We start from the raw sequence: 113,023 nt of genomic DNA, 5'->3' as shown, positions 1-113,023 counted from the left end.
GCGCATCGAAGCGGGATTGCCCGCATTCGAGCGCATCGTGCTCGAATGCAGCGGCCTGTCGCGTCCGGGCGAAGTGATGCGCTCGCTGAATCCACTCGCCGCGATGGGACTGCGCGTTCATATCGCGGTCACCTACGATTGCAGCCGCCCGCCGCTCGACGGCGATTCATTCGACGATGTCGCCGCGCAACTCGGCGCGGCGCGCACGATCGTGCTGACCAAGACCGATCTTGTCGGCGATGAACAACGCTGCCTCGAACGCGCGCGTATCGCACGGATCAATCCGCTCGCACATCTCGTCGATGAAGACAGCGTGCGTGAACGCGCGCGCGTTGCTTTTCGCGATATCGAGAGCGGTCAGGCGCTCATCGCGCACGAAGCGGACGAAGGCAGGCGTTCGTCCCGCGTGCTGCTGCATCCGCGCTTGCGCGTCTTTTGTGCGCGCTTCCACGGCACGCCCGAATGGGAGCAGACGCTCGAATGGATGGAGAACATCTCGGGCGTTCTGGGCGGCCGGCTTCTGAGAATGAAGGCGATCGTCGCAGGCCCGGCTCCCGGCGATCGCATTCTTCTGCAAAGCGTCGGCACGACATTCGCCGCGCCGCGCCGGCTGTCCCCGGCGAACGCGCCCGACATGGCCGCCGTTTTCATCGTCAGGGACTGCGGCGTGCAGGAGCTGGAAGAAGCCGGCATGAGTGGTCTCGTGCGCTGGGCTTCGTTGCAGGGCTAGTGCGCGATGATCCACGAGTTCTTCAAGACCGTTCTTCTGATCGTGACGCCGCTGTTCCCGATCATCAATCCGCCTGCGGTTGCATTGATCATCCTCGGGATGGTGCGCGGCGCGAGCGATGCGGACCTTGCGGAACTGGCGCGGCGCATCGCGATCAACGGCTTTGTGATCCTGCTCGTGTCGTTGTCGGTCGGCGCTTATGTGCTGTCGTTCTTCGGGATATCGGAGGCCGTGCTGCGCGTCGGAGGCGGCCTGGTGATCGCGATGGCGGGCTGGGGTCTGCTGCAATCGCCCTCGGACGAAAGCGCCGCGCCGATCGAGGATGCCGGGCGCGCCGCTTCCTTGCGTGCGAGAGCTTTTTATCCGCTGACGCTGCCCATCACGGTTGGGCCGGGATCGATCGCGGTCGCCATCGCGTTGGGCACGGGCACGCCGCACGCGGGGCTCTCGCCGGTGCATCTGGCCGGCGTCGTCGTGGCGCTGCTGTTGCTGTGCGGTTGCATTTTCCTCTGCGTGCGCTTCGCGGGACGTCTCGCGAAGCTGCTCGGCAAGACCGGAACCCAGATTGCGATGCGGCTTTTCGCATTCGTGCTGTTCTGCATCGGGCTGCAACTGGCGTGGCTCGGCATCTCCGGGCTTGTCGGCACGTTGCAGTTGCATTGACGATAGAACTCGCGTCCGTCATGGCAACCGAATTCGCCATGACCGATTGCAACGGCTATTTCCTCGCGTTTCAGCAACTGCATTAGCCTCCATTTTCGAGCCGCTTTATTCGCGCTCGCATATCGCCAGTTTCTCCACTCTTCCGCACGCTTTCCATTTGTCATGCAAATGCATGCATTTATGTTTGCAATGCTCAGAGGTGTGGCATCATGGCCTTACATTACAAGTTGTAAGGTGAGCGGTGAACGATTTCATCGCGGAGATGTCTCCGTCTAGGGCTTCCGCAACTACATCGACGGAGCAAATTACCGAATCAGACGAGTGAGCATTTCCTCGCTCTATTTATGACCGATCATCAGCAACATAAAGGAGCCTCCATGACAACTCCCGTTTTCGAGTCCGTGCGTCTCGACGATGTACAACTCGAGCCGGCGCCGATCGACCCGGCATGGATCCTCGAAGGCAATCCTGTCGCACGCGGCGGCCGCTGGTCGCAAAGTCTCGATACGACCACGTCGTCGTGGGTCTGGGACTGCACTGCCGGCCGTTTCAACTGGTATTTCGACGAGGATGAAACGATCTACGTCATCGAAGGCGAAGTCATCATCACCGCCGATGGTCAGGAGCCGCGCACGCTGCGAGCGGGGCACGCCGCGCTGTTCTACGCTGGCACGCGCTCCGAGTGGTACGTGCCCAAATACGTTCGCAAGCACGCGATCCTTCGTCCGCATATCACGAAGCCGGTGCTGCTCGCGCTCAAGGTGAGCCGCAAGCTCAGAAGCAAACCGACCGGTTATCTCGCACGTTCGTCGTTCTGAATCGTGCGCCGCGGTGGAATGCCGCGCCACGTGGCGACCACGGCAAGAAAGAAGGCCACGTAGGCGAGCGTGAAGACCCAGGCGGGAAAATCGAAATACAGGAACGCGCCGACCCAGCGCTGTATGAAGCCTTGCGTGCCGGACTGCCCGGTGCGCAATCGATCTTCCAGAACGGTGAGCGGACACGGAAGCTCGACGACAGCCAGCGTCGCGACGATACCGATGGCGACGATGTGCGCGATCCGAAACACGCGATTGCGCGCCCAGGCGCATCCGAATGCGGCGCCCGCCCAGATCGCGATCAGTCCGCCGACGATGAACAGCACGATCAACGCGTGCAGCACGAGAATCGTATTGGCGAGCGAGTTCATGTCCCAGGGCCAGAAGGTGCCGCGCGTCGCAATCGCTCAGTCGGCCTTGCCGACCGTTCCGGTTCGCACTTCACCGTCGCGGATGTAACGCGTAATGATTACGCCGCCGGACGTGGCGGCCGAGTGCGTCAGCGTGAAGGCGGACGCTTTTGCGTCGTCGCCGAACAGGCGCTTGCCGCGACCCAGTACGACGGGATAGATCAGAAGCCTTAGCTCGTCGACCAGGCCGGCTGCGAGTAGTTGGCGCACCATGTTGCCGCTTCCGAACGTCAACAGATCGGCTCCGTCCTGATGTGTGAGCGCGCGTACCGCGTCGGGGAGTTCGCCGTCCAGCGCATGACTGTTTTGCCAGTCGAGATCGCCGGATCGATGCGTCGCCACATGCTTCGGTACGCGGTCGAACAGGTCGGCGATGTCGCGGTTGCGCGCATCGGCCGGCACGTGTGGCCAGTACGACGCGAAGATATCGTATGTGCAACGTCCCAGCAGCAACTCGAACGGTTGCGAAAGCAGTTCCTGCAAGTACTGGCCGATGGCTTCGTCGGAATAGGGTGCAATCCAGCCGCCCAGGACGAAGCTGCCGCTGCGATCTTCCTCCGGTCCGCCGGGTGCCTGAATGACGCCATCCAGACTGATGAACGTCGAAACGATGAGCTTGCGCATGATGTTCTCCGAGTGGCAGTTCCAGCTACTTCATGAACACGACGAGCGATCTCCCTGCAAATCGACACAGACGGAGACGCTATGATGCCGGAGGTTCATCACTCTTTCGCTCAGACTTCCGATGTCATCCGCCGCTGCGCGTTCGAAAGCAAAGCATGCGAATCCCGGCATGCACGATTTGCGTGTCATGCGGATCGGCTTTCTGCTTCTCGAGAACTTCTCGCTGATCGCGCTCGGCACGGCGGTCGATCCGTTGCGTATCGCCAATATGCTCGTCGAGCGTACGGTCTACGAATACACGCTGATCGGCGGTAATGGCAATGGCGATGTCGTTCGATCGAGCGACGGCATCCGCGTGATTCCCGATGTCGCCATGGCGGAGTCGGGAGCGTTCGATGCGGTCTTCGTCGTCGGACCGAATCCGATTCCGCGCAAAGGCATCGGCGCGATCATGGACTGGTTGCGACTGCAAGGACGTCGCGGCAGCGCGCTCGGCGGGCTCGATACGGGCAGCTATTTTCTGGCGCGCGCGGGTCTGCTCAACGGATACCGCTGCACGATCCATTGGGAAGATCAGGACACGCTGCTGGAACAGTTTCCGAAGCTCACCGTTTCCAACCGGCTTTACGAAGTGGACCGCGACCGGTACACGTGCAGCGGCGGCGTCGCGCCGCTCGACCTGATGGTGCACTTGCTCGCGCTTCCCCCGGGGAGCCCCGCGCTCGCCGCGCGCGTGCTCGAATTGCTCGTCGCGGAGCGGCGTGGCCATGAAGAGCGGCAAGTGACGTCGCTGCGGCAATACATCGGCGATGCACACGCGAAGCTCGATGAAGCGCTGCAAGTCATGGAGAGCAACATCGAGGAAACGCTCAGCATCGCGGAGATCGCGGCGTTCGTGAAGGTCTCGCAACGCCAGCTGGAGCGATGGTTTCAAGAGCGTTTCGGCAAGACGCCGGCACAGGCTTACACCGAAATACGGCTGCTGCGCGCGCGTCAACTGCTGTACCGGACCGCGCGCACGCTCGAAGACGTATGCGCGCGCACCGGCTTCACGTCCCTCACTCATTTCTCGACGCGCTACAAGGCACAGTTCGGCATTTCGCCGATAGCCGACCGCCGCCGCTATCAAAAAGCGCTTTGAAACAGGCGCGTACGTACGCAGTACGTGGTTAACCCTCGATGTCGAAAAGGCGAATTTTGACGTCGAATCGGGAAATGTTCGAAACCATCAGGCTCCTACCATTCACTCACACCGACGGACTTTTCACCCAGGAGCTGAGTGCATGAAAATGGAGAACCTGATCCGCATCGAGAACGGCGAAAAAGCGAAGCACACGTTCTCCGATGCCGAATATGCGAGTCGCCACGGCAAGCTGCGCGATCTGATGGCGCGCGAAAACATCGACGCCGTGTTGTTCACGTCGTATCACAACATCAACTATTACGCGGACTTTCTATATTGCTCGTTCGGGCGCAAATACGGGCTCGTCGTGACGCAGAAGAAGGTCGTGTCGATCTCGGCGAACATCGACGGCGGCCAGCCGTGGCGGCGCACGGTTGGCGACTACAACGTCGTCTATACCGACTGGCAGCGCGATAACTTTTTCCGCGCCGTGCAGGGCGAAATCGAGGACAGTGGGCGTGTGGGCGTCGAGTTCGATCAGCTTCCCGTCGAAATGTTATCGAAGCTGAGGGCCGCGCTGCCAGCCGTCGAGTTCGTCGATATCGGCACGCAGACGATGCGTTTGCGCATGATCAAGTCGGCGGAGGAAATCGACGTGATCAGGCACGGCGCGAACGTGTGCGATGCAGGCGGCGCGGCGCTCGCGCAAGCCGTGCATGAAGGCGTGCCCGAGCACGAAGTGGCGCTCGCATCGACGCAGGCCATGGTGCGCGAGATCGCGCGACGTTTTCCCGATTCGGAACTCATGGATACGTGGACATGGTTTCAGTCGGGCATCAATACGGACGGCGCGCATAACCCGGTCACCACGCGCAAGGTGCAGAAGGGCGACATCCTCAGCCTCAATTGCTTCTCGATGATCGCGGGCTATTACACGGCGCTGGAACGCACGATGTTCTTCGATCATTGTTCCGATGCTCATCTGCGCCTGTGGAAGATCAATGTCGAAGTGCATGAAGCGGGACTGCAACTCATCAAGCCGGGCGCACGCTGCTGCGATATCGCGAGCGAACTCAACAAGATCTACGCCGAGTACGGCGTGCTGAAGTACCGCACGTTCGGCTACGGTCATTCGTTTGGCGTGCTCTCGCATTACTACGGGCGCGAAGCCGGACTCGAATTGCGCGAGGACATCGAGACCGTGCTCGAACCGAACATGGTCGTCTCGATGGAGCCGATGATCATGCTGCCGCAAGGCTTGCCCGGCGCGGGCGGTTATCGCGAGCACGACATCCTCGTCGTGGGCGAGCAGGGCGCCACCAACATCACGGGCTTTCCTTACGGGCCGGAGCGCAACATCATCGCAGCCTGAACGCGCGGTGCGCGAACCGGCGGCGCGGCCGCCGGGATTTTCGTAGCGCAATCGAATCATCATGTCCGGAGACAGTCGATGAACACGGAAAGAGCGGTAACCGCGCAGGTCGCGATGCCTCAGGCATCGCGTGAGGAAAGCACGCAAGTCGACCCGAAGCTATTGAAGCGTGCCGCCTGTGCGAGCTTCATCGGCAATTTCGTCGAATGGTTCGACTATGCATCGTATGGTTATCTGGCGACGATCATCGCCGTCGTCTTCTTTCCGAAGACCGATGGCGCCACGAGTTTGCTCGCCACGTACGGCGTATTCGCGATCTCGTTCATCGTGCGTCCGATCGGCGGCATCGTATGGGGTCACGTGGGCGACCGGATCGGCAGACGCACGTCGCTGTCGCTGTCGATTCTGATCATGTCGTGTTCGACGTTCCTGATCGCACTGCTGCCGACTTATGCCCAGGTGGGCATGCTCGCGCCCGCGCTGCTTCTTCTCGTGCGCGTGGTGCAGGGCTTTTCGGCCTCGGGGGAATATGCGGGTGCGGCTGCGTTTCTCGCCGAATACGCACCGGACAAGCGCCGCGGCATCTATACGAGCATCGTGCCCGCGAGCACGGCGGCGGGCCTGCTGTTCGGCTCGATTCTCATCGCGCTGATGCATGCGATCCTCACGAGCGAGCAGTTGCAGTCGTTCGGCTGGCGTCTGCCCTTCCTGCTTGCTGCGCCGTTCGGACTGATTGGCCGTTATATCCGCGTGAAGCTGGAAGACACGCCGCGCTTCAAGGCAATGGAGCGGAGTCATCAGGCAACGCAGGCGCCGATTGCCGAATTGCTGTCGAAGCATCGCGGGCGGATGCTGATCGCATTCGGCGCGACGTGCCTGAATGCGGTGGCGTTCTACCTCGTGCTGAGCTACATGCCGACTTATCTCTCTACCGAGATGGGCATGAGCGAGACCGCCTCGTTCATCGCCGCGACGATATCGCTCACGGCCTATATCGGCTTGATCTTCATCATGGGCGCACTGTCGGATCGCGTGGGTCGCAAGTCGATGCTGATCGGCGCTTCGATTCTGTTCGCCGTTCTGACCGTGCCGCTTTTCAAGGGACTGGCAGGAGCGAGCTTCGCGATGATTGTCGCGATCCAGGTGGCATTCGGCGCGCTGCTCACGATGAACGATGGCACGCTGCCGTGCTTTCTCTCCGAGATCTTCCCGACGCGCGTGCGCTATAGCGGTTTCGCCTTCTGCTTCAACGCGGCCAATGCGCTGTTCGGCGGCACCGCGCCGCTGATCGCAACGTGGCTCATCGGCGTGACGGGCAACAGGCTCGCGCCGGCGTGGTATCTCGTGGGGGCCGCAGGCGTCGCGCTGATCGCAATGCTCGCGAGCCGTGAGACTTCACACGCGCCACTCGCGGATGAGTGACCAGCGGCGATAATGCTGCTCGTCATAAGATATGAATTGAATATGACGTGATTGGTAGACGATTGAAATCGAGGGCGTCCAAAAAACGCCCTCGATTGTTTATTACGCAAATCGACGTTAGTTCTTCATAAGAGATGCCATTCCATGTATTGCGTCTATACGAACGTCCGTGAGCATTCGTCCATTAAAAATGGAACGGAAGTTTTTTCATATGGATGCCTATTTTTATTGAGTTCTCGACGCAATTTTTTCTTACCTGTAGCCTGATCCTGTGAGACGTTCAGCCGCATATAAGTTCGATCACGCCCTGCAGTCGATACGCTCGTTCCATACGAAGGATACCAACGCAACGACTTGGAGGCTCCGCGATGTCAAACTCATCTGACGCCCTCGACGCTGTGGCTTGCGCCGCCCATGGCGGATATGCCGTGAATGATTCAGCGGTGATCAAGCATGTCGGCATTATCTTGTATGACGGATTTTCGTTGCTCGCCGCGGGCATGTTCGCCGAGGCGCTGCATGTGGCGAACGAACTCCAATCCGAGGGCGCGAGCCGTTCGCTGACGTATCGCGTGAATCTCGTATCGGCTCGCGGCGGAACGGTCTCGTGCTCGTCTTCGATGTCCGTCTGGACCGAACAACTCGCAGGCCGTCATTTCGATAGCCTCGATAACCTCTTCGTCGCCGGGGGCAGCGGGGTGGCGCGCGCCTCCGCGGATGACGGGCTCATCGATCTATTGCGACGTGTCAGCGCGAAGAGCGTGAAGATTACCGCTATCGGCAATGGTCACATGCTTTTGTCGGCGGCAGGTGTGGGACCACGCGAATGGCCTTCGATGAAACAGGACATTCATCCCCGGTCGACGACCGATATTCTTCCAGAGTACGAACGCGATCAAGCCTTGATGACGTCGCTTGCGTTGCTCAAAAGGGATCTGGGCGCGGAACTGGCGGTGCGCGTGGCGGACCGTCTCGGCTCGGGCGCGGACCTTTCTCTCGCGAGCACATTGGAGCAAATGTACGACACGACGCTCGCGGAGAAAGCGCGCGCGTCGGCGCGCTGGCTCGTGCGCAACTGCGCAAAGCCGATCTCCGTAGTCGACGCGGCGCGCATGTCTTCGATGAGCGAGCGCAACTTCCTGCGTCTCTTCAAGCGTGAAATCGGCGTCACGCCGTCGAAGTATCTGCTTCGCGCGCGTCTGGACCTCACGTGCAAATTGCTCGAGAGTAGCGATCTGCCGGTCGACAAGATCGCGCGCCGGACGGGGCTCAGCAACGGAGAAAGACTCTCGAAGCTGTTTCGCAAGGAGTTCTCGATGTCCCCGACTGAATATCGTGGACGAAGCCGGCAGAAGCGCTGAGGCATCGGCGGCTAGATCGTCGTCGCTTCGTCGCCGACGCGGCGCCTTGCGGTCACCGAGCTGCGAAGTCGCGCCTCGAATTGCAGAAGAATCGACTCCTTCGATAGATTGGACGCCGCATATTGCCGGCCGAGTGCGCCGAGACGCTCGCGAAGCGGCTGGTCGTCGGCGAGGCGAAGGATGGCGTGCGACAAGGCTTTCGGCGACTCGGGTTCGATCGCGAGTCCCACCTCGTTCACGACGTCCCATAGCTCGGTGCCTTGATTGGCTGTTGCAATCACAGGGCGATTGCTCGACAACATCGCGCCGAGCTTCGACGGCATGACGATATCCGCGGCATCGGCGCGTTGTGGAAGGACGTGCATGTCCGCAAGCGCCATCAGTTCGTTGAAGCGATCCTTCGGTTGCAGATCGAGAAACTTCACATTCGGCAGATCGCGCGCCTTGTCGAGCAAAAACGCTTTTGCGGGTCCCGCGCCGCAAATCACGAACATGATGTCTCTGCGCCACGTCAGAAGCGCCGCGGCCTCCGCAATGATTTCCAGACCTTGCTTGAGCCCGAGATTTCCCGAATAGAGCACGACCCGTACGCCATAGTCGATGGCGAGTTGCGCGCGATACGAGCTAAGCTGGCTATCCGGGTGCGCGTGCTGCATATCGACCCAGTTCGGAAACGTAAAGGCCTTTTCGCAAGGGACGCCCTTTTGCACGGCGAGCCGTGTCATTGCGGCGGACGGCGTGGAAACCACATCGGCACGGGACATCAGCCATTTTTCGATACGCAGGGCGAGCCGTTTCGCAGCCTGGCCTTTCAGTATGCCAAGGCGAAAAGCGGCATCGACCTCATAGTCCTGAACATGAAGCCAGCATGAAGCGCTGGCTATGCGCGCAGCCAACAATGCGACGGGAGAAGCGAACAAAGGCGGTTCGACGAGCCATACGGCCTGAGGACGCCACGTGATCTGCTTTATCGCGGCCGGAATGGCGAAAAGCGAAAAGCTCATCAGATGCAATACGCGTTTCAGACCGGATGGACGCTTCGGGCACCAGAACGGAACGCGTATGACGGACACATTGTTGATGCACTCGGTCATATAAGTGCACGGATTGTAGCCGGACTGCACGCGCCACTCGGGATAGTACGGCGACGCGGTAATGACGCGTACCGTATGGCCGCGCAATGCGAGCCATTCCGCCATTTCGGACGAGTATTTTCCAACCCCGGTGACTTCGGGCGCATAGTTGAGCGAGATCATCAGCACTTTCATCGAGCCACCTTCATTGCGGGAATTGGAGAATCGAGTGCGCGTCGAGTATCGAAGAACGGCAATTCGATGAACCGTGACTTTCAATCGAAGCGCTTGCGAATGAAGCGGCATGGGTTGCCGCCATAGACGCCTTCAGGCTCGAGCGAACGATGCACGACGGACAGTGGCGTGACCACGGCCGAACGGCCGATCGTGACGCCCATCTGCACGACGCAGTTCGCCGTGATCCACACGCCGTCTTCGATGACGATAGGCGCGACGCGCAGATCCATCGTCGTGCTCATGGCATGCGATCCGGTCGTGAGGAAAGCGCCCTGGGAAATGCAGACGTGCGAGCCGATGTGAATCGGCGCCTGGTTGTAGATCCACGCATTCACGCCGAACCAGCAGTGATCGCCGACCACGAGATTCCAGGGCGCTTTTACGCGCACCGGATGCACGAAACGGCAACCCGAGCCGATCCTTGCGCCAAATAGCCGCAAAAGCGCAACGCGCAGGCCGGAGAAAGGCACGAGCTTGTTATTGATGACGCTGGCTTCGACGACAAACCATAACGCTTCGATGAAAGACGAGCGCACCTTTGCATAATTGCCCTTGCCTGCGCGGCTCAGATCGATGATGCGATCATCGTTCCTTTCGCGCGAAGGCGTCTTTTCGGTCGACACGCGTTCGTCGGTAAACAGTTCCGATGCCATTTGAATGTTCCTGCCGCGATCTATCTTCGAACCGGTCCCCGATAGGCAACGCCCTGATACCGGCAATCCGCATCCGTTTTGTCGAATCCATCCCATTCGCAGAACATGGTGAACCCGAGTTCCATCATGAAGCGATCGAACTTCTGCCTGGAGAAGAAGCGGTGAGGATAGGTTCCGTCATACATCGAATTGCGTGCGTGCTGTATCGCGATACGGTCCTGCTGAGCTTCGATGAATGGCGTGCGGTCCACTATGACGAATGCTGAAAGGGCTGCGGCGCGGCGAAGCTCGTCGAATGGATCTTCGAGATACTGAAGCGAGCCGGAATACAGCGTGACGTCGATTTCGCTTCGCGCCGATGCGTTATCTAGCGTGGCGAAGAACTTCAGGGTGTCGTCCTCGAAATCCGTGCGCCCGACGCGCACGTATTCCGCCTGTTCGACGATCGACCACATCAGGCCGCTCGTCGCGCTCAGAAACTTTTTGTGCTGGAAATAGAGGCTGCCCAGCGATCCGCCGAAATCCACGACATGCAGGCCGTTTTGTCTGGCGTTCGCTATGTAGAGCAGGCAACTCAGCAGAGGCCAGCGAAATTCCTCGTGCATGAAACAGACCGAATCGCGCTCGAAAGCGGCTTCGCCTCGTTTGACCCGCAACGCCGAACTGTGCACCGTCTGGAGAATCTGCGGTGCATCGTAACCGCCGGCCGCGGCAAGCGCGTCGGACCACGATCCATAGCTGCCGTTGAACTCGGCGCTGAAACCGAGTCGGCGCGCTATGGGCGCAAGAAAAGTAGCGGCAGTCAGCACGATTCATCCCTCGGCTTTCATGGACGAGCTCGCGTCGATAGCCGGCCAGCACATCCGGCGTGCGCGAAACGCCTCCAAAGCATTCGCGATAACCGAAAGCCGCCGCTCATCCGTGAGCGATCCGATACGCTGTTTTCCTCGCTCGATCAGCATCTCTCTCAAGTGCGGATCGTTCATGAGCGTCTGAAGCGCGTCGGCCATCGAGTCGGGGTTCAGCAGGTCGATAAGAAGGCCCGCGTCGCCCACCTGCTCGCGTAAATTCCTGAGGTCGGAGTAAAGCACCGGGACGCCGAGCTGGAATGCTTCATAAGGGGGGAGATTCGTCGGGCCGAAATAGGTAGGCATCACCAAGGCGATTGCCTGACGATAAAGGCTCGCCACTTCACGATCAGGCACGAAGCCGGCGAAGCGAATCCTGTCGGTCAGCCTGAGATCGGCCGCGACGGACCGGACATGAGCGAGATTGCCGAGGTCGCGACCCGAGAATACAGCGCCCAGGCGAATCCCGAATCGATCTTCCAGACTGCGTAGTCCTCGCAACAAATACACGTGATTCTTGTGCGGCCAGAATTGCGCGGGATAGTAAATGTAGTCGCAGTCCAGACCGTACTCGGCCTTGACGTCGATATGGCGATCCGGCTGGCCGAGTTCGTGCTCGGGTAGCAGCGTACCGGTGGCGGGAGAAAAGGGAATCACATGAACCCTATCCGCATCGACGCCATAACGCCGGACGACGTTATCGTGACCGGCCTGCGAATCCACGATGATGCCCGTCGCCTTCTTCAACGCCTGCTGATAAATCTGCTCGCGACGTTCGAATTCTCCACCGGATCGCACTTCGGGAAAGTCCACCTCATCCCGATGCGCGAGATCCCAGACCGTGAAGAGATAACTGAACTGCGCGGTCACGAGCGCAAGGTACGAAGGACAAGTGAAATAGACGAGATCGGCGTTCATGTCTCGCAGAGACCGATCCAGCCAGTTGAAATGGATTCGCCGCTTGAATAACGATGGTGGATTCAACTGACGCCACATCACATGCACGCGGGCGAGGAGTCGTTGCCATTGTCGGATCGGAAGGTAATGAGCGTCGACGCCGTTGAGACGCAATTCTTCGATCGCCGACCGAAGCGTCGTCACGAACGTCACGCTGCAGAGTTCGGGCGGCAGACGCTTGAGCAGAAGCGCGGCATTCGTCGCCTGCTGGAACCCACCGCCCGTCGAATTGTCCTGCTCGAGCAAAACCACCATCCGGATGGGCCGGATCTTGAATCGGTTCAGAACGCGATCCGCGCCGTTCGTGAGTTCCTGATACTCGGCGCGGTGGCTAGCGTACCGGGGAACGGACAGATCACGATCGTAGGTAGCGCTCGCAGCGGCTCGCTTGAACAGCATGTTTTAGGTCCCCGAGAAGGAATGCATGTGTGAGGCTGATCGTGTACTCGTCCAACGTTAGCCTGTCGTGCATGCACTGGACCCGTTCTGACTGAACTTGGCAAGACCTTGGCTGAACGATGGGCGCAATGACTCCCCTCCAACCCCGCGTACCAGGGGAGGAGAGCCGGCCAAAAGCTTGATGATTTCCGCCAATGGCATCTCTCAGGCAGAGCGGACACTACGATGGCTATCCGGGAGTGCATCTCGATTCATCGGAGGACGTCATTGAAAACGCTTCATATCATTCCGTCCATCGAGGCACGGTATGGCGGCCCGGCCGAGGCGCTCAAGAGGCTCGCGACGGAACTCCGGCTCTGCGGACACAGCGTGGATATCGTTTGCCTCGATGCTTCGGCGCATGCCGATAAGACCGATGACGCCGCGTTCGATCGTGTCGTGCGCCTTGGCCACTATGCAGGCAAATACGCGCTGAGCTTTCGGCTGGTTCGATGGCTCAGCCGGCACGGCAGACAATACGATGCGATCGTGGTGGACGGCATCTGGCAGTTTCACAGCGCGGCGGCGGTGTTCTCGCTGCGTCCGCGAAACATCCCTTATTTCGTGATGCCGCACGGCATGCTGGACCCGTGGTTCAACGCCGGTCATCCGCTGAAGTACGCAAAGAAGCTCGTTTACTGGCTGTTCGTGGAACGGCATGTTGTCGGTGGCGCGAAGGGCGTGCTGTTCACCACCGAAAGCGAGCGCGAACTGGCGCGCAAAGCTTTCCCGCTTTATCGGGCGAATGAAAGCACGATGACCATCGGCACGGCGCCACCGCCTTCGATCGGTGCGAGCGAGGTCGAGAAATGGCGCGCTTCCGGCTCATCGGACAACAAAAAGCTGATTCTCTTTCTCGGGCGAATCCACGAAAAGAAAGGATGCGATTTGCTGATCCGCGCCTTTCACGAAATACGGCACGCGGCTGGGGACTATCGACTCGTCATCGCCGGGCCGGACAACAATGGCCTCGCTTCGAAGCTGCGTCGTGAAGCGGAACAACTCGGGCTCGCGGAAAGCATCACCTGGCTGGACATGGTGAAGGGCATCGACAAGTGGTCGTTGTTGAAAGCGGCGGATGTCATGGTTTTGCCCTCGCATCAGGAGAATTTCGGTGTGGTGGTGGCCGAAGCGCTCGCGTGCGGCGTGCCGGTGCTTCTGACCGACAAGGTCGGAATCTGGCAGGAGGTCGTAGCCGATGGCGCCGGTCTCGCGGACGAAGACACGCAGGAGGGCGTGACGCGACTCCTGATGCAATGGACGCGCTTACCCGAAACAGAAAAGACTGCGATGAGGGCAGCGGCGAAGCAGTGCTTCGAGCATCGCTTTCATGTTTCACGCGTGGCTCAGAACTATATCGCGTTGATGAGCGGTCAAATTGCGTGAGCTCAGGCGCTAATTGCTGTCCTTTTCCGTACGAGACGACCCAATGCCGCTTCAAGAACGTTCCTTCGCACGCGCGCCCGCATCCGTTTTGCGACACTGCTTTCGTCGACTGCCATTCGGCGTCGGCGCGTCGGAAGGGCGCGACAGGGAGCGCTATCTACGGGCCGCGCGCTCGGCTGCCTGCAATTCGGTGAGTGCGGCATTGGGCTTTGCCGTCGTGGTGCTATCGGTATCCTTTACGCTTCCGTATCTCGGACAAGAGCGCTTCGGCATCTGGATGACCATATCGAGCCTCGCCGTCATGCTTCAGGTGCTGGACCTCGGCGTAGCGAACGGGCTCGTCAATCTCGTGGCGGATGCCAAAACGTCCGACGATCATGAAGCCCTTCAGACGATCGTCACGCGCGGCATCGTGCTGCTCACCGGGATCGGCGTTGCGGCGGGAGGCGTACTGATCGGCGTCATGATGCTGCTGGACTTTCAGCACCTGCTCAAGATCGAGTCGCCGGAAGTGGCTCGGGAGGCCGTGCTGTCGACTTTCACTTTCATCGCGCTGTTTTGCGTGAACATTCCGCTCGGTGGCGTAAGAAAGGTCTTTTTTGGCCTGCAGCGAGCGTGGGAGCCGCATACGGTTGCGGCGATCGGATATCTTTGCTCGTTGCCGCTGCTCTATCTTTGTGCGCGCTCCCACGCGCCGATGCCCTATCTGGTTCTTTGCACCTATGGCGTGCAGGTCGCGACCGCGATCATTCTTCTGGTGCGGCTCTATCTGGAGCGCATGTTTCGGCTCCGTCGCGGCATCTGGAGCGGCAGCGGTTTGCGTGACTGCACCGCGCTGATGCGAACCGGCGGCGTATTCCTCATTCTCCAGATCGGGATGATATGCGGCAACGCGTGTGATCCGTTGATCGTGTCGCATATTCTCGGTGCGAGCGAAGTCGCGAGACTGGCCGTCGCACAGCGGCTGTTTCAGGCCATCACCGTGGCCATGCTGATGTTATCCGGCCCGTTGTGGGGTCTTTATGCCGATGCACGATCGCGCGGTGAAAAGAAATTCATCAGGAACACGCTGAAGTTATCCATGTGCGTGACGACGGGCACGGCGCTTTTCATGAGCGCGCTGATCCTCGCCCTGTCGCCGTGGTTGCTGAAGGTGTGGACCGGGAGTCACCTCGACGTGCCGATCGAACTGCGATGTGCAGCGGCGGTGCTGGCCGTGGTCGAAGCCATGGCCAATGCCTTCACGATCTTTCTCAATGGTGTGAGCGAGTTGCGGCCGCAGTTGCTCGCCGTGCTCGTGTTCTGCGCGGTGTCGGTTCCGCTCAAGATCTATCTGCTGACGAAGTTCGGCACAGTGGACTGGGTTATCTGGTCGACGATCATTGCCAGTATCGTGGCCGATTACATCGTATACATAGGGCTTTTCAGAAAGCGAATTCTTGCCCATGCATCGCTTGGGCCGACGGCGTAATTCCTTCCACGCGCATTCCGACGTCATGGTCCAGTTTTGGAGAAAGTGGCAGGCCGCCGGCGAGGCGCTGAAAACCAGACGCCACGCACTGACGAAAATTCTCGTCGCGTGTTGCGGCGTGTCGGCGGTGGGTGCGCAAGCGCGTCGTGCGGAATCAGCCAAGGATCTGCCCGCGCAGCAGCAGGGCTCATCGGGTCCGATGCAGCTCGCGGAAAGTCTTTCACCCGAGGACAGAATCGTCGTCGTCAGGAATTCGCTCCTGCAGGCGCGCATAGGCGACGTCTCCGGATACATCCTTTCAGAAGGGCCGATTCAGGGTTATGCAAGGCTGCGCCAATATGCCGGGACGCTCACGCGCCTCGTCGTGTCTCAGCACTCGGCGGGTCATCGCGGCTCGGATACGGCGTGCTATTGGCTCGATCCGGATGACGCATCGAGTGCGGACAATGGCGGCACGATCATCGTATCGAAGTCGGGAAAGCGCTGGAAACGCGTGTTCGAGGGCGATATTTACGCCAGGTGGTTCGGTGCGCAAGGAGACGGGACGACCGATGACACCGATGCCATCAACCGCGCGGTCGCGTTCGCGGGCTCACGCTATGCATCGACGGGGCGCGCACAGCGCGTAGTGCTCGACAACGGAACGTATCGCGTAGCGGCCGTGTCGGGAACGCTGGCCATTCCCTGCCATGATGACGGGCAGAGTCGAAGCCCCAAGGACAGGAAGCTTTCGCCGGAGCCGGCATCGCGTCAATCCTATTGCGTGGGGGTATGGCCCGGCGTGAAGCTATGTGGAATCAATGCCGTGGTGAAGGGCGCATATCGCTATGGCATTGCGGACGCGCAGCAGCCGGTCACCTTCGGCGTGCTGGATGGTCACGAGTTCGTGTATGAAAGCGGACTCGAGGACCTCACTTTCATCGATTGCTTTATCGCTTTTGCGGCCCTTTCCTCGACGCTGGCTTGTTGCGCCTTCGAAAAGCTCCGCTTTCTCGGATGCGGCATCGGCGTCTATGGCGCTGTGCTCGAACAATGCATGTTCAGCAGTATCGAAGCGCAGAGGACGGGCGTGCCGATCCTCGTCGGAGGTCAATGGGCCGATCGCAACGACGACTACAACGAGCGCGGCGGCTTCGCGGACAAGTGCACCTTCATCAATGTGCGCAATATCTACGAGCGCGCTTATGGCGATGACGAACGACGTATCGACACCTGGTTCGATGCCACGTTCTTCAAGACGCGGAACAACGAATCGAGACTCGGCACGCAACTCAACGCTGCATCGCAGGCGAGGGCGTATCCGTACCGGGGTATCTGCGGATTCTGCATTCGCGTGATGTCGCGATATGCGCGTCCCTCGAACGAAAACGTCTTCATGCAGATATCGCACGCGATGTCGCCACGGCCCGCCGTGCTCGTCGACGCGTGTCAGTCCGCCGTCTTCAACGGGGTTTATCTGGAGCGTGTCGGTTATCGCGACAATCCGCGGCGAAGCGGACCTGTCGGCGCGGGCTGGGACGATCCTTATCTGGGAAGTGGCGTAGTCGTTCCGGCGTTCATCGGAACGCTAGACGTCTCGTCCTCTGTGTTCGGCGTCAACCTCCAGCAGGCTTACGGCGCATGCGCCATTCAGTCGGATGGTCCGATCGCGCCCGTGCAGTCGTGGGACTGCACGCTCAGGGACGCGCAGGATCGCTTTACGCTGGGCGCGGCGCGCTTCGACGGCGATGTGACGATACGCGGCGGAGCGCTTCGTGCGGTGGAGCAGGTCCGACACGACATCGGCGGATCGGGTCTCTTCAGCATGGCCTTCGATTCAGACAGCTTCGACACGGGCGTGCCAGTCCGCGTGGATGACAAGGCGCACGCGGTGATCGTGCTCGTGTCGCGCGACGGGAATGGGTCCGGTCATGCATCGACGGGCCTGTATCTGCTGAATCTGTCGCAGCGAGGCGCAGGCGAGCCGGTCCGAACGCTCGTGTCGGGAAGCGATCTCGTGCGCTTTGCGGTCAGTAGAAAAGGAACGCTCAAGCTCATTGCCGCGAATGCAGGCGCGCATCGCGTGTTCATGCTTGGCAATCGCCCGTTCGAATAGCCACGCAACAGATGTTATCCGGCGGATGCTACAACGCGCTTGTTTGCATCAGCCGGCAAAGCCTCGCCGACGCACGCCGCCGCTCCGAAAGAGCATCGCATTCTTGCCGGCATGGCCTTCGCTCACGACAACATCTTGGCGATTTCCGTCGCCAATTCGTTCGCGACGATGGCGCATGTAAATTAACCAACAACGACGGACACAAAGACGTCGTGCGCTGCGTCGTTCCTCATATCACTGCGCCTGGCGGCCACGCATTGCCGCCGGTTGCAACGCACCCTACTGGCGAACACATGGCCTCGATGAAACAGGACACGCACGGCGATTCGATGCACGGGGACAACGTGTCGATATCGGACTACTTTCGGGTCTTGAGCGACAGCTGGCGCCTCGTATGCATGGTTGCGCTCGGCATTCTCGCGCTCGGCGCCTTCTATGGTGCGCTGAATCCGCCGATGTATCGCGCCGATGCGCTCATACAAATCGGCTCGCAGAATTCGAGCTCGTCCGATGCGGAAGCATTGGGCCGCCTTGCATCGATCTTCGATTCGAAAGTCAAGGCGGGCGCCGATACCGAAATGGAGCTGATTCGTTCGCGCCTGGTAGTGGGCGAAACCGTGCGGCAATTGCATCTGGAGATCAGCGCCTATCCGCGCTACTTTCCCGTCTTCGGCCAATGGATCGCCAAGCTGAACGGCGCAACGAGTTTTTCGGACGCGCCGTTCGGTTTGCGGCGCTTCGCATGGGGTGACGAAAGAATCGACGTATCGAAGTTCGACATCCCGCACTCTGCGATCGGCCGCGAGTTTCTCGTCAAGGCGGGCAAGGATGGTTCGTACGAACTGATCGCACCGGATGGCATCGTGCTCGGCCAGGGAACGGCAGGCAAGGAACTGGTGGCGCCTTATGGAGGCGGCGAAGCGCGCCTCGTGGTCAACGAACTCTACGCGCCGCCCGGCTGTGAATTCACGCTGACGGCGAATTCGACGCTCGCGACCATTCTTGCACTGCAAAGCGCTTTGGCCATTTCGGAAAGGAAGTCGCAATCGGGCATGATCGGCATCGCGCTCGAGGGCCGCGATCCGTCGCGGGTGGCCGATATCGTCAATACGATCGCTCAGGAATATCGCGCCCAGGATCTCGCGAGACGATCGTCCGAAGCGGAGCATTCGCTGCTTTTCCTGGAAGGCCAGTTGCCGAAATTGCGAGCGGAACTGCAGCAGGCGGAAGATCAATACAACGCCTTCCGTAATAGCCGGGGTACGGTCGATCTCAGCGTGGAGAGCCGGCTTCTATTGCAACAGGTCGTGGATCTCGATACGGCCATGCGCGGACTCATGCAGCAGCGCGACGATATCGCGGAGCGCTACCAGCCGGGTTATCCGGCGCTCGCGGCGGTCAATGCCAAGATCGCCCGGATGCAACAGGACCGTGAAGCGTTGAGCCGGCGTATCGCGACCTTGCCCGATACCGAGCAGACGGCCTTGCGTCTCATGCGCGACGTGCGTGTCGATACCGAGCTTTATACGAGTCTCCTGAATAGCGCACAGCAACTGCGCGTCATCAAGGCAGGGAATGTCGGCAATGTGCGAATCGTCGATCGCGCGCTGCCAGCCGAAAAGGCGATCAAACCCAATTGGCGCGCGCTGTTGTCCTTGTCTGCCGCGCTGGGCGTCGCGCTTGGCATCGTCGCTGCATTCCTGCGCAAGGCGATGATCGGCGGCGTGGAACGCAGCGTGGAGATCGAGCGCGCCCTGGGCGTCCCCGTTTGCGCCGTGGTGCCGCACAGCGAACGGCAAGTCAGGCTTCAGGAAGACATGCGCCGCAGGCTTCCCGGCGTCCATGTGCTGGCCGCGCGATCGCCCTGTGACGTGGCGGTCGAAGGCGTGCGAAGTCTGCGCACGGCATTGCAGTCGATCGGCGGAGCGCCGCGCAACAACGTGATCATGATCACGAGTTCGACGCCCGGCGCGGGCAAGTCGTTTCTATCGGCGAATCTGGCCGCCGTGCAGGCCGCTGGCGGCAAGAGAGTGCTTCTCATCGACGCCGACATGCGGATGGGCAACATGCACGCTTCTTTCGCGCCGGCCGGCGGCGCCGGACTTCGCGAGCTGCTGAACGGAGCCGCATTCGACGATGTCGTGCAGCGCGACGTCATGGATGGCGTGGATCTGATTCCACGCGGCGGCGATTCGCTCAATCCCGCCGACATTCTCATGAGCCGCCGCCTGAGCGAGCTGATCGATGCGGCCTCGATGCGTTACGACTCCGTGGTCATCGACACGCCGCCCGTGCTCGCCGTCACCGATGCCACGCTGATCGGACGTCAGGCCGGAACGACGCTGTTCGTCGTGCGGCACGGACGACATTCCGTCGCAGAAGTGCACGAGGCGTTGAGCCGCCTGCAAAAGGGCGGCGTCAGCGTGAGCGGTGTGCTCTTCACCGATGTCCCCGCCGACCGATCCACATACGGCTCGGGCTACGGGACATCGTATCGATACAGCAAGAGTCGCGGTGAGTCGAATATCCGGACCGTCTGAACGCATTTCAAACTGGCGTACGCAAATGAGGAGAAGAAACGATGCCGAACAAAGTCGCGCTGGTCACCGGAATCACCGGTCAGGATGGTTCGTATCTCGCTGAATTTCTGCTCGACAAGGGATATGAAGTGCATGGCGTGAAACGCCGTTCGTCGCTTTTCAACACCGACCGTATCGACCATCTGTACGAGGACGATCACGTCGCGGAGCGCCGCTTTCATCTGCATCACGGCGATCTGACGGATTCGTCGAGCATGCTGCGCATCATCCAGCGCGTGCAGCCGGACGAGATCTATAACCTGGCCGCGCAGAGTCATGTGGCGGTTTCGTTCGAAGAGCCCGAATACACCGCCAACGCAGACGGTCTGGGCGCGTTGCGGATGCTCGAAGCGATACGCATATTGGGTCTCGAGAAGCGCACGCGCTTCTATCAGGCATCGACTTCCGAATTGTATGGTCTGGTCAGGGAAGTGCCTCAGCGGGAAACCACGCCGTTCTATCCGCGCAGTCCTTATGCGGTGGCGAAGATGTACGCGTACTGGATCACGGTGAACTATCGCGAGGCGTACGGCATTTACGCGTGCAACGGCATTCTGTTCAATCACGAATCGCCCGTTCGTGGCGAAACGTTCGTGACGCGCAAGATCACGCGCGCGGTCGCACGCATCGCGATCGGATCGCAGGACTGTCTGTATCTCGGCAATCTCGGCGCGTTGCGCGACTGGGGACACGCACGCGATTATGTCCAGATGCAGTGGCTGATGCTGCAACAACCGGAAGCGGAAGACTTCGTCATTGCATCGGGCGTGCAATACAGCGTCAGGGAGTTCGTGCAGCAGGCGGCGGCGGAACTCGGCATCAGGCTGCGGTTCGAAGGTAGCGGCGTCGACGAAGTCGGCATCGTGGACGCGGTCACCAGCAAGGAATGCCGGGTCACGCCCGGTACGGTGATCGTGCGCGTCGATCCTCGCTATTTCAGGCCGACCGAAGTGGAGACCTTGCTGGGCGATCCATCGAAGGCTCACGCGAAACTGGGCTGGGCGCCGACCGTGTCCTTTGCCGCGCTCGTGAAGGAGATGGTCCTGTCCGACTATCAGATTGCCAAGCGCGATGCGTTGATCACGCTCGCAGGATATCGGGCGCTGGAACATCACGAATGACGACGTGCGTTCGTTGAGCGGGCGGTAATACTTCGGAGCGCAAGTCATGGTGACCCGTTGGATATTTTCGCTCGCCGTCTACACGCTTTTCGCCGCGGCACTCGCGCAATACGCGGATCAGGCGCTCACTGCGCTCGCCTCCGGCTCCATCAATGTATGGAACATGGGCGCGGCAGGGATGGAAGAGGCGGGCGCAGTCAAGTATGTGAAGGACGCAAGCATTGCCGTGATCGGCGTTTGCTGGCCGCTTGCACTGGGCATGAGCCGCTTTCCATACGGCACGCGCACGCTCGTTCTGCTGTTCTTCGCATGGATTCTGTGCGTCATATCGGTGGGACTCGTGCCGTTCATTGCGGGCTCGACGCCATTGTTCTTTCTCGCCGCCGGATTGCGCTGGGTGCTTCTGGTGCATGCATCGTTCGGGCTATTTCTTTTCGCCCGATGGTTACCCGATGGCGCGCGAGGCCAGACGCTTTTCGTCGCCGCATTGCTGGCGCTCGGCGCGTTCGACTTCTATGTCGCGGTCCGGCAGTGGATGCTGCTTGGGCAGGGCCAGACGGCTTCGTTTGCGGGCGACCGGTACACGGGTCTGCTCAGCAACGCGGCGCTCGCCGGCATGTATGCGATTTCCCTGGCATGCATGGCGCTGATTCTCGACCGTGCGCGGCTCGTGATCCGTTTGATGTTGCTGGCCGTGGCGGTGGCAATTGCAGTTTCTTCCGGTACGCGCTTCGCGATGATCTCCATTGCTCCGGTGGCCGCCGTCATGATCTGGGAGATGCTCGACGGCAGGCTCAATCGCAATGGCCGGATGCTCCTCGTGATAAGCGCACTGCCGATCGCCGCGTGTCTCATGTTGGGCGGCTACACGCATATGGTCGATGCAGTCGGTCGTGGCGATGTTCTCGCCAATCAGCTCGATGAAGGCGGCCGGCTGTATAACCTCGGCAATATCGCAACCCAGCTGGCGGACGCGAATGCCGAAGAGCTATTGCTCGGCAGAGGTCTTGGCGTCGGCACGAATACGGCCTTTACGATGCTGGAGCGATCAGGCGTCGATCCGGAGCAGTACCGGTTCAATCAGCTTATCGATAACGCCTTCGTCACCATGCAGTTTCAGATTGGCGCGCTCGGCATGTTCATCTTCATGACGGGCGCGCTCGCATTCCTCTGGCGAATTTGTCCGCATCATTCACGGAATCTGTTCGCGCGTTATCTGGTGTTCCTCGGAATCACGATAGGCGCGTGTATGGATATCAATCTCTGGGAACAGTATCCGTTGGTGACGACGCTGTTCCTCTGTTTCGGCGACACGTACTGGCGATCTGTGAGCATGACGAGCAACCCCTTTTCCCGACATCTGGTGCGGAGCGACCATGCTGGTATTCATCGCGCCGTATAGCGCTGCTGACCGCGATTCGAACAGGGATCTCGGTGCAGCGCGCAAACTGGAGTTCTTTCTGACCCTCGCGGCGCATCTCGCGAACGATGTCGTGTTGATCAACACGGCGCACGAGAAGGAAGGGTGGTCGCATAGGGAAATCCGCGATGCGCGCGTCGGCGACAGGCACATTCGCGAGATCACGCTGCGGCGCTATCCCGTAAGAACCATCGGCAAGATGTTGAACCTCTTCGAAGTGGCGGCCGTGAGCCGCGAGATTTCGAAACTGGGCAAGCCGGAGACCGTGTGGATCTATAACCCGTACGCATTCGAGTCGATGCTCGCGCGCGCATTGACGCGACAGTTCGGCGCGCGTCTCGTCCTTCAGTTCGAAGACTGGCTGTTCTCACGACGGCGCTGGCATCCCAAGCCGATGCTCGACTTCATCACATGGCGCTTTCTTTTGCCCGCGCCTTCATTATGTCTTGCGGTCAATGAATACTTGTCCGTGCGTGAATCACGACGCAGCGGGTGTCCGGTCGTGCTGTGTCCAGGTGTGGTATCCGATGGATTGATCGAAGTGTGCAGGCGTCGTCGCCCGTTCTCGCGGGGAGGTACACGCACTGTGATCGGCTATTTCGGCGGACTGAGTGCGGAAAAGGGCGCTGACGTGGTGCTCGATATGATCCGTCTATCGAGCGAGCGCTTCAGCTTTCACGTATGCGGAGCGGGACCGCTGGCGGCGGAGTTCACGCGCCTGTCCGCCGAAGGTCACTCGGTGCACTTTCACGGCCGGGTCGACGATGAAACGTTGCTTGATCTGATCTCGGACTGCGACGTACTGGTGAATCCGCATGCGTCGATCGAAAAGATGAGCAATGGAGTTTTTCCTTTCAAGGTCGTCGAGTATGTTGCGTCGGGAAGGTTGGTGATATCCACCAATCTTCCGGCCATCAGTATGAAAGAGATTCACGATGCCATCTGTTTCGCGAAACCGGAGGCGGAGTCTATCGTCGAGGCGCTGGTTGGTGCGGAGGAAATCTATTTGCGTAAGCGCTCGAATATAGAGAAGGCAATCGATGCCGTTGCTTCGCTTCTCACGCAAGGGGCGTTCAGAGAGACTCTGTCACCGATTCTCGTGAAACGTGGGTAGGGCGTGGTAGGTCGCTCACGCCTGACGGCCTCATTTTCCGATCAATTTCCGAATCACCGGTTTGAGCGAACTCGGAAATCGCGCGAACGCCCCTCGCGACAAGCGATAGCAAAGATACTTCCCCATGACCGATAACATGGTCCGATCGAGCGGAAGCGAATTGAGCGTGGTGTCCGGAAAGACATCATAGTTCGAAGGCCGGCCGAAACCCAGAAACATAGAAGTTTGATCATCGAGACGGGAGACGAATTCAGTATTGACGATGATCGGCTCAGATTTCTCGATTTCGCTGTCCACCTGAAAGAAGACACTCTTCCTCACGAAGTTCTTGTCCGAGACGGGTCGCGCCCTGTGAATGCCGTAGGTGTTGTAGATGACGAGCGACCCGCGAGGCATCCTGAAGCTCTTGACGGAGGACGCGAAGTTATCGGCGATGAATTCATCCGTATAGTCGCTGTACGCCCTTTCGCCCGACCATAAGTGCGAGCCTTCGACGTACTGAAACTCGCCGTCTTCGACATCCGACACGTAAAAGATGAAAATGATGCCGGGTATCTGCGCGAATTCCCTGTCGGTCTTGTTGTCGGTATGCCACTGCATATGGTGGCCGCCATAGGTCTCGTAGTATCTCAGCGCCTTGAGCCTGAACTGATCTCCGAGATATCCTTCGCTGACGCCGAACACAAAAGGCGATGTCGCGAAGTCATAGAAGGTCTTCGAGACCGCCAGCAGGTTCGTCAGATAATATTGTCGCTCCGAGAATACGCCGCTGACCTTGTTCACGTTCAGAGCGTGCTTCGTCTCGGTTGCATCACGCTCTATGCTTGCGATGGCTTCGGCCGTGAGTGCGGAAGGGAATGCGAAGTAGCCTTTCTGGTTCAGCTCGTCGACTACCTGACTAATATCGACGGAAAGGAACTCGCGAGTGAACAGCGCATTCTCGAATCGATCGTTTGCATGAGCTGGCGCGATTCGAGTCGCTTCCTGAATCTCCACGGCGGACAAAGGCACGCTTGCCATTGAATTCTCCGAGTACGTTACGGGTTACGCGTCGGCATAGCCCATTCGCTGCACGTTCTTCATGTAGTCGGCATAAGTCGCCGCAATGCCATCACGCAGCGCAATCGTCGGCGACCAGCCGAGCGCGGCCAGCTTCGATACGTCGAGCAACTTTCTCGGCGTTCCGTCCGGTTTGGACAGATCGAAATCGAGCGATCCGGAAAAGCCGACGACATCGCAAATCAGGCGGGCGAGGTCGGCGATCGATATGTCCTTGCCATATCCGATATTGAAAAGACCTTCGGTGTGTTCACTATCCAGCAGCGCGAGCACGGCGGACGCCAGATCGTCGACGTGGAGAAATTCCCGCCTCGGAGATCCCGATCCCCACACCGGGAGCGACTGTAGACCGTTGAGCTTCGCTTCGTGCGTCTTGCGAATGAGCGCGGCCAGAACATGCCCGCTCTGCAGATCATAGTTATCGTTCGGGCCGTAAAGATTCGTGGGCATGACCGAAAGGTAGCGCGTTCCATGCTGGCGGCTATAGGCCTCACAGAGCTTGAGACCGGCAATCTTTGCAATGGCATACGCTTCGTTGGTCTGTTCGAGGGCGCCCGTCAGCAGATAGTCTTCCCGGATGGGTTGCGGGCAATACTTCGGATAGATGCAGGAGGAGCCGAAGAAGATCAGCTCGGGCGTGCCGCTCGTGAACGCCGCATGAATCACATTGCTTTCGATCACGAGGTTCTCGTAGAGAAACGATGCCGGCTGTGTCGAGTTCGCGTGTATCCCGCCAACCTTCGCCGCGGCGAGGAGCACGACATCGATATTCTCCTGAGCGAAGAATCCCATCACGGCGCGCTGGTCGAGCAGGTCGAGCTCCTTCCTGGATCGCGTGATCAGATGGTGATAGCCGCGCGCGGCGAGACCGCGCAGAAGCGCTGAGCCGACCATGCCGTTGTGTCCGGCGACATAGATCCGAGAACCTTTATTCATGTTGGTGCTCAATCGTCCATTGAGGTGCGTTGATCGAAACGTGATTTCCCGCAGACACTGGATCCGGAGAGTCCTGACGTGCGATTGTCAGGTTAGCCATGCATCCGGACAAGATCGCGTTTGTGGCGGACGGTGCCAAGATATTGTCGCTGTGCATGCTTATTTCCTGTCGATGACACCGATGCAAGGATCGTCCTTGAAACGGCCTCACCGCGCGAGACCTGCTTCGGCCAACGTCATGGTTTATTCGGCCAACGACCTCGGTTGATCGGCGCGCCAGTTCTAAGCTTCGTGAAGGCGTGACGGTCGGTCGCGGGCTCATGGTGTGCCCGGAGGGACGGCTGCCGTAACGCTCGCAGTGCCAAAGGACGCGACAGGCTCTCGTCGGGGATAAAAACATGGAATCTTTATCGGCAACAGGCAGCGCTGAAGTCATCCAGGATTCGACTCTCGAAGTCATCACCTCGGCAGGGGTTACGCTGGCCATCATCATCCGCGATTCGTACTCGAAAGAAGGGATCAACTTTCTGACGCCGCGAGAGTTTCCTCAACAGCTCGCGTATATGGAACATCCCGCGGGAAAGGTGATTCACGCGCATGTGCATACATGTTTGCAGCGCCGGATCGAATGCACGCAGGAAGTGTTGTTCGTGAAGCGCGGGCGAATGCAGGTCAGCCTTTACACCGCTGATCGGGAGTTCGTAACGAAGCGCATGCTGCATGCCGGAGATGTCATCCTGCTGGCTTCGGGAGGACACGGGTTCGAAGTCATCGATGACGTATCGTTCATCGAGGTGAAGCAGGGGCCGTATATCGGCGAGCAGGAAAAGGTACGCTTCAATGAACCCGCAAGTCGAGCTTGACACCAGACGAGGCCCGCGATGATCCCGGTAAATGAACCCCTGCTCGACGGTAACGAAAAGATTTATCTGAACGAATGCATCGAGAGTGGATGGATCTCTTCGGATGGCGCTTTCGTCGAGCGCTTCGAGCGGGCCATGGCGAATTACGTCGGACGCAAGCACGCGATTGCCGTGGCGAACGGCAGCGCGGCGCTCGATATAGCGGCCGCTGCGCTTGAACTCGGTCCCGACGATGAAGTGATCATCCCGACGCACACGATCATCTCCTGCGCATCGGCCATCGTCCGCACCGGCGCTCGCCTGCGGCTGGTCGATTCGAGCGCGGATACGTGGAACATGGATGTCACGAAGATCGAAGCCGCGATCACGAGCCGCACGCGCGCGATCATGCCGGTGCATACCTTCGGTCTGCCCGTCGACATGGCGCCTGTGCTCGCGCTCGCGAACCGGCATGGGATCGCCGTCATCGAGGATGCGGCGCAGGCCATCGGCCAGACCTACGACGGGCGCCAGTGCGGCAGTTTCGGCGATATCTCGTGCTTCAGCTTCTATGCGAACAAGCATATCGCGACGGGCGAAGGCGGCATGATCCTGTGCGACGACGATGCGCTCGCCGCACGCGCGCGTAGTCTGCGCAACCTGTGCTTCAAGCCGGAGAGACGTTTCGTTCACGAAGAACTCGGCTGGAATTACCGAATGAGCAGCCTCCAGGCGGCGGTCGGGCTCGCGCAATTCGAAAAGCTCGACACGCATATCGCGCGAAAGCGGCAACTGGGGCAGCGTTACGAGACGCTCTTGCGCGGCGTGAGAGGCCTCGAACTCGCGCCGGTGGCGTGCCCCTATGCCGATAACATTTATTGGGTGTTCGGTCTCATACTCGACGACAGCCTGCCCATCGATGCGGATCAGGCGCGCTCGATGCTGGCCGACGCGGGGGTCAGCGCACGGCCGTTCTTCTGGCCCATGCACGAACAGCCGGTGTTTCGCAAACAAGGCTTGTTCGATGGGGAGCATTACCCGGTCGCCGAACGCATGAGCCGGCGGGGACTCTATCTGCCGAGCGGCCTTGCACTCACCGAGGCCCAGCAAGACAAGGCAGTGGCCGCGGTTCGAAATATGCTGGCCACGTTCCTTTAAGCAACGTCATTGCAGCATCGCGTTCAACTTCCCCATATACTGCGAGCTTGTTCAGGGCGCGAATCTTCGCTCCCCTGAGCGCCGCGCATCACTGAAGCACGCCATCGGCGAGATCGTGCGGAGGCCTTTCGAAAGCTCGCGATGCCCTCCGCGCCAATGTCTTGCCACAATCGGTCACGAGAACCATCCGGCCCGGATGCTATCTACAGTCAATGAACGCGACACGTCGGCGTCATCGCACGCATCGATGATCTTTTAGATATCGCGGCCTCGAAGTCGAGCACAGCATTTCTTCCGAAGATTGAATGTGAATGATCACGGAGTTCCTCCATGGAAATCGCAACGAGTTCCGAAGATGCAACGCGTGCGCAAGAGCCGGGCATTCAGGCTTGCCGTCGCATCGTGCCGGTCATTCTCGCGGGCGGTTCGGGCACACGCCTGTGGCCGATGTCACGCGAGCAGTTCCCGAAGCAACTGATCGGCGTGGTCGGAAGGGATTCACTGCTGCAAGCTACCGTCACACGAATGGAAGGATTCGCGGGCAACTTCGACGTCGACGCACAACCGATCATCGTGTGCGGCGAGGAGCATCGCTTTACGACTGAAGAACAGGTGCGCCTCTGCGGTGTCGATGCGCGGATCATCGTCGAACCTGCGCGCCGCGATACCGCGCCGGCACTCACACTCGCAGCGCTCGCGGCCATCGCGCAGGACGAGGATGCGATCCTGGTGGCGATGCCGTCTGATCATTCCATTTCGAACATCGCCGCGCTGCACGGCGCGATTGCAATCGCGGCGGAATATGCCGAGCGCGGCATGATCGTGACGCTCGGCGTGCCGCCCACGCGGCCCGATACCGGTTTCGGCTATATCCGCATCGGCGAGCCGCTCGATGACGGCGCGCATCTGATCGATCGTTTCGTCGAAAAGCCCGCCGCCGAACTCGCCGCGCAATACGTCGCGGCGCAGAGCTATTGGTGGAACAGCGGCATATTCATCGTACGGGCAAGCGTGTGGCTCGCGGCGCTCCAGCACCTCAACGGCGAGATGCATGCGACATGCGCCGCCGCGCTGAAAGATGGCAAGGCCGAAGGTCATTTCATTCGTCCATGCCCGCTTCAGTTCGGCCGCGTGCCATCCGACTCGATCGATTACGCGGTGATGGAGCACATCGGCGACGCCGGTTCGCCTTGCAAGGGCGTGGTGGTGCCGCTGGCGGCAGGATGGTCGGATCTGGGCTCGTGGGATGCCGTATGGGACGCGATGGACAAGGACGAGTCCGGCAACGTCGCGAGCGGACGTGTGGTGTTCGAAGGGGCGACGTCGAGTTATGCGCGCTCCGAAGGCGGACGGTTGGTCGCATGTGTGGGGACGGCCAACGTCGTGGTCATCGATACCGATGATGCCGTGCTCGTCGCGGATCGCGCACATGCCCAGGACATCAAGCAACTGGTCACGCGTATCCGCGAGCAGCACGCGCCGGAAGCGGAGATGCATCGCAAGGTGCGGCGTCCGTGGGGCTTTTACGATTCGATCGAACGCGGCGAACGCTTTCAGGTCAAGCGTATCGTCGTGGCGCCGGGCGCGAGGTTATCGCTGCAGATGCATCATCATCGCGCGGAGCATTGGGTCGTCGTGCGCGGCACGGCGCTCGTGACGCGCGGCGACGACAAGTTTCTGCTCTCCGAAAACGAATCCACTTTCATTCCTCTCGGCGTACGCCATCGGCTGGAAAATCCGGGCAAGGTGCAACTCGAAATCATCGAGGTGCAATCGGGTTCCTATCTCGGCGAAGACGACATCGTGCGTCTCGACGATTGCTACGGCCGCATCTGACCACATCGACAGTGCCTTCGGAGCCGAGGTAAAGACATGCGCGATATTCAGGGATTGCTGGCGCGGTTTTTCGATATCGCCATGGTGGTGGGCGGCGCGACCATCGCGTCGCGGATCAGGTTCGACAACGTCGCCGAGCCGGGCTATTACATGCCGTTCGTCGCCATTGCCGCGGCCTTTGCACTCGTGCTGTTCCCGGGCTTCGGCGTATACGAGTCATGGCGCGGACGCAGCAAGGTGGTTCTGGCGAGCCACGTATCGCTGGCGTGGCTGGTCGTGCAGGCCTGTGTGCTCGTGCTGATGTTCTCGCTGCATCGGCTCGACGATGTCTCGCGCCTCTGGTTCGCCTACTGGACCGCGATGTCGGGCGCCTGGATGATCGTGGGACGCCTGCTTACGCATGCGGTGCTCGCGCGCATGCGTCTGGCCGGCATGAACTTTCATCAGGTGGCCGTGGTGGGATGCGGCGAGCACTGTGAATCGATCATGCGCAGGATCGAGCGCGCGAATCAATCGGGTTTTCGGACGATCGCCGTCTACAACGCATCGCCCGATGTGCCGATCACGTCACGCGTACCGGTCTTCGATGATTTCGACGAATTCGTCAGGCACGTGCGCGAGCAACATGTGCACGAAGTGTGGCTCGCATTGCCGCTATCGCAGGATCGAACCATCCTGCGTTTCGTGAACGAGTTTCGTGAAGATCTCGTCAACGTGCGTTTCATTCCCGACGTGCGCAGTCTTGCGCTCTTCGAAAGCGGCGTGACAGACCTGCTCGGCGTGGCCGCGATCAATCTCGTGGCTTCTCCGCTTTCGCAAAGGGCGTTACTGCAGAAAGATGTGTTCGACCGCCTTTTCGCGCTCGCAGCGCTGACCGCGGTCGCGCCGCTTCTTATCTGCATCGCCATCGCGGTGAAGCTGAGTTCGCCCGGACCCGTGTTCTTCAGGCAACGCCGCAAAGGGGCCGACGGGCATGAATTCACCATCTACAAGTTCCGTTCGATGCGTATGCATATCGAAGAGGCCGGCGTGCTGAGACAGGCCACGCGCGACGACCCGCGCGTGACGCGTGTGGGCGCGTTCCTGCGGCGCACGAGCCTGGACGAACTTCCGCAGTTCTTCAATGTCCTGCGCGGCGACATGTCCGTCGTGGGCCCGCGTCCGCACGCGCTCGAACACGACGATCTGTATCGGAAGGTCGTGTCGGGCTATATCCATCGCTATCGGGTCAAACCGGGAATTACGGGCTGGGCGCAGGTCAACGGCTTTCGCGGTGAAACGGACCGGATAGAAAAGATGGAAGCGCGCGTGGCGCACGATTTGTACTATCTGGGGAACTGGTCGTTCGCGCTCGACATGCGGATCATCATGGCGACGATCTTCAAGGGAATGCGCAATAGCAACGCTTATTGACTCACACGCATCGCGCGAAAGGCGCGATGCATGATTTCATCTCTTGCGCGCGACGAACGTCGCTGACAGATCCTCGGCGCTGAGTTCGCCGCCCATCCATCGCACGCTGTCCAGCACTTCAAAACCGCTCAGGTCCAGCATCAGTTCCACTTCCGGCTTGAACATGTAGCGCATGACGTGTGTCTCGAGCACCGTCTCGACGCATTGCGTTTGCCAGTCCGTCATGAGGATCGTGTAATTCACTGTGACGGTGTTATCGTGCGGACGCATCATGGGCTCGGCGATGCGTATCACGGCGGTATCTTCACTCGACGCACGTTTGACGCGCACTTTCGGCGGATCGGCGAGCACGGCCGGACCGTACCAGCAATCGAAGAGAAAGAGGCCCGAGCGCGGCAGATGCGTGGCCGCGGTGTGGCACATCGCCATGAAGTCGGCGTTGGTCGTCTGATAGCTCGCGACATGAAACAGCGAGACCACGGCGTCGTAGAGCTCTTCGGTCCTGACGGTGCGCGCGTCGCCTTGCTGAAACTTCAGCCGCTTCGCGACCATGCCCGGCAGCGTGATGCGTCGAGCATCGGCGCGGGCGAGCATATCCGCGCTCATGTCCACGCCGGCGACGCTGAATCCTGTCGTTGCGAATTCGGCTGCATGCCGGCCGGTTCCGCAACCGAGATCCATCAGATTGCCGCCGACGATTCCGTGCCGGCCGAGGAGGTCAGTGACGAACGCTGCCTCCGCCTTGTAGTTCTTCTCGTGATAGAAAAGATCATAGTATTGCGAGTATCGCTTGCTGAAGCTCATGTGAGCGACTCCGGCAGAGTATCGTTTGAATTGAAAGCACAGCCCCAAAGATGTGCACGCTCACAAAAAAGAGTAGTCGTCGTGCCGTTTTCATCCTTTGGCGTGACGGATTTCGGCAAGATGTTGGCCGGATGGCCGATGACATTCAAACGCGGGTCTCGCCTGCGCGATCATCGAATCGATAACCTTATTCCACGCGATGGTGCATACGACGATAACGTTTGCGCGCCATTGACGACTTAAATAACTTGGCAATCCAAACCAAATCGGATGATCGAAATGCAGGTAAGGAATGTCAACGGGCCGTAAGCGCCGGTCGGCCGACGCGCCGTTCTCGGCCAAAACCATGCTTTTGCCCGCCACTGCGGAAAGGATGTACCGAATAGAACACTACGCTGCCGGAATCGTGCGGAATTTACCGCGTGAATCTGCAACCGAAAACATAGGGAGATAACGCCATGTCCCACGCGACAGCCTTCGGCGATGCAGAGATCAGCAGCCTTTATCACTCATCGGAAGAGAGAGTGACAAGCCTAATAGGAATTCTGTTGTACGACGGATTCTCGCTGCTGGGCGCAGGCACGCTTGCCGAGGCGCTTCATATCGCCAACGAATTGCAGTCATCCGGTCCGAGCAAGAGCGTGAGATATAGCGTTCGCCTCGTCTCGGCGCGCGGTGGCGCGATCGCCTGTTCGTCGTCCGTTTGCGTGTGGACCGAGCGGCTCGGCGGTCAGCGGTTTCAGGGCTTCGATGCCCTGTATATCGCGGGTGGAACGGGTGTCGCCCGTGCGGCCACGGATGAGGGGCTCATCGAGGTATTGAGGATCGCGTGCTCGCAAAGCCGCGTGGTCAGCTCGCTCGGCAACGGCGACGTGCTGCTCTCGGCAGCGGGCGTGTCGCGGCGCGCCTGGGCTTCGGTGGAGCGCGGCGCATGGAATCCCGGTGCGTCGAAGAGCGGACCGTCGACGGAACGCGGCGATGCGCTGATCAATTCGCTTGCGCTCGTCAAACGCGATCTGGGTTATGACGTCGCGACATCGGTCGCCGATCGCCTTGCCTCGTGCAACGACCAGCATCTGCCGATCATGCTCAGCACGATCGGAACGACCACGCTCGCGGAGAAAGCGCAGGAATCGGCGCGCTGGCTCGAACGTAACTGCGGACGTGCGATCTCCGTCGGCGACGCGGCGCGTACCGTCGCGATGAGCGAACGCAACTTCCTGCGGCTCTTCAAGCGCGAAATGGGTTTGACGCCTTCGCAATATCTTCTGCGCGCACGCCTCGATCTCAGTTGCGAGCTGCTCGCCAAAAGCGATTTGCCGATAGACAAGATCGCGCGCAGAACCGGACTCACCAACGGCGAACGGTTTTCGAAGGTGTTCAGAAAGCAGTTTCTGATGTCGCCGACGGAATACCGGTCGCAAAAGAAGAGCGGCGAGGTGGCGTGACATCGAACATCGTTCCCCACCTCGATAGCGGCGACGTGTCCACGTCGAGCATGCGCAACGCTTTCCACACGACAGTGGCCACCGTGTCGTAAGCGGGAATGTCCGTCTCGCGTTCGAATGGTCGCGCCAGATGCGCGGCATGCAGGTTCGTGCAGAACGTCGTCACCGCATCGGGCCGCGCGAATGCGGCTTCGCGCATCATTTCGGCGAGAACGTCGTCAGGTACCTCGGCGAAGCTGAAGTTTTCGCTCAGACCCAGATGCCGTTCCGCCACGCATTCGATGCCGAGTCTTTCGTAATTGCGGATGATGCGCGTCTGCACATCGTCGATATAGGGCGAAACGATGCCGAGGCGCCGCACGCCCGTCTGCGCGAGGATCTCGTTCAACGCGAGCACGGATGTGGTCGCGGGAATGCCGGTCGCTTCCGTCAACTGACGGCATAGCGCCTCGTCGCGCTCGAAGCCGAGCCAGCCCGCCGATGTGCCGCTCCAGCCGATCACGTCCACGCGCGCATCGGCGAGCTGGCGCGCGGCTTCGAGAATGCGGCGGACGTCGAACTGGCCGAGCGCCGCATCGCGCAAGCTGATCTCGGTCACGGTGAAGCGCGCGAAATGCGCGCTCACGTGCGGCAGTGCGCTCAGCATCGCGCAGGTAAGCGGTTCCAGCGCGGTGTTGGACGATGGCGTCAGGATGCCGAGTCTTATGCGTTTCGTTTGCATCGCGATGCCTCGCTAATCGGCCAGTAGAATCTTCACGCCCTCGGCGGCTTCGTGGCGCAGCGCGTCGAGATCGAGTCCGGGAATCACGCCGTCATCGACGACTACCCGGCCGTTCACGACGTTGTAGCGCACGCGCGCAGGCTCGCCCGACGTCACCGGCGCCACCGCGAGATCGTGATAGCCGTAGAAGCGCGGATCATCGATGTCGTACAGGACGAGGTCCGCGGCCTTGCCGACTTCGAGTGTGCCGACTGCATCGAGACCGAGCACGCCCGCACCGCCCGCGCTGCCCCAATGAATAGTCTCCTCGACGGTCGTCGCCGAGACGCCCTGCGCCGCGCGATGCACGAGCCACGCGAAGTGCGCCTCGTTGATCATGCTGCCCGACTCGTTCGATGCCACGCCATCCACCGCGAGCGACATCGGCACGCCTGCCGCGGCCATCTGCGGCGCGGGGGCGATGCCGCTGCCGAGCCGCGCGTTGCTGACGGGGCAGTGCGCGCAACCGCTGCCGGTTTCGGCGAGCATCGCGATCTCGCTCGCTTCGAGATGCACGAGATGGGCGAACCATACATCGGGGCCGAGCCATTCGTGCTCGGCGACGAACTCGACCGGCAGCTTGTCGAAGCGTTCGCGGCAAAAGTCGACATAGCGCCGCGTCTCCGAAAGATGCGTGTGCATGCGCAGACCCATGCCGCGCGCCGCGCGCGCGATTTCGGGCAACAGCGCGGGCGGCAGCGAGAAGGTCGGCGTGGTGGGTGCGACCACGACGCGGCGCATCGATGCCGCGCGGGCATCGTGATAGCGCGTTTTCAGGCGTTCGATATCGGCAAGCATCTGATCGAGCGTCTCGGGTTTCAGCGCGACCTTCGAGAAGCCGGGATGATCGCCCGCCGCCTGCAACGCGCCGCCGCGACAGAGCACGAAGCGCAGGCCGAACGACGCCGCTTCGTCGAACAGCAGATCGCCCGTCTCCGTGGTGCCATCCGCGTGATAGAGATAGTGATGATCCGCGCACGTCGTCACGCCCGACAACAGCAGTTCGGCCATGCCAAGGCGTGCGGCGACACGCGCGAGGTCCGGCGTGAAGCGTGCGAGGCGCGGATAAGGGACCGCTGCGAGCCATTCCTGCAAATCTGCGTTGATGCCCGAAGGCACGGCTTTCAGCAGATTCTGGAACAGATGATGATGCGTGTTCACCCAGCCCGGATAGACGACACAGGAACGCGCATCGATGACGCGTTCGCCGTCGCGTGCTTCCAGATCCGGCGCAATGGCTTCGATGATGCCGTGACGGATGCGAATGTCGACCTGACCGAGACGCGCGGCATCGCCGCGCAATCCGCTCATTACGGCAACCGGTCGTTTGATTAGCAATGCTTGGTTTTGCGTGTTCATGAAGGTTTGTCCTGTCATCATGTTTTACTCGCGCACCATGTTGTGCGCGGGCACGACGTCATCTTCGTGCGCGCCGTTGAGCACGGCGTTCAGCACGACCGATACGAGACACGCGAGCACCACGCCGCTGTGCACGAAGGGCTGCGTCCACTCGGGCATCTGCCTGAAGACCTGTGGCGCCATCACGGGAATCAGCGCGGTCGCAATGGTGAAGCCGACGATCAGCACGTTGTAGCGATTGCGCTCGAAGTCCACTTTCGCGAGCGTCTGCACGCCCGCGGCGACCACCACGCCGAACATCGCGATGCCCGCGCCGCCGAGCGCGGCCGCCGGCGTCGAGGCCACCACCGCGCCGAACTTGGGCACCAGCGCGACCACGCACATGAGCACGCCGCTCACCGCGACGACCCATCGGCTGCGCACGCCGGTCAGAATGACGAGGCCCACGTTCTCCATGAATGCGATGAACGGGAACGCAGCGAACATCCCCGCAATCGCGCTCGCGAGTCCGTTTGCACGCATGCCGCGCACCGCGTCCTCTTCGCTGATGTTCTTGTCGACGATATCGCCGATCGCGACGAAGAGACCCATCGACTCGACCATCTGCACGACCATCACGACGATCATGGTCAGTACGGGCACCACGGAAAACACCGGCATGCCGAAGTGAAACGGTAGCGGCATCGTGAACCACGGCGCGTCGGCAACATTGCGGAAGTCGCCCATGCCGAGCGCGCAGGCCAGCGCGCTGCCCCCGATCAGGCCGATCAGCACCGATAGATTGCGCAGGAACGCATTGGCGAAGCGGTTGATCGCAAGGATCACCAGCGCGACGAACAACGCGACGCTCAGATACGGCAGCGCGCCGAAGTGCTGCTGCGCATGCTCGCCGCCGCCCGCCCACTGATACGCGACCGGAAAGAGCTGCAGGCCGATCACGGTGACGATGCAGCCCGTCACGACTGGCGGAAAGAAGCGGCGCAAGCGTCCGACGAGCGGCGCGGCGAACATCGTGAACACGCCCGCGCCGATCACCGCGCCGCACACGCCCGCGAAGCCGACGCCAGGACTCATGCCGATCGCGATGACCGGGCCCACGCTGCTGAACGCGACACCTTGCAGGATCGGCAGGCGCACGCCGAACTTCCAGAACCCGACGGTCTGCAGCACCGTCGAGATGCCCGAGCAGAAGAGCGCCGTGCTGATGAGCACGGTGGTGTCGGCGGGCGACATCTTCAATGCGGATGCGACGATCAACGGCACGGCAATCGCGCCGATATATGCGACGAGCATGTGCTGCAGGCCGAGCGTGATCATCTGCCGTTTGGGCAGGACGCGATCGACGGGGTGTTGGTCGGTGTTCATCACGTGTCTCCTGATTATCTTTATCGGCGGCCTGGTTCGTCAGGCCATGAGCGGCACGGCGAGACAGGCATGGAAGCGCTCGGTCAGTGCGGCGCGGTCGAGCTCGCGTCCGATGAACACCATGCGCGACGAGCGCGGCTCGCTGCCCCAAGCCTGCGCCGCGCGCAATTCGACGATGTCGTGCACGCCTTGCAGCACGTAGCGATACGGCTGGCCCTTCACCGCGAAGATGCCCTTCATGCGGAACAGATTCGTCGCGTCCGATGCGCGCAGTTCGGCAAGCCACGCCTGCAGCGCGTCGAGATCGACATCCGCGTCGACTTCGATGCCGACCGATGTAACGGTGTCGTCGTGATGATGATCGTCATGGCCTTCTTCATGATGATCGTGGTCGTGGTGGTCATGGTGATCGTCCGCTTCGACAAGTTGTTGCGCGAACTCATTCGCGCCCACGCCCAGAATGCCGCGCAGATCGATCTGCGCGTAGCTCGACTCGACGATCTCGGCCGTCGCATTGAGCCCGCGAAGTCGCTCCGTGAGCGTCGCGATGTCCTGCGGCGTCACCAGGTCCACCTTGTTGATCACGATGCGGTCCGCGCAGACGATCTGGTCGACGGCCTGATTGTCGCGGCCATCGAGAACGAGATCGTCGAGATGCGCGGCGATATGCTTCGCATCGACCATCGTGACGACGGCGTCGAGCGTCACGCGCTGCGCGATCGGATCGTCGATGAAGAAGGTCTGCGCAACCGGATAGGGGTCGGCGAGCCCGCTCGTCTCGACGATGATGTGATCCAGCCGTTCGGGCCGCTCGACGAGCATCCTCACGATACGCACGAGGTCCTCGCGCACCGCGCCGACGCAGCACACGCAGCCATTGGTCATTTCATAGATCTCTTCAGTCGATTCGAGCACGAGTCCGCCGTCGATGCCGACTTCGCCGAACTCGTTCTCGATCACCGCGATCTTGTGACCGTGCTTTTCGCGCAGGATGTAGTTGAGCAGCGTGGTCTTGCCCGCGCCGAGAAAGCCGGTCAGCACCGTGACGGGAATCTTGTCGAATGCGTTATGCGTGGTGTGGATGTGAGTCATTGCATGTCTCCTTTGAGTCTTCGAGTCAGTCAGGCTTCGTGTTCCTTCCAGCGGCGCACTCCGTTGCATTCGAGGCCGAACAGATCGAGCACGCGCCCGAGCGTGTGATCGATCATCTGGTCGAGTGAAGCGGGGCGCGCGTAGAACGCGGGCACCGGCGGCGAGATGATGCCGCCCATCTCCGTGACGGCGACCATGTTGCGCAGATGCGCCAGCGTATACGGTGTTTCGCGTGCGAGCAGCACGAGCGGGCGGCGCTCCTTGAGCGTGACGTCGGCGGCGCGCGAGATGAGGCTCGATGAGAGTCCGCTGGCGATTTCGGCGAGCGTCTTCATCGAGCACGGCGCGACGATCATCCCGAGCGTGCGGAACGAGCCGCTCGAAATGGCGGCGGCCATGTCGTCGCATCGATACGTGTGGCTTGCGAGCGCGCTGACATCGGCGAGCTTGTAGTCGGTTTCGTGCGACATCGTGAGAAGCGCACTGCGCGAGATGGTCAGGTGCGTTTCGATATCGAGTTCGCGCAGCCATTCCAGCAGCCGCACGCCGTACACGAAACCCGACGCGCCGCTGATGCCGACCGCGATGCGTCGCGTGCTCATCGCGTGGCTCCTTGGAGAATCTCTTCCGCGCGACGCATCGCATCCTCGCCGATGCGCGCGCGTATGCCGTCGAAATGCGAACCGCGCGTCGCGTCGATGCCCATGCGCGAGGTCGTGCCATCCACGGACGAAGAGGGATCGAGCGGACTGCCCGGCAAGCCGCCGACGATGAACACGTCCTCATGCGGCTGGGCATGCGCGGCGATCGCCCACAGCACCTGTGAATCGTCCGTGATGTCGATATCGTTATCGACGGCCACGACGTGCTTGAGATACGGGTCCCAGCCGAGCAGCGCGAGCATGATCTGACGCGCTTCGCCATCGCGCGTCTGTTTCAACGCGACATAGCAATGAAAGTGCGTGCCGGAGTTCGGATAGTGCAGCGCCGTGACGGAAGGAAAGCGCGCCTTCAGCTTCTCGCTCATCTCCGCTTCGCGCGGCAGGCGAGCGAGCGTGAGATGCTCGGCATACGGACCGCCGACGACATCGACGAGCCACGCATCGCGACGGCGCATCATCGTGTCCACGCGCAACACGTTGTTGGTCGAACGGTCCGACGAATAGCCCGTAAATTCGCCGAACGGGCCTTCCTCGGCGCGCGCTTCGGGATCGATCGTGCCTTCGAGCACGAACTCCGCGGCGGCGGGCACGCCGATGCCGTGACGCGGCGTACGCACGAGTTCCAGCGGTGCGCCGAAGAGTCCGCCGGCGATCGCGCGCTCATCGGCTCCGAAAGGCACGCGCGATGCCGCAGCGAGCATGAACAACGGATGCGCGCCGATGACCATCGCGACCTTCAGCGTGTCGCCGCGCGTCTGCGCCGTCTGCAACATGCGCCACAAGTGGCCGCGCGAATGCAGGCTGGTCGCAAGCGCGTTCCTCGCGTGGCGCATCGAGCGGTGATAGCTGAGATTGGCGATGCCCGTCACCGGATCTTCCGCGACGATCACGGCGTTCGTGATGTACGGGCCGCGATCGGTGGCGAAGTGGCGGATCATCGGCAGTTGCGCGAGATCGACGGCGTCGGCCTCGATGACTTCATCGAGCACCGGGCCGCTTGCCACATGCACAGGCGCGATCGGCGCATTCGCGCGCTGTTGCCAGGCGTCGAAGAGACCGCGCGCATCGACGTCGAACAAGCGGCCGATGCGCTCACGCGAGGCGAAGAAGTTGGTCGCCAGAGGCGTGCCGATGCCTTCGACGTTCTCGCACACCAGCATCGGATGCTGTCCGCGTGATGCGAGCGCCGCGACGACCGCCGTGACATCCTGATCGGCGGACAGCGGCTGCGTGAGCGTCAGCACGTCGTCCGGATAACGCTCGCGATAAGCAAGCGCGAAGCAATGAAAGTCCTGCGTGGCGCGAAAGAGGTTATCGGCCATCGTGAGCTCCGTCGGAAGGAAGAAGGGGCGCGTGCGCAACCGCGCCCCGCGTGATGTCAGGCTGTCTGCGCGACTTCGTCGCTCTTCACGTAGGTCGCCTTCAATCGCTTCTCCGCTTCGGCAAGGTCTTTCGGCGGTTTCGTCGGTTCGATGCCGACCAGCCGTGCGATGTTGTTGCCCATGTAGTCTTCGAGGCCTTCCTCGTCGAGATCCATGCCCTGCGGCGCGGGACCGCACAGCATTTCAAGTTCGCGCAGCCACATGCCCGGCTCGTTCGGCGGCGAATCGGTGCCGAACACGATCTTGTTGCGCGGCAACTGACGCGCGAATTCGACGATGCGCGACTGATAGCACCAGCCCGATTCGCAATAGACGTTGGGCGTATCCATCGCCATCCAGAAGGCTTCGAACGAGTAATTGCCGCCCGTCTGAATCCCGAAGTGACCGATGATGAAGTTCACCATCGGGAATTCGCGGATGATCGGATAGAACTGCGTCGGAATCGTGTACGGACCATCGCCGGTATGGATCAGCACGACGACGCCCAGCTCCGCGCATTTCTTCATCGCGGGGCGCAGCCAGTCGAGCGCGCGGTCCGGCCGATAACCATGCATGTTCGCGTGCAGCTTGAGCATCTTGAAGCCGTATTCCTTCACGTGGAATTCGAGTTCGGCCGCGCCGTTCTCCGGACCCCAGCGCGGGTTATACGTGAAGTTGCCGATGAAGCGGTCCGGATACTTCTGCGTAAGCTCGGCGATATACGACATGTAATCGCGAATGCCTTCACGCCCGCGCCGGTTGCCGTCGCGATAGCCGGTGTTGCCCGGCGGCGGCTGAATGAAGCCCATGTCGATACGGCGCGGCTTGCCGTTGATGATGTACGGGCCGTCCATCATCTTCAGCAGGCGTTCGCCGGTGAAGGGCTCGCCCGTGTGCCGCCAGGCTTCGTCGACGAGATTGGTCGGATGCAGATGGGTATCGATGATCATCAGCGCGCTCCTGCGTAGTCAGATTCTTTGCATTGGTCGAGATAGGCCTGTGCTTCCTCGACGCTTCGCGGCGGCGCGCTCGGTTCGATGCCGAGCATGCGCGCGAGGTTGTTGCCGAGATAGTCCTCGAGCGTGTCTTCGTCGAGGTTGAGGCCTTGCGGCGGCTCGTGACAGAGCACTTCGAGCAGGCGCAGCCACATGCCCGGTTCGTTGGGCGGCGTGTCCGAGCCGTACAGGATCTTGTGCGTGGGCAACACCTTCGCGAACTCGACGATGCGCGATTGCAGGCACCAGCTCGACTCGCAATACACGTTCGGCGTATCGAGCGCCATCTGATACGGCTCGAAGCAATACACGCCGCCGGTCTGCACGCCGAAGTGCGCCATGATGAACGGCACCGACGGAAACTCGCGGATCAGCGGATACCATTCGCTCGGAATGCTGTAGGGACCGTCGCCGGTATGCAGTTTCACGATCAGCCCGAGGTCCGCGCATTTGCGCAACGCCGGGCGCAGCCAGTCGAGCGCGCGGTCGGGACGATACGCATGCATGTTGGCCTGCAACTGCACCATCCTGAAGCCGTGCTCCTTCGCATAGAACTCGATCGCGTCGGCGCCGTTCTGCGGGCCGCAGCGCGGGTTATAGACGAAGCAGCCGAGCAGTCGGTCGGGATACTTCTGCGTGAGCTCGACCGTATAGGCCATATAGTCGTCGATCGACTCGCGGCCGGAGCGCACGCCGTCGGTCCACGTATAGATGGTGTTGCCTTGCGGCGGCTGAATGAAAGCCTTGTCGATACGGCGTGGCTTGCCGTTGATGATGTACGGTCCGTCCATCACCTCGATCAGGCGCTCGCCGGAAAACGGCTCGCCGTCATGGCGCCAGGCGAGGTCGACGAGATTGGTCGGATAACAGCTTGTGTCGATGATCATGGTCTCGATCTCCTTGAGGGGAACTGGCGTGTCCAGTTGCCGGATCGCGGGCAGGCGCATCGATGGAACGAAAGCTCTCGCGAGCTTGCCCATGCGGCCTTTTGCAAGACGCGATGTGCTGCGTCTTCCCCTCGCCGGCATCGAGTGTCACACTGATGTGCACTGCTGCTTGCGATGCAGTCTCACAAGTTATGTACGCTCTGTACAATATTTTTTGATCACGATCTTGATACGTTGACGATATGGACATGCGGCTTTTGCGGTACTTCGCGGTGCTCGCCGATGAACTGCATTTCGGCCGCGCAGCCGCGCGGCTGCACATTTCGCAGCCGCCATTGAGTCAGCAGATCCGCATCCTCGAAGAGGAGATGGGCACTGCGCTCTTTCTGCGCTCGCAACATCGCGTCGAACTTACCGAGGCAGGGAAAACACTGAAGGAACAGGCGCCGCTGATCTTCGCGCAGTTCGAGCGCGCGATCGATCTCACGCGTTGCGCGGGGCGCGGCGAAGTGGGGAGCCTTGAGATCGGCGTCATCAGCTCGGCGATGGTCGAGCCGATACCACGCGCGCTCGGCGTGTTCGCGCGCAATCATCCGCAAGTGAGGTGGACGCTGCACGAGATGACGCCGGCCGCGCAGATTCAGGCGTTGAAGGAACGGCGGCTCGATGTGTGCTTCTTTCGCGTATCGCACGAAGATCCGGAGATCGTCAGCGAAGTGGTGTTGCGCGAACCGGCGGTGGTCGCGTTGCCGTTGTCGCATCCGTTCGCTTCACGCGGCGAGATCGCGTTGCGCGAGCTCGAAACCGAGCGCTTTCTGTCGTTCGGCTTGCTGCAGTCGCAGCTCGCGCGGTTTCTACGCGACTGTTGCGTCGAAGCGGGATTCACGCCGCGCATCGAGCAGGAAGTCGTGGAACTGCACACGCTTCTATGTCTCGTGCGCGAAGGGCTTGGCGTTGCGTTGCTGCCTGCATCGGCGCAGCAGTTGTCGGGCGGCGGCGTTGCATTCGTGCCGCTCGCGGCGCCGCGTCCCGAAGTGTCGCTGCATGCGCGTTATCGCGCGGAAACGCCGTCGCCCGTGCTGGCGCGGTTTCTCGATACGGTGCGCGATGTCGTCAACTCCGGGGGCGCGCGTTGACCGTTTGCGCGACGAGTTCACGTATCGCATCGACGAGCGGCGCGACGCGCGCCGACTTCTCGCGCGGCCACACGGCGTAGAGGTTGTAGTGCGTCGGGATCTCGACCTGCGTGAGTTCGATCAGCCTGCCGTCGCGTTGCGCATCGGCGGCGAGCAGGCCGCGCGCAAGGCCGACGCCCACGCCCGCGCTCGCGGCCGCGATAAGCCCCGCGGCGTTGTCGAAGACAGCGAGCGCATGCGGTTCCACTTCCGGCAGGCCGGCGGCAGCGAGCCACGGAATCCATGAGCGCTTGGTGTAGCCGAGCAAAGGCAGCGCGAGCACCTGTTCCGGCGTGAGCGGTGCCGCGAGCCCTCGCGCGTTCAGCAGGGCGGGCGAGCCCATGACCGTCAGACGGTCGCCGCAGATCAGCGCATTCTCGAAACCATCCCATTCGCCATAGCCGTAACGCAGCGCGAGATCCACGCGCTCGAAGGCGCTGCGATCGTGACGCGGCGCGGACAGCATCGTTAGCGAAGTGCCCGTCAACGCGCCGAGCAACGCGGGCAAACGTGCGACGAGCCAGCTTTGCGCGAGTTCGGGATCGACGTCGAGCGTGATCGAGTGCTTCACCGCGCGCTCCTTCACCGACGACAACGCACGGTCGATCTGCTCGAAGCCGTCGCCCAGCTGGTTGGCGAAGAGCGCGCCCGCATCGGTGAGCACGACGCGCGCGCCCTCGCGCACGAACAGCGGCTGACCGACGAACTCTTCGAGCGTGCGGATCTGCTGGCTGATCGCGCTGTGCGTGAGCGACAACTGCCGCGCCGCGCTCGAAAAGCTGCCGGCGCGTGCCGCCTGCAGAAAGGCCTGCATCGACTGGATCGAAGGGTAGCGCTTCAACATGGGTGTTAGCCGGGCTTACGGATGATCAAAGAAATCGTCGCTGGCGCGCTTGCGTATCGGCTTCCGATAATGACCGCACGCACGAACGACATTCAGGAGACAGCGCATGATCGAAATCATCGTCAATGACGCGCGGCACTCGCTCGACAATGTACCGGAAGACATGCCTTTGCTGTGGGTGCTGCGCGATTCGCTGGGTTTGACGGGCACCAAATTCGGTTGCGGCGGCGGCTTTTGCGGCGCGTGCACGGTGCATCTGGACGGCGATGCGGTGCGCTCGTGCCTGTTGCCCGTCGCGGCTGTAGCGGGCCGGCGCATCACCACGATCGAAGGTCTGTCGAAAGACGGCACGCATCCCTTGCAGCGCGCGTGGGTCGCCGAGGACGTACCGCAGTGCGGCTATTGTCAGTCGGGACAGGTGATGCAGGCGGCGGCGTTTCTCAAGGGCAAGCCGGCCGTCAGCGATGAAACCATCACGGCGGCGATGTCCGGCAACATCTGCCGATGCGGCACCTATGCGCGCATCCGCAAGGCTATCAAGCGCGCGGCGGCGGAGGCCTGAATGCACATCGAACATGGCGCGGCGCGCCGTCGTTTCATGAAGCAGAGTTCGGCGCTGCTCGTAGCGGGACTCGCGATCGGCTTTCGCTTGCCCGAGGCACTGGCGAAGAGCGGCGATTCCCACGGAAAAGACAAGGAATTCGAGCCGAACGCATGGGTGCGCGTCTTGCCCGACGACACGATCAAGCTCGTCGTCCACAAGCACGATTCGGGCACCGGCACGCGCACCGCGCTCGCGGCGATCGTGGCGGAGGAACTGGATGTCGATCCGTTTCGCATCGACGTGATCACGCCGGAGAATCCCTTCTATGCTGATTACATTCATCCCTTGTGGAAGGTTTTTTCGACGGGCGGCAGCACGAGCGTGTCGCTCGAGTACGATCGCTTGCGTCATGCGGGCGCGACCGCTCGCGCGATGCTGATCGCCGCCGCCGCGAAGCAGTGGAACGTATCGCCCGCTGCGTGTTCGACCGATAACGGCTTCGTGATCGGCACGGCGACCGGCGCGCGCGCGAGTTATGGATCGCTCGCGATGATCGCGGCAACGTTACCCGCGCCGAAGGACGTGCGCCTGAAGGATGCGTCGCAGTTCAAATACATCGGGAAGTTGCGCAGCAAGCGCGATGCGGCCCAGAAAGTGTGCGGCAAGTTTGCGTACAGCATCGACGTGCGCTTGCCCGGCATGCTCGTCGCGGTCGTCACGCGCGCGCCCGTGATCGATGCGCGCGTGCGCAGCGTCGACGCCAAAGCCGCGCTCGCCGTGCCCGGCGTGCGCCAGGTGCTGCAGATACCCGGCCGCCCGGATGTGCTCGGCGGCAATCAGGCGGGCGTCGCCGTGCTTGCCGACGATTACTGGTCCGCGCACAAGGGACAGGCCGCGTTGCACGTCGAATGGGAAGACAGCGCCTTCGAAAATTTCGACAGCCACGATCTGCCCGCGCAACAGGCCGCATGGCTCGACGATCCCGCCGCGCGCGTCGTGCCGACCGTGAAGAACGGCGACGCGGCATCGATACTGAAGCGCGGGCCGCGCGTGATTCAAGCGTCTTATTCGATGCCTTACAAGGCGTCGAATCCGCTCGAACCCATCAACGTGACAGCGTGGGCGAAAGACGGCGGCATCGCGTATTGGGGCGGCTTGCAAGTGCCATCGACCGCGCAGGAGGCAGCCGAAGTGATCGGCCGCATTCCGGCGAATCGTGTCGTGTTGCATGAACTGGTTTCGGGCGGCAGCTTCGGCGCGCGCGAATCGAAGTACTGGCTCTTCGAAGTCACCTGGCTCGCGCTGCAGACCGGCAAGCCGGTCAAGCTGATGAACAGCCGCGAAGACGAAATGCGCGCGCTCTTCTATCACTCGGCGAGCCATCACCGCGCACGGGCCGTGCTCGACGCGCGCGGCAATCTGTCGGCATTGCAACTGCGCGCGGTGATGCCCGCATCGCCGGAACAGTGGGAGCCGGGCTATTTCGATCGTGCCGATCGCATGGACTACAGCACCACGGAAGCGATTAGCAAGTACGAGTTCGCCTATGGCGCACCGCATGTCGATATCGGCTGGGTGCGTCACGAAACAGGCGTGCCGACCGGCTGGTATCGCGCGGTGAGTTACATCCCGAACGTGTTCGCGGTCGAGTCGTTCATGGATGAAGCCGCGCATGCGGGGCATCGCGATCCGCTCGACTTCCGGCTCGCGCATATGCAGGACGCGCGGCACGCCGCCGTGTTGCGCGAGGCCGCGGCGCGAGCCGGCTGGGGCAAGCCGCTGCCGCGCGGCACCGCGCTCGGCGTCGCGACGAACCGGGCGTACGGCAGCTATGTCGCCGTGATCGCGCGCGTGTCGCGGCGGGACGACGGCATCGTGATCGAGAAGCTCACGTGCGTGGCCGATTGCGGGTTGGCGGTGTCGCCGGGCGGCGTGGAAGAGCAGTTGTATGGCGGCTTGATGTGGGGACTCGGACATGCGCTCGCCGATCGCGTCGATATCCGGCGCGGCCAAGTTCAGCAGACCAATTTCGATTCGTATCGCGTGATGCGCATGAGCGACATGCCCGACATCGACATCCACATCGTGCAGGGCGATCCGGCGAAGCCCGGCGGCGTCGGAGAGTTGTCGAGTCCGTCGGTGGCGCCGGCGTTGAGCAATGCCGTGTTCAGGCTTACGGCCAAGCGCCTGCGCGAGACGCCGTTCGATCTGCGCAAGGTTGTTTGAAGCTAGGAAGTGCGCCGGATGCACTCGATGAAGTATTCGAGACTCGCGCTCAAAACCAGATCCTTGCGATACATGAGGCCGAGCGTGAGGCGTGTCGTCTGGGCGTCGCTGTGCAGGCGTTCCATGCGGCCGAGCGCGATTTCCTCATCGAGCAGCGGCTCGGGCCACACGCTGATCGTTCCCGCTTCCTGCGCCAGCTGCGCATAGAGCCGCTGCGACGTGCAGATGTTCACATGCGACGGCATCGGCAAGGTGCTGCCGCCGCATAGCTCGCGCCAGAACGCGGGCAGGCTGTCGCGCGTGTGGTAATAGAGCCAGCGCGCGGCCGTCATGCGCGCAAGCTGCCTTTCCTGCGCGAGCGGATCGCCGCGCGGGACGGCCAGCACTTGCGCCGTCTCACTGACCGGCACGACGCGATATTCCGCCGTGATGTCGCTGTCGGCGACGAACGCGACGCACAGATCGAAGGAGCCGTCGCGCAAGCCGTCGATGATCTGCGCGGGCACGCACTCATGCACGTTGAGGCGGACACCGGGCAGCCGCGCGCGGAATGCGCGCAACGCGTCGGGCACCGCGATCGACGATGCGAGCAAGGAGACGCCGATCGACAAGGTGCGCTCGATGCCCGACTTCATCTCGTCCAGTTCTCGCTCGGCGCTCACGATTTCCGCGACCACGGCGCGCGCGCGGCGCAACAGCGTTTCGCCGTAGCGCGTGAGACGCACGCCCGCGCCGCTGCGCTCCAGCAGTTGCACGCCGAGGCGCGCTTCGAGTTCCTTGATGCTCTTCGTGACCGCGGGCTGCGATACGTTCAACGCATCGGCGGCGGCCATCAGTGTGCCGTGCTCGGCGATGGCGACGAGCGTCTGCAATTGCGCGGTCTTGAGCGTTCCCCGTTCCATAAGCGTTGGCTATGTGCATGAGAAATTGGAAACCGGTACGGGCCGGCGTGCCCCTAGTATGCGCAAAGCGGCACGGATGCGAGGCCGAAGTATACAAGGAGACGCAAGGGTGAAAACGAATGACGTCGACATCGATATCGACGAACTGGTCGCCTTGCGGCGCGACATTCACGCGAATCCCGAAGTCGCGTTCGATGAGCATCGCACGAGCGAACTCGTCGCGGCGAAGCTGCAGGCGTGGGACATCGAAACGCATACGGGCATCGGCGGCACGGGTGTCGTCGGCGTCGTGCATGGACTGCGCGGCAAGGGGCGCACGATTGCATTGCGTGCCGACATGGACGCGCTGCCGATGCAGGAAGAGGGCGTGCCGATGCATCGCTCGCAACGCGCGGGCGTCTTTCACGGATGCGGCCACGATGGCCACACCGCGATGCTGCTCGGCGCCGCGCGGCACTTCAGCGGACATCGCGATTTCGCGGGCACGGTGGTGCTCGTGTTTCAGCCCGCCGAGGAAACGGGCGGCGGCGCGAACGCGATGCTCGCCGACGACATCGAAACGCGCTTCGGCTACGACGAAATCTACGCGCTGCACAACGCGCCGCACTTTCCGCCGGGTACGTTCGGCGTGCTCGACGGCGCGATGCTCGCGTCATGCGACGAAGTCGTGATCGACATACAAGGCGTGGGCGGACATGGATCGGCGCCCGAGAAAACGAAAGATCCGGTGATGGCCGCCGCGCAGCTCATCTGCGCGTTGCAGACGGTCGTGAGCCGCTCGATCGATCCCGGCGCGACCGCTGTGCTGAGCATCGGCAGCGTGCATGCAGGCAGCGCGCCGAACGTGATTCCGTCGCACGCGGCGCTGACGGGCACGCTGCGCGCGTTCGACGAGAGCGTGCGTGCGCAGATGAAGTCGCGTATCCGCTCGATCTGCGAGGGCATCGCGATGACGAGCGAATGCGCGATCTCCGTCGCGTTTTGCAACAGCTCGCCGGCGACGATCAATCATCGCGAGCAGGCGCAAGCGGCGGCTCGCGTGGCCAACGCCATCTTCGGCGCGCCCAACGTGCTGCGAGATTTCGCGCCGCTCAATGGCTCCGAAGACTTCTCGGAGTTCCTGTTGCGCAAGCCGGGCGCCTATGCGCTGCTGGGTCAGGGCGGCGTGTATTGCCATCATCCCGAATTCGATTTCAACGACGACGTGCTGCCGCTCGGCGTGCGCTTCTTCGTAGCCCTCGCGCTGGACCGTTGCGCGGCCTGAATTCCCTTTCATCCCTTGTCTGAAGGAGTTTTCGATGAAGCATCATCGAGTACGCGCGCTTTTCGTGGCCGTCGCCTTGACCGCGGCAGCAGGTGCGTGCGCCGCCGGCACCTTGCGTTTCGGCACCGACCCGAGCTATCCGCCTTACGAATACAAGTTGCCCGATGGCCGTCTCGCCGGACTCGACATCGACATCGGCAATGCGATGTGCGCCGCGGCGAACGTGAAGTGCGTGTGGGTGGAGAGCAGCTTCGACGGACTGATCGCCGGATTGCAGGCGCGCAAGTTCGATGCGATCAACGCGTCGATGGCGCCCACGGCCGCGCGCCGGGCCGTGATGGACTTCACGCAGCCCGTGTATGCGGCGGATATTCGCCTCGTCGCCGCGCGTGGCAGCGGTCTCGTGCCTGATGCGGCGAAGCTCGTGGGCAAGCGTGTCGGCGTGCTGCAAGGCTCGACGCAGGCTGCGTTCGTGAAGGCGAACTGGGAAAAGCGCGGCGTGATCGTGCGCGAATATCAGGATCAGGACAGTATCTACGCCGACCTCGTCAACGGCAGGCTCGACGCGACCGTCGTGGTCGGCTCGGCGGCGCGGCTCGGCTTTCTCGCGAAGCCGCAGGGCGCGCGCTTCGAGCTCGCAGGGCCGCGTATCGACGATCCCGCGTTGCTGGGCGCGAGCAGCGTGATCAGCGTACGCAAGGGCGATGGCAAGACGCTGCAGGCGCTCGATGCCGCGCTCGCGCGCCTCAAGCAGGATGGCACCATCGACCGCCTGGAAAAGCAGTATCTCGGCGCGGATCAGGGCGCGAAGTAAGGCGCGTCGCCGCTCAATCGAGACGTTTGCGCGTCGTCAGTCCGCTCGCCGCGTCCCATTGCTCGGGCGTCATGCGCTCTACGGTGACGCCGAACGTCCAGATATGTCCTTCGGGGTCTTTCGCGCGATAGGTCCGGTCGCCGTAGAACTGCGTCTGCGGCTCCGCGAGAATCGACGCGCCCGCCGCGCGCGCATGCGCGCAATGCGCGTCGATGTCCTCGCCTTCCGCGAGCTGCACATGCACCGACTGCGTGTTCTTGCCGTCGACCGAACGTGGGCTCTTGTGATCGTCGCTCCATTCGCTGCCGATCATGACGACGGATTCGCCATACGACATCTCGGAGTGCGCGAGATTGCCGTCGGCGTCGAGGATGACGAACATCGGCTCGAAACCGAATGCGGCTTCGAGCCAGCGGAACGCGGCATTCGGGTCCTGATACGAAAGCGCGCTGGACAACCCTTTGCTGCGATACGCATCGACCATGTCGGTTCTCCCGGTCAGGCGGCCAGCGCTTCGTCGATGGTTTCCTCGTTCGCGAGCGCTTGCGCGTGTTCGCGGATCAGACGATAAACCGTCTCGCCGGGCACGGTCTCCGATTCGAGCAACTCATCGGCGATCGCGCGCAACACCGGTTCATTCGCCTGCAACAGCGCGAGGCATGCATCGCTCAGATCGTGCAGCAGCGCGTTCGCGTGCTCGATCGAGTTCTTCAACTGCAAGCCCGCATATTGCTGCGGCAGCGCGGCGAGGCTGAACAGATTGCCGTCTTCGTTGAAGCCGAACTTCGACACCATGTCGAGGCTGATGCGCGACGCTTCCTGAAGGTCCGACGCCGCGCCGCTCGATGCTTCGTCGAACACGAGCAGTTCCGCATTGCGCCCGCCGAGCAGCACCTGAATCTCGTTGCGCAATTCGGTTTCGCGATAAAGATGCTTGTCCTGCATCTTCGTGATGAGCGCGACGCCTAAAGCGCCGCCGCGCGGCAGGATCGTGACTTCCTCGAGCACGCCCGTGCCGAGCAGCGCGGCGACGAGTCCGTGACCCGCTTCATGCACCGCGACGCGCGTGCGTTCGTCGTCGGACAAGGCGCGCTCCGCGCCGTTGATATCGCCGATGCGCGCGATCTTGATCGCTTCGAGGAAATGTGTCGCGCCGACTTCGCGCTGGCCTGCCTTGCGTGCGACGAGTCCCGCCTGATTCACGATCATCGCCAGCGTGGCCGGCGAGAGGCCCGTCGTCAGACGCGCGAGCTGTTCGAAATCGATGTCATCGGCTTTCGTCTTCAGATTGGCCGCGTAGAAGCGCAGGATCTCGGCGCGGTCGTCGACGCTCGGCAGACGCACCTGCACCGTGCGATCGAAACGGCCGGGGCGGCGCAGCGCTTCGTCGAGATTGTCCGGATGATTCGTTGCCGCGACGATGATCACGCCTTCGTTCGATTCGAAGCCGTCCATTTCCGCGAGCAGTTGATTGATGATGCGGTTGCTCTCCGCTTCGACCGGACCGCCGCCGGTATCGGTGCGTTTGCCGAGTCCATCCGCTTCGTCGATGAAGATCACCGTCGGCGCATTCTTGCGCGCGAGTTCGAACAGATGCTTCACTTTCTGGATGCCGACGCCATAGTACTTCGCACTGAAATAGCTGCCGGTGATCGCGATGAAGTTCGCGTTGCATTCGCCCGCGAGCGCCTGCGCGAGGCGCGTCTTGCCGACGCCGGGACCGCCCGTCATCAGGATGCCGCATGGCGCGCGCACGCCCATGCCGGTAAATTGTGCAGGCTCGGTAAGCCAGGCGCGCACGTCGTTGAGCGCGGCTTTCGCTTCGCCTGCGCCGATGACGTCGTCGAAACGCAAGGTCGGCGAAGTGCCGAGCAGTTGCGCGCCGCCGCGCATCTCGCGGCGCATGAACCAGAGCAGGCCGCCGATCATCAGCACGGGCAGCAGCAGGCTCAGCACATCGCGCGAGCGGTCGAACGTCTCGGACCAGCGCGCCATGCCCACGCGCACATCGGCGTCGGGCAGCCATACGAGCTGATAGGGCGACGCGGCGCCCGGTTTCATGTCGCCGAGCAGCAGCGCGCTGGAGAACGCGCCCTTGTGGTCCGCGACGTAGTACTTTTCGCCTTTCATCGTCGACACGAGGATGGCGTCGGGGCTGACGCCGATCGTCGCGACGTTGCGCTCGCGAATATCGGTCAGCATTTCCGATGCGTCCTTTTCCCGATGCGTCCACGCGGATGCGTCGTGCCGCATCTGATTCGCAATGCCACTCAGCGCAGCGGGCTGCGATTGCGTCGCGCGCACTTCATTGCGCCAATGCACCACGCCCACACCCGCGACGAGCGCGGCGGCGATCACGCCATATGCGATATATCGGCCAACGCGTGACCGCAGCGAATTCCTTGCCGGTTTCATCAATTCTTTCCCAATGGGGCCGCAAGGGCGGCGCCCGTCAATCTATCGTCGGAGGAATGGCATCCGAACGTGCTGTTCGCGCTCCGGTGGTGGGATGCCCGCCGCATATGGCTTGACGCTCAAGATGGCGAAGCGATCGACCTTGAACCGCAGATCGTCAACCATGCGAGCATGGCCCTTATTCGGGGATTGCTCCGCTGGAATGGTGCCCGTAGTGCATGACCATTCGATAACGCGGAACAGCGTGCGAGCGAGCGTCACCGCGCCTTGTCGGATTCGGGTCCTTTTTTGTAATTAACGGCAGACGACGAGTCTTCTTGACGACAGTGTAAAAACGACAGATCCGCGCTCGCGGCTCGATGCAGGTTTGATGGTGTATGCAGGACGAAGCCAAGGATATCACGGGAAAAATCGATGCTCCATCCGGTAAGGAATACTGCTTGCTTAAGCTACCGCACTGTCCGCGCACATGGGGCGCGCGGCGGATTCAAACGGGAAGGAGAAAACATCATGTTGTATTACGCGTTGGTCTTTTTCGTGATCGCGCTGATTGCGGCCGCGCTCGGTTTTGGCGGCATTGCGGCGGGCGCTGCGAGCATCGCGAAGATCTTGTTCTTCATATTCCTCGTAATTTTCCTCGTGACGCTCGTGATGGGGCTCATGCGAAGGTGAAGTTTGCATGAGGGGGCGTCGCGGAGCGACGCCCCTGTGGCGCGTCGATAATGCTTCGGTATCCAGATAAAACTATCGCGCCACGACCTCCCGCAATGCCGCCTGACGGCGCACGATCCAGTTGAACAGCGGCGACGCCATCAGCGTGCTGAGCACGGCCATCAGCACGAGTATCGAAAACAGCCCGGGCAATATCACGCCCGCCGCCAGCCCGATATTGATGATGATCAGCTCCATAAGCCCACGCGCGTTCATCAGCGCGCCGATCGCCATTGCGTCGCCGGGCGGTTCGCCGTTCATGCGCGCGGCCGCCCAGCACGCGATGCCCTTGCCGCCGAACGATGCGAACAGAATGGCGACGGCGGCCACCATGATGGCCGGGTCCATGAGCATGTCGAGCCGCGTGTTGAGACCGGAGTAGGTGAAGAACATCGGCAATAGGAACACGACGACGAAAGGCTGCAGCATGTCGCGCAGCTTCTCGGTCAGCGGGCCGCGCGGCAGCGCGACGCCGAGCAGAAAGCCGCCGAACACCGCGTGAATGCCGATCGAGTCCATCGCGAACGCGCACAGCGAGAACAGCACCATCACGGCGGCGAGCACACTCGTGGGCAGCGGCGCGTCGGGATCGAGTCCGGCGGCGAGCCTGCGCAGCAGCTTGCCGCCGACGAAGATCATGAACAGCGCAAAGGCCGCGCCGCCGCCGATCGCCATATACGCGCCCGTCCACGAGCCGCCGAAGCTCGCCAGCACGATCGCGAGGATGCACCATGCGGCGGCGTCGTCGAAGGCGCCTGCGGTCAGCGCGAGCGTGCCGAGCGAGGTGCCGGCGAGTCCGCGCTCGTGAATGATGCGCGCGAGCATCGGAAACGCGGTGATCGCGATCGCCGCGCCTAAAAACAGCGACGCCTCGTAGAGCCGCACCTTTTCCGCGAAGAGGCCGGTGATCGTGAGCAGCCACGGCGTCAGCGCGAACGCGAGCACGAACGGCGCGAGGATGCCGGCGAGCGAAACGCTCATCGCGCTCCTCGCGCGTGCGCGGAAGTGATCCGCGCGAAATTCCGTGCCGACCAGAAACATATAGAGCCCGACGCCGAGCTGCGCGGCGACGTAGAGCATGCCCATCGTCGCCTTGGGGAAGAGCGCCTGTTGCCAGTGCGGCAGCAGCAGCCCGAAGAGCGAGGGCCCGAGCAGCACGCCCGCGATCATCTCGCCGACCACTTGCGGCTGGCCGACGCGTTGCGCGAGCCGGCCGACCAACTGGCTCGCGAACACAATGACAGCGGCCTGGGCGAAGAAGTAGACGGACAGTTGGGAAGTCGGCATCGTTGGTGCGGTGAAAGAACGGACGACGGCAGTCTGACGGCGAGCCCGGCGGTCTGTCAACGTCGAAGGGGCTTGCCACGCGCGTTTCGTATCGGTATTGTCGAGGGGTTCGACAACGCGCCACGGAAGAGCTCGTCCCCCGCGACGACGCCGACGGAGCAACCGCCCCGGAAACTCTCAGGCAAAAGGACCGTGCGCGCCGGAACATCTGGAGAGCGGCGCTTTCACGCGCCCACCGAAGGGGAGCCCCCGGCTATCGGCGCAAACGTCGACTGCTCGCGGGCGAAACTCTCAGGTACATGGACAGATGGGGCATCGGTGCCGGCTGCGGTATGTAGCCAAGGCCGGCGATGCTCAATAAATCTGGACCATGTCATGTCACGAATCGCCATCATCGGCGCCGGGATCACCGGCGTCACGACCGCTTACGCCCTCGCGCAGCGCGGTTTTCGCGTCACCGTTCTCGAACGCCATCGCTACGCGGCGATGGAAACGTCGTTCGCCAACGGCGGCCAGCTTTCCGCGAGCAACGCCGAAGTGTGGAACAGCCGCGCCACCGTGCTGAAGGGGCTGAAATGGATGTTCACGCGCGACGCGCCCCTTCTGATGAACCCGCGCCCCAGTTGGCACAAGTACAGCTGGATGGGCGAGTTTCTGCGGCATATACCGAACTACCGCGTCAATACGGCTGAGACCGTGCGCCTCGCGATCGCGGCGCGCGAGCATCTCTTTCGCATCGCGCGGGACGAGAACATCGACTTCGATCTCGAACGGCGCGGCATCCTGCATTTCTACGCGACGCGCAAGGAGTTCGACGCCGCCGCGAAGGTCAACGAGATTCTGAAGGGCGCGGGTCTCGACCGGTACGCCGTCACGCCCCAAGAGATCGAATCGATCGAGCCGACTCTGCGCGGTGCGTTTCATGGCGGCTTCTTCACGCCATCGGATTCGACGGGCGACATCCACAAGTTCACGCGCGGACTCGCGGATGCCTGCGCGCGACATGGCGTCGAGTTCCGTTACGACACATCGGTGACATCGATCGATGAGCAGGCGGGGCGTCTCACGCTGACCGTCGAACATGCGGGCGAGTCGCAGCCGCTCGGCTTCGACGGCATCGTGGTCTGCGCGGGCGTCGGCAGCCGGGCGTTTGCCGCGATGGCGGGCGATCATCTCAACGTCTATCCGGTCAAGGGCTATTCGATCACCGTCTGCCTCGACGACGCCCGCAGCCGCGATCATGCGCCGTGGGTCAGCCTGCTCGATGACCGCGCGAAGATCGTCACGAGCCGGCTCGGCGCGGACCGTTTTCGTGTGGCGGGAACGGCGGAGCTGAACGGTTTCAACCGCGATATCCGCGCGGATCGCATCGCGCCGCTGGTCGAATGGACGCGGCGTTATTTCCCCGACGTGTCGACGGCGCGCGTGATTCCGTGGAGCGGCCTGCGCCCGATGTTGCCGAGCATGCTGCCGAAGGTCGGGCAGGGCAAGCGTCCCGGCGTGTTCTACAACACGGGGCACGGGCATCTTGGCTGGACGCTTTCGGCGGCGACGGCCGAACTCGTCGCGGAAGCGGTGTTGCAGCGCTTGCCTCGCCAGCCGGTGCGTGAAGCGGCGCCGGGCGGCATCGAGCGCAGCGAAGCGCTGCTATAAGCCCTCGCGTGGCGCTCCGTGCAAGAGGCGCGTTTCGCCTCAGCCGAGCGCCACGACCGCGATTTCGACGAGCAGATCCGGCGACGCGAGTTGCGCCTGCACCGTCGCGCGTGTGGGCGCGCAGCCTTCGGGTACCCACGCGTCCCATACTTCGTTCATGCCGGCGAAATCGCGGCCGATGTCCGCGAGCCATACTTGCGCGGAGACGAGACGCGTCTTGTCGATGCCGGCCTTGTCGAGAAAGCCGTCGATCTTTTCGAGCACTTTAGCGGTTTGCAGCTTCACGTCCGGCGTGGGATCGGCCGATGTCTGGCCGCCGATGAATACGAGGCCCGCCGCTTTTACGACGCGGCTCATGCGTTGATTGGTGTCGATGCGAACGATATCGTTCATGTGTAGTTCTCCGAGTTAAAAAAATGCGCTAGGGAAGCGCCTGTTACCCGCTTGCTTTTTGTCGCCGGATCCCGTTTTCGTGTCGGTCTATTGGTGATGCCCCTGTGCGGGGCGGCAGTCACTTTCTTTGCTGCTGCAAAGAAAGTAACCAAAGAAAGCAGCCCGATACGCCCGCGGTCACACGCAATTTGGGTATCCTTCTCCTCGCTCGTGGCGTCTGTAGCGAGTGCCCTCACAGGCCACCTCGGGCTTGGACCGCGCACGGTCTGTCACATCGCACCACATAACACAATGGTTCAGCGCCAAATGACTCCGGCCCGCTTCGCGGCCGATGGGTCAATCGGGTTTGCGCGTGCTTCTGCGTTTATCTTTTCTCGTCGGTTTCCCTTGCATACCCTTCGGCAGCGCGTAGCGCTGTGCCGGAACTTTTTCGTGCTGAACCTGCGTCCTTGGTGTACTAGCTTGTCAGACCGTGCGCGGTCCACGCCCGATGTGGCCTACGAGGGCACTCGCTACAGAGGCCACGAACAACGAGAAGAACACCCAAATTGCGTATGACCGCGGGCGTCTCAAGCTGTTTCTTTGGTTACTTTCTTTGCAGCAGCAAAGAAAGTGACTGCCGCCCCGCACAGGGGCAACGCCAATAAACCAACACGAAAACGGGATCCGGCGACAAACCTAATGCGCAACGAGCCGCGACGCACTCGCGTCACTAAAAACCGCATGGCGCTCAAACCGATCAATGGCGAAAGCATCAAGCGACAGCGACGCCACGCCATCGAGCATCAGTTCCGACACGAGCTTCCCGCACCCCGGCCCGAGCTGAAACCCGCTACCGCAATAACCGAACGAGTAGTAAAGATTCGACGCCTCGCGGCTCGCGGAAATCACCGGCAATTCATCCGCGGTAAACGCTTCAACCCCCGCCCACGCGCGATTCACGCCAAGATGCCGCAGATGCGGAAATAGATCAGTCACGGTGCGCGCACTCTTCACGAGGCGGATGAAATCCACTTCGCCATGCCGATTCGCGAGATCCGCGATGCCGATCAGCTTGCCGCCGATCACCACCGTGCCGTTGTCGAACTGCTTGAACGAGAGCGGCCGGCCCGTCGCGCCGAGCGTCGCGCGGCAGAACGGCGCGACGCGATGCGTGACCATCAGCATCAACCCTTCCGGATGCACGGGCACCGCCTCGCCCACCTGCTTCGCGAGTTCGCCGGACCACGCGCCCGCCGTGACGAGCAGCTTTTCCGCGCTGAACGTGCCACGCGGCGTGTGCGCGAACCAGCGCGTGCCACGCTGCTCGATGCGTCGCACCGGCGTGCCTTCCAGAAAGCGCGCGCCGAGCCTTTGCGCGGCGAGGCGGAACGCGGTCGTCGTCCTGAAGGGCAACGCGTAACCGTCGCGCTCGACCCAGATGCCGCCCGTTACGTGCCGCGCGAGCGCCGGTTCGAGTTCGAGCACGGCGTCGCGGTCGATCACTTTCTCATGCGTGAAGCCGTGCGATTCGAGCAGCGCGACGCGCTCGCGGCAGGCTTCGAGTTCGTCGTCGGTTTCGGCGATCTTCAACTGGCCCGACGCGACGAAGCCGCCGTCCTCGCCGATCAGATCGGCCATGCCGTGCCAGATTTCGCGCGACATCAGCGCGAGCGGAATTTCCGGCACGGGCCGTCCGAGCGTACGCACGCCGCCCGCATTTACGCCCGACGAATGGCGCGCGACATAGTCGGCTTCGAGCACGATCACCTGCGCGCCGCGCCGCGCCGTATGAAACGCGCTGCTCGTGCCATGCAATCCGCCGCCCACGACCAGCACGTCCGCTTCCTGAGCTCCGCTTGCGTCATTCACCGGCGAGTTCTCCGAGCGTGAGCGGCTTGATCGGCGGACGGATGCGGTAATAGCCGACTTCGGCGGGCGAGACCCGGCGCGCATCGGCGATGACTTCCGTCACCGTGAGTCCGCACATGCGGCCCTGGCACGGCCCCATGCCGCATCGTCCAAACGACTTCGCCTGATTCGGCCCGACGCAGCCCAACTCGACGAACTGGCGCAACTCGCCCGCCGTCACTTCCTCGCAACGGCACACGATGGTCGCATCGCCCGGAATGCGATTCACATGGCGCGGGCGATACAGGCTGTCGAGAAACGGCCGGATACGCATGACGTCCGCGAGCGCGCGGCGCAGCGGGGCGGCTTCGGCATCGCGCGCGGCGGTGTCGAGCGCGCCGAGTTGCGCCGCCGCCGCGACGCCCGCGAGCGTGCCCTGCAACGCGGCCGCCTGCGCCCCGCCGATGCCCGCGCCATCGCCCGCGACGAAGATGCCGGGCACATCGAGTTCGCCCCATGCGTCGGTCTTCGGCGTGAAGCACAGTTGCGCATCGTCCCAGCGATGCCCCGCGCGCAGCGCATGCGTGAACTGCGTGTTCGGCACGACGCCCTGATGCAGCAGGATCACGTCCGCTTCGACGCGATGCGCGACGCCCTGCGTCGTGAAGCAGAGCGCCGCCGCGTGCTCGGCGTTATCCGTGCCGGTGCGCGCTTCCACGCGCAGATCGTCCGCCGCCTCGAAGATCGGAACGCCCGCGTCGCGCAGCGTGCGGATCAGTTGCAGGCCCTTGCTCAGGAAAGGCCACGCGCGCAGCGCCGACAGCAGATGACGCTTCGCGCGCCAGCGGTCTTCGTGACGCGTCGTATCGACGAGTGCGCGAATCGGCACGCCTGCCCGCACGTATTGCCAGCCGAGCAGATACAGGAGCGGCCCGCAGCCCGCGAGCACCGGCGGCGCGGCAGGCACTTCGCCCGCGCTCTTGAGCAGGATCTGCGCGGCGCCCGCCGTCAGCACGCCGGGCAGCGTCCAGCCGGGAATCGGGAAGGGGCGTTCGAGCGCGCCGCTTGCGAGAATCACGCGCTGCGCATCGAACGAGGCGATCTGGCCGTCCTTCAGATAGTTGATGCCGCGCTCGCGCGTGACCTGCCAGACGCTCGCATTCGTCACATGGCGCGCGCCGGACGCGGCGAACGCCTGAGCGATCGCCGCGCCCGCCGCGTAGTCCGGACCGAGAATCTCCTTGCGGCGCGCGTCCGCACGGCCGATCGCGCGATAAATCTGCCCGCCGACCGCGTCCTGCTCGTCGATCAGCACGGTTTTCAGGCCCGCGCGCGCGGCGCGGGTGGCCGCGCTCATGCCTGCGGGACCGGCGCCGACCACGACGACATCGACGGCTTCGGGTGCGAAATCAGCGGCCATGGGCGTTCTCCAGCGGAGCATCGGTTGCGGTCGCCGGCGGCAGATCGCGCGCGCCTTCCTGCGAGCGCACCCGCATGCCGGCCTTTACGTCGACCATGCAGCTCTGGCGGCTCGGCACGCCGTCGATTTCGACCAGGCATTCGAAGCACGCGCCCATCATGCAGTAGGGCGCGCGCGGGGCGCCGGAGACGGGCGTCGCACGAAAGCGCGAGACGCCCGCCGCGAGCAGCGCCGCCGCGACCGAACGTCCGGCGGGCACGGTGAGCGGCTGGCCGTTGAACCAGATTTCGATGTTGCCGCCTGCGGAGCCATCGAGCGGCTTGAAGAGCGTGGGATTCGATTGGGCTGTCATGTCGAACTCAATGTGCGGGAGTCAGTTCTTGTGCGTGCTCGAAGCGGCGCGCGGAGAAGCTGGGCAGTTCATCGGGCATCGGCGCGCCCATGATCCACGGCGCGACGCGCAGCGCATGCGCGGCGGCGAGCGTCACGCCACTGTGGCAAGTGACGACGAACGCGCCCGGATGCGCCTGCGATGCGTCGTAGATCGGAAAGCCGTCGGGACTGTAGACGCGCAACGCGGCCCACATGCGAACGAGCCGCACGTGCCTGAGCATCGGGAAGGCGCGCACGCCGCGGCGGGCGATGTCGGCGAGCACGTGCGTCGTGGTGAAATCGTTGAAGCCGACTTCTTCCATCGAATCGCCGAATTGCACGCTGCCCTCGTCGGTCTGGCGCACGTTGAGCGTCGGATAGTGGAGAAACGGCGCGACGCGCTCGCTCACCAGCACTTGCCCGCGATTCGGCGCGACCGGCGCATTCAGTCCGACGAACGGCGCAAGCGCGCGATTGCCGAGGCCCGCCGCGAGCACGACGCGCGCCGCGCGATACGTGCCGCGCTTGCCCGTTACCGTGAATCCGCCCGCTTCCGGCACGACGCGTTCCGCGCGCTCCGCCGACACGAGCCGCACGCCGCGCGCCCGCATCGCCGCGTGCAGGGCGCGCAGCAGTTTGAGCGGATTCACGTGGCCGTCCATCGGCGTATAGCTCGCGCCGATCACGGCGGGCCCGATCTGCGGAATGCGCTCGCGCACTTCGGCGGCGCTGAGCATCTGATACGGGTAATCGCCGAGCTCGGCCTTGAGCGTCGAGAGGCGCTTCTCGCGTTCCGCGCGTTCTTCGTCATCGAACAGGAACTGGAAGCCGCCCGGCTGACGCAGCGCGACATCGATGCCGGTTTCGCTCTGCAAGGCATCGGCGAATCCGGGCCAGCGCGTCGACGAACTGCGCGACCATTGCGCGTACGGCGACAAGCCATAGCCCTTGCCCTGAATCCACACGAGGCCGAAGTTGCCGCGCGAGGCGCGCAGGCCGCCGTCGTCTTCGTCGAGCACGGTCACGCGCGCGCCTTCGCGGGCGAGCCCGTAGGCCACGGCCGAGCCGACCAGGCCGCCGCCCAGGACGAGCACATCGGGGCTGGCGGAGCTTGAAAATGTCATCGGGCTTCTCCGATCAGAATGCGATCCAGTCCGACCATGCGGTCGAGCAGGATCATCAGCAGGACCGTGCCGACGATCAGCACCGCCGAGACCGACGCCACCAGCGGATCGATCGTCTGCGCGATCTGGTTGTACATGGCGACGGGCAGCGTGGTGGTGCCGGGCGTCGCGACGAAGATGGTCATCGTGAGTTCGTCGAAGCTCTGGATGAACGAGAGCACCCAGCCGCCGGCGACGCCCGTGCGGATCATCGGCAGCACGACGCGGCGAAACGCGGTGAAGCGGCTCGCGCCACACGAGAGCGCCGCGCGCTCGGCATCGCGATCGAGCCCGACGGCGGAAGACAGCGCAAGCCGCAACGCATACGGCAGCACGATGATCACGTGCGCCGCGACCAGCGACCAGAACGAGCCCGACAGATGCAGCAGCGACAGAAAGCGCAGGAACGCGATGCCGAGCACGACCGCCGGAATCATCATCGGCGAGAGGAAGAAGCTCGTGAGCGCGGCGCGGCCCGGAAAGCGATAGCGCGCGATCGCAAGCGCGGCGGGCACCGCGAGCAGCACGCCGATGGTCGCCGCCGCGAACGCGAGCCGCACCGACAGCCAGAACGCCGCGACGATGTCGCCGTTCTCGATGATCGCGTGGAACCAGCGGAAAGACGCGCCATCGAAGGGCATCGAGATGAAGCCCTTGTCGGTGAAGGCGACGAGCATCACCACCGCGAGCGGCGCGACGATGAAGGTCAGGAAGAACGCGTTGTAGGTGAGCGCGAGCCAGCCGTTTTCTTTCATGATGTGGGTCCTCCGCTCAGTCGAAGATATGCCGGAAGCGGCGTTCGGCGAGACGGCTGCAACCCATCACGATCGCCACGTTCGCAATCAGCAGCAGCACTGCGATGCTCGCGCCCAGCGGCCAGTTGAGCGTGCCGAGGAATTCGTCGTAGGCGGCGGTCGCCACCACTTTCAGCCGCCGTCCGCCGATCAGCGCGGGCGTGGCGAACGCCGACGCCGACAGCGCGAACACGATGATCGAGCCCGACAGCACGCCCGGCATGATCTGCGGCAGCACCACGCGGCGAAACACCGCGAATGGCGAGCCGCCGAGCGAGCGGCCGGCCCATTCCACCTGCGGGTCGAGCTTCTGCATCGTCGCCCAGACCGACATCACCATGAACGGCACCAGCACGTGCGTGAGCGCGATGATCACGCCGGTCATCGTGAAGACCAGGCGGATGGGTTCGTCGGTGACGTGCAGCGCCTGCAGCACGTTGTTGAGCACGCCGTTGTTGCCGAGCAGGATCTGCCAGCCGAGCGTGCGTACGACCACCGAGATGAGCAGCGGGCCGAGCACGATCAGCAGACACAGCGATTGCCACGGCCGCTTCATGCGCGCGAGCACGATGGTCTCCGGCACGCCGAGCACGATCGAGAGCAGCGTGACCGCGAACGCGAGCCCGGCGGTGCGCAGGAAGATCGTGCCGTAATAAGGATCGCTTATCACTTCCCAGTAGTTGCCGAGCGTAAAGGCGGGCAAGACGCCGGCCGTATCGTTGAACACGCGGAACGACAGCATCAGCGTGAGCAGGAGCGGCACCAGCAGCAGGCCGATGAAAAGCAGCAGCGCGGGCCCCGACAGCAGCCACGGCGCGGCGCCGGGACGGGCGTCGTCAAGCGTGGCCATTGACGTTCTCCCGGATGTCCTGGGTGAGCACGCGCAGGTCGTCGTCGGTCCAGTCGAGACCGACTTCGTCGCCTTCCTCAGGCGGCGGCGCGCCGTGATTCGGCTGCGCCACGCGCAGCTTGCCGAGGCCGGTCTCCACTTCGAGCAGCCATTGATTGCCGACGAACACGCGCGTCGCGATGCGGCCGCGCACGCGGGCATCGCCAGTCTTGCCGTTCGCCAGATGCACCTTCTCCGGACGGATGTAGACGTTCACCGCGCCATCGACATGACGGCCTTCGTGCGGCACATGCATCTGCGTGCCCGCGACGTCGACGATCGCGCAGCGCGGATTGCGCCGCAGCACTTCGCCGGAAAACGCATTGGTGCGACCGAGAAAGGTCGACGCGAACGGCGTCGCGGGGCGCTCGTAGGCGTCGTAGGGCGTGGAGAGCTGCGAGATCGCGCCGCGATGCATCACCGCGATGCGGTCGCTCATCGTCATCGCTTCGACCTGATCGTGCGTGACGAGGATCGTCGTGATGCCAAGACGCTTCTGGATCGCGCGCAATTCGATGTGCATCTCCTCGCGCAGCTTGGCGTCGAGATTGGACATCGGTTCGTCGAGCAGCAGCAGTTCGGGCTGCATCGCGATAGCACGGGCGATCGCCACACGCTGCCGCTGGCCGCCCGACAGTTCCTTCGGATAGCGATGCCCGAGTCCGTTCAGACGCACCAGCGCGAGCGCTTCGGCGACGCGTTCGTCGCGCTCGCGGCGCTTCACCTTGCGCATCTCCAGTCCGAAGCCGACGTTGCCCGCCACCGTCATGTGCGGAAACAGCGCGTAGCTCTGAAACACCACGCCGATGCCGCGTTTTTCCGGGCGCTCGTGGGTGATGTCGCGTCCATCGAGTTCGATGCGGCCGGTCGTCGGCGTGACGAAGCCCGCGACCATTTGCAGCGTGGTGGTCTTGCCGCAGCCGGACGGGCCGAGCAGCGACAATAGCTCGCCGCGCTCGACCGCCAGATCGAGCTGCTCGATCGCCGTGAAATCGCCGTAGCGTTTCGAAATGCCTTGCAGAGTCAGAAAGGCCATGCGCGTTGCTCCTTCGTCACGTCAACGGATCGTGGGCGCGCTTCAGCGCTCGACCGAACGGTTCCAGCGCTCGGTCCACTCGGTGCGATGCTGGTTGATCGTGGCCCAGTCCATCGCGGTGAGCTTCGAGATCTGCTCGGGGCCGTAGGGCACGCGCGCGGCGATTTCCGGCGTCAGCTTGACGGTCTTGTTGACCGGCCCGAGACCGATGTTCTGCGCCTGCAGCATCTGCACTTCGGGCGTCAGAAGATACTGCACGAACTGCTGCGACAGGGCGGGCTGCGCGTTCTCCGCGACGACGCACGCCGCCACCTGCAACGCGACCGCGCCTTCCTTCGGGTAGACGAACTTGAGCGGAAAGCCGGTGTTCTGCAGGGCCACCGCGCGGCCGCTGCCGTAGGGCGCGAGAATCACGTCGCCGGACTGCATCTGGCCGTCCATCTCGCCGGGCGTCGGCGCCCACGAGAGCACGTTGGGCGCGACCTGCTTCGTCATTTCGGTGAAGCCCGGATCGATGTTCTTCTCGCCGCCGCCGGACAGCCGCGCGAGCATCACGAGCGTATGCAGGCCGTAGGTGTTGGTGATCGGCGGCACGCCGAGCTTGCCCTTGATGCGCTTGTCGGTGAGCGCCTTCCACGAATCGGGCGGCGGCAGGCCGGCCTTCTTGAACGCCTGCTCGTTGTAGCCGATTCCCGTCGCCACCATGCCGACGCCGATCGACGTGGGACCGAGCTTCGCGAGCGGATAGACGTCGTTCATGATCGGCGCGTCGTCGAGCTTCGCGCACAGGTTCATCTGCATCGCCTGATACATGGGGCCGTCGTCCATCACGGCGACGTTGATCTGCTGATGGCCCTTTTGCGCCTGGAGCTTGGCGAGCGTGTCGCTCGAATTGCCCGCGACGTAGACGACCTTGACGTCGTGCGCCTTCTCGAACGGCGGAATGATCTTCTGCCGATACAGCTGCTCGTTCGAACCGCCGACGTTGGCGACATAGAGCGTGGTTTCGGCGTGGGCGGCGAGTGCTCCGGTGATCGAAAGGACCGCGAACGCGGTGCGGGACAGGACGGACAGACGGCGAGGCAGCGCGCTTCTCATGACGACGATCTCCAGTTCCGTTACGTGGGGAGCGGGCTCGTTTGCCCGTCGATGGAATGAAGTGTCGCGCCGGGTGGTCATATCGTCCAATACGAATAAAATACTTATCTATGCAGGGATGATATGGATCGGGATCGTCGAGAATAGGGAAAATACGGGGAAAATACGGGGAAAATACCCATGAATCTGAAGCACATCGAGGCGTTTCGCGAGGTGATGGTGTCCGGATCCATGACCGCGGCGGCCAAGGCGCTGTTCACGTCGCAGCCCAATGTCAGCCGGCTGATTTCGCAACTGGAGCGCGAAACCGGTCTGCAGCTTTTTCAGCGCAGCGGCGTGCGGCTGATTCCCACGAGCGAGGGTACCGCCTTCTTCCGCGAGGTCGAACGTGCGTTCGTCGGCTTGCAGGGACTCGCGAATGCGGCGGCGCAGATCCGCAATCTCGGCAGCGGCCGTTTGCGCATTGCGGCGATGCCTTCGGCGGGCATCACGCTCGTGCCGCACGCGATCAAGCGCTTCGTCGAGCTATTTCCGGAAGTCACGGTGTCGCTGCATGTGAACACGTCGGGCACGGTGAATCACTGGACGGCGTCGCAGTTCTGCGATCTGGGCGTTGCCGTGTATGTGAGCGAGGCGTCGAACTGCGATGTGGAGCAGCTATCGAGCGTGTCCGCCGTGTGCGTGATGCCGGCGAAGCATCGGCTCGTGGCGAAGCGCGTCATCAGGCCGGAGGATCTGGAAGGCGAATCGTTCATTTCGCTGTGTCACGGCGACGGCACGCGCGCGTTGATGGACGAAGTGTTCCAGCGCGCGGGCGTGAAGCGCGTGCTCGCGATCGAGGCGCAATACACCGCGATGTGCTGCGAGATGGTGCGGCACGGCATGGGCGTGACGCTTGCGCATCCGATCGTCGCGCGCGATTTCCGAGGACCGGATATCGCGATCCGTCCGTTCCTGCCGGCGGTGCGCTTTCCGACCTATCTGCTGTTTCCGCCGCATCGGCCGCGCGAGCGGCTTGCGTCGGCGTTCGTCGAGGTGTTGCGCGCGCTGCACGAGGAATTGCTGGCGGAAGTCGTGCCGTCCGCGCGGGGCCGGGCGCGCGCGGTGGCGCGGGCGTGATATCGTCGGCGCACTGTCCACTGTCTCGAAGGAGAACGCGATGGCCGAGCTAGTCAATTGTCTGTGGTTCGATGGCGACGCGCGTGAGGCGGCGGAGTTCTACGCCGCCACGTTTCCGGATAGCCATGTCGGCGCGGGGCACGTTTCCGCGAAGCCGGGCGTGGGGCAGGGGCCTGAACTGACCGTCGAATTCACCGTGCTGGGTCAGCGTTTTCTCGGGCTGAACGGCGGCCCGAATTTCAAGCCGAATGAAGCGGTGAGCTTCATGGTCCACACCGACAGCGCGCAGGAGACGGATCGTTACTGGAACGCGATCATCGGCAATGGCGGCGAGGAGGGACCGTGCGGGTGGTGCAAGGACCGCTGGGGCTTTTCCTGGCAGATCACGCCGAAGCGGATGCTCGAGATTTTCAACAGCCCCGATCGCGAAGCCGCGCGACGCGCGATGGACGCGATGATGCAGATGAAGAAGATCGACATCGACGCGATCGAGCGCGCGGCGGCGGGCGGGTAAATGGTTGGGGCGTCGCACGCGGCGACGCCCTCGGACCTATAGCGACCGCTCGATAGCCTTGCTCAGCAAATCAAGCCCGAGATCAATTTCTTCCTCGCTGACGGTAAGCGGCGGTGCGATGCGAAACACCCCACCCATCCCGGGCAACTGCACGATATTCATGCTGAGGCCCAGATTCATGCACTCGCGTGTGATCTTCGCGCCCAGTCCATCGGCGGGTTCTTTCGTGCGGCGATCCCTGACGATTTCCACGCCGAGCAGCAGACCACGTCCACGCACATCGCCGATGCAGTCGAAGCGCTCCATCAGATCGAGCAGTCCGCGTCTGAGCCGCGCGCTCATCACGTTCGCGCGCGCGACGAGCCCGTCGCGTTCGACCACATCGAGCACGCGTAGTCCGACGGCTGCCGGCAGCGGATCGGACACGTGCGTCGTGTAGAACAGATAGCCGAGTTCATGCGCTCGTTCCTCGATCTCCGCCGACGTGACGACCGCCGCGAGCGGCAAACCCGCGCCGAGCGTTTTCGATAGCGTGAGGATGTCGGGCGTGACGCCGTCGCGCTGGCACGCGAACATCGTGCCCGTGCGGCCGATGCCGGTCTGCGCTTCGTCGAGGATCAGGAACATGCCGCGCTCCTCGCACTTGCGCTTGAGCGCCGCCATGTAGCCTTCCGGCAACTCGATGATCCCGCCCGAACTCAGAATCGGTTCCGCGATGAACGCCGCGAGATTGCCGCTCGACTGCCGGTCGATGAGATCGAACGCGTAATCCAGTTCCGCGAGCCAGTCGTACTGGCCGTTGCGTTCGAAGCGCGCGCGATACGCAAACGGCGCGGGAATCGCAAACGAGCCGACCGCCGCCGGACCGACGCCCTTGCGCCCGGCGCTGTACGTCGCCGACGCGGCATGGCCCGTCATGCCGTGCCACGACTGCGCAAAGCCGACGACTTCGTATTTGCCCGTGACGAGCTTGGCCATGCGGATCGCGGCCTCGTTCGACTCCGCGCCGGTGCTGAGCAACAGCGCGCGATCGAGGCCGGCGGGCGTGATATCGGCGAGACGCGTCGCGAGATCGACCACGGGACGCGACAGCATCCCGCTGAACAGATGGTCCAGCTTGCCCGCATATTCGCTGATTACCGAGACGATGTCGGGATGGCTGTGGCCGAGCACCGCGCTCATCTGGCCCGACGTGAAATCGAGAATCGCGCGGCCATCGGCGTCGTAGACGAAGCTGCCCTGCGCGCGCTCGATGATCATCGGCTCGAAGGTGCCGCCGTAGCGAATCAGATGCTGCCTGGCGTTGTGCCAAAAAGTTGCGTCGTTGTTCAGGGACACCGTGCTTCTCCTGGCGGATGGTGAGAGGAATTTGCAGTGTAGTCGGCGCTGTGGTTTTATAGAATCGAATAGTTCTAATGCGAGATAGAAGAGGATCTAATATCTTGAGCCTTTCGCTGGAGATCGAATTGCTGCGCTCGTTCGCGGTCATCGCCGAAGTGCGGGCGCTGAGCCGCGCCGCCGAGCGCATCGGCCGGACGCAATCGGCGCTGAGCCAGCAGATGAAGCGGCTGGAGGATATCGTCGATCAGCCGCTCTTTCAGCGCACCGGCCGTGGCGTCGTGCTGACCAATCCCGGCGAGCGCCTGCTGGTTCACGCGCAACGCATCCTGCGCCTGCACGACGAAGCCATGGCCGATCTCTGCGGCAAGGGCCTTTCGGGCAGCATCCGCTTCGGCTGTCCGGACGATTACGCCGCCGTCTTTTTGCCGACGCTGCTGCGGCAGTTTTCCAGCCAGCATCCGCATGCGCTGGTCGAAGTCGTGTGCGGTCCGACGCCCCGGCTCGCCGAGCAGTTGAAGAAACGCGCGCTGGATCTCGCGATGCTCTCGCTGCCCGAAGACAGCCCCGGCGGCGAGGTCATCCGGCGCGAGCAGCTCGTGTGGATCGGCTGCCCGGGGATGGAATCCGCGCACTACGATCCGTTGCCGCTCGCGCTCTCCGATCCGGACACGCTCGACCATATCGCCGCATGCGAGGCGTTGCAGCGCGCGGGCAAGGCGTATCGCATCGCGTATGCGAGCAGCAGTCTCGCGGGACTCACCGCGCTGGTGCGCTCGGGTCAGGCTTTCGCGGTCATCACACAGACAGCGGTGCCTGCGGATCTCTGCGTGCTGAACGCGGATACCGGATTGCCCGCGTTGCCGGGCGTGGGCATATCGCTGAAGTTTGCGCGGGAGCGTCCGTCGCTGTTGACGGCGGCGTTCGCGGAACACATCAGGCTCACGCTGCCGTTGCTGTGAGGGGCGGGGCGCGTCCAGTTAAACTAGCCGCACGCATTTTCGTCCCGACGCCACATGCCATCCCACGACCCCGACGCCTTGCAGGACCCGGCCCTGCTGCGCCGCCTTCTGCGCGCGAAGGACCGCATGGATGCGTCGTCGCACGAAGACTGGCCGGTCAGGCGGCTGGCCGAAGTCAGCGGCGTCTCGGAAGCCCATTTCGCGCGCTCGTTCAAGCGCGCGTTCGGCCTTCCGCCGCATCGCTATCTGTTGACGCGGCGCATCGAGCAGGCCGTCACGCTGTTGCGCGATACCGATCTTCCCATCACCGACATCGCATTCGTCACCGGCTGGGAAAGCCTCGGCACCTTCGGCCGCATCTTTCGCGATATCACCGGCCACAGTCCGGGCGCGATGCGCGCCGCATCCCGCAGCGATAACCACGCGATCGATCGCGTGCCCGCCTGCGTGCTGAAGGCCGCGCAGCGCCCGGATCTCAACATCGCAGTTTTGGAGAAGCGGCGGCGCGTCGCGAACGGTAAAGTGCGCCCATCTTCAACGAAGGAGGTCACATGAACCAGGGCATCAGCGTGGCAGGCATCTATGTCGACGATCAGGACGAAGCGCTCGCGTTTTACGTCGACAAGCTCGGATTCCGCGTCCACACCGACGTGCGCAACGGCACGTACCGATGGCTCACCGTGCAGCATCCGGATCAGCCGTCGTTCCAGCTCGGCCTGTTCGCGCCCGGCCCGCCCGTTCACGACGACGCGACGGCGCAAACCCTGCGCGCGATGGTCGCCAAGGGCGCGATGCCGCCGCTCGTGCTCAATGTCGCCGATTGCCGCGCGAGCTACGAACGGCTGAAGGCGAGCGGCGTGGAGTTCACACAGGAGCCGGTCGATCGCTTCGGCAGTGTCGACGCCGGCTTCCGCGATCCCGCCGGCAATGGCTGGAAGATGATCCAGCCGCCGCGCAACGACAAGTGAGTCGCGGGGTGATCGGGACGTGATCTGTCCGCATTCGCGGCAAAGATGAGGTCTGTTCGCACAACGCTTAGAACATGACCGACACGTCCCTGGAACTTTCGCCAGCCGGCTCCGCATCCTCGTACGATCCACCTCGCGACACGTCATCGCTCGTGCTGACGTGGGTCCGGCGCGCGCGCGAATCGCAGCTTCGCCATTACGCGATGGCCGACCGCCTGACGCGCTGCGGCCGGCGTCTGGGGCTCGCCGTCATCGGCATTACGGCGGCGACGGGCACATCGGCGTTTCTGTCGCTCGTCGCGACAGCGGTGTCGCCGGATGTGCGCGTCGTCATCGGCATGACGAGTCTGAGCGCCGCCGTGCTCGCCTCGTTGCAGACATTCCTGCGTTACGGCGAGCGCGCCGAGCTGCATCGCCGTGCGGGCGCGCAGTACGGCGCGGTGCGGCGGCGGCTCGAAGCGATCCACGCCGCCGATCCCTGCGTGCGCGACGCGTGCGTGATCGACGCGGTTCGCGACGAACTCGATCACATTGCGCAGACGGCGCCGCATCTGCCGCGTCGGGTGGCGGGAACGACGCTTACCGGTTCTCGCTGATGCAGCCGATCGCATCGCGCATCGCGCCGAAGCGGCGGCGATATTGTGCCGGCGTGAGACTCACCTTGCGTCTGAACAGCCGGCTGAAGAATCCCGCGTCTTCATAGCCGACTTCATTGGCGATGGCCTCGATCGGCTGACGGTCGGTTTCGAGCATCTGCTTGGCTTCCTCCAGCCGCAGCGTATGCACGTACGCGAGCGGCGACATGCCGGTCGCCTGCTGAAAGCGGCGCTTGAACGAGCGCTCGGGCAGGCCGCTCATCTGCATCATCGCGCCGACGGGCGAGGGCTGCGCATAGTGCTCGGCGATCCACGACTGACACCGCGCGATGACCGCATCTTCCGCCTGCCGCGTGCGCGCGAGCCGCGCGAACGGCAGCTGGCCGACGTCGTGCCAGTCGACGAGATTGATGCGCGCCGTCTGCATCGCGGTTTCGATGCCCGCGAGCCGCGCGATCAGATACAGCGCGAGATCGAGCCACGACGTGCCGCCGCCCGCCATGATGAGCCGCTCGCCGTCGCCCGATGCGACGAGCGCGCGATGCGCGCGCACTTTGATCGACGGATATTGCCGTGACATGAAATCGCAGTACGCCCAGTGCGTGGTCGCATCGAGGCCATCGAGGAGGCCCGCTTCCGCGAGCAGGATCGCGCCCGAGCATGCCGTCGCGAGGATCTTGCCCTGCGCATGGCAGCGTCGCAGGCACGCGATTTCATCGTCGAAGCGGCCCGCGAGCGGCTCGCCGGGCGGCACCAGCAGCTCGGGCACGCAGATGACATCGGCGTCATCGCAGGCATCGAGCGTCGCCTCCGCCGTGATACGCACGTTGTTGCCGGCGATGAACGCGCCGCCGTGACGCGACACGACCATGGGCGCGATCGGCGCGCGCCCCGGCGTGCCCTCGACGATGAGACCCCAGTCGCGTCCCGCCGACATGAACATGTCGTACATGCCGTACACCACCGACGCCGACGTCTCGGGCAGCGCGAGGATGCAGATGCGCACGGGTGATCGGTCGTTCATGGCCGTTTTGTCCGGTTAGTTGCCGAAATGGCTTTGGTGTCGAACGCGCGCGGGTCGTATCGTGGCTCCGTCGTATTGTTATTTAAGTGTAAGGAAGGCGTGTGCGCCAGCCGGCTCCCACAGGGACGGGCAACGGCACGCGCGTGTTGTATCTCCTCCTTTCATTGACGTGGACCTCGTAGACGGAGCATGACCATGAGCCAGTACCGCACGCACCTTCCGCAGCTCGACGACGCGCTTTTCATGACCGACGGCGGCATCGAAACGACCTTGATCTTTCACGATGGCATCGAGCTGCCGTGCTTCGCCGCGTTCGATCTTCTGAAGGACGCCGCGGGCACGGCGCGCCTCGACGCGTATTTCCGGCGCTATGCGGCGCTGGCGCAAAGCGAGGGCGTCGGCCTGGTGCTCGAAGCGCCGACATGGCGCGCGAATGCGGACTGGGGCCGCAAGCTGGGCTATTCCGATGCCGCGCTCGCGCACGCCAACCGGCAGGCGATCGATTTGCTTGTGCGGGTGCGCGAGGCGTTTGAAACGCCGAACACGCCCATCGTCATCAGCGGGTGTCTGGGGCCGCGCGGCGATGCGTATCGCGTCGAGTCGCGCATGAGCCGCGAAGAGGCGCGCGCGTATCACCAGCCGCAGATCGATACGCTCGCGGCAACCGAAGCGGACATGATCGCGGCCTTCACGATCACGTATCCGGAAGAGGGCATCGGCGTGATCGATGCCGCCCGGGCGCGCGGCATGCCCGTGGCGATCTCGTTCACGCTCGAAACCGATGGACGTCTGCCGTCGGGCGATGCACTCGGCGATGTCATCGAGCGCGCCGATGCCCAAACGGACGCCTACGCCGCGTACTACATGATCAATTGCGCGCATCCGTCGCATTTCGAAACCGTACTCGGCGATGGCGGCGCGTGGCGCGACCGCGTGCATGGCATCCGCGCCAACGCGTCACGGCGCAGTCATGCCGACCTCGACGACGCCGCCGATCTCGACGACGGCGATCCCGTGGAACTCGGCGCGCAGTATCGTGCGCTGCACGCGTGGTTGCCGCGCATGAATGTGGTGGGCGGGTGTTGTGGCACGGATCATCGGCATGTGAGCGCGATCTGTGGCGCGATGAAGGCGGCGAGGGTGCGGTACGCATGAGGCGTCGGCGTGGTGAGGCTGCCAGCCGTCGCGCAGCACTCACCGCGCCCGCAGCGTCCCATGCGTCAACTGATATCCCGCGATCAGCCCCATGTCGTAGGCACTTTCCAGCGCGCGCACGATATCCATCGGCTTGACGAGAATGCCGTCGCCGAGCGCACCGCCGCGCTCGAAATCGACATCGAAACAATCAGCGGCAATCTCGCTCAACGTGTTCATTCGTTCATCGGTTAGCAGGCTCATTTTTTTCCTCCGATCCGGTATGCGATGCATTCTGGAGGCACTGAATTAGCTCTGTGTTAACCGATTTCCTGTCCCATTTCGTGAGGACAGACAGCCGGCCGGCAACACCCTAGACTGCGACCGATCGAATAATCGCTACAGCGAGGGAAGTGCCATGGCATTCACGCCGGAAACCATCGTCATCGTCATCGCTGCGGGGCTGTTCTGCGGCTTTCTCAACACAGTCGCGTCGTCAGGATCGGCGGTCTCGCTGCCGGTCCTGATGTCGGTCGGACTGCACGCGGTCGCGGCCAACGCAACCAATCGCGTGCCGGTCCTCGTCGGCGCGCTCGCCGCAACGGTCGGGCTGGCGCGCGAGGGCGCGATTCCATGGAAACGCGCACTCATCGTTGCCGCTCCGCTCACGCTGGGCGCCGCCGTCGGCGCGCTGCTGAGCGAACTCATGCCGAGCCACGATCTCAGGCTGGCCATCGTGGCCGCGGTGGTCGTCGCGCTCATTCTCGTGCTGACGAAGCTCAAGAACCTGCTGACGTCGGCATCCGACAGCGACGTCCGGCTGGACTGGAAACCGATGTCCCTGCTGTTCATCGTCGGCATCTGGACCGGCTTCATCGTGCTGGACTCGGGCACCTACATGTTGCTCGTGCTCGTGCTGACGTGCGGCATCACGCTCGTCGAGGCGAACGCGATCAAGAATCTGGCGACGCTCACCACGACGGTCGTGGCGATGGCGATCTTCGCCGCGCATCAGAGCATCGACTGGAAGACCGGCGGCATCATGGCGCTCGGCAGCGTCGCCGGAGGCCTGCTGGGCGCAAGGCTTGCGATCTCCGAGCAGGCGCGGCGCTGGATCGTGGGGCTGCTCGTCGTGGTGATCGTCGGCGAGCTGATCCATCTGGGGATGGGGTATTACGCGAGCATCGGCGCCTGATCCGCTCAGATCACGAAGAATCCATGCGTGCCGTCGCGCTCCAGTTGCGCGACGAGCCCGTATTCCCAGTCGAGATACGCCTGCATCGCCTCGCGCGCATTGTCGACGCCTTCATACGGACGGCGATAGCGATCGATGCGCGGCGACGCGAGCCTTGCTTCGCCGCCTTCGGTCGGCAAACCGGCGCGGCTCCAGGCCGCATTGCCGCCTTCGAGGACGTGAACGGGCTTGCCAGTCAGCGCCGCGACATCGGCGGCCGCGTAGGACGCAAGCGCGCTCGTGCCGCATGTGAGCACGTAGCGCTTCGCATCGGGCAGATTGCGCAGCTCGTCATGAGCGGGCGTGAGATGCGAGCGCAGAATCCAGTGCGCAGCGGGAATGTGCGCCTTGACGTAGTTCGCGCTCGGCGCGAAGTCGAGCAGTACGACGCCGCTCGACGGATCGTCGAGCAATGCCGCGAGCTGCTGCGGCGATAGCGTCGGTGCGGTCGCCGGCAAGGGCCGCTGCGGCTGCCACGCACCGCTTTCGGTCAGATCGCGCGGCGTGGCGTCATCGACGACATAGCTTTCGATGTTCATCTGCGCGAGCCACGACGCCGTCATGTTCGCGCGCACGCCGTCATCATCGAAGAGCACGACGCGCGCGCCGCGCACCGGCGCGAACATCTCCGTTTCCTGCACGAGCTGGCCGCCCGGCGCGCTGCGATATCCGCTCGCGTGCGCGGCTTCGTATTCGTCGGGCGTGCGTACATCGAAGCGATACGTCGTGCGCGACGCATCGCCGGCCCAGCGCGCGGCTTCGTCGAGCGAGGTGCGGCGCACGCCCGCGCGGGTCGCGAGCGCGAGCGCGGCCTGTCGCGATGCGCCGAGATGCGCCGCGTCGCGTCCCGCGTCGGGATCGAAGCGCCGCTCGCTGCCGCGCTCCAGCGTCTGCCCCGCGAGCGTCCAGCCGATCGTGCCGTTGCGCAGCGCGGCCACCGGATTCGGCAGCCCCGCATTGACGAGCGATTGCGCGCCGATGATGCTGCGCGTTCTGCCCGCGCAATTGACGACGACGCGCGTGGCCGGATCGGGCGCGAGCGCACGCGCGCGCAGCACGAGTTCCGCGCCCGGCACGCTGACGCTGCCGGGAATGTTCATGGTGCGATATTCGTCGAAACGGCGCGCATCGAGCACGACGAGATCGTCGCCATGTTTCAGCAACGCATCGAGCGCTTCGGCGGACAGCGAAGGCGTATGGCGCTTCGCTTCGACGAACTCGCCGAATGCCTTGCTCGGCACGTTGACGTCGCGGAAGACTTCGCCGCCCGCGCGAATCCAGCCGTCGAGACCGCCCGCGAGCAGCGCGACATCCGTGAAGCCGAGTTCGGCGAGCTTGTCGGCGGCGCGCGCGGCGAGACCTTCGCCGTCGTCGAGCAGGACGATCGGCACGTTGCGGCGCGGCAGGCGCGCGTACGCATCGAGTTCGATGCGCGAGAGCGGAAAATTCGCAGCAAAAAGCGGATGGCACTGCGCGTGCGGGTCTTCTTCGCGCACGTCGAGCAAGGCGATCTCGCGTCTGGCGAGCAGCGTTTCGCGCACGTCTTCGAACGTGCGAACAGGGTAAGGCTTCTTGTCGGACATGGCTGTGTGATGTTCGTTATGGCTGCGCGAGCAGCGCCGCTTCACCGACGCGGAATGCGGCGAGTTCGTCGGCTGCGCACTGCGCGATGAGGCCGGTTTCCCACGCGAGATACGCGCGCGCGGCATCGAGATTGCCTTCGTGACGATCATGCACGAAAAAGAGAAAGTCGATGCGTTGCTCGGGCGTGAGATACAGTTCAGCGCGATCCACCGCGCCCGGCCACGCGTCAAGACCTGCCGCTGCGATCGTCACATGAGCGAAGCCCGCGTCACGCAGATCATCGGCGACGAGGCGGGCGGCATGGCGCGCGTTCGGATCGGTGAAAAGCACGATGGGCGTATCGTGCGTCGCGTGCGCTTCGCGCAACGTATCGAAAACGCGCGGACGAATCGTCCAGTGCGAACCCGCAGGCCGCGCGTGCCGATGCGCGGCGCTCGCACGCAGATCGAGCACGATGGAGTCGTCCGCGAGGTCCGGATGCGCGCTTGCATCGTCATCGCGCGCGGCCCTTGCATGCTCGCGTGGCGCAAAGCGCGCGGCGATATCCGCATCGACGGTCGCGGCTTCGAAGCCCAGTTGCACGAGCCAGTGCGCGACGACCGGCGCGCGAATGCCGTCGTGATCCACGAGCAGCAGACGCGCATGCCGCACGGCGACGCTCTGATCAGTCGCCTGCACGAGCTGGCCGCCGGGCGCGTGTTGCGCGAACGGCAGGCCGTCGCGCGCATATTCCTCCGGCGCGCGCACGTCGAGCAGATAGGTCGTGCGCGTGGCGTCGTCGAGCCAGGCGCGCGCGGTGCGTTCATCGAGCGCGACGACGCCGAAGCGCTGCGCGAGCGCCTGCGCACGCGTGCGCGCGTCGGAGCCGGCGAGCGGCGCATCGGCATGACCGCGCGTGCTGCCATGTTCGAGCTCGAAGCCCGCGAGCGTCCATCCCTGCGTGCCATTTTCGAGTGCGAACACGTCACGGCGGATACCGAGATTGCGCAAGGTCTGCGCGCCGATGATGCTGCGCGTGCGTCCCGCGCAATGAATCACGATGGTCGTGTCGGGCGAGCCCGCGAATGCGTCGATGTGCGCGGCGAGTTCGCCATTGGGCACGCAGACCGCGCCCGGTATCGCCATCCTGCGATGCTCATCAGGCGTGCGCCCGTCGATGAGCGCGATCGGACAGCCGCCGCGCTCCGCGCGCCAGCGCTGCAACTGGACGGCGCTGACATGCGGCGTGCCGTACTCGCGTTCGACGAGTTCGCCGAACGTCTTCGACGGCACGTTGATGCCGCGAAAGAGCGTATAGCCCGCGCGTTGCCAGGCGCTCGCGCCGCCTTCGAGTATCGCGATGTCGTCGTAACCGAGTTGCCGCAGACGCGCGGCGGCCCGCTGCGCGACGCTCGCATGCGCGTAGCCGTCGTCGAGCAGGACGATGCGTACGGTGAAGCGCGGCAACAGACGCGGCGCGTCGAGTTCGAGCCGGCTGAAGGGCAGGGGCGTCGCGAAGAACGGATGGCCTTCGCCGAATTGCCCGGCCTCGCGCACGTCGAGCAGCGCGATTTCGCGGCCGTCGTTGAGCCAGTGGCGCAGCGTGGATGCGTCGATGAAGCGGAAAGCGTCGAGGGCTGAGGGCATGGATCGGTCAGGTACAAGTGAGACGAAAGGCGCGGCGCAGATCGTCGATGAGGTCGGACGGATGTTCGAGGCCCACATGCAGACGCACGACCGGCGCATCGCTGGCGAAGTCGCTGTGCGCGCGCAGCCGCGCCGCGGGCGCGACGAGCGCGAGGCTTTCGAAGCCGCCCCACGATGCGCCTTGCGAGAAGAGCCGCAGCGCATCGACGAAGGCGCGCGCATGCGTCGCGTCGTGACGTGGCATGAATGCGAACGACACGAGCCCGTTCGCGCCGCGAAAATCGCGCTGCCATAACGCATGATTCGGGTCGTCCGGCAACGCGGGATGAAACACCCGCGCGACCGCGTTCTCGCCTTGCAGATATTGCGCGACCGCGAGCGCGTGGCGCGCGTGCTGCGCAAGCCGCACGCCGATGGTCCGGATGCCGCGCAACGCGAGATACGCATCGTCCGCGCCGACCGACAAGCCGAGCGCTTCGTGCGTGTCGCGCAGGCGTTGTGCGAGCGCGGCGTCGTTCGTGCTCACCGCGCCCTGCATCAAATCGGAGTGACCGCCTGCGTACTTCGTCGTCGCCTGAATCGACACGTGCGCGCCGTATGCGAGCGGCTGATGCAGCCAGCCCGCGCTCCACGTGTTGTCGGCGGCGACGATGAGTCCGTGCTCGCGCGCGAACGCGCCGAACGCGGGCAGATCGATGATCTCGTACAGAAACGAGCCCGGCGATTCGACGTACACGAGCCGCGTGTTCGCGCGCAGCGCGTGACGCGGCGGGCCGTCCTGCGCGGCGAAGTACGTTGCTTCGATGCCGAGCCGCGCGAGCAATGGCTCGATGCGCTCGCGCACCGGCCCATACACGCTGTCCTGAATCAGCACGTGATCGCCCGGCGCGAGCAGCGCCAGAAGGGTGAGCGTGATCGCGGACAAACCCGACGGCGCGAGCAGCACATGCGCCGCGCCTTCCAGCTCGCCGATGGCCGCTTCGAGCGCACGATGCGTCGCGGTGCCGTGGCGCCCGTAGGTCGCGACATTCTCGCCGTCATGACGCAGCCGAGAGAGCCGCTCGTACTCCGCGCCCGATGCGAAGCGCACGGTGCTCGTGCGCACGACCGGCACGTTGACGGGCGCGGCGCCGTCGTCGAAGGCGCCGAGGCCGGCGTGCAGAACACGCGTGGACGGGGCGTGAACGCGCTCGTCCATCAGCCGACCGCCTGCGTCTGCCGCTGCAGATGCGTCTGGTTATAGCGCACGATTCTGCCGTCCTCGAAGCCGAGCCGTCCCGACAGCGTTTCGAGCGGCCTGCCGTACAGATGGAAGTGCAGCGTCGGACGCGCGCCCGTCACATGGATGCTGTGGATGTCGTCGGGCAGGAAGGCGATCGGCGTGCCGCGCTCGACGAGCACTTCGCGATCGAGTTCGAGGCTCGCGCGGTCTGCGTCGCTGCGATCATCGGTGCGGCGATACACGCGGTTCAGTTCGCTGCCTTCCACTGCGACGATCACGGCCCACGTATCGTGGTTATGCGGAATCGTCGTCTTGCCCGGCAACAGCGAGTTCAGATACAGCGCAATGCCGTCGCTGCCCGGATTGAGGCGATAACGCGTCGACGTATCGCCGCTCGATGCATCGGGCGGCGGGAAATCGTCGCGCGAGAACAGCTCGGGCCGCGCGGCGAGCGTCTGAAGCGCGGCGGCGATGTGCGCGAGCGCATCGCGCGTGAGGCCGTCGCGTTCGAGGATCGCGTGCGTGTGTGCGATGAGCGATTCGACGCGTTCGCGTCGCTCGGTAACAGGCGTGGTCGATGAAACGGAGGTGTGGGTCACGATGGGATCGATGCGAGTTTCAGGGATGAACGTGTGCGTCGCGCACGGCTTTGCGTGCTGTCGAGAAAGCGCCGCGTGCGTTCGTCGCGCGGCGCATGAAAGATCTGCTCGGGCGCGCCTTCCTCGACGATCACGCCGCCTTCGGTATACGCCACGCGATCGCTGATGTCCTCGGCAAAGCGCATTTCATGCGTGACCAGCACGCACGTGAGCCCTTCGTCGACGAGTTCGCCGATAACATTGAGCACTTCGCCGACGGTCTGCGGATCGAGCGCGGAAGTCACTTCGTCGAACAGGATCAGCTCGGGTTGCATCGCGAGCGCGCGTGCGATCGCGACGCGTTGCTGCTGCCCGCCCGACAGTTCGCCGGGATACGCGCCGGCCTTGTCGGCGAGCCGCACTTTCGCGAGCAGCGCGTGCGCGGCGTGTTCGGCTTCGGCGCGGCTTGCGCCGAGCACGCGCATCGGTGCGATGGTGAGGTTCTGCAGCGCGCTCAGATGCGGGAACAGGTTGTATTGCTGAAACACGAAACCGATGCGCTTGCGCAGCGCGATCTTCTCCTCATCGCGTTTCAGCGCGCCGACATCGACACCGCCCACGCGCACTTCGCCGCGCTTGGGCGCGATGAGCCCGTTGATGCAGCGCAGGATGGTCGATTTGCCCGAGCCCGAAGGCCCGATGATCGACACGGCCTGATTGCGGCGCACGGTCAGATCGATGCCGCGCAACACGGCGGCGTCGTCATACGACAGATGCACGTCGCGCAAGGTGACGAGCGCGGGCGCATCGTGGCCGGAAGACTGAGGGGCGGACAAGGCAGCGCGTCCATGGACGAGAGACATCATGTGGCGGATCGTTGTCGCTGCAAAAAAGGAATGCTCATTCTAGAAACGCGGCAGCCCTTTTCGAACCAAGCAATCGTCACAAGGTTATTCGCGCACGCTCGATGCTTTTTTCTTCGCGTGTGCTTTGTAAAGCAGATCAGATTGGTTTGCCGCGCGTTCGCCCTTGCGTACGCTGGCGTGTCCTTTCACTACTCCAGCTTCCGAGGCTTCGATGTCATTCGCCGTTCACCTTCGCTCGCTCGTCCCAACCTGCGCGCTATTGCTCGCCGGCATCGGCGCGGCCCATGCCGATGCGACGCTCGACAAGATCAACTCGCGGCATGAACTCGTCGTCGGCGTGATGATCACGGGCGGCCCGTTCGGTTCCATCGATCCGGCGACGCAGAAGCTGCGCGGCTTCAACGTGGACCTCGCGCAGGATCTGGCGAAGCGGCTCGGCGCCGGCGTGCAGCTCGTGTCGGTACAGCCGTCCACGCGCGTGCAGTTCCTTCAGCAAGGCAAGGTCGATATTCTCGTCGCCAACATGGAGTACACGGACCAGCGCGGCGAGATTCTCGATCACGTCGCGACGCCGTACTACCAGGTCGGCGGCACGGCGATCACCGCGAATTCGAGCGGCATCACCCGTTGGGAAGATCTGCGCGGCAAGCCCGTGTGCATCTCGCAGGGCAGCAGCTATATCAAGCCGGTCGTCGAACGCTATGGTGCGATTCCACGTGCGTTCCCCGGCGCTGCGGAGTCATTGCTCGCGCTGAAGGGCGGCAACTGCGTGGCGGCGGTGCACGACGCCGCGCCGCTGCTTTATCCGTTGCAGGCGCGCGATCCGGAATGGCGCAACTATCGCACCTTGCAGCCCGAGCTGATTCCGTCGCCATCAGTGATCTGGGTGCGGCAGGGCGAGAAGGACATCGCCGCGCGGCTCGATCCGATCGTGCGTGACTGGCATCGCACGGGATGGCTCATCGACGAGGAAGCGAAGAACGGGCTGACGCCGCCTTCGCCCGCGCTCGCGCAATGGCACTCGCAGTATTCGTCGACAGCGGTGTCGTCGAAGTGAATGCGTTCATCGAACGAGCGGCGCACGCCGGACTCGATTACCGCTTTCTGCTCGATCACTACGATCGCGTGTCGTTCATCGATGGCATCGCCTTGAGCATCGGCATCGTCATGGCGACGCTCGCGGGCAGTGCGGTCGTCGGCGTCGTGCTGCTGGTCGCGTTGCGTTCGCAGAGCGCGTCGATCGCGGGCGTCGCGCGCGGCGTGATCGAACTCACGCGCAACACGCCGACCATCGTGCAGTTGTATTGCGCGTTCCTCGTGCTCAACACGCTCATCACGCAAGCACTGCACGCGCATGGCGCCGACAATCCGCTCAAGCCGTTTCTGTGGGTCGTGATCGTGCTCTCGATCAACAAGGGCGCGTTTCATGCGGAAGCGTTGCGCGCGGGCTTCGGGGCGTTGCCGCGCGAGACGCTCGAAGGCGCGGAATCGCTCGGCTTTTCGCGGCGCGCGCGCTTCTGGAGCATCGAGTTGCCGCTGGCGCTGCGCACCGCGTTGCCGGCGCTCGTCAACAATGCGGTCGAACTGGTGAAGGCGTCGGCGATCGCATCGGCGATTGCGGTCGGCGACATCACGTATCAGTCGATCATGATCTGGACGCAGCGCGACAACGTGCTCGCGTTGATGCTGCTGATCCTGCTGTTCTTCTACGCGCTCACGGCGCTCGTCAATGTGTCGGGCCGCTGGATCGAACGCCGGCTTTCGGTGCCTGGTTATGGACAGCGTTAAGTTCGATCCGCGGGTTCGCATCGGCTCGGGCGTCTATGCGTGCGCCACCATCATCCTCGCGGCGATGGCGCTGTGGCTGCTCGCGCCACGCGATATCTCCGGCGCGCAGTTGCTTGCGTCGTTTCTGCGCTGGCTGCCCGCGTTGCTGCGCGGCTTCGCGGTGAATGTGGGCGTGAGCCTCGGCGCGCTCGCGCTCGGCACGTTGATCGGCGTGTTCATCGGCGCGCTGGCGTTGCTGAGCGGCGCGGCGGGACGTGTCGCGCGGCTCTGGATTCAGGCCTTTCGCAACGCGCCCTGGCTCGTGCTGATTTTCTTCACGACGTATGTGTTTCCGTTCGAATTCACGATCGCGGGCCACGTCGTGCCGTTTCCCGACTGGCTCAAAGTGATCGCGGCGCTCGCGCTGCCCGCGAGCGCGAACATCGCTGAAGTGTTTCGCGGCGCGGTTCAGTCGATTCCGTCTGCACAATGGGACGCCGCCAACTCGCTCGCGATGTCGCGCAGACAGATCCTCGTGCTGATCGTGCTGCCGCAGTGCGCGCGCCGCATGCTGCCGCCGTGGATGAACGTCTACGCGATCATCACGATGGGCACCGCGCTGTCATCGCTCGTCGGCATCCACGACGTGCTCGACACCGCGCAAATCGCGAGCACGACGGTCGCGCATTCGAGCTTCACCGTGCTCATGTACATGAGCACGCTCGCGCTGTTCTTTGCCTACTGCTACCCCGTGACGCTCGCGACGCGCGTGTTCGAGCGCCGTCTGCACGCCTGATCAAGCCGATTCCACTGATGATTGAACGCCCTTCATTGGGGCGGTTGCCGCTTCCGAAACGATGCCCGGTGTGCTACGGTGATTCGTATGTATTACTTGCGACCGGGCGATCGCTGATTGTCGATCGGCCTTCCGAAATGATTCGGATGGAGTGTGACAATGGACCAGCGAGGCGGTGGCTCGCCGCTTTACTCAGTCATCTGCCCCCGATGCGAGACCCTGTCCTCAGTCGATGAACCCGCGTGCCCGTTTTGCGGCGCGGACAGGCACGGAGCCGTGCTGACCAAGGGCGCGGAAACGGCGGTGCGCGCGGTCGAGGCGGCGCGCGGCGTGACGCGCCATTTCCGCGACTTCGGCGCTCTGCGCCGCGTGGAGCGGATCAAACGCCCACGTGATTACGAAGCGCGCTTGCCCGCGCCCGAAGCCGGCGGCGCGGCCGTGCTCGATACCCAACGCGTGTCGAATTCCGTGCTGGCCACGGTGGTGATGGGCGCGGTCGTGATCGGCGCCTGCTTTCTGATTCGCGCGTATTTCGAGCAGCACACGTCGACGCTGCGCGCGAACGCGCTGCCTGTCGCGGTCGCGGGCGTGGTTCGGACGGCGCCGCCGAAAATCGAAGCGCCCGCCGACAAGCTCGTCGAAAGCCGTCCCGTCGCTGTGGTGACGCAAGCGCCGGCCGTAGCGGCGTCGCCATTGATTGCGGTGGCCGCGTCGAGCAAGGACAGCGTGAGTGAGAAGGTCGTTCCCGCACATTCGGTCGAAAAGAAGAAAGCGCCGGTGGCGCGCGCTCAGCGCACGCAGAAGGTCGCCGCCAAACCCGCCGCCGTGTGTTCACACAAGTCCGATCGTTCGTGCGCGAAAAGCACGCAACGCGTCGCTGCTGTGAAGGCAGAGCCGAAGCAGAAGCAGGCGAGCAAGCCGCCACGTCATGCGGAAGTCGCGCGCGCGAAACCCGCGACGAAGGAAATCCAGAAGGTGGCGGCGATTCCCGCGCCCACGAAACCCGCCATGGTCTACGACGGCACCTGGAAGCCCAGCACGAAGAAGAACTGAGAGCGTCTGACGATCAGATCCACTTCGCCTTTCGAAACCATCGAAAGAGCAGAGTGTCGATCGTGACGATGGCAGCTATCACTACTGGATAGCCAAATTGAGCGTGCAACTCCGGCATGTGCTCGAAGTTCATGCCGTAGATGCCCGCGATCATCGTCGGCACCGCGAACATCGCCGCGAACGTGCCGAGGCGCTTGGTGATGTCGCTGTCGGCCAGCGCGATCATGCCGAGGTTGACCTGGATCGCGGTGATCACCATCTCGCGGCGTCCCTCGATCGCGCCGACGATCCGTTCCAGGTGAACGTACACATCCTTGAAGTACGCCGTCATGCCTTCGCAGATGCCCGGCACGCGCCCGCCGGTCAGCTTGCCGACGCCTTCGAGCAGCGGCCCGATGTGATGCCGCAACACGACGAGCTGCCGCTTGAAGCGATACAGATCCTCGATCAGCTCGCGCGACTGACTGTTTTCCTGACGCGCGAAAATGCGGTCTTCGAGCACTTCGAGTTCGGCGGTGAGCGTCTCCAGCACGGAGAAATAACCTTCGACGATGTCGTCCATCAGTGCATAGAGCACGAACGCGGAGCCTTGCCGCAGCAGCGGCGGCTCGCTTTCGCAGCGCTCGCGCACGCGCCTGAAACCGCGCGTCGCGCGCATGCGTACCGATAGCACATAGTTTCTGCCGACGAATACATCGACTTCGCCGAACAGCAGACTGCCGTCTTCCTGCTGCTCCACCGTGTGCATCACCGCGAACAGCGAGTCGCCGTATTCCTCGATCTTCGGCCATTGATGATGCGCGCGCACGTCCTCCACAGCGAGTTCGTGCAGATCGAATTCCTCTCTCATCGCTTCGAGTTCGTCGGCCCCGGGGTCCTTGAGCGCGACCCAGACGAAGCACTCCGGCTTCTGCACATAGTCGCTGATCGCTTCGACGGTGATGTCGCCGAGCTTACGGCCGTCCTGATAGGCAACGCAGGCAACCAACATGATCGATCTCCTTGCGGCGGAGGCGTTGATCGGATGCGTGTCTGAGGGATCGACGCCGATATGCATCGTGCATTGGGTCAGCCGACTTTTTGATGACATCGCGCGCGGACTGTTTCGAGCGCCGCGCGGATCGAGGGAGGAAGTCGATGAGGCCGCGCTTCGCGCGAGACGCGAAGCGCGTGGTGAAGGTTACTCCGGGGCCTGCCAGTGTTCCTCGACACCCTTGTCGGTGATGCGCACCTTCGCGAGCAGAGGCGAATAGCCGCGCAATTTGATCTCGTCGACAGCGAGCCGCTCCGAGCGATAGACCTGCTGCGTGATCCTCGTGCCGTCATGGAATTCGAGCGCATAGCCGTCGATCGGCCCCCACTGGCCCTTCGGCATCGGTTCGATATAAACATTCTGCATCGCGTTTCTCCAGCTTGATTGGAAAGCATCGGGCGGTTCGCCGCGGCGAACGTGCACCTCTTGTACAAGAGGTTATAGAAGAAACGCCTGCCGGCCGCATCGGCGTGTGGCCGCGCGCACCAAATAAAAGTCGATGAAAATCAATGAGCTGGAGCCACTCTCCCATGATGAGAAAGGCGATCCTCCGATGTGCAACCCGCGTCGTGCTGCCATGCAGCGTGAATTTTCGGGAAACGGACCTCAATTCCGTATCGTGAAATTTTCATGAAACGAGCGCAGGCGCGTCGGCGGTCAGCACCGAAGCGAAGCGAAAGCCGTTTCGTCCCTTGCGCTTCGCTTCGTACATCGCGCGGTCCGCGTCGGCGAGGATGGCGTCGGCGGTGGTGCCGAAGCCGGCCGCGCACATTGCGATACCGACGCTGGTCCCGAGCAGCGCCTCCCCGCCGCCGATCGCGAAGGGCCGGCCGATCGCGCGGCAGATGTCCTGCGCGATCCGGCTGCACGCGCTCGAAGACGCGATGCCGCGTGCGAGCAGCACGAATTCGTCGCCGGCGAGGCGGCAGACGAGATCGCCCGCGCGCGTGGTCTTTTTCAGGCGCGCCGCCACCTGTCGCAACAGCGCGTCGCCGGCGTCGTGGCCGTGCTGATCGTTCACGTTCTTGAAGCCGTCGAGATCCATGAAGAAGAGCGCGAAGGGCTGGTCTGCGTCGCGGGCCGCTTCGATGGAAAGCGCGAGCTGCTCGGCCAGCGCGCGGCGGTTCGGCAGGCCGGTCAGCGCATCGAGCATGACCTCGGAGCGCATCTGGTTCTCGCGCCGCTTGGTCTCGGTGATGTCCTGCGACATGATGTAGAAGCCGACGACCTCATCGCGCCGGCATTCCGGGATATACGTCGCGTTCCAGACCCGGCCGGGCGCGGCCTCGTAGACGATGTCCTCGTGCGTCACGCGTTCGCCGGCGAGCGCGCGGCGGAACCACGGCAGACAACGCTCGAAGGTCGCCGCGCCGATCGTGTCCCGAACGGTTTTTCCGCGCAGCGCGGCCGGATCGAAGCCGAATACTTCGCGATACACCTGATTGTTGAACCGGTAGCGCAGGTCCGTATCGACATGGGCGATCAGCACGGGCAGGTTGTCCGTGATGGTCTGCAAGGCCGTGCGGCTGCTGGTGAGTTCGCAGGTGCGTTCGAGCACGCGGCGTTCGAGTTCCTGGCGGTAATCGCGCAATACGGTTTCGCTGTGCTTGCGGCTCGTGATGTCCTGCATCGTGCTGACGAAGTGCAGCGGCAGGCCGCGATCGTCGCGAATCAGCGCGACGGACATATCGATCCACACCGTGCCGCCGTCGCTACGGCGATAGCGTTTTTCGAGCGTATAGGTTTTTCTCGTGCCATCGAGCAGTTCGGCGACGAGTTGCAGATCGTCGGGAAGATCCGCTTCCTCGGTGATCTGCTGAAAGGTCATCGCCACGAGTTCGTCGGCGCTGTAGCCGGTGATTTCACACAGCTTCGGATTGACCTCGACGAAGCGGCCGTCCAGATCGACGATCGCCTTGCCCGTCGGCGTCTGCTGGAAGATCGCGTGAAAGCGCGATTCGGACAGGCGCAGCTTGCGGCGGTCGACCTCCTGCACTGCGCGGGTTTCGCGCGCGGCCTCCCGTTGCACGATCTCGCGCTCCAGCGTGGCCGCGAGATCGCACAGCGCCGCTTGTGCAGCCGCGCTCAGCGTTCTTGGCTTCGTATCGACCGCGCACAGTGCGCCGAGCACGAAACCCGCGGACGAGCGCAGCGGCGCGCCTGCATAGAAACGGATATGCGGCGCGCCTGTGACATGCGGATTGCCCGCGAAGCGCGCGTCTTCGTGCGTGTCTTCGATCAGCAGCAGCCTTTCGGAATGCAGCGCGTAGGCGCAGAACGACACGTCGCGCGAAGTTTCGCAGACATCCAGTCCGACGCGCGACTTGAACCACTGGCGATGTTCATCGACGAGCGACACCATCGCGATAGGCACCTGCAACAGCTCGGCGACGACGCGCGTCACACGGTCGAAGACTTCTTCGTGGGGCGTATCGAGCAGGTCGAGACTGCGGAGCAACTGCAGTCGCTTCGCTTCATCGGCGGGCAGGGGCGCCGCGTGCCATTCGGGTACGGGTTGCAAGGTTCGTCTCGACTCTATGGGTTACGCGAGGAATGTATCGAACCTCACGCAATCCCGATTCGTCGATCAGGGCACGGCTTGTGCCCCAATTCACGGCATGAACAGACCCTAAAGCCCGAGACAGACCGCGCCCGCCGCGACGACCACGCACGCGAGCCAGCGTTTCGCGCTGACCGCTTCACGCAGGAACACGCGTCCGATGAGCGCCGCGAACACGACGCTCGTCTCGCGCAACGCGGACACCGCGCCCATCGCGCCCGATTGCATCGCCCAGATCACGATGCCATACGCGGCGATCGACACGAGACCGCCCGCGAGCGACGAACCTACGGCCATCGGCGTCGCCTTCACGGGCATCCAGAGCGCCGGCAGGCCGCGTTTCGCGATGAAGATCACCGGCATGAACCAGTAGAACATGAACATCCACGCGGTATAGGACAGCGCCTCGCCATCGGATGCGCGCACGCCGATGCCGTCGATCACCGTATAGACCGCGATGGTCACGCCCGTCGTCAGCGCGGCGAGCGCCCCGGCGCGCGATACGTGGCCGCCTTGCAGCGCGAGCGCCATGATGCCGCCGGAAATCAGGACGATGCCGAACGCGTGCATCGGGCCGATGGCCTCGTGCGCGAACAGGGCCGCGCCGAGCGTGACGAGCATTGGCGAGGAGCCGCGCGCGATCGGATACGCCTGCGCGAGATCCCCACGTCGATACGAACGCACGAGGCTCACGTTATAGACGATATGCACGAGCCCCGATGCGGCGATGTACGGCCACGCGGCCCTGGCCGGCAACGGCAGATACCACACGACGAGCGCGGAGACGACCCCGATGGCGATGCTCATCCATGTCATCGACAGGAACCGGTCGCGATTGCCATGCAGCATTGCGTTCCAGCTTGCGTGGAGCACCGCTGCGAAAAGGACGACACCGCCGGTGTAGGTGAACATGCGTTTTATGTCGGTTATGTGACGGATAGTTCATAGAATATCTAACTTGTGATGCGCCCACAAACCATATAATTTGCGTTGTCGCGTTAGAAAATCTACGACGAATGAGACCTGCATTACCTTCCCTCAACGCGCTGCGCGCCTTCGAGGCCGCCGGGCGGCTCGGCAGCTTCAAGGAAGCGGCGGTTGAGCTGCATGTGACGCACGGCGCGATCAGCCAGCAGGTGCGCCTGCTCGAGGCGTGGCTTGGCGCGCCCCTGTTCGAGCGCCATAACCGGCGCGTGGTGCTGACGCCTGCGGCGCGGGTGTATCTCGCGGAGGTCGGTCCGCTCTTCGATCAGCTTGCGCAGGCTACCGCGCGCTATGGCCTGTCAGAGGCCGTCGCGCGCACGCTGAACGTCAATGCGCCCGCGACCTTCACCTTGCGCTGGCTCGTGCCGAGGCTGGAAAAATTCCGTGCGCGTCGTCCCGATGTGGAAGTGCGGGTCGAGACGTCGAATGAACCGGTCGAGAACCTCAAGGACACCTACGACATCGTGATCCGGGGTGGCCCCGACACATTCTATGGCTACGCGATGCGGCCTTTTCTGGAAGAGGAGCGCTTGCCCGTGTGCAGTCCCGCGCTGTTGCGGCGCGTGCCGCTGCAAACGCCTGAAGACTTGCGGCGGCATACCTTGCTGCATACGTCGAGCCTGCCGCGCGTGTGGCCGGACTGGCTGGCGCAGGTGGAGATGCCCGCGTTGATGCCCGCGGCGGCGCTCACTTTCGACCACTTCTATCTGACCTTGCAGGCGGCCGTCGACGGCCTGGGCGTCGCGATGGGACCGACCGCGCTCGTCGCCGACGATCTCGCGTCAGGGCGTCTCGTCGCGCCGTTCGACGGTCCGCGTCTGCCGTCGCGGAGCTACTGCACCTATATCGCCGACGACAAGACCGCGGACGATCTGATCGTGTTGTTTCGCGCGTGGCTGGAGCGCGAAGGCGCGGCGTTCGCGAGTGAGCCGGGTGTGTGAGCGGCAGCTTCGTCGCGGGGCGAATCCGGCAGACGTTTAACTATCCAGTTAGAATATAGTGGTTTACGCTGATGCCCCCGCGGGTTTTCGACCTGCGCGCGTGGCTGATTCGCACGCCACATTCCTGGAGAAGATTGATGTCTACGAGTGAAGCCCGTATTTCAGCCACGCTGAGAGCCGGGTGTATTTTGCTGGGCCTCGCATTGCTGGCCACGGGCCTGTTCTTCGTCATCGGTGGCGCGAAGCTCGCGCTGCTGCACGGCAGCCTCTATTTCGCGATCGCGGGTGCGGTCATCGTCGTGTCGGCGGTGCAGTTCATGCGGGCGAAGTCATCGGCGGTGCTCGTGTACGCGGCGGCGTTCGCCGGCACGCTGATCTGGGCGCCGCTCGATGCCGGTATCGATTTCTGGCCGCTGGTGTCGCGGCTGATGCTGCCGGCCGGCTTCATGGTGCTCGCGCTGCTCGCGTGGCCTGCGTTGCGCAGGCATGAGACGGGCGAAGCCGCGTCGAAGCGCGCGTACGGACTTGCAGGCGTCATCGCGCTCGCGATGCTCGTCGCCTTCGTGCAGATGTTCCAGCCGCATCCGCCCGTCGCGTTCGACGGCACGGCCGCGCCGCTCGTGCCCGTCGCGAAAGGCGAGGCGCAGAAGGACTGGAGCAGCTACGGCAACACGCCCGGCGGCAGCCGCTTCGTCGCGCTCGACCAGATCACGCGCGACAACGTGCAGAACCTTCAGGTCGCGTGGACGTTCCATACGGGCGACATCCCCGACAGTCCCACCGGCAACGGCGCGGAAGATCAGCAGACGCCGCTGCAGATCGGCGATCGCATCTACATGTGCACGCCGCACAACAACGTGATCGCCGTCGATGCGGACAGCGGCAAGCAAATCTGGAAGCGCGAGATCGACGCGCACGCGCAGGTGTGGAACCGTTGCCGCGGCCTCGCGTATTTCGATGCGACGCGGCCATTGACGCAACCTTCCGTCGCAGGCTCGACGTCCGTGACGCCGGTTTCCGTCGCGGCAGGCGCAAGCTGCCAGCGCCGCGTGCTGATGAACACGATCGACGCGCGCCTCGTCGCGATCGATGCCGATACCGGCGCGCTGTGCGAAGGCTTCGGCGAGCATGGCTTCGTTGACCTGAAAGCGGGCCTCGGCGCGGCGGAAGATCCGAAGTATCAGCTCACCTCCGCCCCGACGCTCGCGGGCACGACGATCGTCGTGGGCGGGCGCGTGGCGGACAACGTGCAGACCGACATGCCGGGCGGCGTGCTGCGCGGCTTCGACGTCATCACCGGCGAGATGCGCTGGGCCTTCGATCCGGGCCGCGACGATCCCAACGCGCGCCTGCAGCCGGGCCAGACCTACGCGCGCAGCACGCCGAACTCGTGGGCGCCGATGTCCTACGATCCCGCGATGAACACCGTCTTCATCCCGATGGGCAGCTCGTCGGTGGATTTGTGGGGCGGCACGCGCACGCCGCTGGATCATCGCTACGCGACGTCGATCCTCGCGCTCGACGCGACCACCGGCAAGGAAAAATGGGTGTACCAGACGGTTCACAACGACCTGTGGGACTTCGATGTGCCGATGCAGCCGAGCCTCATCGATTTCCCGGCGAAGGACGGATCGACGAAACCGGCGGTCGTGATCGGCACCAAGTCCGGCCAGATCTTCGTGCTCGACCGCATGACCGGCAAGCCGCTCACGCGCGTCGAGGAACGCCCGGTGAAAACCGGCACGATCCCGAACGAGCAATATTCGGCCACGCAGCCGTTCTCTGCCGGCATGCCGACGATCGGCGCGAACAAGCTGAAGGAATCGGACATGTGGGGCGCGACGCCGTTCGATCAGCTGGCGTGCCGTATCGGCTTCAAGTCGATGCGCTACGACGGCCTCTTCACCGCGCCCGACACGGACGTTTCGCTGAGCTTTCCGGGTTCGCTCGGCGGCATGAACTGGGGCAGCCTGTCGACGGACCCGAACCATCACGTGATCTTCGTGAACGACATGCGCCTCGGTCTCTGGGTGCAGATGATCCCGCAAAAGACCGACAGCGCGCCCGCGAGCAACGGCGGCGAAGCGGTGAACACGGGCATGGGCGCGGTGCCGCTGAAGGGCACGCCATATGCCGTGAACAAGAACCGCTTCATGTCGCCGCTCGGCATTCCGTGCCAGAAGCCGCCGTTCGGCACGCTCTCCGCCGTCGATCTGAAGACGCGCGAGCTCTTGTGGCAAGTGCCGGTCGGCACCGTGCAGGACACGGGACCGTTCGGCTTCAAGATGCGGATGAAGATGCCCATCGGCATGCCGACGCTCGGCGGCACGCTCGCGACGCAGGGCGGCCTCGTGTTCATCGCGGGCACGCAGGATTACTATCTGCGCGCGTTCGACAGCGCCACGGGCAAGGAAGTGTGGAAAGCGCGTCTGCCCGTGGGCAGCCAGGGTGGACCGATGAGCTACGTCTCGCCGAAGACGGGCCGGCAGTACGTGCTGATCTCGGCGGGCGGCGCGCGTCAGTCGCCCGACCGCGGCGATTACGTCATCGCGTATGCGTTGAAGCCCTGATCGCCGCCTGGACGATTATCATGGCGGGCGGCGGCACGGACGTGCATGCCGCCGCTTCATTCGACCCGTCCCCTGACCGATGTTTTCATGTGTCTGACACACCCTTTCGATCGCCGCACGGCGAAGCGCGCACGCCTGCTGGTCCTGTCGATGATGTGCGGCATCGGCGTAACGGCCGCGCATGCGCAAAGCGCCGTCACGCTGTACGGCACGATCGACACCAGCATCGAAGTGACGAATCCCGGCTCCTCGTGGACGCCGCGCATGGATTCGGGCGCGTATCGCGGTTCGCGCTTCGGCTTGCGCGGCTACGAGCAACTGAGTTCCGATACGCGTCTCTTGTTCGATCTCGAAAGCGGCTTCAGTTCGGCGGACGGCAGCTTCGCCACGGCCAACACCATTTTCAACCGGCAGGCGTGGATCGGCCTCGGCGCGCCGTGGGGCGAATTGCGCATGGGCCGTCAGTACTCGCCGATCTACATTCCGTTCAAGGGCGGCCTCGACGCCTTCGGCGCGGGCACGATCGCGTCGGGTCTCAACAATCTCTCGAAGATCACGCCTTATACGGATAACGGCATCGCCTACTTGTCGCCGGACTTTCACGGCTTCACGACGACACTGATGGTCGCATTGCGCGACAGCGGCGACGGCAACGGCCTCTCCGGCAACTACGAGACATTCGCGTATCACAACGGGCCGTTTCGCATTTCCTACGCGCATCAGCAGACGCAGGGCGACACCGGCTTGCGCGCGAATCTCGGCGGCGTGTCGTACCAGATCGGCAAAACAACGGCCTTCGTGTCGTACTTCAATGGCGATGGCGGATCGCCGCGTTATCACAACGACGGCATCGCGCTATCGATGCGCTATGCCGTGACGCCGCGCCTGCGCGCATCGCTGGGCTACGCCTATGCGCGCGACCGCTCGGGCGGCGACAACGATGCGGACCAGTTCAGCGTCGCGTGCGAGTACGACCTTTCGCCGAAGGTACTGCTCTACGCGAGCGGCGCGATGCTGCGCAATCGCGGCGACGCGACCTTCACGCTGCGCGGCGTGAATGTCGTCGGGTTGCCGGTGGCGTATCCGGGCGCGCCGGTTCGCGGCGTGCAGGTCGGCATGATCGAGCGCTTCTGACGCGCACGTAGTCACAGATTGTCGAGGCTTCGCGCGAACGGCTATGCTTGTCGAAAACGGAGCGAGACATGAACGTGACGAACCTGTATCGGGAGAGCGACTGCTCGCTCGATGAATTCTCCGCGCTGCTGGAACGGGACACCGCGCCAGGGCCGGCATTCGCCGCCGATATCCAGCAGAGGATTCCGCTCTACGATTGCAGCGCGCTGCGCGAAGCCTTGAACGATGTGCCGAAGCGCGCGTCGTTGCAGGCGGAATGGGCCACGGTGCTTCGCGACGGCGCGGGCGTGTTCGTGCTCAAGGCGGCCTATGCGGATGTCGCGCCGGTCGACGAGGCCACCGCGATCTTCGAATCGATCATCCGTGAAGAGCGCGCGCAGGGAACGAGCGGCGCGGATCACTTTGCGAAAGCGGGCGCGAACGATCGCATCTGGAACGCGCAGGAAAAGCTCTGCCTCGAAGCGCCTCGCGTGTTCGCGCGCTACTTCGCGAATCCGTTCATCGAGTGTGCGGCGCAAGCGTGGCTCGGGCCGGCTTTCCAGATGACGTCGCAGGTCAACGTCGTGCGCCCGGGCGGGGACGCGCAACAGGCGCATCGCGATTATCACCTCGGTTTCCAGACTGCCGATGAAGTGCAGCGCTATCCGGCGCATGTTCACGCGATGTCGCCGTTCCTCACGCTGCAGGGCGCGGTCGCGCACAGCGACATGCCCGTCGAAAGCGGGCCGACCAAACTGCTGCCGTTCTCGCAACGCTATGCGCAGGGCTATCTCGCATGGCGTCGCGCGGATTTCCGCGCGCACTTCGAAGCGCATTACGTGCAACTGCCGCTCGAAAAAGGCGACGCGCTCTTCTTCAGCCCGGCGCTCTTTCACGCGGCGGGCGCGAACCGCACGCGCGACGTGCAGCGCATGGCGAATCTGCTGCAAGTTTCGTCGGCATACGGACGCGCGATGGAAACGCTCGATCGCGCGCGCATGTGCGAAGCCGTCTATCCGGTGTTGCTCGATGAAAAATCCACGGGGCGCATGAACGACGCCGAACTCGATGCGGTCATCGCGTCCTGCGCGGAAGGCTATGCGTTCCCGACGAATCTCGATCGCGATCCGCCCTTGGGCGGTCTTGCGCCGAAGAGCCAGCAGGCGCTGTTGCGTCAGGCGCTCGATGAAGCATGGTCCGTGGAAACGCTTGCGAACGCGCTCAGAGAAAACGCGTGGCGTCGCAGTACGTAACCAATCCTTCTATTCCTGATACACCGCCGACAGCACGCTCTGCGCATCGGCCAGTGCATTGTCGAGCTGTACGAGACTCGCATGACGCGCGCCGAGCGGATCGCGATTCGTGATCGCGGTGAGTATCGCCTTGTGCCGTGGCAATGACAGCGCGTGCGTATCGGGATGACGGCTCGTCAGCTTGATCGACTCCGACAGCGCAAGCGACAGCATATGCCCGATGTACATCAGCATGTCGTTATGCGTGGCGGTCATGATCGCGCGATGAAACTCCAGATCGGGTGCAAGCAATGCATTCGGCGTGTCCGCAAGCGACATGCGTTCATAAGCGGCACGGATGTTCGCGAGATCGTCCGGCGTCGCGTTCGATGCGGCGAGCGCGGCGGCGGCAGGTTCGACGATCCTGCGCACCACGAGCAGCGATTGAAAGAACTCGCCTTCGTGCACGCTGTTGATGGTCCAGAAGAGCACATCGGGATCGAGCGTGTGCCATTCATCGCGCGGACGCACGACGCTGCCCAGACGCGGCTTCGACAGCACCAGTCCCTTCGCGACCAGCACGCGAGTCGCTTCGCGCAGCACGGGACGGCTCACGCCATAGGCTTCGCACAGCTTCGCCTCGGCGGGCAAGCGGTCGCCCGGCTTAAGCCTGCCGCTCACGATCTCGATGCCGAGCTCCTGCACGATGCGCGCGTGCATGCTCTTGCGGGGCTGTGGATGGCGATAGTCCATGTCAGCGCTTCGTCGCGGAGCGCTCGCCGAACGCGCGCTGCGACAGGCAGAACACGAGCAGCAACGCACCGACCGCGATCTTGGTCCACCACGAACTGAGCGAGCCGTCGAACGAGATCAGCGTCTGGATGATGCCGAGCAGAAGCACGCCGAACAGCGTGCCGATCACATAGCCGACGCCGCCCGTCAACAGCGTCCCGCCGATCACGACCGAAGCGATCGCGTCGAGTTCGAGGCCCATCGCATGCAGGCCGTAGCCCGAGAGCATGTAGAACGTGAACAGCACGCCGCCGAGCGCCGAGCAGAAGCCCGACAACGCGTACGCGCCGATGGTCGCCGCATTCACCGGCAAGCCCATCAGCAGCGCGGAATGAGGATTGCCGCCGACCGCATAGAGCGTGCGCCCGAACGGCGTGTAATGCGCGACGAACACCGCCAGTGCCAGCACGACGAGCGCGATCACCGCGCCGAGCGACAGCGACGCGCCGCTCATCACGGGGATGCGGATCTGCGAAACCATCGCGTACCACGGGTCCGTGATGCTGATCGAATCGATGCTGATGAGATAGCAGAGCCCGCGCGCGAGAAACATGCCCGCGAGCGTGACGATGAAAGGCTGCAGGCGAAAGCGCGCGATCAGCCAGCCCATCAGCGTGCCGAACGCGGTGCCCATCGCGAGCACGAGCGGAATCACGACGAGCGGATGCCAGCCCGCTTTCTCGACGAGCGCGGCGGACACCATCGTCGTGAGCGCGATCACCGATCCCACCGACAGATCGATCCCGCCCGACAGAATGACGAACGTCTCGCCCACCGCGACGACGATCAGAAACGCGTTGTCGATCAGCAGGTTGAGGAAGACCTGCGGCGAGAAGAAGCCGGTGTACATCACCGAGCCGAGCACGGAGATCACGATGAACAGCGACACCGTCGCGGCAAGCGGCAGGTAGCGGCTGCGCACGGCCTTGCGCGGCGGCGCGTCGTCCTTGCGATGCTGCGTGAGCGTGGGCAGGCCCGAGTTCATCGCCGCACCTCGCGATCCGCGAGCGCGGGACGGCGCGCGAATTTCGCGACCGTCGCGCGGAATTCGCCCGATTGCAGCATCATCACTGCGAACACGACAATGGCCTTCACCACGAGATTGACCTCCGGCGGCACGCCGAGCGAATAGATCAGATACGTGAGCGTCTGGATGATGAGCGCGCCGATCACGCTGCCCGCGAGCGTGAAGCGGCCTCCGGTGAGCGCGGTGCCGCCGAGCGTCACGGCGAGAATCGCATCGAGTTCGAGCAGCAGGCCCGCGTTGTTGCCGTCCGCGCTCTTGACGTTCGAACTGATGAGGATGCCCGCGACGCCCGCGCACAGGCCGCTGAACGCATACGCGCCGAGCGTGAGACGTCGCGCCTGCACGCCAGCGACGCGCGCGGCGGTCGGATTGATGCCGATCGCCTGCAGGAACAGCCCGAGCGCGGTGCGCGTGATCGCGAGCCAGAGCAGCGCGAACACCAGCGCGACGATCAGTATCGATACCGGCACGCCGAGCAGATATCCGCCACCGAAGAAGAAGTAGGGCGAGTAGTAGATCGTGATGATCTGGCCGCTCGTGATGAGCTGCGCGATGCCGCGGCCCGCGACCATCAGGATCAGCGTCGCGATGATCGGCTGCATGCCAGCGCGTGCGACCAGCAAGCCGTTCCACAGGCCGCACAGCAACGCGACGCCGAGCGCGGCCACGATCACGACCGGCAGCGCAAAGCGCGTCACGTTGCCGGAGATGGAGCCGCCGATCGCCCACGCGGCGACCGCGCCCGAGATGGCGACGACCGCGCCCACGGAGATATCGATGCCGCGCGTCGCGATCACGATGGTCATGCCGAGCGCGACGACCGCGAGTGGCGCGGCGCGATTGAGGATATCGATGAGGCTGCCGTAGAGATGATGGTCGCGCCATTCGACATGCAGAAAGCCCGGATTGAACGCCGCGTTCAACGCGAGCAGCAGGGCGAGCGTGACGATCGGCCAGCCGAGCCGATGCTCCATCATCGAGCGGAGCTTGCCGCGTCGCACGGTGTCATCCATGTTCGGCTCCGATCATTTCGCATACGGTGTCCTCGCTCGTGCCCGCCGGCAGCTCGCCGACCTTGCGACGATCGCGCAGCACGACGATGCGATTGGCGACGCGCACCACCTCCGAGATCTCCGACGAGATGAAGAGCACGGCCATGCCCGTCGAGGCGAGCCTGAGTATCTCGTCCATGATTTCCTGCTTCGCGGCGACGTCGATGCCGCGTGTGGGCTCGTCGAGGATCAAGAGGCGCGGCTCGGTCGCGAGCCATCGCGCGATCAGCGCCTTTTGCTGATTGCCGCCGGAGAGCAGGCCGATCGGCATGTCGAGATTCGCGGCCTTGATGCCGAGCGCGCGCACGAAGCGTTCGGCGAGCGCGTTCTGTTCGGCGCGCGTGAGGCAGCGTCGCGCGCCCATGCGCGCCTGCAGCGCGAGTGCGATGTTCTCGCGCAGCGACAGCTCCGCGACGATGCCATCCGCCTTGCGCTCCTCGGGACAGAACGCGATGCCGTGCCGGATCGCCTGCGCGGGCGTCGCGAAGGAAACCGGCACGCCGTCGATGCGCAGTTCGCCTTCGTCGGGCTTCTCCAGGCCGAACAGCAGCTTCGCGAGTTCGGTGCGCCCGGAGCCGAGCAGCCCCGCGACGCCGACCACTTCGCCCGCCCGCACGCGCAGATCGAGCGGCTGCAACTGGCCTTTCTGCCCGAGACGTACCGCGTCGAGCAGGGCGTCGTCGGTGGCGTGCGCTTCGGTGTCGTCGGGCGGCGACTGGCGCGCCTGCGCGGCGGCGAGTTCGCGGCCGAGCATCGCCGCGATGAGCGCCTGCGTGCCGAGTTCGTTCGCGCGCCATTCGCCCACGCGCCGGCTGTTGCGCAGCACCGTGATGCGGTCCGAGATCGCGTAGACCTGATTCAGAAAGTGCGTGACGAAGAGAATCGCGAGCCCTTGTTCACGCAGGCGGCGCAGCACGTCGAAGAGGCGGCGCACTTCGTCGTCGTCGAGGGAGGACGTCGGCTCGTCGAGGATCAGCACTTTCGACGACAGCTTCAGCGCCCGCGCGATCGCGACCATCTGCTGCACCGCGACCGGATAGCTCGTCAGCACGCGCGTCACGTCGATATCGAGCCCGATGCGCCCGAGCAGTTCGCGCGCCTGCCGGTTCGTCGCTTCCCAGTCGATGCGAAAGCCGGCGAGCGCGCCGCGTCGCGGAAAGTAGCCGGCGAAGATGTTCTCCGCCACGGAGAGGTTCGGGCAGAGATTCACTTCCTGATAGACCGTGCTGATGCCGAGCTTCTGCGCGGCGAGCGGCGAGTCGGGGTGAATCGCGCGGCCGTCGAGCAGGATCTCGCCGGCGTCGAGGCTCACGACGCCGGTCAGCACCTTGATGAGCGTCGACTTGCCCGCGCCGTTCTGACCCATCAGCGCGTGAACCTCGCCCGGATAGAGGGTGAGGTTCACGTCCTGCAGCGCATGGACGCCGGCGAAGCGCTTGTCGATGCCGCGCAGCTCCAGTACGGGCGAAGTCATCGGAGATCAGTACTTTCGATTGGGGAATTCCTTCGCCGCGACCTCCATCGGGAAGATGCCTTCCTGCGTGACGATGCGCTTGGGCACGGACTTGCCGGCCTTGATGTCCTTCACGACCGACATCAACTGCGGCCCGAGCAGCGGACTGCATTCGACCGACACATTGAGCTTGCCCGCCATCATCGCTTCGAATGCGCCCTTCACGCCATCCACGGAAATGATGATGATGTCCTTGCCCGGCTTCATGCCGGCTTCCTCGATCGCCTGGATTGCGCCGATCGCCATGTCGTCGTTGTGCGCGTAGAGCACGTTGATCTTCTTGCCCTCGGCCTTGAGGAACGCCTCCATCACTTCCTTGCCCTTCGCGCGCGTGAAGTCGCCGGTCTGCGAGCGGATGATCTTGAACTTCGGATCGGACTTGATGATTTCCTCGAAGCCCTTCTTGCGATCGATCGCGGGCGCCGAACCGACCGTGCCCTGCAATTCGACGATATTGATTGGCCCCGCATTGCCCTTTTCCTTCTCGACCAGCCAGCGGCCTGCCTTGCGGCCTTCCTCGGTGAAGTCCGAGCCGATGAAGGTGACGTAGAGCGTGTCGTCCTTGCTGCTGATCGCGCGGTCGGTGAGCACGACCGGAATCTTCGCGTTCTTCGCTTCGACGAGCACGGTATCCCAGCCCGTCTCGACGACCGGCGAGAACGCGATCACATCGACCTTCTGCGCGATGTACGAGCGGATCGCCTTGATCTGGTTTTCCTGCTTCTGCTGCGCGTCGGAGAATTTCAGGTCGATGCCGGCCTCCTGCGCACTGGACTTGATCGACTGGGTGTTCGCGGTGCGCCATTCGCTCTCCGCGCCGACCTGCGCGAAGCCGAGCACGATGGGCTTTTGCGCGAAGGCGGGGAGCGGGAGCATTGCGCCGAGCGGCGCGGCGGCCATCGCAACTAACACGGTGCGGCGTTTCATGACAGTGGTTCCTCCATCCGTTGGTTTTTAACCTGTCTTGTTCGAATGATTCTGGAATAACCTGTTAATTCGTTGTTCTATTCATCCCGTCGCCATACCGGCAATTCCGGTATTTGGGTTTTCCACTGTCGATTTGGCGGGCGGCGAGATAGATTGACTATATGAGGCTATCCGGCCACTTTTTATTCACGTTAACCCGCTTTTTGCGCCGAAACAGTCATACCATCTCGCGCCACGTGTTGCGCCGCAACATCCAATGGATTCGACGCCGGGAAGAACTGGTAACGGTCGCGTAACGCCTCGTAAGCACTCGCGAAAAGCGTGTTTTTCTCGCGCGATCGTCAATATGCGCGCTCACGGAAGATCGCTGACGTTGCAATTCGCAACGGTTCTTCATCTTCAAGGAGCGCGCAGCATGAACGTCACCGGCCCGAGCACATCCCACGCGACGCAAACGGCGTCGCACACGTTGCCCATCAAGCGCAGCACCGATACCCCGACCATCGAAACCGGCAACGCGAACGCCAAGACCGCGCCGGTCAATCCGGCGCATCTCGGCAATCACGTCGATACCACGGCGTGAATCATGGCGACATCCTTGCGTTTCGCGCTCGTGTGCGCGGCCGTGGCGGCGTGCCCGTTCCTGCTCGATGGCTGCGCGCTCGCCGCGCTGCCGTGCCGCGTGACATCGGCCGCGCTGAAGATCGTGCCGGTCGTGGGCCATGCCGCGTCCACGCCCTTCGATGCGTGCGCAACAGCTATCGACTGATATGAAGCGAACCTTTATGCGTGGCGCGGCCTGCGTCTGCATGGCGATGCCCGCGCTCGCCGCCGCACAGAAGCCATTCGATTTTCGCGGCCTGCCGCTCGGCATTTCGCTCGATGCGTTCCGCCGCGACGAACCCGCGCGCGCGACACCGCCCGGCAGCGTCGCCGTGTGCGATACGGATCTCGGAGCGGCTTCGCTTGGCATGGTGCTGCGCGACGCGCACAGCCTGTCGATCGCGTGCAAGTGGGCGCATCGCACGCAGGCGGGATGGAGCGCATCGCAGGCCGTCGTGGATGGCGCGCCTTCGCGCGATCACGTGTTGCGTTTCGCGGCGATGCCAGGCGATGCGTCGCCGCGGCTGTATCGCATGGCGTTCGTGATCGATGCGCGGGTGGTCGATGACTTTACCGAAGCGCTGTCATCGAAGTTCGGCCGAAGCCGCGTCGATCGCGCGAACGGTTACAGGACGCGAACGTGGGAGAACGCGACGAGTTCGATCACGCTGGAAGCGAACGGCGCGGCGGCCTCGGCGCATGTGATCTATCGCCTGAAAGCCTACGAATCGTGGCTGCGCGAAACGGCCGACCGATGGCGTCTTGCCTCCGTGCAGGACACGCCCTGAATCAAAGGAGAGGATTGTTCATGAAACTGACGTCATTGCCCTGCGCGGCGTTTCTGCTCGCGCTTGCCGCGTGCTCGTCGTCGCGTTCCGTCGTCGAGATGCCGACCTATGCGCCGGCCGTCGCGCAGCCGGTCAACGTCAATACGCTGGGTGCGATCTATCAGGCGGGCAGCTCGGTCTCGCTCTACGAAACCGCCCGTGCGCAGCGAGTAGGCGACGTGCTGACGATCCGCCTCGCGGAGTCGTATCAGGGCAGCAATTCCGCCGACGCCAGCGCGAGCCGCGCGAGCAGCATCAGTGCCGAGGCCGCGGACAAATCGAGCGGCGCGGCGGCGCGGCTCGCGCGCCTGTTCAACGTCGGCTCGGCGAATACGTCGTTCAAGGGCAACGGCAGCACCAGCAATCTGTCGGCGATGAGCGGCACGCTCGCGGTGTCGGTGATCGGCACCTTGCCGGGCGGAAACCTGGTGGTCGCGGGCGACAAGATCATCGCGATGAGCGGCAATCAGGATCAGTTGCGCTTCTCGGGCATCGTCAATCCGAAGGATATCGAGGCGGGCAATTACGTCGCCTCGAACAAGGTGGCCAATGCGCGCATCGAACAGGCGGGCGTCGGCATGCTCGCCGATTCGACCACGATGGGCTGGCTGCAACGTCTCTTCATGAGCGTGCTGACCTTCTGACGATGACGCCGCGCGCCTCAGACTTCCACGCGCGCCGCGATGCGCCCGGCCGCCGTCGGATCGCCGTGGGGCACGAAGATATAGCCCTGGCCCCAGACGGTCTGCACGTAGCGCGGTTCGGACGGATCGATCTCGAGCAGGCGGCGCAGACGCCAGATCGCGACATCGAGACTGCGATCGCGATGCGCGCCGTTGCCGCGCAGCTTCTCGTTCAGTTGCGCGCGCGTGAGCACGATCATCTCGTTCTTGACGAGCGTCTTGAGCAGCGCGAATTCGCCCGAGCGCAGCGCGATGCGTTCGCCATCGCGGCGCAATTCACGCGCGCTGAAGTCCATTTCGAACGGTCCGAAGCGATACGCCGGCCGCATCTCGGGCGCGCCTGCCGTGAACGCCGACGCGCTCTCGCGGCGCCGCAGGATAGAGCGGATGCGCGCGAGCAGCTCGCGCGTATCGAAGGGCTTGCCGAGATAATCGTCCGCGCCGAGTTCGAGCCCGATCACGCGGTCGAGCACGTCCGAGCGCGCCGTCAGCAGGATCACGGGAATATCGTCGTGAGCATTGCGCAATTCGCGCAACGCGCTGATGCCGTCCTTGCCGGGCATCATCACGTCGAGCACGATCATCGAGGGACGCTCGGCCTGCACGCGGCGTCTCAGACCGGTGCCGTCGCTCAGGACGGACACGTCGAAGCCGTGCTGCTGCAGATAGTCGCGAACGTGATCGCGCACGACGGGGTCGTCGTCGACCATCAGTACATGTGGAGTCATGCACGGATTCTAAGCGCCGCGCGCACGCGCTCGCGACGGTCGAGAACTTTCCATTTCTTTCCGTTACGGCGTGTTTCATCGCGCGATGCGCAGTCGAATAGCGCGTGCGCACGGCTTCGAACGAGAATCGCACGCGCGTGCTTTGCAACGTCGCGGCCCGCGAAACCGCGTTCCGTAAGAATCCGTAATGTCGCGCGAAGCGCGCGATGCGCGGATTGGGAATAACCTCCGAATAGAATTTTGAGATGTCCATATCGGTTCTCATCGTCGACGACGACTCCGCGGTGCGCGACCTGCTGCGCCACTTCTTCAATGCGCAAGGCATCGACGTGTCCGTGCTGCACGACGGCGGCGGGCTGCGTCGGCGGCTGGAGCTCGAACGTCCGTCCATCGTCGTGCTCGACATCATGATGCCGGACACGGATGGCCTGCGCGCGCTGCGCGATTTGCGCGCGGCGGGCGAGGATATTCCCGTGATCTTCGTCACGGGCTGCGACAGCGTTCCACAGAAGATCGCGGGCCTGCAATCGGGCGCGGACGACTATCTCGCCAAGCCCTTCGATCCGCGTGAGTTGCTCGCGCGCATCGAGGCGGTGCTGCGGCGACGCGCGAGTGCCCCGAGCCGTCCCGAGCCCGCGCCGCGCGAACGCTTCGGCCGCTTCGAAGTGGACTTCGTGACGCGCTCGCTGCTGCGCGGCGACGAACGCATCGCATTGCGCGACAGCGAGTTCGCGCTGCTCAAGGTATTCATCAAGCATCCGTACAAGGTGCTCTCGCGCGTGCTGATCCACGATCTCGTGCATCGCGACGATCTGGCTTTTCGCGATCGCGGGCTCGATGTGCCGATCTGGCGTCTGCGCCGCATCATCGAGGACGATCCGTCGAATCCGCGTCACGTGCAGACCGTGCGCGGACAAGGCTACGTGTTCGTGCCCGACACCGACGGCCCGACATCGAACCGCTTCGGGACCTGACCGCGATGCGTCCGGGTCTCTGGCAGGCCGCGCGCGCGCCGCGCGGTTTCATCGACACGCTGTTCGGCCGCATGGCGCTCGTGTCCGTGTGCGTGCTGCTCGCGCTGCAGGGCGGATGGTTCGCGATTCTCCACGTGCAGGGTCCGCACCGCGAAGCCGATGGCTACGCGCGCGCATTGCTGATCGTGCTCGAGGCCGCGCACAACGATGTCGCGCTCGGCGGGCGGCTGATGCGCGAGACGCGCGTGCATATCGTGCCGGTGTGGAACATGCCCGAGCCGCTCACCTTGCGCGATGCCCGCAAGACGCGCCACGCTCATCTCGCGCGCCAGATCGCCGATGGCTTGCCGGAGGGCTCGCAGATCGCCGTCGATATCGATGCGCGCAACAAGTCGCGGCTCTGGGTGCGCTATCCGTCGAGCAATGTGTGGATCGTCACGCCGATCGACTTGCCGCCGCCCGCGCCCTTCATGACGGAGGCGGTCGTGCTGCTCGCCGGCGCGCTCGTGCTTTCGCTCTTTGCGACCTGGCAGTTGCAGCGGCCGCTCGCGCGTGTCGCGCAGGCGGCGCGCCGCTTCGGGAGCGGCGAGCGTCCCGTTCCCGTCGATGAAAACGGTCCGCGCGAATTGCGCGAGCTGATCGGCGCGTTCAACCAGATGATGAAGAAGCTCATCGACACGGACGACGATCGCGCCGTGATGCTTGCCGGCATCGCGCACGATCTGAAGGCGCCGCTCACGCGCCTGTCGCTGCGCGCGAGCGTGCTCGCCAAGGATGAGCGCGAGCGCGCGCATTTCCTGCGCGATATCGATTCGATGACGCGCATCGTTCAGCAGTTCCTCGAATTCGCGGGCCGCTCGACTTCGGAAAGCAGCGATACCGGTGTCGATGCGTTCATCGCGGAGCAGTTCGCGTCGCCCGAAGATGGCGACGAGCCGCTGTTCGCGCTGTCGCTCGACGCGGGCGAGGCGTTCAGGTTGCCGCGCACGTTCATCGACCGTCTGATGACCAATCTCGTCGACAACGCGCTGGAGCATGGCGAGCCCCCCGTCGAGATCCGCACCGCGCGAAGGGGCGGCAACTGGCTGATCGAAGTGCGCGACCACGGTCCCGGCATTCCCGACGAACGCCTCGACGACGCATTGCGGCCGTTCGTGCGGCTCGATCCCGCGCGCAGCGGCAACGGTCATTGCGGGCTCGGGCTCACCATCGTCGAGCGGCTGGCGCGCGAGCAGCGTGGCCGCTGCGAGATCGGCAACGCCGACGGCGGCGGGCTGATCGTGCGCATCGTCATTCCCTTTGAAGAAACATGATGCCTGCTTCGTCCACGCGTGCGGCGCCCATGTCGCGACGCGCTTTCATTCATGGCGGCGCGCGTGTCGCGCTGCTTTCGACCACGTTCGGCGCGGGCGCGCTGCTATCGGCATGCGGCGGCGCGAGCGACGATCAGGCCGTGGCGGCGACGCCGACGCTCGCTTCGATCGAAAACTTCCGCGATGTGGCGGGCATGGGCGAAGGCTATCCGACCGTCGATGGAAACCGGCTGCGGCGCGGCGTGTTCTATCGCGCGGGCACGCTCACGCCCGACGATGCCGATGCGGTTGCGCTCGCGCGGCTGTCGTTGCGCGCGGTGCATGATCTTCGCGTGGTGAGCGAGACGGCGTTAGCGCCGGATCGCGTGCCGGCGAACGCCGTACGCGAGACGCATGAAGTCGCGCCGATCGACGCCGCGGCGGCGATGCCTCGCGACGCGGCGGCGGCCAGCGCGTGGATGATCGGGCAGCAACGTCAGCTCGTCACGGACCCGGTCGCGCGCCTGCAGTTCGGTGCGCTGCTGACGCGGCTTGCGCGCGTTGCGGGGCCGCAGGTGATGCACAGCACGGCAGGCAAGGATCGCACGGGTTGGGCGGCCGCGCTGTTGCTCTCCATCGCCGATGTGCCGCTCGACGTGATCATTCAGGACTATCTGTTGACCAATACGGCGGCACAGGCACACATCGACGCACGCGTGAAGGCGCATGCGGCGCGGCTCGGGACGGATGCGCAAACGGTCGCGCCGCTTTATCAGGCGCAGAGCGCGACGCTCGAAGCGGCGTTCGAGGAGATGCATCGCGGGTTCGGCACGTTGAGCAATTATCTGGCGCAGGGTTTGTCGGTCAGCAATGCGGACGTGGCGATGTTGCGGGTGAAGATGGTCGCGTAGAGAGGACGTTCAAGCCTCGCCCGCACGCTCCCGATAGGCCGCGAACTTCGACATCTTCCCGATTCCCGGATTGAAGCAATTGCACGGATCGAGCTCTTTATAGAACGCCGCAAGCTCTGGCTTCGCCTCATAAAGATGCCCCACGTTGTGCTCGGCGGGATACTCTGCGCCACGCTCATCGAGCAATTCGAGCATCTCGTGTTCCAGCGCCAGGCAGTCGTTGCCTTTGATGACGATGTAGTCCTGGTGAAACACATGACACAGAAAGTGCCCGTAATACAGCTTCAGCACGATGGGGCGCTCGATCTTCGCCGGCAGCTTCTCGAACCACTCGCGGTCGTCGCGCCGTAAAGCGATATCGAGCGCGACGATATCCTCGACCTCGCGATGATGCACCGCGCGATAGCGCACCGCCGCGCTAGCCGCCGCGAATCGATGCAGGAATGCCTTGCGGCCTTCTTCATCGCTGCATTCGAAATATGCGCCGCCACCATCCGCGAAACGCGTCGACAGAAACGCACGCGCTTCATCGATGCCCGTTGCGGGCACCTTCAGCATCAGATGATGCTCGTACTCTTCGCGATACGTCGCAAGCCGCGCGGGGAGATGATCCGGCAAGCGCTCGCTGACCCACTGCAGCACGCGATCGCTCAGGTGCTTCGGCATGAAGCCGAGACGCTCGAACCACGCGTCGCAACGCGTCTTGAGACTGAAGAAGAGCGGCAGCCGGTCCGTGCCGAACCTGTCGATGATGACGAACAGGTCCTTGCCGTATTTCCTTGCGACATCGAACGCATCGCGATGAAGATACTCGCCCGCGATCGGCAGATGCGTGAAATTCGCGAGCGCGTGGCGGCGGATGTCCGTCAGCACGCTCGTGTCGTTGGTGCCGATATAGAACACCTTCGCGCCTTGCTCGGCCGCGAAGGTGTCGAGACGCACCGCGAAGGTCATCACCTTGCCGGCTGAGCCCGACGCCTCGAAGAGCCGGCGAGGATCGGCGTTGTAGCGCGCGGGCGTGGGCGCATCGATATCGCGGACATGGGTCGCGTAGTCGTGATCCGATGCGGCCGTGCCTTCGCGTACATCGGCATCGGTGAACGTGCCGTTCTCGATGCGCGACAGGATCTCTTCGGGCGTGCCGCCGACTTCGATGCCCAGGTGATTCACGAGGCGCGGCACGCCCGCTGCGTCGACGGCGGCGAACACCGCCATCTCCGTGTAGGCCGGTCCGCGATGCACGAGCGAGCCGCCCGAATTGTTGCTGATGCCGCCCAGCACCGACGCGCCGATGCACGACGAGCCGATCACCGAATGCGGCTCGCGGCCGAGCGGCTTCAACGCGCGTTCGAGCTGATCGAGCGTCGTGCCGCCGATGCAGACCGCCTGCGTCCCGTCCTTGATCAGATGGACACGCTTGATCCGCGCCGTGCTGACGATGACGACATCGCGATCGTAGCCGTCGCCGTCGGGCGTCGAGCCGCCGGTGAGGCCCGTGTTCGACGCTTGCGTGATGACGATCGTGCGCGCCGTGACGCACGCGACCAGCACGCGCCATTGTTCGACGAGCGTGCCGGGGCGCACCACCGCCAGCACGCGGCCCGTGCCGAAGCGGTAGCCGGTGCGATAGCGGCGCGTCGGTGCATCGCCGGTGAGCACGTTGCGCGCGCCGACGATATCGCCGAGCGACGCAAGCAGGCTTCTGCGCGATTCGCCGAACGCAAGGGCGGAGGGAGCGATCACGGACATGGCGGCCTCAAGCCCGGTGCGGTTCGGAAGACGACGATTCCGCCGACGCAGCCGTCGCGCGCTGTGTGAGCGTGAGGACCGCGCCGACGACGAGTGCCCCGGCGACGACGATCAACCCCGCGTTCGTGCTGTGCGTGACGTCCTTCATCCAGCCGATGATCGACGGGCTGACGAAGCCCGCGAGATTGCCGATCGAATTGATCATCGCGATGCCGGCGGCGGCGGCGGCGCCCGTGAGCACGCTGCTCGGATAGGTCCAGAAAACCGGCATCATCGACAACACACCCGCCGTGCCGACCGACAGCGTGATCAGTGCGAGCGCGAGATTGCCGGTGTGGAGCGTGCTTGCATAGAAGCCCGCAGCGGCAGCGACGCCCGCCAAGGCGAGATGCCAGCGCCGCTCGTTGCGACGGTCCGAACTGCGCGCGACGAAAATCATCGACACGATCGCGACCGCATAAGGAATCGCCGTGAACAGGCCGACGTCGAGCGCGTTCTTCACGCCCGCCGTCTTGATGAGCGTCGGCAGATAGAAGCTCACGCCATAGAGGCCCATCATGCAGCAGAAGTAGATCGCAGCGAGTCGCCACACACGTCCGTTCGACACGACGCTCTTCAGAGAATGATCCGCGCCGGCCGGTTCATCGCGTGCGATGTTGGCTTCGAGAAGCTGCTTCTCCTGCTCGTTCAGCCACGACGCCGCGCGAATCCCGTTCGGCAGCATGAACAGCGTGAGGATGCCGAGCACGAGCGACGGCAGCGCTTCGAGCAGGAACAGCCACTGCCAGTTCGACAGGCCGTGGAAGCCGTTGAACGCCTGCATGATCCAGCCCGAGAGCGGACCGCCGACCACGCCAGCCACCGGAATGCCGATCATGAAGAGCGCGTTCATGCGGCCACGTCGCGCCGACGGATACCAGTAGGTCAGATAGAGCACGATGCCGGGAAAGAACCCGGCTTCGGCGACACCGAGCAGGAAGCGCAACGTATAGAACATCGCTGGCGTCTTCACGAACAGCGACGCCGCCGACACCAGCGCCCACGTCACCATGATGCGGCTGATCCACACGCGCGCGCCCACGCGATGCAGCAGGATGTTGCTCGGCACCTCGAAAAGGAAGTAGCCGATGAAGAAAATCCCCGCGCCGAGCCCGTACACCGACTCGCTGAACTTCAGGTCGCTCAGCATCTGCAGCTTCGCGAAGCCGACGTTGACGCGATCCAGATAGGCCGCGACATAGCAGATGAAAAGAAAGGGCAAGAGACGCCAGGTCACTTTCGCGTAGGTCGCGTTGTCTGGCGCCGTGGCGGCTGTGAGAGTCGGGGTGTGCGGGTTCATCTTGAAGTCTCCTGAATCGTGCGGCTTGTCGCCGCTACTGGCTTTGCTGGAGCGCATTGTTCCGTGCCAGTAAGAGACTGTCGAGACGTCGAACCACTGGTCCTACCACTTCTTTTTGTCGTGCCAGGAGGCGTTTTCCGCGCGAATCAATGACGGCGAGGGCGCGCCGGCTTGTGCACGTCCGTGCGCTCGCGCGCGACGCGGGATCACTGCCAGCCCTTCAGACGCAGAGTAGCCCGCACCAGACGCTGCTCTTCCGCCTCGATTTCCCGCATGCAAGCGGTCGTCGTGGTGATATGCGTGCTCGCGGCCTTGCGCGCCTGCTCCGGCTGCTTGCCCAGCACGGCCTTGTAGAGACGCGCGTGCTGTTTGTCGATGACGCGCTTTTGCGCCTCGCGATGGTAGAGGTTGTTGACCGACGCGAAGACCGAACTCAGCAGCAGATCCGTGAGCGAACTCAGCGTATGCACGAGCACGGGATTGTGCGATGCCTCGCTGATCGACAGGTGAAAGTTATAGTCGAGCCGCGCGCGGGTCGATTCGGCCACGTCGCTCTCGTTCGCGGCCAGCATTTCCTCGTATCGGCGCGTGATGAGCGCAAAATCCGCCTGCGTGCCGCGCAGCGCGGCAAGACGCGCGGATTCGGCTTCGAGCATTTCGCGCACTTCGAAAATGTCGTAGAGCGTGCGTGGCTGGGAGCCGAGCAGATGCATCATCGGCGTGAGCGCGGGTTGCGTCGTCAGCGCGGCGACGAACGAGCCGCGTCCATGCGAAGTCTCGATGATCCCGCGCGTGCGCAGCACCTTCAGCCCCTCCCGCACGGCGGACCGCGACACGCCGAGCTTCGCGGTCAGCCGCCGTTCGGAAGGCAGCGCCTGGCCGGGCTTCAGCACGCCGTCGACGATCAGCCCTTCGATGCGTCCCGCGACGGCATCGGCGATCTGCAACACGTCTTCCTGACTCTCTTCATGCATGCTATGCCTCACTGGTCCGACCACTTTGCGAACTTTAGCATTGCCCGCCGATGCGGGAAAAGCCTTCGCAAGACCTCGGAGATCGCGGCCGGGTTTCAAGCGCGACCGCAAAAAAAGACGGCCCGCCAGAAGGACACCGGCGAGCCGCAAGAGGGATCGGTCAACAGCTACAGCGAAGGCAGATTAGCATCGCTTTCACGCGCGCGATCGCATCGGAAAGATGCGGTAAGGAAAGCGTCAGGGCGCGCGCGACACCACCATGTGATCGACCAGCGCGTCTAGCTTCTGCCGCGCGCTCGCGAAGCGGTCTATGTTCAGACCATTCGTGTCGTAGCGCGCGGTCACGAGAATCTGCCCTTGCCGCAGGAGCGTCAGATCGATCGCCGACAGATACGACATCGGCTCGCGGCTGAACGCGCGCTTGTCCCAGCGGGTGGTCGCGTTGTACACGAGCATCGCCTCGCAACCGGGCGGCGACGTGCCGGGGTTGTAGACCATCGAGTTCACGCCACGCCGCTGCAAGGCGACTTGCAGCCCGGGCACGAAGTCGCCGGTCGCAACCGTCTGATTCAGTTCGATGCACACGGATTGCAGCGCGGCGGGCGCGCCCGTCACCGATGTCGGCGACGAATAGCTCGATGCGACCGTGAAGCCAGCCTGCACCAGAGAGCCCGCGGCATCGGCTGCCGTGATCAGGGTCCAGGTGCAGCCGGAAAGCGCGCCAGCGCCAACAGCGAAGAGCGCGCGCGCGATGAGCCTTCCAGTCACATTCACCGCACGATGCGCAGGCGTAAGGTGTTCGGCGCTTCGATCGTCGCGGTCATCGTCGTCACGCGCTTGTCAGTGGTGTCGCGCAGCGCGAAATGCTGGCGCGTGGCGGTGTTCACGTCGTGACGCACATCGGGAAAGCAGGCGGCGATATCCGCGCCCAGTTCCTGCAAGGGATCAGCGACGATGCCATCCGCGCCCCAGTGCGCGCGCCAGCGGCAGTCATAGGCATGCGCGCTGCTCTTGCATGTGCCCTGGCCGGGGGAACCGGCGGGCAGCAGGGCGCGGTCTTTGGCGAGCGTGTCGAACGAGCGTGCATTGACGATGGTCTTCAGCGCGGAACAGACGTCCGGAAGATCCTCGGCGGAGGCGGACAGCATCGGCACGAAGAGCGCTACGGCGACGAGCGCGCGGCGCAAGGAGAGCAGGCTGGGAGTGCGTGAGAGGTGTGCTTGCATGGCTTGGCGTAGTGACGAGGGAAGAGGCGGTCTGTCGTGTGCAGACAGCGCGCATCGAGATCTTCCCGCGCTGCGCCGCGATTCGATATGCGGAGCAAAGCGCCAATCCGGCAAGTTATTTCCAGGTATTAATTCACGAGTGCGGTCATCAAACGAACAGGGACACGATGCCGCCGATTGTCACGGCCGCTGCCACCCATTTGCCTGCGGTGTAGAAGCCGTTCGTATCGGTCGCCTGCACTTCGGGACGTTCGAGACCGAGCGCGCCATATGCGAAGGATTTCATCGACGACGGCGCATCGGTCGGCTGTGAGGTGGCGTCGTCGGTCGTGGCGTCGGCAGGGGCAGGCCGGCGCGATTCAGGCGCATCGGCGCTCGTGTAGGCAGTCGTCGTCGCACTGTTGATCTGCATGGCTTCCCTCGTCGTTATCCGGTTCTCGCAAACCGCGATAACGGCGGGTGCGCGCGCCTGCTTTAAAGCGCGCGCCTTTCCGTTTCTTACCGCCGATGCGTCACATCGGGTGGTTCTGCACGAAGTCCTTGTACGCCCAGTAAGCGGCCTTCTTCGTGATGCCGTCGCCCTCGGCGAGGCCGTAGTCGCCTTCGCTGTCGTCGTAGAGCTGGAAGGCCTGGATCGACTGAATGTTGTACTTCGACGCGACGCTCGCGAATTGCGCCATCATCGTGTTGCCCGTCATGTAGCTGGCGATCTGGTTGTACGAGCCGTAGTCCGGACGCACGCCGAACTCGTTGATCCAGATCGGTTTGCCCATGTCGTGCAGCGTCTGGAGCACATCGTGGCAGCCCGTTCCGCCGCATGCGTGGGTGATATCGCCCTGGCTCGAATACCAGTGCCAGGACGTGACGTCCCAGTTCACGGTCGGATGGCCCCAGGTGCCGTCGGGTTGCGAGCCATCGGCGAGCATCTGGAAGAAGGCGGTGTGCAGCCATGTGCCGCCGAGCACGATCTTCGCAGAGCCGTCGACCGACTTCACGCCCGCGATCATGCCGCGAATCACGCCGCGCGCGAGCATGTACGACCAGTTGTCGTACTGATACCAGACGGTGCCGTCGACGTTGCCGTTAAGGGCCTTCGCCTCCAGTTCGTTGCCGACCTCGTAGTACGTGTAGTGATAGCTGTTCGCGGTCTGCTGGCCGAGCCTGTAGCCGGCGTCATAGGCGTCGCTTTCGCTGTCGTAGTTGAGGGTCAGGAGCATCACCGGATACACCATCACGCCGCCGTCCGCCATCGTCTTCGCAATGCCGGCGAGCATGTTCGCCGAGGTCTGGCTGTACACGTCGTTGCGATAGATCGTTGCGCCCAGTTCCTGAAGCTGCGCAAGTTGCGTCTGCGGACTCGTGAAGTCGTATGCGCCGCCATTGGTGTTATGGCCGTTCATGCCGTAGAAGATCGAGCCATTACCGCTCGCTGCTTTTGCAGTGGACTTCGGCAACGCGGCGCTCTTGCCGGTTGCGGCGGTGTCGGCGGCACCGTCACTGTCGCTGCCGCCGCCGCATGCGGCGAGCAGCGCGCTCATCAGGACTGCCGTGGCGATAAGTCCGCCGAGCGAGGAGAAGGATCGATTCTTCATATCAATTAGGATGACGAAAATAATGGCGCGATCTCGCGAAGACGAGAGTAGGCGTTTCCCGGCGGTGGACGAGACGATGCGAACACCAGGCCGCGCGCATGCGCTTCCGATGACTTCGCGAAAGGTCTTTAGTGATCCGAACGACCGGCCGCAGTTGAAAAAAGGCGGCCGGCACGATGAGCGGCTAGCGCTCGATGACGCTAGGTCATCGGTAACATGTGCAGCGAGCGTGTTTCGACGAAGTCAAATTTCTGACTTGAGGGCGATTGCTTCTCACCCGAGGGCAAGTATCCGCCGGGCTTGAATCAGCGAGGAAAGGTTACTTTGTTCTGATGTAGAAGTAAACCGAACAGCAGAAAAAACATCTTGCTTGTGCCGGGATCCGGAACGGTCTGTACTGTTTTAATTCGTTCCGCAGCAACTGCTTCTACGTTGAGGGCGCGGCGCGCCAGGTCTTCGGATCACGTACTGCATCGACCACCTGCCGGATCGCGGCAATGACAAGCTCGGGCTGATCCTGATGAATGTCGTGACCACTCTGTTTCGCGACGACGACTTTCGCGTCGGGCGTCATCGTTCCCAGATCGTTGCGCAGATTGCTCATGATGGCTTCCATTCTGTCGGCCGGCCATCCGGGGAACGGCGCGGCAAACGGAATGCCATGGCCGAGGATGAAGAGCGGCATCGGGCGCATCGGTGCGCGTGCTCTCGCCTCGCGCACCTGACGGGTCGAAGCGTCGTCGGCGAGCGGCGCGGTCCACCACTGTTCCGCTTCGGGATACGCGTCGAGCAACTCCTGATTTTTCACGGTGAGCGCTTCGAATTTTTCCCATTGCGCGGGTGCCAGCGCTTCGTGAAAACGCAGCCAGACGTTCTCGGGCGTCGTGTCGATCAGGACCATGCCGACGACATCGTCGGGATACGTGCTGGCATACAGGCGTGAGATGAGACCTCCCGCCGAGTGACCGACGAGCACATATGGACCGGGTATCTTCGCGGCCGTGAGCAGCGCGTGCAGATCGTTCACCTTGTCGCGCGTCGTGCGCGGCTGATGCACGGGCGTGCTGCGGCTGGGTTCGAACTGCGGACCGTTCGGCTCGAGTTTCGGATCGACCTCGCGCAGTGTGCCGGGCCGGTCATACGCACATACCCGTGTGAAGGCGGCGACGCCCGGCAGCACCATCGTCCGCGCGCCGGCGGGCTGCAGTTTGTCACGGCTCCAGACATCGCCACGGCCGAGCGCGCCCGCTTCGAGAATCACCGTGGGACTTCCATGGC

Annotated in this window: 106 protein-coding genes and 2 riboswitches (2 of these 108 only partly in view); of the genes, 49 read left to right on the top strand and 57 right to left on the bottom strand. The window is 63.5% G+C overall.

Annotated features, from left to right (window positions below; genetic code table 11):
• The 3 genes from BTHE68_RS26745 to BTHE68_RS26735 all read left to right on the top strand — a co-directional run.
• Window positions 1-730, top strand: the 3' portion of a protein-coding gene (locus tag BTHE68_RS26745; RefSeq protein ID WP_162069341.1) for a CobW family GTP-binding protein. Its footprint begins 263 nt before the window's first position; the window shows 730 of its 993 coding nt (coding positions 264-993); its start codon lies beyond the left edge, outside the window; the stop codon is at window positions 728-730.
• Between the two features lie 6 nt (window positions 731-736).
• On the top strand, window positions 737-1,393 hold the full coding sequence (locus tag BTHE68_RS26740) for a MarC family protein (protein WP_162069340.1): 657 nt from the start codon (window positions 737-739) through the stop codon (window positions 1,391-1,393).
• A 377-nt stretch (window positions 1,394-1,770) separates the two neighbouring features.
• Window positions 1,771-2,211: a cupin domain-containing protein gene (locus BTHE68_RS26735; RefSeq protein ID WP_162069339.1), complete on the top strand. Its 441-nt coding sequence runs from the start codon at window positions 1,771-1,773 to the stop codon at window positions 2,209-2,211.
• On the opposite strand, the gene BTHE68_RS26730 is transcribed toward BTHE68_RS26735, so the two are convergent.
• Complete coding sequence (locus BTHE68_RS26730) at window positions 2,187-2,582, bottom strand: DUF2784 domain-containing protein (RefSeq protein WP_162069338.1); 396 nt, start codon at window positions 2,580-2,582, stop codon at window positions 2,187-2,189. The genes BTHE68_RS26735 and BTHE68_RS26730 overlap by 25 nt on opposite strands.
• Before the next feature lie 36 nt (window positions 2,583-2,618).
• Window positions 2,619-3,245, bottom strand: a complete 627-nt coding sequence (locus BTHE68_RS26725) for a dihydrofolate reductase family protein (RefSeq protein ID WP_162069337.1) — start codon at window positions 3,243-3,245, stop codon at window positions 2,619-2,621.
• 169 nt (window positions 3,246-3,414) lie between these two features.
• Between BTHE68_RS26725 and BTHE68_RS26720 the strand changes: the two genes are divergently transcribed.
• From BTHE68_RS26720 to BTHE68_RS26705, 4 genes are all read left to right on the top strand, one after another.
• Complete coding sequence (locus tag BTHE68_RS26720) at window positions 3,415-4,386, top strand: GlxA family transcriptional regulator (protein ID WP_162069336.1); 972 nt, start codon at window positions 3,415-3,417, stop codon at window positions 4,384-4,386.
• 142 nt (window positions 4,387-4,528) lie between these two features.
• The gene (locus BTHE68_RS26715; protein ID WP_162069335.1) at window positions 4,529-5,740 is read left to right on the top strand and encodes a M24 family metallopeptidase; all 1,212 of its coding nucleotides are present in this window, start codon (window positions 4,529-4,531) and stop codon (window positions 5,738-5,740) included.
• Window positions 5,741-5,818: 78 nt separating this feature from the next.
• The gene (locus BTHE68_RS26710) at window positions 5,819-7,162 is read left to right on the top strand and encodes an MFS transporter (protein ID WP_162069334.1); all 1,344 of its coding nucleotides are present in this window, start codon (window positions 5,819-5,821) and stop codon (window positions 7,160-7,162) included.
• Between the two features lie 428 nt (window positions 7,163-7,590).
• Complete coding sequence (locus BTHE68_RS26705; RefSeq protein WP_225936655.1) at window positions 7,591-8,523, top strand: GlxA family transcriptional regulator; 933 nt, start codon at window positions 7,591-7,593, stop codon at window positions 8,521-8,523.
• 11 nt (window positions 8,524-8,534) lie between these two features.
• Here the strand turns inward: BTHE68_RS26705 and BTHE68_RS26700 are convergent, their stop codons facing one another.
• The 4 genes from BTHE68_RS26700 to BTHE68_RS26685 all read right to left on the bottom strand — a co-directional run bounded on the left by BTHE68_RS26700 (window position 8,535) and on the right by BTHE68_RS26685 (window position 12,690).
• The gene (locus tag BTHE68_RS26700; RefSeq protein WP_162069332.1) at window positions 8,535-9,791 is read right to left on the bottom strand and encodes a glycosyltransferase WbuB; all 1,257 of its coding nucleotides are present in this window, start codon (window positions 9,789-9,791) and stop codon (window positions 8,535-8,537) included.
• Between the two features lie 80 nt (window positions 9,792-9,871).
• On the bottom strand, window positions 9,872-10,486 hold the full coding sequence (locus BTHE68_RS26695) for a DapH/DapD/GlmU-related protein (RefSeq protein ID WP_162069331.1): 615 nt from the start codon (window positions 10,484-10,486) through the stop codon (window positions 9,872-9,874).
• A gap of 20 nt (window positions 10,487-10,506) precedes the next feature.
• Entirely contained in the window at window positions 10,507-11,295 is a 789-nt protein-coding gene (locus tag BTHE68_RS26690; RefSeq protein ID WP_162069330.1) for a methyltransferase, TIGR04325 family, read from the bottom strand.
• A 3-nt stretch (window positions 11,296-11,298) separates the two neighbouring features.
• A complete protein-coding gene (locus BTHE68_RS26685; protein WP_162069329.1) occupies window positions 11,299-12,690 on the bottom strand; it encodes a glycosyltransferase family 4 protein in 1,392 nt (463 codons plus the stop codon).
• Window positions 12,691-12,957: 267 nt separating this feature from the next.
• Here BTHE68_RS26685 and BTHE68_RS26680 point away from each other — a divergent pair, with 267 nt between their 5' ends.
• The 7 genes from BTHE68_RS26680 (at window position 12,958) to BTHE68_RS26650 (ending at window position 23,915) form a co-directional block, all read left to right on the top strand.
• Complete coding sequence (locus BTHE68_RS26680) at window positions 12,958-14,115, top strand: glycosyltransferase (protein WP_162069328.1); 1,158 nt, start codon at window positions 12,958-12,960, stop codon at window positions 14,113-14,115.
• A 13-nt stretch (window positions 14,116-14,128) separates the two neighbouring features.
• Window positions 14,129-15,586, top strand: a complete 1,458-nt coding sequence (locus BTHE68_RS26675; RefSeq protein ID WP_232078133.1) for an MATE family efflux transporter — start codon at window positions 14,129-14,131, stop codon at window positions 15,584-15,586.
• Window positions 15,587-15,611: 25 nt separating this feature from the next.
• Window positions 15,612-17,681, top strand: coding sequence for a putative phage tail protein (locus BTHE68_RS26670; protein WP_162069327.1), 2,070 nt, complete (start codon window positions 15,612-15,614; stop codon window positions 17,679-17,681).
• A 293-nt stretch (window positions 17,682-17,974) separates the two neighbouring features.
• A complete protein-coding gene (locus BTHE68_RS26665) occupies window positions 17,975-20,221 on the top strand; it encodes a polysaccharide biosynthesis tyrosine autokinase (RefSeq protein WP_162069326.1) in 2,247 nt (748 codons plus the stop codon).
• Window positions 20,222-20,262: 41 nt separating this feature from the next.
• A complete protein-coding gene (gene gmd / locus BTHE68_RS26660; RefSeq protein ID WP_162069325.1) occupies window positions 20,263-21,381 on the top strand; it encodes a GDP-mannose 4,6-dehydratase in 1,119 nt (372 codons plus the stop codon).
• Between the two features lie 46 nt (window positions 21,382-21,427).
• Window positions 21,428-22,783 carry a hypothetical protein gene (locus BTHE68_RS26655; RefSeq protein WP_162069324.1) on the top strand — a complete coding sequence of 452 codons (1,356 nt, stop codon included), beginning with the start codon at window positions 21,428-21,430 and terminating at the stop codon, window positions 22,781-22,783.
• Window positions 22,758-23,915 carry a glycosyltransferase gene (locus BTHE68_RS26650; RefSeq protein WP_162069323.1) on the top strand — a complete coding sequence of 386 codons (1,158 nt, stop codon included), beginning with the start codon at window positions 22,758-22,760 and terminating at the stop codon, window positions 23,913-23,915. The genes BTHE68_RS26655 and BTHE68_RS26650 overlap by 26 nt, the downstream gene beginning before the upstream one ends.
• 30 nt (window positions 23,916-23,945) lie before the next feature.
• Here the strand turns inward: BTHE68_RS26650 and BTHE68_RS26645 are convergent, their stop codons facing one another.
• Both BTHE68_RS26645 and BTHE68_RS26640 read right to left on the bottom strand, forming a co-directional pair.
• Window positions 23,946-24,935 (bottom strand): phytanoyl-CoA dioxygenase family protein, encoded by a 990-nt coding sequence (locus BTHE68_RS26645; RefSeq protein WP_162069322.1) that lies wholly within the window; start codon window positions 24,933-24,935, stop codon window positions 23,946-23,948.
• A 24-nt stretch (window positions 24,936-24,959) separates the two neighbouring features.
• Entirely contained in the window at window positions 24,960-25,910 is a 951-nt protein-coding gene (locus BTHE68_RS26640) for a GDP-L-fucose synthase family protein (RefSeq protein WP_162069321.1), read from the bottom strand.
• Between the two features lie 398 nt (window positions 25,911-26,308).
• On the opposite strand from BTHE68_RS26640, the gene BTHE68_RS26635 reads away from it, so the two are divergent.
• From BTHE68_RS26635 to BTHE68_RS26620, 4 genes are all read left to right on the top strand, one after another.
• The gene (locus tag BTHE68_RS26635) at window positions 26,309-26,773 is read left to right on the top strand and encodes a cupin domain-containing protein (protein WP_162069320.1); all 465 of its coding nucleotides are present in this window, start codon (window positions 26,309-26,311) and stop codon (window positions 26,771-26,773) included.
• 18 nt (window positions 26,774-26,791) lie between these two features.
• Window positions 26,792-27,910, top strand: a complete 1,119-nt coding sequence (locus tag BTHE68_RS26630; protein WP_162069319.1) for a DegT/DnrJ/EryC1/StrS family aminotransferase — start codon at window positions 26,792-26,794, stop codon at window positions 27,908-27,910.
• Between the two features lie 330 nt (window positions 27,911-28,240).
• On the top strand, window positions 28,241-29,746 hold the full coding sequence (locus tag BTHE68_RS26625) for a mannose-1-phosphate guanylyltransferase/mannose-6-phosphate isomerase (RefSeq protein ID WP_162069318.1): 1,506 nt from the start codon (window positions 28,241-28,243) through the stop codon (window positions 29,744-29,746).
• A gap of 36 nt (window positions 29,747-29,782) precedes the next feature.
• A complete protein-coding gene (locus tag BTHE68_RS26620) occupies window positions 29,783-31,159 on the top strand; it encodes an undecaprenyl-phosphate glucose phosphotransferase (RefSeq protein ID WP_162069317.1) in 1,377 nt (458 codons plus the stop codon).
• 36 nt (window positions 31,160-31,195) lie between these two features.
• Here BTHE68_RS26620 and BTHE68_RS26615 read toward each other — a convergent pair whose 3' ends face one another.
• Window positions 31,196-31,963 carry a class I SAM-dependent DNA methyltransferase gene (locus tag BTHE68_RS26615; protein WP_162069316.1) on the bottom strand — a complete coding sequence of 256 codons (768 nt, stop codon included), beginning with the start codon at window positions 31,961-31,963 and terminating at the stop codon, window positions 31,196-31,198.
• A 458-nt stretch (window positions 31,964-32,421) separates the two neighbouring features.
• Between BTHE68_RS26615 and BTHE68_RS26610 the strand changes: the two genes are divergently transcribed.
• The gene (locus BTHE68_RS26610) at window positions 32,422-33,411 is read left to right on the top strand and encodes a GlxA family transcriptional regulator (protein WP_162069315.1); all 990 of its coding nucleotides are present in this window, start codon (window positions 32,422-32,424) and stop codon (window positions 33,409-33,411) included.
• Here BTHE68_RS26610 and BTHE68_RS26605 read toward each other — a convergent pair.
• The 8 genes from BTHE68_RS26605 to BTHE68_RS26570 are packed head-to-tail and all read right to left on the bottom strand — an operon-like array spanning window position 33,344 to window position 41,892.
• The gene (locus BTHE68_RS26605) at window positions 33,344-34,132 is read right to left on the bottom strand and encodes a maleate cis-trans isomerase family protein (protein WP_162069314.1); all 789 of its coding nucleotides are present in this window, start codon (window positions 34,130-34,132) and stop codon (window positions 33,344-33,346) included. The genes BTHE68_RS26610 and BTHE68_RS26605 overlap by 68 nt on opposite strands.
• A gap of 12 nt (window positions 34,133-34,144) precedes the next feature.
• On the bottom strand, window positions 34,145-35,530 hold the full coding sequence (locus BTHE68_RS26600; protein WP_162069313.1) for an isoxanthopterin deaminase: 1,386 nt from the start codon (window positions 35,528-35,530) through the stop codon (window positions 34,145-34,147).
• 24 nt (window positions 35,531-35,554) lie between these two features.
• Window positions 35,555-36,895: a nucleobase:cation symporter-2 family protein gene (locus tag BTHE68_RS26595; protein WP_162069312.1), complete on the bottom strand. Its 1,341-nt coding sequence runs from the start codon at window positions 36,893-36,895 to the stop codon at window positions 35,555-35,557.
• A 39-nt stretch (window positions 36,896-36,934) separates the two neighbouring features.
• Window positions 36,935-37,987, bottom strand: coding sequence for a CobW family GTP-binding protein (locus BTHE68_RS26590; protein ID WP_162069311.1), 1,053 nt, complete (start codon window positions 37,985-37,987; stop codon window positions 36,935-36,937).
• Between the two features lie 29 nt (window positions 37,988-38,016).
• A complete protein-coding gene (locus tag BTHE68_RS26585) occupies window positions 38,017-38,589 on the bottom strand; it encodes a UbiX family flavin prenyltransferase (RefSeq protein WP_162069310.1) in 573 nt (190 codons plus the stop codon).
• Window positions 38,586-39,971: a UbiD family decarboxylase gene (locus BTHE68_RS26580; protein ID WP_162069309.1), complete on the bottom strand. Its 1,386-nt coding sequence runs from the start codon at window positions 39,969-39,971 to the stop codon at window positions 38,586-38,588. The genes BTHE68_RS26585 and BTHE68_RS26580 overlap by 4 nt, the downstream gene beginning before the upstream one ends.
• 56 nt (window positions 39,972-40,027) lie before the next feature.
• Window positions 40,028-40,960, bottom strand: a complete 933-nt coding sequence (locus BTHE68_RS26575) for an amidohydrolase family protein (protein ID WP_162069308.1) — start codon at window positions 40,958-40,960, stop codon at window positions 40,028-40,030.
• Complete coding sequence (locus tag BTHE68_RS26570) at window positions 40,960-41,892, bottom strand: amidohydrolase family protein (protein WP_061177573.1); 933 nt, start codon at window positions 41,890-41,892, stop codon at window positions 40,960-40,962. Before BTHE68_RS26570 ends, BTHE68_RS26575 begins: the two co-directional genes overlap by 1 nt.
• 242 nt (window positions 41,893-42,134) lie before the next feature.
• On the opposite strand from BTHE68_RS26570, the gene BTHE68_RS26565 reads away from it, so the two are divergent.
• Complete coding sequence (locus BTHE68_RS26565) at window positions 42,135-43,028, top strand: LysR substrate-binding domain-containing protein (protein WP_162069307.1); 894 nt, start codon at window positions 42,135-42,137, stop codon at window positions 43,026-43,028.
• On the opposite strand, the gene BTHE68_RS26560 is transcribed toward BTHE68_RS26565, so the two are convergent.
• Complete coding sequence (locus tag BTHE68_RS26560; RefSeq protein WP_162069306.1) at window positions 43,006-43,911, bottom strand: LysR substrate-binding domain-containing protein; 906 nt, start codon at window positions 43,909-43,911, stop codon at window positions 43,006-43,008. The genes BTHE68_RS26565 and BTHE68_RS26560 overlap by 23 nt on opposite strands.
• A gap of 106 nt (window positions 43,912-44,017) precedes the next feature.
• Here BTHE68_RS26560 and BTHE68_RS26555 point away from each other — a divergent pair, with 106 nt between their 5' ends.
• Both BTHE68_RS26555 and BTHE68_RS26550 read left to right on the top strand, forming a co-directional pair.
• Window positions 44,018-44,473 (top strand): (2Fe-2S)-binding protein, encoded by a 456-nt coding sequence (locus tag BTHE68_RS26555; protein ID WP_162069305.1) that lies wholly within the window; start codon window positions 44,018-44,020, stop codon window positions 44,471-44,473.
• Window positions 44,474-46,681, top strand: coding sequence for a xanthine dehydrogenase family protein molybdopterin-binding subunit (locus BTHE68_RS26550; RefSeq protein ID WP_162069304.1), 2,208 nt, complete (start codon window positions 44,474-44,476; stop codon window positions 46,679-46,681).
• 2 nt (window positions 46,682-46,683) lie between these two features.
• Here BTHE68_RS26550 and BTHE68_RS26545 read toward each other — a convergent pair whose 3' ends face one another.
• On the bottom strand, window positions 46,684-47,583 hold the full coding sequence (locus BTHE68_RS26545; protein ID WP_162069303.1) for a LysR family transcriptional regulator: 900 nt from the start codon (window positions 47,581-47,583) through the stop codon (window positions 46,684-46,686).
• Between the two features lie 76 nt (window positions 47,584-47,659).
• Here BTHE68_RS26545 and BTHE68_RS26540 point away from each other — a divergent pair, with 76 nt between their 5' ends.
• Together BTHE68_RS26540 and BTHE68_RS26535 are read left to right on the top strand one after the other, a co-directional pair.
• Window positions 47,660-48,847: an amidohydrolase gene (locus BTHE68_RS26540; RefSeq protein ID WP_162069302.1), complete on the top strand. Its 1,188-nt coding sequence runs from the start codon at window positions 47,660-47,662 to the stop codon at window positions 48,845-48,847.
• 34 nt (window positions 48,848-48,881) lie between these two features.
• The gene (locus tag BTHE68_RS26535; protein ID WP_162069301.1) at window positions 48,882-49,661 is read left to right on the top strand and encodes a transporter substrate-binding domain-containing protein; all 780 of its coding nucleotides are present in this window, start codon (window positions 48,882-48,884) and stop codon (window positions 49,659-49,661) included.
• A gap of 13 nt (window positions 49,662-49,674) precedes the next feature.
• Here the strand turns inward: BTHE68_RS26535 and BTHE68_RS26530 are convergent, their stop codons facing one another.
• Together BTHE68_RS26530 and BTHE68_RS26525 are read right to left on the bottom strand one after the other, a co-directional pair.
• The gene (locus tag BTHE68_RS26530) at window positions 49,675-50,145 is read right to left on the bottom strand and encodes a VOC family protein (RefSeq protein ID WP_162069300.1); all 471 of its coding nucleotides are present in this window, start codon (window positions 50,143-50,145) and stop codon (window positions 49,675-49,677) included.
• Between the two features lie 14 nt (window positions 50,146-50,159).
• Window positions 50,160-52,076, bottom strand: a complete 1,917-nt coding sequence (locus tag BTHE68_RS26525) for an AAA family ATPase (protein ID WP_162069299.1) — start codon at window positions 52,074-52,076, stop codon at window positions 50,160-50,162.
• A gap of 510 nt (window positions 52,077-52,586) precedes the next feature.
• On the opposite strand from BTHE68_RS26525, the gene BTHE68_RS26520 reads away from it, so the two are divergent.
• A complete protein-coding gene (locus BTHE68_RS26520) occupies window positions 52,587-52,748 on the top strand; it encodes a DUF1328 family protein (RefSeq protein WP_016347507.1) in 162 nt (53 codons plus the stop codon).
• A 72-nt stretch (window positions 52,749-52,820) separates the two neighbouring features.
• Here BTHE68_RS26520 and BTHE68_RS26515 read toward each other — a convergent pair whose 3' ends face one another.
• Entirely contained in the window at window positions 52,821-54,074 is a 1,254-nt protein-coding gene (locus BTHE68_RS26515; RefSeq protein WP_162069298.1) for a cation:proton antiporter, read from the bottom strand.
• 121 nt (window positions 54,075-54,195) lie between these two features.
• Window positions 54,196-54,269, top strand: a riboswitch (glycine riboswitch).
• Between the two features lie 10 nt (window positions 54,270-54,279).
• A riboswitch (glycine riboswitch) is annotated at window positions 54,280-54,384 on the top strand.
• 65 nt (window positions 54,385-54,449) lie between these two features.
• On the opposite strand from BTHE68_RS26515, the gene BTHE68_RS26510 reads away from it, so the two are divergent.
• Window positions 54,450-55,727 (top strand): D-amino acid dehydrogenase, encoded by a 1,278-nt coding sequence (locus BTHE68_RS26510; RefSeq protein WP_162069297.1) that lies wholly within the window; start codon window positions 54,450-54,452, stop codon window positions 55,725-55,727.
• Between the two features lie 39 nt (window positions 55,728-55,766).
• On the opposite strand, the gene BTHE68_RS26505 is transcribed toward BTHE68_RS26510, so the two are convergent.
• The 9 genes from BTHE68_RS26505 to BTHE68_RS26465 all read right to left on the bottom strand — a co-directional run bounded on the left by BTHE68_RS26505 (window position 55,767) and on the right by BTHE68_RS26465 (window position 64,722).
• Window positions 55,767-56,120: a RidA family protein gene (locus BTHE68_RS26505; RefSeq protein ID WP_162069296.1), complete on the bottom strand. Its 354-nt coding sequence runs from the start codon at window positions 56,118-56,120 to the stop codon at window positions 55,767-55,769.
• Window positions 56,121-56,798: 678 nt separating this feature from the next.
• Complete coding sequence (locus tag BTHE68_RS26500) at window positions 56,799-57,971, bottom strand: NAD(P)/FAD-dependent oxidoreductase (RefSeq protein ID WP_162069295.1); 1,173 nt, start codon at window positions 57,969-57,971, stop codon at window positions 56,799-56,801.
• Complete coding sequence (locus BTHE68_RS26495) at window positions 57,964-59,370, bottom strand: FAD/NAD(P)-dependent oxidoreductase (protein ID WP_162069294.1); 1,407 nt, start codon at window positions 59,368-59,370, stop codon at window positions 57,964-57,966. Before BTHE68_RS26495 ends, BTHE68_RS26500 begins: the two co-directional genes overlap by 8 nt.
• The gene (locus tag BTHE68_RS26490; RefSeq protein ID WP_162069293.1) at window positions 59,360-59,722 is read right to left on the bottom strand and encodes a (2Fe-2S)-binding protein; all 363 of its coding nucleotides are present in this window, start codon (window positions 59,720-59,722) and stop codon (window positions 59,360-59,362) included. The genes BTHE68_RS26495 and BTHE68_RS26490 overlap by 11 nt, the downstream gene beginning before the upstream one ends.
• A 7-nt stretch (window positions 59,723-59,729) precedes the next feature.
• A complete protein-coding gene (locus tag BTHE68_RS26485) occupies window positions 59,730-60,866 on the bottom strand; it encodes an NAD(P)/FAD-dependent oxidoreductase (RefSeq protein ID WP_162069292.1) in 1,137 nt (378 codons plus the stop codon).
• Window positions 60,863-61,660, bottom strand: a complete 798-nt coding sequence (locus tag BTHE68_RS26480; RefSeq protein WP_061177516.1) for an ABC transporter permease — start codon at window positions 61,658-61,660, stop codon at window positions 60,863-60,865. The genes BTHE68_RS26485 and BTHE68_RS26480 overlap by 4 nt, the downstream gene beginning before the upstream one ends.
• A gap of 16 nt (window positions 61,661-61,676) precedes the next feature.
• Window positions 61,677-62,549, bottom strand: coding sequence for an ABC transporter permease (locus tag BTHE68_RS26475; protein ID WP_162069291.1), 873 nt, complete (start codon window positions 62,547-62,549; stop codon window positions 61,677-61,679).
• Complete coding sequence (locus tag BTHE68_RS26470; RefSeq protein ID WP_162069290.1) at window positions 62,536-63,624, bottom strand: ABC transporter ATP-binding protein; 1,089 nt, start codon at window positions 63,622-63,624, stop codon at window positions 62,536-62,538. The genes BTHE68_RS26475 and BTHE68_RS26470 overlap by 14 nt, the downstream gene beginning before the upstream one ends.
• A 42-nt stretch (window positions 63,625-63,666) precedes the next feature.
• Window positions 63,667-64,722 (bottom strand): ABC transporter substrate-binding protein, encoded by a 1,056-nt coding sequence (locus BTHE68_RS26465; RefSeq protein WP_162069289.1) that lies wholly within the window; start codon window positions 64,720-64,722, stop codon window positions 63,667-63,669.
• A gap of 180 nt (window positions 64,723-64,902) precedes the next feature.
• Here BTHE68_RS26465 and BTHE68_RS26460 point away from each other — a divergent pair, with 180 nt between their 5' ends.
• On the top strand, window positions 64,903-65,841 hold the full coding sequence (locus tag BTHE68_RS26460; protein ID WP_162069288.1) for a LysR substrate-binding domain-containing protein: 939 nt from the start codon (window positions 64,903-64,905) through the stop codon (window positions 65,839-65,841).
• A gap of 40 nt (window positions 65,842-65,881) precedes the next feature.
• Entirely contained in the window at window positions 65,882-66,355 is a 474-nt protein-coding gene (locus BTHE68_RS26455; RefSeq protein ID WP_162069287.1) for a VOC family protein, read from the top strand.
• A 36-nt stretch (window positions 66,356-66,391) separates the two neighbouring features.
• Here BTHE68_RS26455 and BTHE68_RS26450 read toward each other — a convergent pair whose 3' ends face one another.
• Window positions 66,392-67,693 (bottom strand): aspartate aminotransferase family protein, encoded by a 1,302-nt coding sequence (locus BTHE68_RS26450; RefSeq protein WP_162069286.1) that lies wholly within the window; start codon window positions 67,691-67,693, stop codon window positions 66,392-66,394.
• A 77-nt stretch (window positions 67,694-67,770) separates the two neighbouring features.
• Between BTHE68_RS26450 and BTHE68_RS26445 the strand changes: the two genes are divergently transcribed.
• The 4 genes from BTHE68_RS26445 (at window position 67,771) to BTHE68_RS26430 (ending at window position 70,219) form a co-directional block, all read left to right on the top strand.
• Window positions 67,771-68,655 (top strand): LysR family transcriptional regulator, encoded by an 885-nt coding sequence (locus BTHE68_RS26445; protein WP_174258122.1) that lies wholly within the window; start codon window positions 67,771-67,773, stop codon window positions 68,653-68,655.
• A 54-nt stretch (window positions 68,656-68,709) separates the two neighbouring features.
• Window positions 68,710-69,210 carry a helix-turn-helix domain-containing protein gene (locus tag BTHE68_RS26440; protein ID WP_162069284.1) on the top strand — a complete coding sequence of 167 codons (501 nt, stop codon included), beginning with the start codon at window positions 68,710-68,712 and terminating at the stop codon, window positions 69,208-69,210.
• Window positions 69,207-69,623, top strand: a complete 417-nt coding sequence (locus BTHE68_RS26435) for a VOC family protein (RefSeq protein WP_162069283.1) — start codon at window positions 69,207-69,209, stop codon at window positions 69,621-69,623. The genes BTHE68_RS26440 and BTHE68_RS26435 overlap by 4 nt, the downstream gene beginning before the upstream one ends.
• A gap of 74 nt (window positions 69,624-69,697) precedes the next feature.
• A complete protein-coding gene (locus BTHE68_RS26430) occupies window positions 69,698-70,219 on the top strand; it encodes an SLATT domain-containing protein (protein ID WP_162069282.1) in 522 nt (173 codons plus the stop codon).
• Here the strand turns inward: BTHE68_RS26430 and BTHE68_RS26425 are convergent.
• The gene (locus BTHE68_RS26425; protein WP_162069281.1) at window positions 70,203-71,243 is read right to left on the bottom strand and encodes a GlxA family transcriptional regulator; all 1,041 of its coding nucleotides are present in this window, start codon (window positions 71,241-71,243) and stop codon (window positions 70,203-70,205) included. The genes BTHE68_RS26430 and BTHE68_RS26425 overlap by 17 nt on opposite strands.
• Window positions 71,244-71,438: 195 nt before the next feature.
• Between BTHE68_RS26425 and BTHE68_RS26420 the strand changes: the two genes are divergently transcribed.
• Window positions 71,439-72,398, top strand: a complete 960-nt coding sequence (locus tag BTHE68_RS26420; protein WP_162069280.1) for a homocysteine S-methyltransferase family protein — start codon at window positions 71,439-71,441, stop codon at window positions 72,396-72,398.
• Window positions 72,399-72,437: 39 nt separating this feature from the next.
• Here the strand turns inward: BTHE68_RS26420 and BTHE68_RS26415 are convergent, their stop codons facing one another.
• Window positions 72,438-72,641 (bottom strand): hypothetical protein, encoded by a 204-nt coding sequence (locus BTHE68_RS26415; RefSeq protein ID WP_162069279.1) that lies wholly within the window; start codon window positions 72,639-72,641, stop codon window positions 72,438-72,440.
• Between the two features lie 154 nt (window positions 72,642-72,795).
• Between BTHE68_RS26415 and BTHE68_RS26410 the strand changes: the two genes are divergently transcribed.
• Entirely contained in the window at window positions 72,796-73,572 is a 777-nt protein-coding gene (locus BTHE68_RS26410) for a sulfite exporter TauE/SafE family protein (protein WP_162069278.1), read from the top strand.
• A 5-nt stretch (window positions 73,573-73,577) separates the two neighbouring features.
• Here the strand turns inward: BTHE68_RS26410 and BTHE68_RS26405 are convergent, their stop codons facing one another.
• From BTHE68_RS26405 to BTHE68_RS26385, 5 genes are read right to left on the bottom strand one after another with little or no spacing between them, the layout of a single operon-like run.
• A complete protein-coding gene (locus BTHE68_RS26405) occupies window positions 73,578-75,194 on the bottom strand; it encodes a rhodanese homology domain-containing protein (RefSeq protein WP_162069277.1) in 1,617 nt (538 codons plus the stop codon).
• A 16-nt stretch (window positions 75,195-75,210) separates the two neighbouring features.
• Window positions 75,211-76,821 carry a rhodanese-like domain-containing protein gene (locus tag BTHE68_RS26400; RefSeq protein WP_162069276.1) on the bottom strand — a complete coding sequence of 537 codons (1,611 nt, stop codon included), beginning with the start codon at window positions 76,819-76,821 and terminating at the stop codon, window positions 75,211-75,213.
• 7 nt (window positions 76,822-76,828) lie between these two features.
• On the bottom strand, window positions 76,829-78,019 hold the full coding sequence (gene metC / locus BTHE68_RS26395) for a cystathionine beta-lyase (protein ID WP_162069275.1): 1,191 nt from the start codon (window positions 78,017-78,019) through the stop codon (window positions 76,829-76,831).
• Window positions 78,019-78,645 carry a cysteine dioxygenase family protein gene (locus BTHE68_RS26390; RefSeq protein ID WP_162069705.1) on the bottom strand — a complete coding sequence of 209 codons (627 nt, stop codon included), beginning with the start codon at window positions 78,643-78,645 and terminating at the stop codon, window positions 78,019-78,021. Before BTHE68_RS26390 ends, metC begins: the two co-directional genes overlap by 1 nt.
• A complete protein-coding gene (locus BTHE68_RS26385; RefSeq protein WP_232078131.1) occupies window positions 78,639-79,487 on the bottom strand; it encodes an amino acid ABC transporter ATP-binding protein in 849 nt (282 codons plus the stop codon). The genes BTHE68_RS26390 and BTHE68_RS26385 overlap by 7 nt, the downstream gene beginning before the upstream one ends.
• A 211-nt stretch (window positions 79,488-79,698) precedes the next feature.
• Here BTHE68_RS26385 and BTHE68_RS26380 point away from each other — a divergent pair, with 211 nt between their 5' ends.
• From BTHE68_RS26380 to BTHE68_RS26365, 4 genes are all read left to right on the top strand, one after another.
• A complete protein-coding gene (locus tag BTHE68_RS26380) occupies window positions 79,699-80,544 on the top strand; it encodes a transporter substrate-binding domain-containing protein (RefSeq protein WP_162069274.1) in 846 nt (281 codons plus the stop codon).
• Complete coding sequence (locus BTHE68_RS26375) at window positions 80,502-81,275, top strand: ABC transporter permease subunit (RefSeq protein WP_162069273.1); 774 nt, start codon at window positions 80,502-80,504, stop codon at window positions 81,273-81,275. The genes BTHE68_RS26380 and BTHE68_RS26375 overlap by 43 nt, the downstream gene beginning before the upstream one ends.
• The gene (locus tag BTHE68_RS26370) at window positions 81,262-82,050 is read left to right on the top strand and encodes an amino acid ABC transporter permease (protein ID WP_162069272.1); all 789 of its coding nucleotides are present in this window, start codon (window positions 81,262-81,264) and stop codon (window positions 82,048-82,050) included. The genes BTHE68_RS26375 and BTHE68_RS26370 overlap by 14 nt, the downstream gene beginning before the upstream one ends.
• Before the next feature lie 276 nt (window positions 82,051-82,326).
• Window positions 82,327-83,103, top strand: coding sequence for a hypothetical protein (locus tag BTHE68_RS26365; protein ID WP_162069271.1), 777 nt, complete (start codon window positions 82,327-82,329; stop codon window positions 83,101-83,103).
• Window positions 83,104-83,116: 13 nt separating this feature from the next.
• On the opposite strand, the gene corA is transcribed toward BTHE68_RS26365, so the two are convergent.
• From corA to BTHE68_RS26345, 4 genes are all read right to left on the bottom strand, one after another.
• Window positions 83,117-84,094, bottom strand: a complete 978-nt coding sequence (gene corA, locus BTHE68_RS26360) for a magnesium/cobalt transporter CorA (RefSeq protein ID WP_162069270.1) — start codon at window positions 84,092-84,094, stop codon at window positions 83,117-83,119.
• A gap of 189 nt (window positions 84,095-84,283) precedes the next feature.
• Window positions 84,284-84,502 (bottom strand): hypothetical protein, encoded by a 219-nt coding sequence (locus BTHE68_RS26355; RefSeq protein WP_162069269.1) that lies wholly within the window; start codon window positions 84,500-84,502, stop codon window positions 84,284-84,286.
• 262 nt (window positions 84,503-84,764) lie between these two features.
• Entirely contained in the window at window positions 84,765-86,657 is a 1,893-nt protein-coding gene (locus tag BTHE68_RS26350; RefSeq protein ID WP_232078130.1) for a bifunctional diguanylate cyclase/phosphodiesterase, read from the bottom strand.
• Window positions 86,658-86,765: 108 nt separating this feature from the next.
• Window positions 86,766-87,608 (bottom strand): EamA family transporter, encoded by an 843-nt coding sequence (locus BTHE68_RS26345; RefSeq protein ID WP_162069268.1) that lies wholly within the window; start codon window positions 87,606-87,608, stop codon window positions 86,766-86,768.
• A 104-nt stretch (window positions 87,609-87,712) separates the two neighbouring features.
• Here BTHE68_RS26345 and gcvA point away from each other — a divergent pair, with 104 nt between their 5' ends.
• The 4 genes from gcvA (at window position 87,713) to BTHE68_RS26325 (ending at window position 93,557) form a co-directional block, all read left to right on the top strand.
• On the top strand, window positions 87,713-88,621 hold the full coding sequence (gene gcvA, locus BTHE68_RS26340; RefSeq protein WP_162069267.1) for a transcriptional regulator GcvA: 909 nt from the start codon (window positions 87,713-87,715) through the stop codon (window positions 88,619-88,621).
• A gap of 137 nt (window positions 88,622-88,758) precedes the next feature.
• The gene (locus tag BTHE68_RS26335) at window positions 88,759-91,191 is read left to right on the top strand and encodes a glucose/quinate/shikimate family membrane-bound PQQ-dependent dehydrogenase (protein WP_162069266.1); all 2,433 of its coding nucleotides are present in this window, start codon (window positions 88,759-88,761) and stop codon (window positions 91,189-91,191) included.
• A 150-nt stretch (window positions 91,192-91,341) separates the two neighbouring features.
• Window positions 91,342-92,325 (top strand): porin, encoded by a 984-nt coding sequence (locus BTHE68_RS26330; protein ID WP_162069702.1) that lies wholly within the window; start codon window positions 91,342-91,344, stop codon window positions 92,323-92,325.
• A 68-nt stretch (window positions 92,326-92,393) separates the two neighbouring features.
• Complete coding sequence (locus BTHE68_RS26325) at window positions 92,394-93,557, top strand: phytanoyl-CoA dioxygenase family protein (RefSeq protein ID WP_162069265.1); 1,164 nt, start codon at window positions 92,394-92,396, stop codon at window positions 93,555-93,557.
• 9 nt (window positions 93,558-93,566) lie between these two features.
• Here BTHE68_RS26325 and BTHE68_RS26320 read toward each other — a convergent pair whose 3' ends face one another.
• From BTHE68_RS26320 to BTHE68_RS26300, 5 genes are read right to left on the bottom strand one after another with little or no spacing between them, the layout of a single operon-like run.
• Window positions 93,567-94,289, bottom strand: a complete 723-nt coding sequence (locus tag BTHE68_RS26320) for a FadR/GntR family transcriptional regulator (protein ID WP_162069264.1) — start codon at window positions 94,287-94,289, stop codon at window positions 93,567-93,569.
• Window position 94,290: 1 nt separating this feature from the next.
• The gene (yjfF, locus tag BTHE68_RS26315) at window positions 94,291-95,313 is read right to left on the bottom strand and encodes a galactofuranose ABC transporter, permease protein YjfF (RefSeq protein ID WP_162069263.1); all 1,023 of its coding nucleotides are present in this window, start codon (window positions 95,311-95,313) and stop codon (window positions 94,291-94,293) included.
• Entirely contained in the window at window positions 95,310-96,368 is a 1,059-nt protein-coding gene (locus BTHE68_RS26310; RefSeq protein WP_162069262.1) for an ABC transporter permease, read from the bottom strand. The genes yjfF and BTHE68_RS26310 overlap by 4 nt, the downstream gene beginning before the upstream one ends.
• Window positions 96,361-97,881 carry a sugar ABC transporter ATP-binding protein gene (locus tag BTHE68_RS26305; protein WP_162069261.1) on the bottom strand — a complete coding sequence of 507 codons (1,521 nt, stop codon included), beginning with the start codon at window positions 97,879-97,881 and terminating at the stop codon, window positions 96,361-96,363. Before BTHE68_RS26305 ends, BTHE68_RS26310 begins: the two co-directional genes overlap by 8 nt.
• Before the next feature lie 6 nt (window positions 97,882-97,887).
• Window positions 97,888-98,847, bottom strand: a complete 960-nt coding sequence (locus tag BTHE68_RS26300; RefSeq protein ID WP_061177479.1) for an ABC transporter substrate-binding protein — start codon at window positions 98,845-98,847, stop codon at window positions 97,888-97,890.
• A gap of 415 nt (window positions 98,848-99,262) precedes the next feature.
• On the opposite strand from BTHE68_RS26300, the gene BTHE68_RS26295 reads away from it, so the two are divergent.
• The 4 genes from BTHE68_RS26295 to BTHE68_RS26280 are packed head-to-tail and all read left to right on the top strand — an operon-like array spanning window position 99,263 to window position 100,921.
• A complete protein-coding gene (locus tag BTHE68_RS26295; protein WP_162069260.1) occupies window positions 99,263-99,430 on the top strand; it encodes a hypothetical protein in 168 nt (55 codons plus the stop codon).
• Window positions 99,431-99,433: 3 nt separating this feature from the next.
• Window positions 99,434-99,616, top strand: a complete 183-nt coding sequence (locus BTHE68_RS26290) for a DUF6726 family protein (protein ID WP_162069259.1) — start codon at window positions 99,434-99,436, stop codon at window positions 99,614-99,616.
• 1 nt (window position 99,617) lies between these two features.
• A complete protein-coding gene (locus tag BTHE68_RS26285) occupies window positions 99,618-100,238 on the top strand; it encodes a hypothetical protein (protein WP_162069258.1) in 621 nt (206 codons plus the stop codon).
• A 20-nt stretch (window positions 100,239-100,258) separates the two neighbouring features.
• Complete coding sequence (locus BTHE68_RS26280) at window positions 100,259-100,921, top strand: flagellar basal body L-ring protein FlgH (protein WP_162069257.1); 663 nt, start codon at window positions 100,259-100,261, stop codon at window positions 100,919-100,921.
• A 17-nt stretch (window positions 100,922-100,938) separates the two neighbouring features.
• Here the strand turns inward: BTHE68_RS26280 and BTHE68_RS26275 are convergent, their stop codons facing one another.
• Window positions 100,939-101,688: a response regulator gene (locus tag BTHE68_RS26275; RefSeq protein WP_162069256.1), complete on the bottom strand. Its 750-nt coding sequence runs from the start codon at window positions 101,686-101,688 to the stop codon at window positions 100,939-100,941.
• A 245-nt stretch (window positions 101,689-101,933) separates the two neighbouring features.
• Here BTHE68_RS26275 and BTHE68_RS26270 point away from each other — a divergent pair, with 245 nt between their 5' ends.
• Genes BTHE68_RS26270 through BTHE68_RS26260 form a run of 3 tightly spaced genes read left to right on the top strand, consistent with a single transcriptional unit; the run spans window position 101,934 to window position 104,865 of the window.
• Entirely contained in the window at window positions 101,934-102,662 is a 729-nt protein-coding gene (locus BTHE68_RS26270) for a response regulator (RefSeq protein ID WP_162069255.1), read from the top strand.
• A gap of 5 nt (window positions 102,663-102,667) precedes the next feature.
• Window positions 102,668-103,975: an ATP-binding protein gene (locus tag BTHE68_RS26265; RefSeq protein WP_162069254.1), complete on the top strand. Its 1,308-nt coding sequence runs from the start codon at window positions 102,668-102,670 to the stop codon at window positions 103,973-103,975.
• A 29-nt stretch (window positions 103,976-104,004) separates the two neighbouring features.
• The gene (locus tag BTHE68_RS26260) at window positions 104,005-104,865 is read left to right on the top strand and encodes a tyrosine-protein phosphatase (protein ID WP_232078129.1); all 861 of its coding nucleotides are present in this window, start codon (window positions 104,005-104,007) and stop codon (window positions 104,863-104,865) included.
• Window positions 104,866-104,874: 9 nt separating this feature from the next.
• Here the strand turns inward: BTHE68_RS26260 and dld are convergent, their stop codons facing one another.
• The 8 genes from dld to BTHE68_RS26220 all read right to left on the bottom strand — a co-directional run.
• Window positions 104,875-106,614, bottom strand: coding sequence for a D-lactate dehydrogenase (gene dld, locus BTHE68_RS26255; protein WP_162069252.1), 1,740 nt, complete (start codon window positions 106,612-106,614; stop codon window positions 104,875-104,877).
• 7 nt (window positions 106,615-106,621) lie between these two features.
• The gene (locus BTHE68_RS26250) at window positions 106,622-107,953 is read right to left on the bottom strand and encodes an MFS transporter (RefSeq protein WP_162069251.1); all 1,332 of its coding nucleotides are present in this window, start codon (window positions 107,951-107,953) and stop codon (window positions 106,622-106,624) included.
• Between the two features lie 206 nt (window positions 107,954-108,159).
• Window positions 108,160-108,927 (bottom strand): transcriptional regulator GlcC, encoded by a 768-nt coding sequence (gene glcC, locus BTHE68_RS26245; protein WP_162069250.1) that lies wholly within the window; start codon window positions 108,925-108,927, stop codon window positions 108,160-108,162.
• Window positions 108,928-109,164: 237 nt separating this feature from the next.
• On the bottom strand, window positions 109,165-109,701 hold the full coding sequence (locus BTHE68_RS26240; protein WP_162069249.1) for a hypothetical protein: 537 nt from the start codon (window positions 109,699-109,701) through the stop codon (window positions 109,165-109,167).
• Window positions 109,698-110,153, bottom strand: a complete 456-nt coding sequence (locus BTHE68_RS26235) for a hypothetical protein (protein WP_162069248.1) — start codon at window positions 110,151-110,153, stop codon at window positions 109,698-109,700. The genes BTHE68_RS26240 and BTHE68_RS26235 overlap by 4 nt, the downstream gene beginning before the upstream one ends.
• 148 nt (window positions 110,154-110,301) lie before the next feature.
• Entirely contained in the window at window positions 110,302-110,565 is a 264-nt protein-coding gene (locus BTHE68_RS26230) for a hypothetical protein (protein WP_162069247.1), read from the bottom strand.
• A gap of 100 nt (window positions 110,566-110,665) precedes the next feature.
• Window positions 110,666-111,745, bottom strand: a complete 1,080-nt coding sequence (locus BTHE68_RS26225; RefSeq protein ID WP_232078128.1) for a glycosyl hydrolase — start codon at window positions 111,743-111,745, stop codon at window positions 110,666-110,668.
• A 427-nt stretch (window positions 111,746-112,172) separates the two neighbouring features.
• On the bottom strand, window positions 112,173-113,023 hold the 3' portion of the coding sequence (locus tag BTHE68_RS26220; RefSeq protein ID WP_162069246.1) for an alpha/beta fold hydrolase. It continues 127 nt past the right edge of the window; the window shows 851 of its 978 coding nt (coding positions 128-978); its start codon lies off the right edge, out of view; the stop codon is at window positions 112,173-112,175.

This window comes from Burkholderia sp. THE68 (assembly GCF_009938265.1).
In the GTDB taxonomy this organism is placed as follows: domain Bacteria; phylum Pseudomonadota; class Gammaproteobacteria; order Burkholderiales; family Burkholderiaceae; genus Caballeronia.
The sequence above is the reverse complement of the archived record's forward strand: the minus strand, read 5'-3'. Positions and strand labels throughout refer to the sequence as shown.

Bases quoted from the DNA above. Each gene is read 5' to 3' on its own strand.
- BTHE68_RS26740 (WP_162069340.1), top strand. From the start codon at position 737: ATGATCCACGAGTTCTTCAAGACCGTTCTTCTGATCGTGACGCCGCTG.
- BTHE68_RS26735 (WP_162069339.1), top strand. From the start codon at position 1,771: ATGACAACTCCCGTTTTCGAGTCCGTGCGTCTCGACGATGTACAACTC.
- BTHE68_RS26730 (WP_162069338.1), bottom strand. From the start codon at position 2,582: ATGAACTCGCTCGCCAATACGATTCTCGTGCTGCACGCGTTGATCGTG.
- BTHE68_RS26725 (WP_162069337.1), bottom strand. From the start codon at position 3,245: ATGCGCAAGCTCATCGTTTCGACGTTCATCAGTCTGGATGGCGTCATT.
- BTHE68_RS26720 (WP_162069336.1), top strand. From the start codon at position 3,415: ATGCACGATTTGCGTGTCATGCGGATCGGCTTTCTGCTTCTCGAGAAC.
- BTHE68_RS26715 (WP_162069335.1), top strand. From the start codon at position 4,529: ATGAAAATGGAGAACCTGATCCGCATCGAGAACGGCGAAAAAGCGAAG.
- BTHE68_RS26710 (WP_162069334.1), top strand. From the start codon at position 5,819: ATGAACACGGAAAGAGCGGTAACCGCGCAGGTCGCGATGCCTCAGGCA.
- BTHE68_RS26700 (WP_162069332.1), bottom strand. From the start codon at position 9,791: ATGAAAGTGCTGATGATCTCGCTCAACTATGCGCCCGAAGTCACCGGG.
- BTHE68_RS26695 (WP_162069331.1), bottom strand. From the start codon at position 10,486: ATGGCATCGGAACTGTTTACCGACGAACGCGTGTCGACCGAAAAGACG.
- BTHE68_RS26685 (WP_162069329.1), bottom strand. From the start codon at position 12,690: ATGCTGTTCAAGCGAGCCGCTGCGAGCGCTACCTACGATCGTGATCTG.
- BTHE68_RS26670 (WP_162069327.1), top strand. From the start codon at position 15,612: ATGGTCCAGTTTTGGAGAAAGTGGCAGGCCGCCGGCGAGGCGCTGAAA.
- BTHE68_RS26665 (WP_162069326.1), top strand. From the start codon at position 17,975: ATGGCCTCGATGAAACAGGACACGCACGGCGATTCGATGCACGGGGAC.
- gmd (WP_162069325.1), top strand. From the start codon at position 20,263: ATGCCGAACAAAGTCGCGCTGGTCACCGGAATCACCGGTCAGGATGGT.
- BTHE68_RS26655 (WP_162069324.1), top strand. From the start codon at position 21,428: ATGGTGACCCGTTGGATATTTTCGCTCGCCGTCTACACGCTTTTCGCC.
- BTHE68_RS26650 (WP_162069323.1), top strand. From the start codon at position 22,758: ATGCTGGTATTCATCGCGCCGTATAGCGCTGCTGACCGCGATTCGAAC.
- BTHE68_RS26645 (WP_162069322.1), bottom strand. From the start codon at position 24,935: ATGGCAAGCGTGCCTTTGTCCGCCGTGGAGATTCAGGAAGCGACTCGA.
- BTHE68_RS26640 (WP_162069321.1), bottom strand. From the start codon at position 25,910: ATGAATAAAGGTTCTCGGATCTATGTCGCCGGACACAACGGCATGGTC.
- BTHE68_RS26635 (WP_162069320.1), top strand. From the start codon at position 26,309: ATGGAATCTTTATCGGCAACAGGCAGCGCTGAAGTCATCCAGGATTCG.
- BTHE68_RS26630 (WP_162069319.1), top strand. From the start codon at position 26,792: ATGATCCCGGTAAATGAACCCCTGCTCGACGGTAACGAAAAGATTTAT.
- BTHE68_RS26625 (WP_162069318.1), top strand. From the start codon at position 28,241: ATGGAAATCGCAACGAGTTCCGAAGATGCAACGCGTGCGCAAGAGCCG.
- BTHE68_RS26620 (WP_162069317.1), top strand. From the start codon at position 29,783: ATGCGCGATATTCAGGGATTGCTGGCGCGGTTTTTCGATATCGCCATG.
- BTHE68_RS26615 (WP_162069316.1), bottom strand. From the start codon at position 31,963: ATGAGCTTCAGCAAGCGATACTCGCAATACTATGATCTTTTCTATCAC.
- BTHE68_RS26610 (WP_162069315.1), top strand. From the start codon at position 32,422: ATGTCCCACGCGACAGCCTTCGGCGATGCAGAGATCAGCAGCCTTTAT.
- BTHE68_RS26605 (WP_162069314.1), bottom strand. From the start codon at position 34,132: ATGCAAACGAAACGCATAAGACTCGGCATCCTGACGCCATCGTCCAAC.
- BTHE68_RS26600 (WP_162069313.1), bottom strand. From the start codon at position 35,530: ATGAACACGCAAAACCAAGCATTGCTAATCAAACGACCGGTTGCCGTA.
- BTHE68_RS26595 (WP_162069312.1), bottom strand. From the start codon at position 36,895: ATGAACACCGACCAACACCCCGTCGATCGCGTCCTGCCCAAACGGCAG.
- BTHE68_RS26590 (WP_162069311.1), bottom strand. From the start codon at position 37,987: ATGACTCACATCCACACCACGCATAACGCATTCGACAAGATTCCCGTC.
- BTHE68_RS26585 (WP_162069310.1), bottom strand. From the start codon at position 38,589: ATGAGCACGCGACGCATCGCGGTCGGCATCAGCGGCGCGTCGGGTTTC.
- BTHE68_RS26580 (WP_162069309.1), bottom strand. From the start codon at position 39,971: ATGGCCGATAACCTCTTTCGCGCCACGCAGGACTTTCATTGCTTCGCG.
- BTHE68_RS26575 (WP_162069308.1), bottom strand. From the start codon at position 40,960: ATGATCATCGATACCCATCTGCATCCGACCAATCTCGTCGACGAAGCC.
- BTHE68_RS26570 (WP_061177573.1), bottom strand. From the start codon at position 41,892: ATGATCATCGACACAAGCTGTTATCCGACCAATCTCGTCGACCTCGCC.
- BTHE68_RS26565 (WP_162069307.1), top strand. From the start codon at position 42,135: ATGGACATGCGGCTTTTGCGGTACTTCGCGGTGCTCGCCGATGAACTG.
- BTHE68_RS26560 (WP_162069306.1), bottom strand. From the start codon at position 43,911: ATGTTGAAGCGCTACCCTTCGATCCAGTCGATGCAGGCCTTTCTGCAG.
- BTHE68_RS26555 (WP_162069305.1), top strand. From the start codon at position 44,018: ATGATCGAAATCATCGTCAATGACGCGCGGCACTCGCTCGACAATGTA.
- BTHE68_RS26550 (WP_162069304.1), top strand. From the start codon at position 44,474: ATGCACATCGAACATGGCGCGGCGCGCCGTCGTTTCATGAAGCAGAGT.
- BTHE68_RS26545 (WP_162069303.1), bottom strand. From the start codon at position 47,583: ATGGAACGGGGAACGCTCAAGACCGCGCAATTGCAGACGCTCGTCGCC.
- BTHE68_RS26540 (WP_162069302.1), top strand. From the start codon at position 47,660: ATGCGAGGCCGAAGTATACAAGGAGACGCAAGGGTGAAAACGAATGAC.
- BTHE68_RS26535 (WP_162069301.1), top strand. From the start codon at position 48,882: ATGAAGCATCATCGAGTACGCGCGCTTTTCGTGGCCGTCGCCTTGACC.
- BTHE68_RS26530 (WP_162069300.1), bottom strand. From the start codon at position 50,145: ATGGTCGATGCGTATCGCAGCAAAGGGTTGTCCAGCGCGCTTTCGTAT.
- BTHE68_RS26525 (WP_162069299.1), bottom strand. From the start codon at position 52,076: ATGAAACCGGCAAGGAATTCGCTGCGGTCACGCGTTGGCCGATATATC.
- BTHE68_RS26520 (WP_016347507.1), top strand. From the start codon at position 52,587: ATGTTGTATTACGCGTTGGTCTTTTTCGTGATCGCGCTGATTGCGGCC.
- BTHE68_RS26515 (WP_162069298.1), bottom strand. From the start codon at position 54,074: ATGCCGACTTCCCAACTGTCCGTCTACTTCTTCGCCCAGGCCGCTGTC.
- BTHE68_RS26510 (WP_162069297.1), top strand. From the start codon at position 54,450: ATGTCACGAATCGCCATCATCGGCGCCGGGATCACCGGCGTCACGACC.
- BTHE68_RS26505 (WP_162069296.1), bottom strand. From the start codon at position 56,120: ATGAACGATATCGTTCGCATCGACACCAATCAACGCATGAGCCGCGTC.
- BTHE68_RS26495 (WP_162069294.1), bottom strand. From the start codon at position 59,370: ATGGCCGCTGATTTCGCACCCGAAGCCGTCGATGTCGTCGTGGTCGGC.
- BTHE68_RS26490 (WP_162069293.1), bottom strand. From the start codon at position 59,722: ATGACAGCCCAATCGAATCCCACGCTCTTCAAGCCGCTCGATGGCTCC.
- BTHE68_RS26485 (WP_162069292.1), bottom strand. From the start codon at position 60,866: ATGACATTTTCAAGCTCCGCCAGCCCCGATGTGCTCGTCCTGGGCGGC.
- BTHE68_RS26480 (WP_061177516.1), bottom strand. From the start codon at position 61,660: ATGAAAGAAAACGGCTGGCTCGCGCTCACCTACAACGCGTTCTTCCTG.
- BTHE68_RS26475 (WP_162069291.1), bottom strand. From the start codon at position 62,549: ATGGCCACGCTTGACGACGCCCGTCCCGGCGCCGCGCCGTGGCTGCTG.
- BTHE68_RS26470 (WP_162069290.1), bottom strand. From the start codon at position 63,624: ATGGCCTTTCTGACTCTGCAAGGCATTTCGAAACGCTACGGCGATTTC.
- BTHE68_RS26465 (WP_162069289.1), bottom strand. From the start codon at position 64,722: ATGAGAAGCGCGCTGCCTCGCCGTCTGTCCGTCCTGTCCCGCACCGCG.
- BTHE68_RS26460 (WP_162069288.1), top strand. From the start codon at position 64,903: ATGAATCTGAAGCACATCGAGGCGTTTCGCGAGGTGATGGTGTCCGGA.
- BTHE68_RS26455 (WP_162069287.1), top strand. From the start codon at position 65,882: ATGGCCGAGCTAGTCAATTGTCTGTGGTTCGATGGCGACGCGCGTGAG.
- BTHE68_RS26445 (WP_174258122.1), top strand. From the start codon at position 67,771: ATGCGAGATAGAAGAGGATCTAATATCTTGAGCCTTTCGCTGGAGATC.
- BTHE68_RS26440 (WP_162069284.1), top strand. From the start codon at position 68,710: ATGCCATCCCACGACCCCGACGCCTTGCAGGACCCGGCCCTGCTGCGC.
- BTHE68_RS26435 (WP_162069283.1), top strand. From the start codon at position 69,207: ATGAACCAGGGCATCAGCGTGGCAGGCATCTATGTCGACGATCAGGAC.
- BTHE68_RS26430 (WP_162069282.1), top strand. From the start codon at position 69,698: ATGACCGACACGTCCCTGGAACTTTCGCCAGCCGGCTCCGCATCCTCG.
- BTHE68_RS26425 (WP_162069281.1), bottom strand. From the start codon at position 71,243: ATGAACGACCGATCACCCGTGCGCATCTGCATCCTCGCGCTGCCCGAG.
- BTHE68_RS26420 (WP_162069280.1), top strand. From the start codon at position 71,439: ATGAGCCAGTACCGCACGCACCTTCCGCAGCTCGACGACGCGCTTTTC.
- BTHE68_RS26415 (WP_162069279.1), bottom strand. From the start codon at position 72,641: ATGAGCCTGCTAACCGATGAACGAATGAACACGTTGAGCGAGATTGCC.
- BTHE68_RS26410 (WP_162069278.1), top strand. From the start codon at position 72,796: ATGGCATTCACGCCGGAAACCATCGTCATCGTCATCGCTGCGGGGCTG.
- BTHE68_RS26405 (WP_162069277.1), bottom strand. From the start codon at position 75,194: ATGTCCGACAAGAAGCCTTACCCTGTTCGCACGTTCGAAGACGTGCGC.
- BTHE68_RS26400 (WP_162069276.1), bottom strand. From the start codon at position 76,821: ATGCCCTCAGCCCTCGACGCTTTCCGCTTCATCGACGCATCCACGCTG.
- metC (WP_162069275.1), bottom strand. From the start codon at position 78,019: ATGGACGAGCGCGTTCACGCCCCGTCCACGCGTGTTCTGCACGCCGGC.
- BTHE68_RS26385 (WP_232078131.1), bottom strand. From the start codon at position 79,487: ATGATGTCTCTCGTCCATGGACGCGCTGCCTTGTCCGCCCCTCAGTCT.
- BTHE68_RS26380 (WP_162069274.1), top strand. From the start codon at position 79,699: ATGTCATTCGCCGTTCACCTTCGCTCGCTCGTCCCAACCTGCGCGCTA.
- BTHE68_RS26375 (WP_162069273.1), top strand. From the start codon at position 80,502: ATGGCACTCGCAGTATTCGTCGACAGCGGTGTCGTCGAAGTGAATGCG.
- BTHE68_RS26370 (WP_162069272.1), top strand. From the start codon at position 81,262: ATGGACAGCGTTAAGTTCGATCCGCGGGTTCGCATCGGCTCGGGCGTC.
- corA (WP_162069270.1), bottom strand. From the start codon at position 84,094: ATGTTGGTTGCCTGCGTTGCCTATCAGGACGGCCGTAAGCTCGGCGAC.
- BTHE68_RS26355 (WP_162069269.1), bottom strand. From the start codon at position 84,502: ATGCAGAATGTTTATATCGAACCGATGCCGAAGGGCCAGTGGGGGCCG.
- BTHE68_RS26345 (WP_162069268.1), bottom strand. From the start codon at position 87,608: ATGTTCACCTACACCGGCGGTGTCGTCCTTTTCGCAGCGGTGCTCCAC.
- gcvA (WP_162069267.1), top strand. From the start codon at position 87,713: ATGAGACCTGCATTACCTTCCCTCAACGCGCTGCGCGCCTTCGAGGCC.
- BTHE68_RS26335 (WP_162069266.1), top strand. From the start codon at position 88,759: ATGTCTACGAGTGAAGCCCGTATTTCAGCCACGCTGAGAGCCGGGTGT.
- BTHE68_RS26330 (WP_162069702.1), top strand. From the start codon at position 91,342: ATGATGTGCGGCATCGGCGTAACGGCCGCGCATGCGCAAAGCGCCGTC.
- BTHE68_RS26325 (WP_162069265.1), top strand. From the start codon at position 92,394: ATGAACGTGACGAACCTGTATCGGGAGAGCGACTGCTCGCTCGATGAA.
- BTHE68_RS26320 (WP_162069264.1), bottom strand. From the start codon at position 94,289: ATGGACTATCGCCATCCACAGCCCCGCAAGAGCATGCACGCGCGCATC.
- yjfF (WP_162069263.1), bottom strand. From the start codon at position 95,313: ATGAACTCGGGCCTGCCCACGCTCACGCAGCATCGCAAGGACGACGCG.
- BTHE68_RS26310 (WP_162069262.1), bottom strand. From the start codon at position 96,368: ATGGATGACACCGTGCGACGCGGCAAGCTCCGCTCGATGATGGAGCAT.
- BTHE68_RS26305 (WP_162069261.1), bottom strand. From the start codon at position 97,881: ATGACTTCGCCCGTACTGGAGCTGCGCGGCATCGACAAGCGCTTCGCC.
- BTHE68_RS26300 (WP_061177479.1), bottom strand. From the start codon at position 98,847: ATGAAACGCCGCACCGTGTTAGTTGCGATGGCCGCCGCGCCGCTCGGC.
- BTHE68_RS26295 (WP_162069260.1), top strand. From the start codon at position 99,263: ATGAACGTCACCGGCCCGAGCACATCCCACGCGACGCAAACGGCGTCG.
- BTHE68_RS26290 (WP_162069259.1), top strand. From the start codon at position 99,434: ATGGCGACATCCTTGCGTTTCGCGCTCGTGTGCGCGGCCGTGGCGGCG.
- BTHE68_RS26285 (WP_162069258.1), top strand. From the start codon at position 99,618: ATGAAGCGAACCTTTATGCGTGGCGCGGCCTGCGTCTGCATGGCGATG.
- BTHE68_RS26280 (WP_162069257.1), top strand. From the start codon at position 100,259: ATGAAACTGACGTCATTGCCCTGCGCGGCGTTTCTGCTCGCGCTTGCC.
- BTHE68_RS26275 (WP_162069256.1), bottom strand. From the start codon at position 101,688: ATGACTCCACATGTACTGATGGTCGACGACGACCCCGTCGTGCGCGAT.
- BTHE68_RS26270 (WP_162069255.1), top strand. From the start codon at position 101,934: ATGTCCATATCGGTTCTCATCGTCGACGACGACTCCGCGGTGCGCGAC.
- BTHE68_RS26265 (WP_162069254.1), top strand. From the start codon at position 102,668: ATGCGTCCGGGTCTCTGGCAGGCCGCGCGCGCGCCGCGCGGTTTCATC.
- BTHE68_RS26260 (WP_232078129.1), top strand. From the start codon at position 104,005: ATGTCGCGACGCGCTTTCATTCATGGCGGCGCGCGTGTCGCGCTGCTT.
- dld (WP_162069252.1), bottom strand. From the start codon at position 106,614: ATGTCCGTGATCGCTCCCTCCGCCCTTGCGTTCGGCGAATCGCGCAGA.
- BTHE68_RS26250 (WP_162069251.1), bottom strand. From the start codon at position 107,953: ATGAACCCGCACACCCCGACTCTCACAGCCGCCACGGCGCCAGACAAC.
- glcC (WP_162069250.1), bottom strand. From the start codon at position 108,927: ATGCATGAAGAGAGTCAGGAAGACGTGTTGCAGATCGCCGATGCCGTC.
- BTHE68_RS26235 (WP_162069248.1), bottom strand. From the start codon at position 110,153: ATGCAAGCACACCTCTCACGCACTCCCAGCCTGCTCTCCTTGCGCCGC.
- BTHE68_RS26230 (WP_162069247.1), bottom strand. From the start codon at position 110,565: ATGCAGATCAACAGTGCGACGACGACTGCCTACACGAGCGCCGATGCG.
- BTHE68_RS26225 (WP_232078128.1), bottom strand. From the start codon at position 111,745: ATGAAGAATCGATCCTTCTCCTCGCTCGGCGGACTTATCGCCACGGCA.